The 115,343-nt window shown below is 41.0% G+C and carries 88 protein-coding genes and 1 tRNA gene (2 of these 89 running past the window's edge); 42 read left to right on the plus strand and 47 right to left on the minus strand.

Features of this window, described 5'->3' with window-relative positions; all coding sequences use genetic code 11:
* A protein-coding gene (locus I5M19_RS10190; RefSeq protein WP_200066229.1) for a sugar porter family MFS transporter crosses the window boundary here: on the minus strand, nt 1-1,262 show its 5' portion. 166 nt of this gene lie to the left of the window's left edge; only the first 1,262 of its 1,428 coding nucleotides appear in the window; its start codon is at nt 1,260-1,262; its stop codon lies off the left edge, out of view.
* Nucleotides 1,263-1,267: 5 nt separating this feature from the next.
* Nucleotides 1,268-3,073, minus strand: a complete 1,806-nt coding sequence (locus I5M19_RS10195; RefSeq protein WP_200066230.1) for a class I mannose-6-phosphate isomerase — start codon at nt 3,071-3,073, stop codon at nt 1,268-1,270.
* 269 nt (nt 3,074-3,342) lie between these two features.
* Here I5M19_RS10195 and I5M19_RS10200 point away from each other — a divergent pair, with 269 nt between their 5' ends.
* The 4 genes from I5M19_RS10200 to I5M19_RS10215 all read left to right on the plus strand — a co-directional run bounded on the left by I5M19_RS10200 (nt 3,343) and on the right by I5M19_RS10215 (nt 11,007).
* The gene (locus I5M19_RS10200; RefSeq protein ID WP_200066231.1) at nt 3,343-4,071 is read left to right on the plus strand and encodes a GntR family transcriptional regulator; all 729 of its coding nucleotides are present in this window, start codon (nt 3,343-3,345) and stop codon (nt 4,069-4,071) included.
* Between the two features lie 475 nt (nt 4,072-4,546).
* A complete protein-coding gene (locus I5M19_RS10205; RefSeq protein WP_200066232.1) occupies nt 4,547-6,376 on the plus strand; it encodes an AIPR family protein in 1,830 nt (609 codons plus the stop codon).
* A 182-nt stretch (nt 6,377-6,558) separates the two neighbouring features.
* A complete protein-coding gene (locus I5M19_RS10210; protein ID WP_200066233.1) occupies nt 6,559-7,893 on the plus strand; it encodes a sensor histidine kinase in 1,335 nt (444 codons plus the stop codon).
* 462 nt (nt 7,894-8,355) lie between these two features.
* Complete coding sequence (locus I5M19_RS10215) at nt 8,356-11,007, plus strand: glycoside hydrolase family 78 protein (protein WP_200066234.1); 2,652 nt, start codon at nt 8,356-8,358, stop codon at nt 11,005-11,007.
* A 157-nt stretch (nt 11,008-11,164) separates the two neighbouring features.
* On the opposite strand, the gene I5M19_RS10220 is transcribed toward I5M19_RS10215, so the two are convergent.
* The 13 genes from I5M19_RS10220 to I5M19_RS10280 all read right to left on the minus strand — a co-directional run bounded on the left by I5M19_RS10220 (nt 11,165) and on the right by I5M19_RS10280 (nt 26,207).
* Nucleotides 11,165-11,383 carry a hypothetical protein gene (locus I5M19_RS10220; protein WP_200066235.1) on the minus strand — a complete coding sequence of 73 codons (219 nt, stop codon included), beginning with the start codon at nt 11,381-11,383 and terminating at the stop codon, nt 11,165-11,167.
* Nucleotides 11,384-11,454: 71 nt separating this feature from the next.
* Nucleotides 11,455-12,846: a cytochrome b N-terminal domain-containing protein gene (locus I5M19_RS10225; RefSeq protein WP_200066236.1), complete on the minus strand. Its 1,392-nt coding sequence runs from the start codon at nt 12,844-12,846 to the stop codon at nt 11,455-11,457.
* Nucleotides 12,847-12,851: 5 nt separating this feature from the next.
* Entirely contained in the window at nt 12,852-13,358 is a 507-nt protein-coding gene (locus I5M19_RS18730; RefSeq protein ID WP_200066237.1) for a QcrA and Rieske domain-containing protein, read from the minus strand.
* Complete coding sequence (locus I5M19_RS10235; RefSeq protein ID WP_200066238.1) at nt 13,351-13,566, minus strand: hypothetical protein; 216 nt, start codon at nt 13,564-13,566, stop codon at nt 13,351-13,353. Before I5M19_RS10235 ends, I5M19_RS18730 begins: the two co-directional genes overlap by 8 nt.
* Nucleotides 13,563-14,345 carry a cytochrome c oxidase assembly protein gene (locus I5M19_RS10240; RefSeq protein ID WP_200066239.1) on the minus strand — a complete coding sequence of 261 codons (783 nt, stop codon included), beginning with the start codon at nt 14,343-14,345 and terminating at the stop codon, nt 13,563-13,565. Before I5M19_RS10240 ends, I5M19_RS10235 begins: the two co-directional genes overlap by 4 nt.
* 4 nt (nt 14,346-14,349) lie before the next feature.
* Nucleotides 14,350-14,901, minus strand: coding sequence for a cytochrome c oxidase subunit 3 (locus tag I5M19_RS10245; protein ID WP_200066240.1), 552 nt, complete (start codon nt 14,899-14,901; stop codon nt 14,350-14,352).
* Nucleotides 14,891-16,573, minus strand: a complete 1,683-nt coding sequence (ctaD, locus tag I5M19_RS10250; RefSeq protein ID WP_200066241.1) for a cytochrome c oxidase subunit I — start codon at nt 16,571-16,573, stop codon at nt 14,891-14,893. The genes I5M19_RS10245 and ctaD overlap by 11 nt, the downstream gene beginning before the upstream one ends.
* On the minus strand, nt 16,570-17,532 hold the full coding sequence (coxB, locus tag I5M19_RS10255; RefSeq protein WP_200066242.1) for a cytochrome c oxidase subunit II: 963 nt from the start codon (nt 17,530-17,532) through the stop codon (nt 16,570-16,572). The genes ctaD and coxB overlap by 4 nt, the downstream gene beginning before the upstream one ends.
* Before the next feature lie 2 nt (nt 17,533-17,534).
* Entirely contained in the window at nt 17,535-18,548 is a 1,014-nt protein-coding gene (locus tag I5M19_RS10260) for an SDR family oxidoreductase (protein ID WP_200066243.1), read from the minus strand.
* 184 nt (nt 18,549-18,732) lie between these two features.
* Nucleotides 18,733-20,589 carry a glycoside hydrolase family 15 protein gene (locus tag I5M19_RS10265; RefSeq protein WP_235985821.1) on the minus strand — a complete coding sequence of 619 codons (1,857 nt, stop codon included), beginning with the start codon at nt 20,587-20,589 and terminating at the stop codon, nt 18,733-18,735.
* A gap of 265 nt (nt 20,590-20,854) precedes the next feature.
* Nucleotides 20,855-23,104, minus strand: a complete 2,250-nt coding sequence (locus tag I5M19_RS10270; protein ID WP_200066244.1) for an alpha-N-acetylglucosaminidase — start codon at nt 23,102-23,104, stop codon at nt 20,855-20,857.
* A 3-nt stretch (nt 23,105-23,107) separates the two neighbouring features.
* Nucleotides 23,108-23,833, minus strand: coding sequence for an endonuclease/exonuclease/phosphatase family protein (locus tag I5M19_RS10275; protein WP_200066245.1), 726 nt, complete (start codon nt 23,831-23,833; stop codon nt 23,108-23,110).
* A 343-nt stretch (nt 23,834-24,176) separates the two neighbouring features.
* Nucleotides 24,177-26,207 (minus strand): polysaccharide lyase family 8 super-sandwich domain-containing protein, encoded by a 2,031-nt coding sequence (locus I5M19_RS10280; RefSeq protein ID WP_200066246.1) that lies wholly within the window; start codon nt 26,205-26,207, stop codon nt 24,177-24,179.
* 347 nt (nt 26,208-26,554) lie between these two features.
* Here I5M19_RS10280 and I5M19_RS10285 point away from each other — a divergent pair, with 347 nt between their 5' ends.
* The 3 genes from I5M19_RS10285 to I5M19_RS10295 all read left to right on the plus strand — a co-directional run bounded on the left by I5M19_RS10285 (nt 26,555) and on the right by I5M19_RS10295 (nt 30,580).
* A complete protein-coding gene (locus I5M19_RS10285) occupies nt 26,555-27,859 on the plus strand; it encodes an acetylxylan esterase (RefSeq protein WP_235985822.1) in 1,305 nt (434 codons plus the stop codon).
* 13 nt (nt 27,860-27,872) lie between these two features.
* Nucleotides 27,873-28,820, plus strand: coding sequence for an AraC family transcriptional regulator (locus I5M19_RS10290; RefSeq protein WP_200066247.1), 948 nt, complete (start codon nt 27,873-27,875; stop codon nt 28,818-28,820).
* A 101-nt stretch (nt 28,821-28,921) separates the two neighbouring features.
* Nucleotides 28,922-30,580, plus strand: a complete 1,659-nt coding sequence (locus tag I5M19_RS10295) for an alpha-amylase family protein (RefSeq protein WP_200066248.1) — start codon at nt 28,922-28,924, stop codon at nt 30,578-30,580.
* A gap of 15 nt (nt 30,581-30,595) precedes the next feature.
* Here I5M19_RS10295 and I5M19_RS10300 read toward each other — a convergent pair whose 3' ends face one another.
* The 20 genes from I5M19_RS10300 to I5M19_RS10395 all read right to left on the minus strand — a co-directional run bounded on the left by I5M19_RS10300 (nt 30,596) and on the right by I5M19_RS10395 (nt 62,752).
* Nucleotides 30,596-31,606: an aldose epimerase family protein gene (locus I5M19_RS10300; protein ID WP_200066249.1), complete on the minus strand. Its 1,011-nt coding sequence runs from the start codon at nt 31,604-31,606 to the stop codon at nt 30,596-30,598.
* 87 nt (nt 31,607-31,693) lie between these two features.
* On the minus strand, nt 31,694-32,692 hold the full coding sequence (locus tag I5M19_RS10305) for a DUF4466 family protein (protein WP_200066250.1): 999 nt from the start codon (nt 32,690-32,692) through the stop codon (nt 31,694-31,696).
* Nucleotides 32,693-32,703: 11 nt separating this feature from the next.
* Nucleotides 32,704-33,111 carry a hypothetical protein gene (locus I5M19_RS10310; RefSeq protein WP_200066251.1) on the minus strand — a complete coding sequence of 136 codons (408 nt, stop codon included), beginning with the start codon at nt 33,109-33,111 and terminating at the stop codon, nt 32,704-32,706.
* A gap of 16 nt (nt 33,112-33,127) precedes the next feature.
* Nucleotides 33,128-34,912 carry a RagB/SusD family nutrient uptake outer membrane protein gene (locus tag I5M19_RS10315; RefSeq protein ID WP_200066252.1) on the minus strand — a complete coding sequence of 595 codons (1,785 nt, stop codon included), beginning with the start codon at nt 34,910-34,912 and terminating at the stop codon, nt 33,128-33,130.
* A gap of 37 nt (nt 34,913-34,949) precedes the next feature.
* Nucleotides 34,950-38,081 carry a SusC/RagA family TonB-linked outer membrane protein gene (locus tag I5M19_RS10320; protein WP_200066253.1) on the minus strand — a complete coding sequence of 1,044 codons (3,132 nt, stop codon included), beginning with the start codon at nt 38,079-38,081 and terminating at the stop codon, nt 34,950-34,952.
* 222 nt (nt 38,082-38,303) lie between these two features.
* Nucleotides 38,304-40,475, minus strand: coding sequence for a TIM-barrel domain-containing protein (locus I5M19_RS10325; RefSeq protein WP_200066254.1), 2,172 nt, complete (start codon nt 40,473-40,475; stop codon nt 38,304-38,306).
* A gap of 122 nt (nt 40,476-40,597) precedes the next feature.
* A complete protein-coding gene (locus tag I5M19_RS10330) occupies nt 40,598-43,936 on the minus strand; it encodes a tetratricopeptide repeat protein (protein WP_200066255.1) in 3,339 nt (1,112 codons plus the stop codon).
* Nucleotides 43,937-43,995: 59 nt separating this feature from the next.
* The gene (locus tag I5M19_RS10335) at nt 43,996-45,336 is read right to left on the minus strand and encodes a sugar porter family MFS transporter (RefSeq protein ID WP_317193228.1); all 1,341 of its coding nucleotides are present in this window, start codon (nt 45,334-45,336) and stop codon (nt 43,996-43,998) included.
* Nucleotides 45,337-45,539: 203 nt separating this feature from the next.
* Nucleotides 45,540-46,736, minus strand: a complete 1,197-nt coding sequence (locus I5M19_RS10340; protein ID WP_200066256.1) for an ATP-binding protein — start codon at nt 46,734-46,736, stop codon at nt 45,540-45,542.
* Entirely contained in the window at nt 46,733-47,740 is a 1,008-nt protein-coding gene (locus tag I5M19_RS10345) for an ATP-binding protein (RefSeq protein WP_200066257.1), read from the minus strand. Before I5M19_RS10345 ends, I5M19_RS10340 begins: the two co-directional genes overlap by 4 nt.
* The gene (locus I5M19_RS10350; RefSeq protein WP_235985823.1) at nt 47,733-48,149 is read right to left on the minus strand and encodes an anti-sigma regulatory factor; all 417 of its coding nucleotides are present in this window, start codon (nt 48,147-48,149) and stop codon (nt 47,733-47,735) included. Before I5M19_RS10350 ends, I5M19_RS10345 begins: the two co-directional genes overlap by 8 nt.
* A complete protein-coding gene (locus I5M19_RS10355) occupies nt 48,127-48,534 on the minus strand; it encodes an STAS domain-containing protein (RefSeq protein ID WP_200066258.1) in 408 nt (135 codons plus the stop codon). The genes I5M19_RS10350 and I5M19_RS10355 overlap by 23 nt, the downstream gene beginning before the upstream one ends.
* A gap of 6 nt (nt 48,535-48,540) precedes the next feature.
* Complete coding sequence (locus I5M19_RS10360; RefSeq protein ID WP_200066259.1) at nt 48,541-49,404, minus strand: STAS domain-containing protein; 864 nt, start codon at nt 49,402-49,404, stop codon at nt 48,541-48,543.
* Between the two features lie 800 nt (nt 49,405-50,204).
* On the minus strand, nt 50,205-52,181 hold the full coding sequence (locus I5M19_RS10365) for a glycoside hydrolase family 97 protein (protein ID WP_200066260.1): 1,977 nt from the start codon (nt 52,179-52,181) through the stop codon (nt 50,205-50,207).
* Nucleotides 52,171-53,706 (minus strand): glycoside hydrolase family 28 protein, encoded by a 1,536-nt coding sequence (locus tag I5M19_RS10370; RefSeq protein ID WP_200066261.1) that lies wholly within the window; start codon nt 53,704-53,706, stop codon nt 52,171-52,173. The genes I5M19_RS10365 and I5M19_RS10370 overlap by 11 nt, the downstream gene beginning before the upstream one ends.
* Nucleotides 53,707-53,746: 40 nt before the next feature.
* Entirely contained in the window at nt 53,747-54,877 is a 1,131-nt protein-coding gene (locus I5M19_RS10375; protein ID WP_200066262.1) for a glycoside hydrolase family 26 protein, read from the minus strand.
* Between the two features lie 46 nt (nt 54,878-54,923).
* On the minus strand, nt 54,924-56,084 hold the full coding sequence (locus I5M19_RS10380; RefSeq protein WP_200066263.1) for a glycan-binding surface protein: 1,161 nt from the start codon (nt 56,082-56,084) through the stop codon (nt 54,924-54,926).
* A gap of 24 nt (nt 56,085-56,108) precedes the next feature.
* Nucleotides 56,109-57,887, minus strand: coding sequence for a RagB/SusD family nutrient uptake outer membrane protein (locus I5M19_RS10385; RefSeq protein ID WP_200066264.1), 1,779 nt, complete (start codon nt 57,885-57,887; stop codon nt 56,109-56,111).
* A 29-nt stretch (nt 57,888-57,916) separates the two neighbouring features.
* The gene (locus tag I5M19_RS10390) at nt 57,917-61,384 is read right to left on the minus strand and encodes a TonB-dependent receptor (RefSeq protein ID WP_200066265.1); all 3,468 of its coding nucleotides are present in this window, start codon (nt 61,382-61,384) and stop codon (nt 57,917-57,919) included.
* Nucleotides 61,385-61,591: 207 nt separating this feature from the next.
* The gene (locus I5M19_RS10395; RefSeq protein ID WP_200066266.1) at nt 61,592-62,752 is read right to left on the minus strand and encodes a FecR family protein; all 1,161 of its coding nucleotides are present in this window, start codon (nt 62,750-62,752) and stop codon (nt 61,592-61,594) included.
* 140 nt (nt 62,753-62,892) lie between these two features.
* On the opposite strand from I5M19_RS10395, the gene I5M19_RS10400 reads away from it, so the two are divergent.
* Nucleotides 62,893-63,474 (plus strand): RNA polymerase sigma factor, encoded by a 582-nt coding sequence (locus tag I5M19_RS10400; protein WP_200066267.1) that lies wholly within the window; start codon nt 62,893-62,895, stop codon nt 63,472-63,474.
* 11 nt (nt 63,475-63,485) lie between these two features.
* Here the strand turns inward: I5M19_RS10400 and I5M19_RS10405 are convergent, their stop codons facing one another.
* On the minus strand, nt 63,486-64,769 hold the full coding sequence (locus tag I5M19_RS10405) for a glycoside hydrolase 5 family protein (protein WP_200066268.1): 1,284 nt from the start codon (nt 64,767-64,769) through the stop codon (nt 63,486-63,488).
* Nucleotides 64,770-65,284: 515 nt separating this feature from the next.
* Between I5M19_RS10405 and I5M19_RS10410 the strand changes: the two genes are divergently transcribed.
* Entirely contained in the window at nt 65,285-66,193 is a 909-nt protein-coding gene (locus tag I5M19_RS10410; RefSeq protein ID WP_200066269.1) for an alpha/beta hydrolase, read from the plus strand.
* 511 nt (nt 66,194-66,704) lie between these two features.
* Here the strand turns inward: I5M19_RS10410 and I5M19_RS10415 are convergent.
* The 6 genes from I5M19_RS10415 to I5M19_RS10440 all read right to left on the minus strand — a co-directional run bounded on the left by I5M19_RS10415 (nt 66,705) and on the right by I5M19_RS10440 (nt 74,943).
* On the minus strand, nt 66,705-69,914 hold the full coding sequence (locus tag I5M19_RS10415) for an error-prone DNA polymerase (RefSeq protein ID WP_200066270.1): 3,210 nt from the start codon (nt 69,912-69,914) through the stop codon (nt 66,705-66,707).
* Nucleotides 69,915-69,918: 4 nt separating this feature from the next.
* Nucleotides 69,919-71,400, minus strand: a complete 1,482-nt coding sequence (locus tag I5M19_RS10420; RefSeq protein ID WP_235985824.1) for a Y-family DNA polymerase — start codon at nt 71,398-71,400, stop codon at nt 69,919-69,921.
* 18 nt (nt 71,401-71,418) lie between these two features.
* The gene (locus I5M19_RS10425; RefSeq protein ID WP_200066272.1) at nt 71,419-72,144 is read right to left on the minus strand and encodes an ImuA family protein; all 726 of its coding nucleotides are present in this window, start codon (nt 72,142-72,144) and stop codon (nt 71,419-71,421) included.
* A gap of 105 nt (nt 72,145-72,249) precedes the next feature.
* Nucleotides 72,250-73,146, minus strand: a complete 897-nt coding sequence (locus I5M19_RS10430; RefSeq protein WP_200066273.1) for a hypothetical protein — start codon at nt 73,144-73,146, stop codon at nt 72,250-72,252.
* A gap of 496 nt (nt 73,147-73,642) precedes the next feature.
* Nucleotides 73,643-74,671 (minus strand): helix-turn-helix transcriptional regulator, encoded by a 1,029-nt coding sequence (locus I5M19_RS10435; RefSeq protein ID WP_200066274.1) that lies wholly within the window; start codon nt 74,669-74,671, stop codon nt 73,643-73,645.
* Complete coding sequence (locus I5M19_RS10440; RefSeq protein ID WP_200066275.1) at nt 74,671-74,943, minus strand: hypothetical protein; 273 nt, start codon at nt 74,941-74,943, stop codon at nt 74,671-74,673. Before I5M19_RS10440 ends, I5M19_RS10435 begins: the two co-directional genes overlap by 1 nt.
* Before the next feature lie 186 nt (nt 74,944-75,129).
* On the opposite strand from I5M19_RS10440, the gene I5M19_RS10445 reads away from it, so the two are divergent.
* The 7 genes from I5M19_RS10445 to I5M19_RS10475 all read left to right on the plus strand — a co-directional run bounded on the left by I5M19_RS10445 (nt 75,130) and on the right by I5M19_RS10475 (nt 82,733).
* A complete protein-coding gene (locus I5M19_RS10445) occupies nt 75,130-76,584 on the plus strand; it encodes an RtcB family protein (protein ID WP_200066276.1) in 1,455 nt (484 codons plus the stop codon).
* 55 nt (nt 76,585-76,639) lie between these two features.
* Entirely contained in the window at nt 76,640-77,008 is a 369-nt protein-coding gene (locus I5M19_RS10450; protein WP_200066277.1) for a hypothetical protein, read from the plus strand.
* 55 nt (nt 77,009-77,063) lie between these two features.
* Nucleotides 77,064-77,210, plus strand: coding sequence for an RtcB family protein (locus I5M19_RS10455; RefSeq protein ID WP_235985825.1), 147 nt, complete (start codon nt 77,064-77,066; stop codon nt 77,208-77,210).
* 30 nt (nt 77,211-77,240) lie between these two features.
* Complete coding sequence (locus tag I5M19_RS10460) at nt 77,241-77,996, plus strand: hypothetical protein (protein WP_200066278.1); 756 nt, start codon at nt 77,241-77,243, stop codon at nt 77,994-77,996.
* 154 nt (nt 77,997-78,150) lie between these two features.
* Entirely contained in the window at nt 78,151-78,912 is a 762-nt protein-coding gene (locus I5M19_RS10465) for a Cthe_2314 family HEPN domain-containing protein (RefSeq protein WP_200066279.1), read from the plus strand.
* 282 nt (nt 78,913-79,194) lie between these two features.
* Complete coding sequence (locus I5M19_RS10470) at nt 79,195-80,781, plus strand: TROVE domain-containing protein (RefSeq protein WP_235985826.1); 1,587 nt, start codon at nt 79,195-79,197, stop codon at nt 80,779-80,781.
* Between the two features lie 1,151 nt (nt 80,782-81,932).
* The gene (locus I5M19_RS10475; protein WP_200066280.1) at nt 81,933-82,733 is read left to right on the plus strand and encodes a hypothetical protein; all 801 of its coding nucleotides are present in this window, start codon (nt 81,933-81,935) and stop codon (nt 82,731-82,733) included.
* A gap of 351 nt (nt 82,734-83,084) precedes the next feature.
* Here I5M19_RS10475 and I5M19_RS10480 read toward each other — a convergent pair whose 3' ends face one another.
* Together I5M19_RS10480 and I5M19_RS10485 are read right to left on the minus strand one after the other, a co-directional pair.
* Complete coding sequence (locus tag I5M19_RS10480) at nt 83,085-83,411, minus strand: Arm DNA-binding domain-containing protein (RefSeq protein ID WP_317193232.1); 327 nt, start codon at nt 83,409-83,411, stop codon at nt 83,085-83,087.
* A gap of 255 nt (nt 83,412-83,666) precedes the next feature.
* Nucleotides 83,667-83,738 (minus strand) — tRNA-Glu (locus I5M19_RS10485).
* Nucleotides 83,739-84,007: 269 nt separating this feature from the next.
* Between I5M19_RS10485 and I5M19_RS10490 the strand changes: the two genes are divergently transcribed.
* The 17 genes from I5M19_RS10490 to hisS all read left to right on the plus strand — a co-directional run bounded on the left by I5M19_RS10490 (nt 84,008) and on the right by hisS (nt 100,986).
* Nucleotides 84,008-84,289, plus strand: coding sequence for a DUF427 domain-containing protein (locus I5M19_RS10490; RefSeq protein ID WP_200066282.1), 282 nt, complete (start codon nt 84,008-84,010; stop codon nt 84,287-84,289).
* A gap of 1 nt (nt 84,290) precedes the next feature.
* The gene (locus I5M19_RS10495; RefSeq protein ID WP_200066283.1) at nt 84,291-85,679 is read left to right on the plus strand and encodes a mercuric reductase; all 1,389 of its coding nucleotides are present in this window, start codon (nt 84,291-84,293) and stop codon (nt 85,677-85,679) included.
* 9 nt (nt 85,680-85,688) lie between these two features.
* Entirely contained in the window at nt 85,689-86,654 is a 966-nt protein-coding gene (locus tag I5M19_RS10500) for an ABC transporter ATP-binding protein (protein WP_200066284.1), read from the plus strand.
* Nucleotides 86,647-88,218: an ABC transporter permease/substrate-binding protein gene (locus tag I5M19_RS10505; RefSeq protein WP_200066285.1), complete on the plus strand. Its 1,572-nt coding sequence runs from the start codon at nt 86,647-86,649 to the stop codon at nt 88,216-88,218. The genes I5M19_RS10500 and I5M19_RS10505 overlap by 8 nt, the downstream gene beginning before the upstream one ends.
* 5 nt (nt 88,219-88,223) lie before the next feature.
* A complete protein-coding gene (egtB, locus tag I5M19_RS10510; protein WP_200066286.1) occupies nt 88,224-89,372 on the plus strand; it encodes an ergothioneine biosynthesis protein EgtB in 1,149 nt (382 codons plus the stop codon).
* A gap of 18 nt (nt 89,373-89,390) precedes the next feature.
* Entirely contained in the window at nt 89,391-90,389 is a 999-nt protein-coding gene (locus I5M19_RS10515) for an L-histidine N(alpha)-methyltransferase (RefSeq protein WP_200066287.1), read from the plus strand.
* A gap of 72 nt (nt 90,390-90,461) precedes the next feature.
* Nucleotides 90,462-91,403: an SPFH domain-containing protein gene (locus tag I5M19_RS10520; protein ID WP_200066288.1), complete on the plus strand. Its 942-nt coding sequence runs from the start codon at nt 90,462-90,464 to the stop codon at nt 91,401-91,403.
* A 25-nt stretch (nt 91,404-91,428) separates the two neighbouring features.
* Nucleotides 91,429-91,980 carry a DUF922 domain-containing protein gene (locus tag I5M19_RS10525; RefSeq protein ID WP_200066289.1) on the plus strand — a complete coding sequence of 184 codons (552 nt, stop codon included), beginning with the start codon at nt 91,429-91,431 and terminating at the stop codon, nt 91,978-91,980.
* Between the two features lie 55 nt (nt 91,981-92,035).
* Nucleotides 92,036-92,791, plus strand: a complete 756-nt coding sequence (locus tag I5M19_RS10530) for a UDP-2,3-diacylglucosamine diphosphatase (protein WP_200066290.1) — start codon at nt 92,036-92,038, stop codon at nt 92,789-92,791.
* Nucleotides 92,792-92,956: 165 nt separating this feature from the next.
* Nucleotides 92,957-94,030, plus strand: coding sequence for a peptide chain release factor 1 (gene prfA / locus I5M19_RS10535; protein ID WP_200066291.1), 1,074 nt, complete (start codon nt 92,957-92,959; stop codon nt 94,028-94,030).
* 188 nt (nt 94,031-94,218) lie between these two features.
* Nucleotides 94,219-95,145, plus strand: coding sequence for an FAD:protein FMN transferase (locus I5M19_RS10540; RefSeq protein ID WP_200066292.1), 927 nt, complete (start codon nt 94,219-94,221; stop codon nt 95,143-95,145).
* A 137-nt stretch (nt 95,146-95,282) separates the two neighbouring features.
* On the plus strand, nt 95,283-95,648 hold the full coding sequence (locus I5M19_RS10545; RefSeq protein ID WP_200066293.1) for a hypothetical protein: 366 nt from the start codon (nt 95,283-95,285) through the stop codon (nt 95,646-95,648).
* Between the two features lie 24 nt (nt 95,649-95,672).
* Nucleotides 95,673-96,551: a hypothetical protein gene (locus I5M19_RS10550; RefSeq protein WP_200066294.1), complete on the plus strand. Its 879-nt coding sequence runs from the start codon at nt 95,673-95,675 to the stop codon at nt 96,549-96,551.
* Nucleotides 96,552-96,556: 5 nt separating this feature from the next.
* Nucleotides 96,557-97,240 carry a response regulator transcription factor gene (locus tag I5M19_RS10555; RefSeq protein ID WP_200066295.1) on the plus strand — a complete coding sequence of 228 codons (684 nt, stop codon included), beginning with the start codon at nt 96,557-96,559 and terminating at the stop codon, nt 97,238-97,240.
* A gap of 5 nt (nt 97,241-97,245) precedes the next feature.
* Nucleotides 97,246-98,583 carry a sensor histidine kinase gene (locus tag I5M19_RS10560; RefSeq protein ID WP_200066296.1) on the plus strand — a complete coding sequence of 446 codons (1,338 nt, stop codon included), beginning with the start codon at nt 97,246-97,248 and terminating at the stop codon, nt 98,581-98,583.
* 206 nt (nt 98,584-98,789) lie between these two features.
* The gene (locus I5M19_RS10565; protein ID WP_200066297.1) at nt 98,790-99,470 is read left to right on the plus strand and encodes an OmpA family protein; all 681 of its coding nucleotides are present in this window, start codon (nt 98,790-98,792) and stop codon (nt 99,468-99,470) included.
* Nucleotides 99,471-99,594: 124 nt separating this feature from the next.
* Complete coding sequence (hisS, locus tag I5M19_RS10570) at nt 99,595-100,986, plus strand: histidine--tRNA ligase (RefSeq protein WP_200066298.1); 1,392 nt, start codon at nt 99,595-99,597, stop codon at nt 100,984-100,986.
* A gap of 3 nt (nt 100,987-100,989) precedes the next feature.
* Here hisS and I5M19_RS10575 read toward each other — a convergent pair whose 3' ends face one another.
* Complete coding sequence (locus tag I5M19_RS10575) at nt 100,990-102,186, minus strand: DUF1501 domain-containing protein (RefSeq protein WP_200066299.1); 1,197 nt, start codon at nt 102,184-102,186, stop codon at nt 100,990-100,992.
* 15 nt (nt 102,187-102,201) lie between these two features.
* Nucleotides 102,202-103,581, minus strand: a complete 1,380-nt coding sequence (locus I5M19_RS10580) for a DUF1800 domain-containing protein (RefSeq protein WP_200066300.1) — start codon at nt 103,579-103,581, stop codon at nt 102,202-102,204.
* A gap of 122 nt (nt 103,582-103,703) precedes the next feature.
* Between I5M19_RS10580 and I5M19_RS10585 the strand changes: the two genes are divergently transcribed.
* The 8 genes from I5M19_RS10585 to I5M19_RS10620 all read left to right on the plus strand — a co-directional run bounded on the left by I5M19_RS10585 (nt 103,704) and on the right by I5M19_RS10620 (nt 114,193).
* Nucleotides 103,704-105,677 (plus strand): DUF3857 domain-containing protein, encoded by a 1,974-nt coding sequence (locus tag I5M19_RS10585; RefSeq protein WP_200066301.1) that lies wholly within the window; start codon nt 103,704-103,706, stop codon nt 105,675-105,677.
* 6 nt (nt 105,678-105,683) lie between these two features.
* Entirely contained in the window at nt 105,684-107,615 is a 1,932-nt protein-coding gene (locus tag I5M19_RS10590; protein ID WP_200066302.1) for a DUF3857 domain-containing transglutaminase family protein, read from the plus strand.
* 10 nt (nt 107,616-107,625) lie between these two features.
* Nucleotides 107,626-108,270 carry a leucyl/phenylalanyl-tRNA--protein transferase gene (gene aat / locus I5M19_RS10595; protein WP_200066303.1) on the plus strand — a complete coding sequence of 215 codons (645 nt, stop codon included), beginning with the start codon at nt 107,626-107,628 and terminating at the stop codon, nt 108,268-108,270.
* 14 nt (nt 108,271-108,284) lie between these two features.
* Entirely contained in the window at nt 108,285-108,866 is a 582-nt protein-coding gene (gene ruvC / locus I5M19_RS10600; RefSeq protein ID WP_200066304.1) for a crossover junction endodeoxyribonuclease RuvC, read from the plus strand.
* 95 nt (nt 108,867-108,961) lie between these two features.
* Nucleotides 108,962-111,349, plus strand: coding sequence for a TonB-dependent receptor (locus tag I5M19_RS10605; RefSeq protein ID WP_200066305.1), 2,388 nt, complete (start codon nt 108,962-108,964; stop codon nt 111,347-111,349).
* Nucleotides 111,350-111,353: 4 nt separating this feature from the next.
* The gene (locus I5M19_RS10610) at nt 111,354-112,535 is read left to right on the plus strand and encodes a PepSY-associated TM helix domain-containing protein (RefSeq protein ID WP_200066306.1); all 1,182 of its coding nucleotides are present in this window, start codon (nt 111,354-111,356) and stop codon (nt 112,533-112,535) included.
* Between the two features lie 115 nt (nt 112,536-112,650).
* Entirely contained in the window at nt 112,651-113,730 is a 1,080-nt protein-coding gene (locus I5M19_RS10615; protein WP_200066307.1) for a c-type cytochrome, read from the plus strand.
* A gap of 7 nt (nt 113,731-113,737) precedes the next feature.
* Nucleotides 113,738-114,193, plus strand: coding sequence for a DsrE family protein (locus tag I5M19_RS10620; protein ID WP_200066308.1), 456 nt, complete (start codon nt 113,738-113,740; stop codon nt 114,191-114,193).
* Between the two features lie 84 nt (nt 114,194-114,277).
* Here I5M19_RS10620 and I5M19_RS10625 read toward each other — a convergent pair whose 3' ends face one another.
* Nucleotides 114,278-114,802, minus strand: coding sequence for a YfiT family bacillithiol transferase (locus I5M19_RS10625; protein WP_200066309.1), 525 nt, complete (start codon nt 114,800-114,802; stop codon nt 114,278-114,280).
* A gap of 88 nt (nt 114,803-114,890) precedes the next feature.
* Between I5M19_RS10625 and I5M19_RS10630 the strand changes: the two genes are divergently transcribed.
* Nucleotides 114,891-115,343, plus strand: the start of a protein-coding gene (locus I5M19_RS10630) for an FAD-dependent oxidoreductase (RefSeq protein WP_200066310.1). 1,377 nt of this gene lie beyond the right edge of the window; only the first 453 of its 1,830 coding nucleotides appear in the window; its start codon is at nt 114,891-114,893; its stop codon lies beyond the right edge, outside the window.

The raw sequence follows: 115,343 nt of genomic DNA on the forward strand, positions 1-115,343 counted from the left end.
AGCATTACCGGCGTTAACTGCCCAACTAAAAAGTTGCCTACCCATAATGATAATGTTGCCAGCGCCATAGCCTTTCCTCTGATGGCATTAGGGAATATTTCGCCTACAACAACCCAGCAAACCGGACCAAAAGAGAAAGCGAAGCAGGAAATAAACGCCAGGATGAAAATAAGTATCCACGGGCCCGAGGTTATGCCCAGCGCAAATAATGCACCTATAATTACAAGCGATACTACGGCGCCGCCAACCCCGGCAAAAAGCAAAGGTTTACGTCCCCATTTATCAACAGTAAAAATGGCCACGAACGTAAAAATTACGTTCACCAACCCAATGGTCACCTGCCCGCCGAGCGCATTATTTAAAGTAAAACCTGCCTGCTCCAAAATTCTGGGGCCGTAATAGATCACCGCGTTTATACCGCAAACCTGCGACAGAAAAGGCAATAACATACCTATCCAAAGCGCTTTGCGGTATACAGGTTTAAACAACTCTTTCAGCGAAGTATCATCTTTATCCTCCTGTTCTTTAAATGCCCGTATTTCGTTAGCGGCTGCTTTCGCGCCGTCAATTTTGGTTAAAACAATTGCAGCGCGCCGCTCATCCCCTTTCAGGAGCAACCATCGTGGTGATTCCGGTACCATAAATAGCGATACCAGGAAAATAGCGGCAGGTACTGCGCCTAATCCCAGCATGGCCCGCCAAACCTCGGCCGAAAAAATAGTATGCATACTGCCGCTCCCCTGAACGTCGGCTGCGTGATTGGCCAGATAAGCATTTGAAAAATAGGCCAGTACAATACCAATTGTCAATGCCAGTTGATAAAGCGATACCATCATGCCGCGATAACGCGATGGCGAAAACTCAGATATATATAAGGGCGATACCATAGAGGCCACCCCGATACCCAGCCCTCCGATAAGGCGGAATATGATAAGTGTGGTAAACGAATCAGACAGCATACAGCCCAGCGCCGATGCCAGAAATAACACGGCCGAAATAATAAGTACTATTTTACGGCCATACTTATCGCTTAACTTACCCGAAAAGCTCACGCCGATTATACATCCCAGTAATGCGCAGCTCACAAACCAGCCTTCGCTTACAGCGCTAAGATTAAAATCATTTTTTACCAGGCTAACCGTACCCGAAATAACAGCGGTATCAAACCCGAATAAAAAGCCACCGAGTGCAGCCACCAGGCATACCAGGTACAGGTAGGTGCTGCTCTTCTTAGCTTCTGTGTTGTTTATGGTATTTGTCATTGCTGTTATTTTAAAAATGCTTTGATCACTTTAGCACGACCTTTGCCCGTATTAGTTAACGTGTATGATTGCGCTGCAGCAGGTATTACAAATGTTTCGGCGTAGGCAAATTCCTTTTTAGTACCGTCGGCTGTTTCCAGCAGAACAGCCTGCCCTTCAACAAGCATCAATACATGGCATACATTATTAGTTTCTACGGTTACTTTGTGGTCAAACTCTATGCGATGTACATCATAAAAATGCTCGGCATGGGTTGGCACATGTACTAACTGATAACCGGCCCCGCTTTCTATTACCTGTGGTTTTGATATCAGCTCGCGGTATACCTGCTTGCCTTTGCGGTTAAAATCGAGGTTGTTAAATGCATGGTCAATGTTTATCGGGCGGGGGTTCCCATCCAGATCAAGCCGTACCCAGTCGTACATTTTAAACGTAAAAATGTAAGGGGTAGCGCTTATCTCCAGCACCAGGTTGCCGGCACCTGCGCTGTGCACTGTGCTGTTGGGTATTAAAAACAGATCGTGTTTTTTTGCCGGGTGCGATTGTACATATTTTTCAATCCCTATCTCTGTTCCGTTTTCCTGACTCTCTTCCAGTACATTTCTGAATTCATCCGGATCAATACTATCCTGAAAACCCAGGTAAACCCGTGCATTATCTTCACAGTCTAAAATATAATACGTTTCATCCTGCGTAATGGTCTCGCCAAAATTCTCCTGTATATACTTCAGTTTTGGATGGCACTGAATGGACAGGTTACCACCATCATAAGTATCCAGGAAATCAAACCGGATAGGGAATTCGTCGCCAAATCTTTCGGCGTGTTTACCAAGTATGTTTTGGTTATTACTGAACATTATGGTATCAAAAGAAACCTCCAGCAAATTACCGTCGCTCTCAAAAACCAGCCCGTTCTCCGGTACGATCAACTCGAACGACCAGGCCAGGTTGATCACATCCTTATTGATATGATCAATATTATTCTTTATCCATTGCCCTCCCCATGCGCCGGGCTCAAACCACGGGCGCACGCGTAATACTGATGTACTTAATTTATTAAGGCCCTCTTCAAGATCCTTTTTGTACATCCAGTTAATGGTATCAGGCCATTGCCCGTCAGCCATTACCGCTATTTTATTCAGGATGGCCTTTTTGTGGCTGTTTAGCATTACCCAATCCACAAAATAAAACCGCTTATACATCTGAAAAGGAGCGTTTACATCAGCTACCCCTAAATTGGTTATGCTTCCGGCCCGCATTCTGAATTGCAATTCATTTTTTGGCAGGTCTATATAAATCAGCGAAGCATCCCAGCCGCACAAAGCAGCACCCGTACCTATTATAATGTTGATATCGCTATCTGTTGGTTGCTGACCGGTAAGGCTGGTATCGTAAAGATCACTTAATGTAAGATCCGTTTTAGTTCCCCAAACAGATCCATATTCGCCTAAAAACGGTTCCACCAATAATTCAATTTCGCCAGCGGGTTTTAAAAGGTCTTCCGTCTTTATCCAGTTTACGCTTAATCCGGCCCCGGTAAAATGCATCTGTAAGGCAGCCTGTATCTTATCCCAAAAAACGCCTGCATAACCATCTATCACCACCACCTTTTGGTCAATAATATATTCGGCCAAAGTGTCGAATCCGTTAAATATCTTTCCTGCACCTAATGCATGTGCCGGATAAACATTGTACCCGTCTTTAGCGTTCGGTGTAGTGTTTAAGTTAGCGGGCATTAAAAACTGCGTTGTTTTTCTCACTTCAGCTTCAATACTTGTTGCCTGGTTCCGGTCTTTAGTATCAATATCCATTTATTTGTAGTAATGTATGTACATATTAATTTATACATAAAAAGCCCAAAGGCATAAATTATGTGTCGCAAAAAGAATTAATATAAGTGGTTTATAAGTTATATTGTACAAACATATGAACAAATATTAAATTTGCAAATAAATAATCAAATAAATCCTAACCCGTAAATACAGGGGTAATAGCGGTTAAATGATCTTTTACCGGCTCTATTATGTACATACATTAAACTTTTAGATTAAAATTATTATCATTGTATATAACTATTTGTATGAAATATTCCTTAGATCATAAAAGCCCCGTTCCGTTGCATATACAAGCGGAAGAACTTTTAAGAAACCTGATCGCCGAAGAAGAATTTCAGAACGGCAAGTTACTGCCCAACGAGGTGGAACTGGCAAAAATGCTCGCCATATCCCGCACTACCCTGCGCCATGCTATCAATAAGCTGGTTTTTGAAGGATTACTTATCCGCAAGAAACGTACAGGCACAAAAGTTAACCAGGCAACGGTGAGTTCAAAATCAAACAACTGGTTAAGCTTTTCGCAGGAGATGAAATTGCGGGGCATCACTATAAAAAACTTTGAGCTGCATGTTACCTGGGTTTACCCGGATGAAATGCTGGCTAATTTTTTTGAGATAAAAACCGACCGCAAGGTATTAAAAATGGAACGGGTACGAGGCAAACCCAATGAGCCTTTTGTATATTTTATATCTTATTTTCATCCGCGTATCGGCCTTACGGGCGATGAAGATTTTAAGCGCCCGCTTTATGAACTCCTGGAGATGGACCACTCCACTGTTGCAACCTTATCAAAGGAAGAGATAAGCGCACACGCAGCTGATGATGATATTGCCGCTAAACTGCGGATAAAAAATGGCGAACCGGTGCTGTTCCGCAAGCGCTTTGTGTTTGACCAGGGCGAAAGGCCGCTGGAATATAACCTGGGCTATTACAAAGCGGATAGTTTTGTATATACGGTAGAAAGCCGAAGGTAAGCAGGAAATACATTTTACAATTACAAGCTGCAATAAACCCTCCGCCACACTCCTATGAACCTACCTACAAATTAAACTTTTACATTGTGCCTGTAGGCACGTTTGGTACAGGGATATCTTAACATGTTTTATGGTGCCGTAAAGATAAGTAATGTAATGCGGCTATACACATATATGGCTAAAGTAAAAAGAGGCTGACACTACGCTACACCCAAACGTGGTTGATTTCGAATAATCTGTAAGAATAACGTAATTTCCGTCTGGAGAAATTTCGCGGCGATGTGGAATAAATCTGGCCGAGATAGATAAGGTTGAATAATTTAATATATTGAATTTCAATTCTAAATTTTAAATATTTATCTCTTTTAGGCTAAATAGATATCGTGTGAATTGAGTATAGTAGAAAACTATAAATAAGAGCTATATTTTATAAAATTTAATCTATTACCTTTATAAATGCCAAACCTATTATCAAATGAGTAAATATCAGACTTTAATCACAATTTTAGATGAATTGCGAAAAGAAGCTCCAATTCAGTATAAAAAATATTACCCGCTGGAAAGCGATAATGAAAAAACAAACCAAGCAAGATCGCAAGCTTTCATTCATCTATTTCTTAAAGTTAAATTTGGACTACTAACTTTTTTAGAGAGGGAGAGCTATATTACAGATGGCACTGATGATGGCGGAGTAGATGGCTATTTCATAGATAAGGAAAACGAACATATTTATTTCATTCAATCAAAATTCCGCAATAGTGAAGAAAATTTTGAAAATGTAAATATTGAGTTAGATGAGATACTGAAGATGGAATTAGATAGGATTACTAAAGGTGAAACCATAGGATCCAACGGACGAGAATATAACCCCAAGATTCAATCGTTAATCAAATCAATTGACGAAATCTCTAATAAGCCTAAATGGAAAGAGATAGTAATAGTTTTAGCTAACGTAAAAGACAAGCACAGGGATAAAATTAATCATCTAACACAGTTTCCAACAGAAATTTTCAATTTTGATAAAGTTTATGACGACTTAATTTTCCCAGTTGTTTCAGGGACATTTTTCAGGCAAAGTGAGTTAAAAATAACTATAAATGTTAATCCCAATACAAAGAATAACATTATAGACTATGATGTCGATACGGCAATAAAAGAATGTAATATTCGTGTCTTATTTGTACCCACAATAGAAATTGCAAAAATACTTTATAAATATAAAAACTCCATACTTAAATTTAATCCAAGAAGCTATCTTGATTTAGCCGGGGGGTCTGTAAATTCAAAAATCTATCGTTCCATTACTGATATAACAACGAACGAATTTGCACTCTACAATAACGGTATTACAATGCTGTCGGACAAAACTTATTACAGTGATAGAACTGGTAGAAAGAGAGAAGCAGAAATGATTGTAACAAATCCTCAAATTATAAACGGCGGCCAAACTGCATTTACATTAAGCAGGATTTATGAAGACAAGCTAAATACACATAGCGAAATGGAAGTTTTCGAAAACAAAGAGGTGTTATTAAAGATAATCACTTTCGAAGAAGATCTTGAAACAAAAATAGATGAAGAAAGTAAATTAAAATTAATAGAAGCAATTTCTAAAGCAACCAATGACCAAACAGCTGTAACAGATGCTGATCGAACTTCAAATGATAAAATCCAAATAGAGGTACAAGAAAGTATCTTTAAAAAGTTTGGGTATTTCTACGAGCGTAAACGTGGGGAGTTTGGTGACGGCTTGCGTAGTAAATATATCGACAGATCAAGGATTGTTGATCGCGAGACATTCATAAGGATTAGTTACGCCATAAATGGACATCCTGGTCAAGCCAGAAGAGTTGGCACGAAGTTCTTATTTAAAAAAAGAAATATAAATTTAACGTTGCCTGACATTAATAATATAGATAAATACTTTTTTGGATATAAGGTATTTGGTTATTTAAATGAAATTCAAAAATCATTTGACAAAGATTTAAAAAACAGGTTCGGGCAAGCTCAATATGGAAACTCACTACGTTACGGAAAAATAGCAGTTGTAACGGTTGTAAGCAGACAGTACGCTAAAAACGGGCATAATAGTGATTTTAATTCCGCTATCATTGAGTTAACAAAAATAGTATTAGAGTCTTGGAAGGAATTTGAAGAGCATATTCAAAATATCCCCAGGAATGAAATATATTTCATTAGATATAGAGAGCCCGAAACTAATATTGAAACAATAGAACTTAATTATGATAATTATTACAAGAGCAATTCAATTATAACAGATTTAAATAGTTTTTTTAATATTTAAAAAGCCTTTTATTTATAAAATAATTATAATTACTTGCTATAATCGCAAGCCCCAGCTTGCAGTTTCATATACAGTACTAACCGAATCACTTTTCGCACGCACCAAATTACTCATTGCCGCCCTCCAATTTATTTTTATTTAACCTTAGTTAAGTAAAACACGTATACTACAGCTAGCAACATATGTTTAAAAAAATAAATGATCTGTGGTTCAGGCTCATCGGCGATGGAAATGCTTTCAGTTTAGAAAGTCGCATCTTTCATTCCATAAGCATCGCATTAATTTTTGTGACGGCTTTTTATATCCCCTATGATTTTTTTGCCGGTCTGTACGTAGCTGCTTTATCCAGTCTGTTTTTTGCCGGCTTTTTTTTCTATCAGTATTATAACTCGCGGGTTCGCGGTAAGCCACACAGTAATTTGCTGTTTGGTTTGCTGGGGCTGGTAATTTTATCGGTCAACTATTTTGCCAATTCGGGTATCAACGGCTCAACCGATCTGGTATGGCCGGCTTACCTGTTGCTGGTGTTTGCTATTTCGCCCTACCGGCAGCACCTTGCATGGCTATTGGTTTATCTGGCAACGTTCCTGATACTGCATTTGGTGGCCTATTACTACCCCCAACTGGTAAAATATCCTTTCAGCGCAGGTATGGGCCAACTTACAGACCGCATTACAGCCTTCCCTTTACCTGTAATTGTTATATATATTGTTATAAAGTTTATAAGACGCAACTACGACAAAGAAAAAACAACGGCCGAGGAAAAGGCAACAGCCGTTGAAACCCAAAACCAGCAAATATTAAAGCAAAAGCGCCTGTTAGAGGAAAGCAACGCGGAGAAAGACAAGCTGATGTCCATTATATCGCATGATATGCGCGCGCCGCTCGTTGGCATAAAAGGATACCTGGAACTATTGAAGGGGGTAGACCTTGACGACCACCAAAGCAGATCATTACAAAAAGAATTGCTGGAGGCTACCAACAGCACCATGGATATGCTCACCAATTTGCTGCAATGGTCAAAATCGCAAATGGAAGGGCCCACCATTACCACTTTACCTGTTAACCTTTTTGCCACGCTAAAGGGCACGCTGGAAATGGGTAAAGCACAAGCCGCCCGCAAAAACATTACACTGGGGTACCATATCGACGATCAGATTGACGTATTGGCAGATACGGATATGCTGCAATTAGTAGTGCGTAACCTGGTTAGCAATGCCATTAAATTTACTCCGCCGGGCGGTATCATCAATATAGATGCCCGCATGATACAGCACGAATGTAAAATAACCGTGAGCGATAATGGTAAGGGTATTGATAAACACAAGCAGGAAAAAATATTCTCCATTAATACCGAACCCGGCTTTGGCACCAATAACGAGAAAGGCGTAGGCCTGGGCCTGCTGCTTTGCAAGGAATTTATTGAGCGGCAGGGCGGCCGCATAGGGTTTGAAAGCACCTTTGGCCGGGGCTCCAGCTTTTTTATTTTTATACCGCCGCATGATAAAACTCCGTAGTAATAAACCAACCCGAGCCGCGCCTTCGGTAGCACTGTTCCCTGTTTTTCCTACCCGTATTTCTGTTCCGTTTTCTCAAAAGCGGAACACTTTTTAAAATATTTTAGTTAATTAATTATCAAACACTTACCGGATTTATCTAAAGCTCAGGGACAACAAATCTAAAAAAATAAAAAATGCAACTATTTGCATATCAAGGTGTTCCGCCTGTTCCGTTTTGCTTATATACACACGCGGAACACCCGTACAAACCAGAGCATAACAGATGGACATAGTTACCTCATTTGCTTTTTTTATTTTTGGTAGTATGGCATATCTGATACCATCTGGATGCTGCCTATGCAACCAAAAGAATAAACTGTAAATAAACTGATTCCTGAATAAGCAGCATGTTTTGCAAGAAATTAAATCGCTTGCACGAATGTTCTGCTGCAATATGGATAACCTGTAATTAGTGATCATATGAGAAAAAAAATACTCCTTATTATTTTTGCTGTGCTGTTATATAACGCAGGCTTAGCGCAAGTTACCCTAAAAAATTTAACTACCGAGAATCTGAAAGATCCGATAAGTATTGATACGGACACTCCCCGTTTTAGCTGGCTGTTAACGGAAAAAAATAATAAACCGGTATTGCAGCGCGCCTACGAAGTTCAGGTAAGTACGGCCGGATTTAACACCAATGCCATATTATGGTCAAGCGGTAAAGTACCGTCAGATCAGTCCGTATACGTACCGTATCGGGGTAAAACGTTAAGATCAGGGCAAACTTATTTTTGGCGTGTAAGGGTTTGGGATAACAGTGGCAAATCTTCCGCCTGGAGTAAAACCGCTTCCTGGAAAATGGGCCTGCTCTCCCCTGCCGACTGGCATGCCAAATGGATAGAGCCGGGATTCAGCAATGTGAACAATGAGCCGGCACCATTACTTCGAACCGAATTCGCCTTAAATAAAACCATAAAAGAGGCTACCGCCTACATTACCTCGCACGGCTTTTACGAGGCGCAAATAAACGGGGTCCGTGTAGGCGATGCATATCTCACACCGGGCTGGACAAGCTATCATAAAAGATTACAATACCAGGCTTACGATGTTAAAAGTTTATTAAAAAACGGCGAAAACGCCATTGGGGTAAAACTCGGAAGCGGCTGGTACCGCAGTCCCCTGGGCCCCGATTCTCCTAATCCGGGCTATTATGGAAAAAACGTGGCTCTGTTGCTGCAGATAAAGATCACCTATACCGATGGCAGTGAGCAGTACATCACATCAGATGGTAACTGGAAATCATCCACCGGGGAGTTAACCTTCGCAGAGATCTATAACGGTTGTATTATTGATTCCCGCAAACAACAGCAGGGGTGGGCGTCCGCATCATTTAACGACCAAAACTGGGAGCCTGTAAAAGTTGTATCCTTTGCTAACGGTAACCTGGTGGCTACATATAACGAACCTGTGAGGAAACACGAAACTTTTAAACCTGTTAAGCTTATAGTTACCCCAAAGGGAGAAAAAGTGATCGATTTCGGTCAGAATCTGGTAGGTTGGGTAAAAGTAACCCTGCGGGGCCATGCCGGGGATTCCATTAAAATATCACACGCCGAAATACTTGATAAAGCGGGCAATTTCTACACGGAAAATTTAAGGTCGGCAAAAGCACAGGACGTCTATATCTTAAAGGATGCGTCGCTACAAACATTCGAGCCGCAGTTTACCTGGCATGGTTTCCGGTACATTAAAGTAGAGGGGGTAAAAGAAGAATTGGATCCTGCTGATTTTACGGCGGTAGCCATTTATTCCGACATGAAGATGGCCGGAAGTTTCGCCTGCTCTAACCCCATGCTTAACCAGCTGCAGCATAATATTCAATGGGGACAAAAGGGAAACTTCCTGGATGTGCCTACAGATTGCCCCCAGCGCGATGAGCGGCTCGGGTGGACTGGTGATGCCCAGGTATTTTCGCCAACGGCCGCCTATAATATGGATGTGCATAATTTTTTTACCAAATGGCTTAAAGATGTAGCCGCCGACCAGTACCCCAGCGGCAGTATACCATACATTGTGCCGGATATATTTACTGATGGCAAATATGAGGTAGGCGGCAGTGCCGGCTGGGGAGATGTGGCTACCATAGTTCCGTGGAATATGTACGCTGCCTACGGCGATAAACGTATATTGGAAAATCAGTTTTCCAGTATGAAGGCCTGGGTTGATTTTATCCAAAAGCAAACAAAAAATAACTTATGGGTTACCGGCAGCCATTTTGGCGACTGGTTATTTTACAGCGTAAACGACGACAGGGACGGCAGATCGGCCATTACCAGCAAATACCTGATAGCGCAATGCTTTTATGCCCGGTCCACCCAATTACTTGTAGATGCTGCCCGGGTATTAGGCAAAACCGAAGAAGAACAATATTATTCGCTGTTGCTCACCAAGATCAAGGATGCTTTTGTTAATGAATATGTAACCCCTAACGGTTTGGTTTCCTCAGATACGCAAACAGCATACGTACTGGCGCTTGAGTTTGATATGCTGCCTGAGAACCTGAGGCAGCAGGCCGCTGAACGCCTGGTAAAAAACATTAAACTATATGGCAATCACCTCACCACCGGCTTTTTAGGTACACCCTATCTGTGTGATGCCTTAAGTAAATTCGGGCATACCGATGTGGCGTACAAATTGTTATTACAGGATACCTATCCTTCATGGTTATACCCAATTAAACAAGGCGCCACTACCATATGGGAACGATGGGATGGAATAAAACCTGATGGCGACGTTGAAAATGCTTCTATGAACTCTTATAACCATTATTCATACGGCGCAATCGGCGATTGGATGTATAAGCATATAGCGGGCATACAGGCAGGCAGTCCCGGGTATAAAAAAATTATTATTAAACCTGAAATTGGCGGTGGACTCACCTGGGCCGAAGGAACGTACAATTCTGTATACGGCACTATAAGTTGCAAATGGCAAATTACAGGCAGCAAATTGGATATGACGGTTACCATCCCGCAGAATACAACCGCCGTTATATATGTACCGGATGCTCAGCAAAATGACTATAAAGAGTATAAAGTAGCCGCCGGCACTTATCATTATTCCCGGTAACTTAACAATAGCAGCTATTTTTTTTTATAAAAAGCCTTCAGATTTTGCCCTGAAGGCTTCAATAAATTTATATCTGAAAACTCCCGTCTGTTTAACGGGCTGTAGCATTAATCGTCATCCCAATAATCTATCAACAGAATAATGATGGCAATTAAAATTACTCATCCCAAAAGCCTTCAAAAGCGATGCGGATGGAAGGAAAGTATTTTGTTAATAATTTCCATGCGAAACTCAATATCCAGATCAGCAATCCTACGATAACAGCTAAAATAATAGCCAAAATAAAACCTGCCTTAAAGGCATCTTCCATTAATCCGCAGCCCGACAGGGAGCAGCACAGTAACAGACAAGCAATGGACCATGTTAATTTTTTCATAGACTTAGACTTATAATTTAATAACTAAAAAATAAAAGGTGTTTAAAATACTTCTTTAATAAACGCTGCGTTTACTTCCGGCTTTTTAAAAATGCGATAACATCCTCCATGTCTTTTTTTGATAAAATCCCGCCATAGGCAGGCATATCATCCCCCCCGTTAACTATCCTGATCTTCATCTCGCCCTCCGAAAGCCTGGTATAAACATGACTTAGGTCTGGACCTTTCATTCCTCCTGCCTCCCCTACTTTATGACAATATAAGCAACCTTTTTTATAAAAAAGCGAAGCCCCGTGTACCACATGCTGATCAGTACTATGTATTGTTGATGCGTTTAAAGGTTTTGCTTTAAAATTGGGCGACCAATCTGATCTTTCGCCCAGCAAGAACAGGCTAAAAATAAAAACAACTACACAGCCCGAACCAAATATGGCCCACGGACGGCGTATTGGGCTGCGCTCCCCTTTATTGGATATAAAAGGCAAAGCAAGTAAAATAATAATAGTTAATACCGGACCTATCACAATCATATATGACTCGATATTAGGGGGCATCAGCGCAAAAAGCGAAAAGATCGACAACATATACCAGTCGGGCTTAGGCGTAGCATATATAATTGCAGGATCAGGCGGCTGCGTGAGTTCGGGAGGGCCGAATGCCACCGCCATACCAATAATGGCAATAATGACCAACGCGCCAAACAGCAGATCGCGCCATGCGGCATAGGGCCAAAAAGGAACACCGCTTTTTTCCAGCAATTCTTTATACCATTTCCGGTAAGTTTTGGGATCTACCGGCCGGCCGGCTTTTGGTGGTTCAGAAATTCCGTTACGGATAACCAGCATTAAATGATAGCCTACGAACAAAAAGATAATTGCCGGAATAATAAAAACATGATAAGCATAAAACCGGCTTAGCGAGTGACCGCCAATGGTGTCTCCTCCGAGCAACAAACGCGCCAGCCATTTACCAATAAACGGTACCCTGCCCAGTTGCTCCGCGGCAACAACAGATGACCAGACACCGTTGGAATCCCATCGCAACAGCTGCCCTGTAAAACCCATCGCTATGGTCATAAACAGTAAAATCACCCCGCTGATCCAGGCCATTTCCCGCGGGTACTTATAGGCCGCTGTTATATAAACCCGTATCATGTGGATCCCCACCATAATTATCATGGCCGAAGCACCAAAATAATGGATACCGCGCAATGTACGCCCGAAAGCGGCCTGATGGGTAATAAACTGAAGGGACTGATAAGCATCAGAGGAGGATGGTTGATACAACAGGGATAAGGCAACTCCTGTAATTACCTGTAACACCAGGCAAAACAAGGTTGCGCTGCCAAAAACATAACTCCATTTAGCTCCCGGCGGCACGGGATGTTTTATCAGCGGCATAAAAATTTCACTGAACCCGCTGCGGTCATCAATCCAGCGCCATATTTGTTTTAGTTTATTCATAGGCGTTAAGCGGTTATATTAGTTATTGGTATCGGGGCGGTTTGTATTTCTACCTGGTTTTTATTTATCCTAACCGCGTATTGCACCAGGGCTTTAGGTGGCGGACCTGCCGCAACTGTTCCGTCTTTATAATACACCCCTCCATGGCACGGGCACATAAAAAGTTCCGCATCAGACTCCCACCTTACCGGACAACCCAGATGAGTACAGTTAGCCGAAAAAGCCGTAAATTTATTTTCAGCATCCCGGCGTAACCAGGCGGCCGAATGCGCTGTTACACCTGCCCAGTTCTCAGGATCAGCATTTTCAAAGGTAACCAGTTTGGTGTCTCCTACATTAAAGGTATCAACCAGTCCAACCTGTCGCCAAAGTTTGGGTGTTTTTTTAATTAGCGGTGCAAATACTGCACTTAAAACGGGCACCCCCGCTATTGCCGCAGATATAGCCGCCAGCCCTACGCTTAACTTTACTAAAAAACTCCTGCGTTTTTCATTTATCTTATTCTCATTCATGTCGCAAAATGTTGATCCACCCCCAAAGTGAAATAATAACTAAAAGCAAGCCGGAGCTTAGCATTACCCACGTAGTAAGTAAGCCCCAAAAAATAAATGCAAACCCTAAAGCCAGAAAAAATGGCCAATAGGTTGGCTCAGGCAATCGCTCCGGGCGGGCATTTTTCCACTCCGGCACAGGTTCATTTCTATCGTTATCTGTCATCATCTTACATTATTTAATTTTACGCCCGAACCGCTTATAAACCATCTGTACAACAGCCAAAGGCACCCCGAAAGATAAACGAAGCAACAGGGCACCCACATAATGAGGCCGGCGGCCTCGCTATCTTCAATATGGCTTATATTCCATGGATTATACCCCGAACCTCCCATATGATAATAATGATAGGTACCCTGCGGTGCAAAAGTGATAAGCAACCCGAGTAATGAGCAGCTAACACACGCTGTAAATAAATAAACGATACCAGAGAGGGCATGTGTGTGTAGTTTTTCTTCGGGGCCTAAAAGCGGCCAGCTAAAAACCACCCCGGCTAATAGCAAACTCCCACTTTGCAGCAGCGGAAAAACCGGAGCAAAACTGCCGTGATTTGCCATTGCCATATCAAACAGCGCGGGTATATGCCATATCCACATGATACCCACTCCGGTTATCCAGGCGCACCAGATATTTTTGTTAAAAAAACGCGACAGCCGGTTAAGTAAGGGATGATCTGTTCCTGCAAGTGAAAGTGTTAGCAGAGGTCCGCAGATGAGCAGTAATATTACGTGGATGATCATATGTGCGCTGAAATAGGCATGCATTGCCAGGTAATGCAAAGGCGAGCTAAGCAACAGGAGCAACAATATTATAACCCCCGCAAATAATTTGTTGTTCCTTTGTCTTTTGAACCGTGTAACGCTGTAAAAAAATGCAATAAATATTGCCGCCAACAATAAGGTGGATACATCTAAATGCCAGTGTAATATTAAACTTGTGTTTACCATAAGCTTATCGGATATGTGGTATAACATAAACAATAAAGAAAACTACGGCCCATACAATATCTACAAAGTGCCAGTAAATACCTACTGTACTGATCACTGAAGATTTTTTTTCGTCGTAATCGCCGGCGACTGCCAAAGCTGTAACAATAGCAATAATTATAAGGCCGACCAGAACATGTAATCCGTGAAACCCGGTAAGCGTAAAAAAACTGGTGCCAAATGTATTTGCACCCAGGTTTACATGGTCGTTAAACAAACGTATATATTCCTTGCCCTGCCCAAAAAGAAAGATGGCTCCTAATAAGAATGTTACTATCAACCATAATTTCAACATCCCGATATTTCCTTTATGATAGTTCTTTTCGGCGCGCCAGTACGTAAAACTACTTGAAAATAACACCAGACTAAACATGCCTGTTGAACGCAGATCAAGTTCGGAAGTTTGTAAGCGAACAAAGCCGGGAGCAAGTGAAAAATAGACAAATACCATTATAAGCGACAGGAAGAACATCGCCTCGGTGCCTACTACAAGCTTTATCATCAGTTTATTTTCCATATTCTTCCTTTCTGTTCCAATCCGCATCATCGGGTCGTTTATAGTCTCGGAAAGGTCGGGTGCTTTTCACAGGGATAACTTGCTCAAAGTTTTTAAGATTAGGCGGGGATGTTGTTGTCCATTCCAAAGTGTTGGCATCCCATGGATCATTCTCTGCTTTAGAGCCGCTCCGGACAGCACGGACGAGTATATATATAAGTAAACCGACGGCAATGGCCATCAAAAAACCTCCGGCAGTCGAAATAAAATTAAGGATACCCCAGCCCGGCAGGTCGGGGTAGGTATAAACCCTGCGGGCCATTCCCATGGCGCCAAGCGCGTGCTGCACCAAAAAAGTTGTATTAAACCCGACCACAAAAAGCCAGAAAAACCACCGACCTGATCTTTCGTCGAGTACACGGCCGCTCATTTTAGGGAACCAGTAGAACAAGCCGGAAAGCAAGCCAAAAAGACTGCCACCAATAAATACGTAATGCAGGTGGGCAACTACATAGTAAGTATCGGTTAGTTGCCAGTCGATAGGTACTATGGCAAAAGATACTCCGCTAAGACCTCCAATAGTAAATTCAACAAGGAATGCTATCCCAAAAAGCATGGCTACGCTAAATTTTATTGACCCACCCCACATGGTGGCCAGCCAGTTAAATATTTTTACGCCCGTTGGTACGCCTATGAGCAGGCTGCTGGCAGCAAAGAAATTATTTACCGTATTTCCCAATCCGGTGGCAAACATGTGGTGCACCCAAACGCCGAATGCCAGCAGGGCAATTGCAATACCCGAACCTACCACAAAACCGTAGCCGAATATGGGTTTACGACTGAAAACCGGAAAAATTTCTGAGAAAATGCCGAAGATAGGCAGAATAAGTATGTACACTTCCGGGTGGCCAAACAACCAGAACAGGTGTTGCCATAATATTGCCGAGCCACCGCCCACAGCGTTAAAAAAATGTGCATGTAACTGGCGGTCAAGCAATACCATTACCAGTGCGGCATTAAGCGAGGGGAAGGCCGCCAGAACCAGGAAAGAATTAATGAGGATCATCCATACAAACAGCGGCATTTGCTTTAATCCCATATCGTTTACCCGGTATTTTAAAATAGTTACAATAAAGTTGACTGAAGCAGTAACTGTACCTATGCCCGACAGTAAAAGCCCCGAACAATAATAATTAATGCCCGGTGACGAGGAGTAGTTATATTGATTGAGAGGGGCATAATTAAACCAACCGGCATCAGGCGCACCGCCTGCCAAAAAACTGAAGTAAAGTAAAAATCCGCCAAAAAAGGTCATCCAGAAACTCAAGGCATTCAACCGTGGAAATGCCATATCATTCGCTCCGATCATCAGAGGAACAAAATAGGTAGCAAAGCCAAATATCGCCGGAGTAAGCACAAAAAATATCATTGTTGTGCCATGCATGGTAAATAACTGATTGTAGGCTTCGGGTCCTAAAAAATCATTATTCGGCACTGCCAGCTGAGTACGCACCAGCATTATCTCTATACCTCCAATAACCAGGAATAGCAGCGATAGCCATAAATACATAATACCGATCTGTTTATGATCTACCGAAGATATCCACTGCAACAAACCCTGATTGTTGCTAACGCCTAATCCGGGAATGGACTGCGTTGGTTCCGGTACGTTCAGATCGGTTTCCTCACTCATTTCAGTTGCGATAAATAAGCGGTCAGCGCGTTGAGGCTGTCCTTGTTAAAAATAAAACGCGGCATGTGTGCCCCGGGCTTAACTTTTTGCGGATCAGTAAGCCAGCGCTTAACATTTGCAGGGGTGTTAGCCATCATACCAGAAAGCATTGTCTGCCGACTGGCGAAGTGGGTAAGATCAGGTCCTTCCGAGCCATTCGCATCCGAACCCCTTATACTATGGCAACTGCTGCATGATGCCTTACCGAACAATACTTCCCCGGCTAAAGCAACCGAATCTGCAGGTTTTACAGCATCAGTACTTTGCGTTATAAGCCACTTATGATACTCATCCGGCGTTTGCGCAATTACCCGTATGCGCATCCAAGCGTGTTGTTTGCCGCAAAACTCACTGCAAGTACCCTCATAAATACCCGGCCGCTTTACGGTGACCCATAAATTATTATTTGTGCCTGGGATCATATCCATCTTGGCACCAAAAGCAGGTACCCACCAGTCGTGGATCACATCAGCGGAATTAAGTTGCAATAGTAAAGGTTTGCCCACAGGCAAATGTATTTCGTTTGCAGTAACTGCCTTTGTTCCCTTATAATCAGCCTGCCACCACCATTGATGCCCGGTGATCACTACATCAGCAGGATGATCTGAAACAGGTGGCATAATAGCACTCATGGTATGCAGCGACCAAAAGAAAAAAACGATAACCAGTAACATTGGCACGCCTACCATTAGTATCTCCAGCTTACGATTGCCGGCAATTTGCCGGGGCTCGCCTCCGGTGGTTTTTGAGCGGAACCTTACGACAATAACTATTGTAAGTACCAGCACTAATAAAAATATTCCGGTTGCAGCTATTAAAAACCCGTTACCTATGGAGCGTATCTGCTCCGCCTGTGGCGAAGCCGTATTTAACACCGTAGGGTCGGTAAAACGGGACAACAACACGGAAAAATTATTCATGATTATTTCCTGAGCGTTTTACCCGCTAATAAAAATCCAACAGCTAATCCGGCTAATGCAACGGCCCCCCAACTTAATGCCTCATGACTTGCTGCCCAAAACTGCGGACTAAAGTCCCATGATTTAGCATCAAAGTCACCGTGGGCGCCATGGTCGCCCGGCAGGGGTTTATACAAATTATTTTTACGTGCGGGATCCTTTGCTTCATCGGTCTGCTGTCCTTTAAAACCGGTTTTTGCAAGGTAATGATCTAACCATCCCGGAATAAATTTATTCCCCAAAATGGTTTGCACGGTAGGATATCCCACAAAAGCTTCGCGTTTGTAATTCCGGGCTACCTCCACTATGGCTTTTGCCGCCACTTCCGGTTCATATATCCGGCCCATTGGTTTGGGTTTATTGGGTAAATAGCTTTTAACAAATCCAAACTGAGTGGTATTCATGGCGGGTAATTGTACCATGCTCAGTTTTATATTACTCTTATCATGTATCAACTCAGCCCTTAATGATTCAAAAAAACCATGTATACCGTGTTTAGCGCCGCAATAGGCTGATTGCAGCGGAATACCCCGGTACGCGAGGGCTGATCCGATTAAAATAATTGTACCCTTATTTCGCGGCAGCATATATTTTAAAGCTGCCTGTGTACCATAAACCTGCCCCAGATAAGTTACATCTGTTACACGTTTAAAATCTGCCGATTCGATTTGTTTCAGCGGACCGAAGACACTCACCATAGCATTATTAACCCAGATATCAATAGGCCCCAGTTCATTTTCAATAGCTTGTGCTGCGGCCTCTACCTGTGCAGCATCGCCAACATCAGTTGGATACGCTTTGGCTTTGCCGCCCGCCTGTTCTACTTCTTTTACAGCTGCGTTTAAACCATCTTCGCCGCGTGCTAATAAAGCCACTGTTGCACCTTGTGCGGCAAATTCGCGCACTATAGACCGCCCCAACCCGGCAGAAGCACCGGTAATCACTACTATTTTGTTTTTAAGATCCTGTTCTTTCATATTTGTATTATTATATATCGCTCATATGCAGTAAAAAATCCCTGGCGTATGTCACTAATGATACACAAGCTTCCGATATTCATTAAGCCCTGTATTAACCCAGAGATATTCATTCACTATTATTTACTACACATTATTTAAAAGATAGTTCTGTTAATTTTTAGATAAATATTTCGCGGGAATACTAATCAATGCTATTCCCCGGATCGTTTAATTGCTTATCTAAATTAATAGCTGCACTAATTAAACCCAGATGGGTGAATGCCTGGGGAAAATTACCAAGATGTTCCCCACTGAAACCTAACTGCTCGGCATACAAGCCCAGGTGATTGGCATATCCCAGCATTTTTTCGAAATACAGTCGTGCTTTTTCCAGTTGTCCTGCCATACTCAAACATTCTATAAACCAAAAAGTACACATAGAAAATGTGCCTTCCTGTCCTTTCAGTCCGTCAACACCACTTTCGCTATGATAGCGGTAAACCAAAAAATCATCAACCAATCGCTGCTCTATTAAATGCATGGTACTCAGCCAGCGCGGATCGTTTGCGGAAATAAATCCTACAAGCGGCATCATCAAAGTAGCCGCATCTACTACATCTGCGCCACTGTATTGAACAAATGCTTGCAGTTCGTCGTTCCAAAAATCCTTGTGTATGGTGTTAAAAATAATATCGCGTTGCTTATGCCAATCCTCATTAAACGGATAGGAATGATTATTTGCTATTTTAATTGCCCTGTCAAAAGCAACCCAACACATTAAGCGCGAATAAATAAAGTTTTTCTTTCCGCCGCGCACCTCCCATATGCCGTCATCTTTCTTTTTCCAGTTTTTAGCCAGCCAATCTATTTGAGCTGACAGATTTTGCCATAACTCATAAGATACCTGTACGCCTTCACGATCATACAAATACACGGCATCCAGTAACTCCCCGTAAATATCCAACTGCAGTTGCTTATATGCGGCATTTCCTATCCTAACGGGAGCCGATTTTTTGTACCCCTCAAAGGATTTTAGAACAGTTTCTTTAATATTCTTATCCCCGTTCATGCAATACATGATCTGCAGGTTAGTTTTTTGCTTCAGATCAAAACATTTATGTTCAACCCAATCAATAAAACTACCCGCTTCTTTGGTGTAACCCAAACGGAGTAAACAATATACACTGAAAGAGGCATCCCTTATCCAGGTAAAGCGGTAATCCCAATTACGGCCGCCGCCTATGGCTTCGGGTAAAGAAAATGTAGGCGCCGCCACCAATGATCCATGTTTCCAGGAAGTTAACAGCTTAAGCGTTAATGCCGAGCGCATTACTATTTCGCGCCAGCGGCCATTATAGGTAGATTGTTGTATCCAGTTTTTCCAATAATGAATATTATCTTTCAGGCTTTTGGTAACCCAGTTAGTGATATGCTCATATTCCGGAGTATTTTTACTTGTATGGATGAGAATAAAATCGGCAGATTCGCCGGCTTTTAAGGTGAATGATGCTACTGCATCCGATTTATTTACATTAATATCAACATTGCTGATTAACCTGATATCGAGGTCGGCCTCCGGGCAGGAAAAAATGATTTCTTTTCCATTTTTTTGGTGTACAACATGGTTGCTCCTGCCATAATTGAACCGGGGCGAGCAAACAAGGCGGTAAGTAACCGAGCCCTTTACAGTAGTAACGCGCCTTACAAGCTCATTACCCCGGTTAAGTTCCTGTACGGGCATAAAATCAGTTAACTCTCCAATGCCATCGTCTGATAGAAAGCGGGTAAGTAAAATATTTGTTTCCGGCAGGTATAATTGTTTGGTTTTATATTTTCTATCCTCAGGTCCGAGACGAAAAGAGCCTCCTTTTTCCTTATCAAGCAAAGCGGCAAATATAGAGGGGGAATCAAAGTCGGGAAAACACATAAAATCGATGGCTCCGTTTAAATCCACCAATGCAACAGTATTGAGGTCTCCGATCATCCCATGATCTCCGATCGGAACATAATGCGAATGAACTTGCGTGTTATCCATTTCACCATTAATTGTTTTCTTCATATTTCAGAAACAAAAACTTATGGCGCTTGTGTTACCCTGCCCGGAAAAAAATCAATACAATACAATTGCTTAACACCTATAAACAAATGTGGCGATTGCTATATTAAGAGGCAAAACCCGCAAAGAGAGTTTAATGCGTTTTGTCTTCATAAATTAAATTTTAGCAGGTGTGCTTGCGGACAGATCAGCATATGGTAAGTTACTTTTTTAATAGTATTGACTTGCTACCCCGTATGTTGTTAACCTGTCGTTGATATATAAAAGGTTATAGATAGATCTCATCCATTTCTGTATGGTATTTTTTATAGAGCTTTTGCGCTTCTGTTATTGAGCTACCATGAGTTTTATCCGTATAGGTTTCATGACTATTAACCCAATTCCATTCCCAGTGAGTAATATCGGTTTCAAATTGTTTTTGATCTATTGGCTTTTGCAGGGCCATTTGTGCGTTAACATATTTAAAATATTGTTCCCAGCGTGGTTTATAAAATCCACTTATCATACCAGCCCACTGCTTGCTTGCATACTCATGCAAGGTAGCTTTTTCATCGCCCCAAAGTGTGATCAGATCGCGGGCGTTTTTTTCGAAAAGATCCTTTTCATCAGGCGTGGCACCCCACTTACGGGCATCATTTAGCCATTTCCCCAATAAAAAATCTTTTCTTGTGCCTAACAAATTATCCACATCATCTAAGATCATCAAAAACTTATCACTTAATATTTTGAATTTCTTTTGATCATGCTCCGCATAAGCTGCTGCAAACTGCCGCTGTATGGTATCAGCATAATTCACCAACGCCTGCCTGGTTACATCTACCATATCATACTGAAAGCCATCACTACTTTTTAGTTTTGATGACGCTTTTACTAAGTAACCCCAAGCGGGATAAAAGTCCTTTGGCGCATAATTCTTATGCGGTCGGGTCCCTCCGGTGAGCGCAGCCATAGTTGGACGCCCTGTAATAATAGATTCGGGGCCGCCCTGCATAATTCCGCCTGTGTAAACGGTATGATGTAAAATTTCCCACGCTTTATCTGCATATTGATTTTTACTTCCGTATCGCCTCCATGCATATCCCTTTAACCATTCCGCAGCATCAATAGGTTGATCAGTCCATGCATTTTCAAGCATCAGCTCATACATCACAGGGTTTTGTTCAATAGCTTCAGGTGTGAGGCCAATACCACTAATTTTATTAGCTTCAGGGCTTTTTAACGCCTTTGCCGGTTCCTGTGCAACAACATCCATACGGCCGTACATACTAATATTACCGCCAAAATTAAGCAGCATACACCATATCCATGGTTTTCCGTAGTAGGCATTGTTGGTTTTCCAAACCGGATGGTTTTCGCTCCAAAGATCAAGTATGATCATGCGGTCATCGGGTACAGCATTCAGCAATGCCTTTACCTGTTTGGGATGCCAGAACTTAGGGTCATGATAAAATAACCAGCCCTGCATTATCCAGTGGGCATCCTTATCCGCTTTGAGCATAGACTGGTAAACTTTGCCCGTAATATTATCCAGATAAAGTGAATCATTTGAGGGCGGTATCATCTCATTAAAAGTATCAGCTGTGTAATAATGATCGGTACCAAAAGTTTTGATCTCTTCATCCAGAAACTTTTTGCCCACCACGGTAAACATCGGGTCATCCGGATCTAAAACATAGGCCGGAGAAAAGGTACTCCATTTTGTTTTTTTAAGTTTTGACTCCGGATATCTTGTCTGAAATGCCGACGGCACATGGCCGGTAAACGACGGTAGTATTGGTGTCATACCAAATCCGCGCTCCTGGGCCAATATTTTTTTCTGTAATTCCTCCTGTCCGGTAATTATACTCTGCGGCAACGGGCCTCCCCAGCCATCCAAATTGCCCATCCAAAACCAGTTGAAATATGCCGGGCCGCTAAAAAAGCTGGCCAAATCATCGTCGGTAAAATTCAGGCTCTTGTAAACCCGTTGCCAGATAGCGTTTTGCCCGGTAATAGCAAGCGGCATATTAATGCCATTTAAAGCCATCCAGTCTATCTCCCACTGCCATCTGTCCCAATTCCACCAGCTCATTGTATAGTTAAAGGTGCAATAGTTAAAATAATAGCGGTACTTGTAAGGGGATACACGCCTTACTTTAGAAGGAACAACAGGTAACCTTTTAGGCAGGTTAAGATTTGTACCATTCCAGCTGATATCGCAATGCGCATAATTTTTAAGATAATAGTTAAGGCTGCTGGCGATGGATATGCCATTATTACCGCTTAAAATGATCTTGTTACCGCTTGATTCAAGCTCAAAAACATCTTTATCATTATCCTTTGGGATAAATTTTATCTGAAATTCCGCTGCGTGTTTCGGAACTATACGCTTTATTAATGCATAAACCGCAGCAGAACTGTCGTTCACATTAATATGGCCGGTTATTTTTACGTTAGCTGCGTAAACAGCATTCTGCAAAATTGAGCCTATAAAAAACGCGCAAATTATTACGCAGTGAAATATTCTTTGTTTTTTCATATCTTATTTTATTTGATAAACCGCTATAACCGGACGATGATCTGATGCATAAGTTTCCGGAATAACCCGGTGATCTGTAACAGGCCATTGTTCGTTTTTTAGCGCGATATAATCAATCGTTTTATCAGGATTTATTTGGGGTATGGTATACGGGCAGCCACTTACACAACTGCGCCTGAAATATTGATCAAGTATTTGTATGGTTTGTTGTGATGGCGCGCTGTTAAAATCGCCGGTGATTATAACAGGTGTGTGGGTTTTATTAAATTCCCTCATTATTCTCCCTACCTGTACTATACGATTCCCGTCGGCATGCTGTGCATCCAAATGTGTATTCGCAAATATTAAATTGCCCTTGCCCGGAATATTTAACGTTACATAACAAAGTATGCGGGCCTCGCCATCCATTACCCGGGGCAGCGCAATCTGTTTTTCACTCCTAATAGGATACCGGCTCAAAATTGTAAGGCCGTATTCGCCACCATCATAATTTATCGCTTTAAAAAAGCGATAATGCATGCCTGTTTTTTGCGCGAGTATTGCTGCTTCGTTAATATTTCCGGAACGTGCGGTGCCGTTGTCTACTTCCTGTATACCTACCAGATCGGGTGCCTGCTTGTTTATAACTCCGGCAATAGTGTCTACATTAATAATTCCTTCAGCAGCATTTGATGGTGGATTAGCGTGATGAATATTATAAGTCATCACCTTTAATTTATTATCCGCCATTCCGGCGCTTTTGAATTTCGTAGTCCTTTCAGAACATGATGTCAATGCTGATACAGCCAGCATCATATTTATTATATATTTACCCTTCAGATGCATTACTGTTTTTATTTTATTATTGATCAGACATAATCTGCATTTAAGCATATAATCCATTAATACAATTGGCTGGTTTCTATAAAGGTAATTTATAAATCATTTATATTAATGCCTTGCAATATCAATAATAATAAAGTCCATGCTTTTCATAATAAATTCTATCATGTAATGTCATGATCAGCGTTCAGGAGATGAGTAAGCGGAAAAACATGTACAAACGTCCGCTGATCTCATGTAATTCTTTTTCTTAAATATTAATAGAGATGGTAGAGCCATCTGCCGGTAACTTTATTGCTATTTCTCTGTTATTGAGTTTAAGGCGCACCTCGTTTCCCTTATGCAACGGATCGCTGATAAACAATTTTTCTTTATTGATAACTATCAGGCACGGGTGGTTTGTGCTTATGTTATATCTTCCTATTTTTTGGGTTGAAGGCGAAAAAAAAGCTGCAAATATTACACCGTCAGTAAATATTACAGACTGACATTTTTTATTGTTTGAGCTTATTTGAAAACCCGGATCTTTAACTATTCTATTTACCTCTGCAGTATTTTTTGCTGAAGCTATTACATAGCCTGTAGATTGTGGCTTTTTACTTGGTAAATGATCAAGCTGTAATAAAAAAACTGTGTCGGTAAGTATTTTATTTGATGCAGACCTGTTAATGGATGACCAGCTGCCTTTTACATGCTTAACTTCCAATGTCATTACAGACGGATAAACAGGAATATATGCAAACCCTGAGTGAAACACCCACTTAGTGTTCTTTAAATGAGATATGCCTTCTTTTGGCTTACTTTGTTCGTAAATGTTGACATTGCCTCTGTACCGGCATTGATCTAATACAGTAAAGCAATCAGTAGCAGCCTCGCCAAACATAAGGTTAGCTATTAAACAAAGCATAATGTTTTTATGACTGATCCATACTTTATGGGCAGTTATGCTTTTCCCGGAGTTTCCCAACGCATAATCCATCGCACTTATTCCGGAAGTTCCATCACCTGTTCCGCCATTGTATTCTTTTTTAATAATACTTAAATGGCCACTTGCAGAGTTAGTTATTCCCGGCAGCTTATTCCAATCCCAAAACGGCATTAAATCATCATACTCTTGCCCGTCATGCAATAAAAATTGGTTCCCAGCATTAAGTAATCTTCCTTTTAAATTCTCCCCGTTTATTGATTCTGTTTCCAGCGTTCGTTCAGATATTGTTTTTAAAAGAAAACTATAATTTTTTGTGTGATAAGCTGAGAAATCGGAATAAGGAAAATTCCTGTAACCAAGCAATTGCTGGCCCCTGTTTTCCTGCTGTTTCTTAATTTGCCGAAATAAAGCGGCGTAATTTGGTCTGAGTTGTGTAAGCAGTGGAATTAAATCTAACATATCGGCCGATTTTAGCATTCCCTGTCTGCTTACCGCCCTGTCAACTGTACCGGGTACGGTATAAATTCCTCTGCTCATCCATTGCCACCCGTTTTTGATCAAATCAATCAGTAGGTCAATTTTTACATCGGGGAAGGCCCATTTAGTTCCTCTCAACATCCATGCAATTCGTATATTATTACGTAAGTAAGCATTGCCATAATGATAAATCTGCAATCGTGCACCGTGCTGATGGAAACTGTAATCAGGCATAATCCCCTCTTTTGTCCCTATTTTAATTTCATTTAAAATATGTTTACGGCAATTTTTCATCAGCACGCTATTGTTGCTCAATAAACCGTAGAAGAAACCCAACTCGGCAGACCATGTTAAATTAGCACCGGTTCCGGCTACCTTAAACTGGTTCAGCACTTCCATTGCATCTTTGAACTGACGATTTGCGAGACTGTCCTGAAGCAGCACCAATATATCGCGCATTAACATGGGTACCCCAATTTCATTAAACCACCAATTAGAGTTAGCGTATCTTTTATTTAACCAATGATCAAGGCTACGGTCTATAACGACCTTCAATTCTGAAGAATGGTAATTTGTTGATAATGGATTGGCCCAGGCTAAAGAAAGATAACGCACCCTGTCCAGATGATCGCCTGTTTGCCAATAAGCATTTGCATTACTTTCATAATTGATATCCGGCCATTGTCCGTATTTATTTAATGAAGTTTGGAGTGTATTAACTTTTTGATCCTCGGTTTTAATATTATCTGTTAAGTATTGCTTATAACGCTCTATTATCACTTGATTTTGTGCCAATGCCTGATCGGGCAGAAACCTTAAAAAGACGATCAACAACAAAAATAATATCTTATTAGAAACGGGAAATTCACCTCTCATAAACTGTTTTAAAATTTATCCTTTTAATTTCTTTTCAGCCGCGGGGTATTCAAATCTCATAAATTATTATGCAGACGCGGTATACGCCCTTTAGAACAGAATGCTCCTACTTATATCGGTATATAATCCATCAATGTTATTAAACCAATCGCTATAAAATTAATTTATAAATCTTTACCTTAACAAAACGCAGCTAAAATCATAATAAAATCCATCCTTTTCGTAATAAATTCTATCCGATACCTATTTAAAATGCCGCATATTTGAATTTATGGGATATTGACAGACTTGTTTACATTCAGTATTAATATCCATAGCAGTTAAAACCGCCGTAATAAATTTTATTCATGAAAGTATACCAATACCTTACGCTTGTATTGTTTGTTTTGTTACCATTTGCCGGATTTACCCAGCCGCCGCTACCCTTATATTATGTAAGTGTGAAAGCAGATCACCCGGATTGGAATTACAAAAGAGGCGAGAAGGTTAAATTTACTATAGCGGTAAAGGAGCATGATAATGATTTACCAAATTGTAAAATTCAGATACAAGTTGGCCCAGAGCAAATGCCGCCTGTTATTAATGAAACTAAAGAAATTAGTGGCCCGATAATCATTAATGGCGGCACAATGACAGAGCCCGGCATGTTACGTTGTATTGTAACAACGGTAATAGATGGTAAAAAATACCGGGGTTTAGCTACAGCGGCTTTTGATCCGTATGAGATACAACCAACTACCGATATGCCGAATGATTTTGAAGCTTTTTGGAACAAGGCTATGGAACAAAATAAAAAAATTCCAATGGATGCAAAGCTTACCCTGTTACCGGAGCGTTGTACCGAAAAAACAAACGTTTACCAGCTTAATATTCAAAATTTCAGGAACGGATCGCGCATATATGGCATATTGTGTGTACCCAAAGCACCCGGCAAATACCCGGCCTTACTGGAAACTCCGGGTGCGGGAATTCGCTCTTATCCGGGCGACATTGAATTAGCGGAAAAAGGCATTATTACCTTACAGATAGGTATACATGGAATACCTGTAATATTACCTGATAACAGTGTTTATTATGGCTTAGCAGCCAGCGGGCTGAGCGATTATCCATTTATAAATTTGGATAACCGGGATAAATACTATTATAAACGTGTTTACATGGGCTGTATTCGCGCTAATGATTACTTGTGCAGTATGCCTGAATTTGACGGCACAAACCTGGCGGTTTACGGTGGAAGTCAGGGGGGATTGCTTTCAATTGTAACGGCAGCATTAGATAAAAGAGTAAAATATATGGCAGCACAATACCCCGCAATGAGTGATCTTACCGGTTACCTGCATAACAGGGCGGGTGGCTGGCCACATATGTTCAATAAAAATAATGCGGCAGCCTATGCTACACCCGAAAAAATTGCCACATCAAAATATTTTGATGCAGTGAACTTTGCCCGCCTGATAGCCATTCCGGGCTTTTACAGTTGGGGTTATAACGACGAGACCTGCCCGCCTACCACCGCATTTTCTGCATACAATGTAATAACAGCGCCAAAGGAATTATGGATAACCCAGGAAGCCGGACATTGGATGTTTCCTGAAACACATATAAAAATCAACAATTGGCTGGTAAATAAATTGATTGTAAAAAAAGAATAGTATATTTTTGATAATGGAGGAAACTACAGAACCTGGCGTAAACACGGTTAGAAAAAGCGAGGGCTTTAACGGTCAGCGAGCCATTGTTCTGCCTGATAAGGTAATTAAAAGCTACCGTAAATCAGAACTGATCAGCAATATATTTATTACAGATATCGGTTTTTATCCCAAGGCAAAATTTCATTATTATGAAAGAGAATCAGGCACATCAACTCATATATTAATTTATTGCGTTGATGGTAAAGGCTGGTTAGAAATTGCTGGCAAAGAGATCCCGGTGGTACGCGACCAGTATATAATTATCCCTGCCCATTTGCCTCACAGGTACGGTTCTGATGAAATACACCCCTGGTCTATTTACTGGATGCACTTTAAAGGAACATTTGCCGGACAGTTGTCTGAATTGCTCAGCGTTAAAGGCACCTCTTTTTGCAGGAGCATTACCTATTCCGAAGAAAGAATAAAACTTTTTGACAGTATTTATAATATTTTGGAAAAGGGCTACAGCGATGCCAATTTGCAATATATTAATATGTGCCTGTGGCATTTTCTTTCATCTTTCAGCTTTCCCGATCTTTTTAACGCCACTGATGAAAATAATAAAGAGGATGCTATTGACCGCTCCATTGCCTTTATGCGCGAAAACCTTCACCATCTGTTATCATTAAAACAACTTGCAGAGCAAGCTTTAATTTCCCCGTCTCATTATTCCGCGTTATTTAAGAAAAAAACCGGCTATCCGCCATTGGAATATTTTAACCACATAAAAATACAAAAGGCCTGTCAGTATCTTGAATTTACCAGCAGCAACGTTAAAGAGGTAAGTTATAAACTTGGCATTAGCGACCCTTATTATTTTTCAAGGTTATTTAGCAACGTAATGGGACAGTCGCCGATGGATTTTCGTAACCGCAAGAAACATCGTGAGGGGCTGCCTTTACAAAAAAAAGTAAAGGCGTAAAATAATCCATTTTTTTCATAAAATCTGCTATTTATGTTCACCATTGCAACCGTAAGTTTATACAGGGCTTATTATTCCCTGTAATATTCTACATCAATTTTATGGATCGCAGAAATTTTATTTACACTTCAGGGACCGCCCTTGCATCATTAATTTTTACCGAGAGGTTAACCGCGGATAATACCCACTTGGTACATCTTCCCTCGGCGGTTTATATAACGCTTACTGATGGCTTGCACCATTTGGCCAAAATAAAGTCAGATACGTGGGCTCTTAAAGATGTTTGGGTAAAAATAACACACAATAATGGTGCCTTAGAGGTTAAAGTAAGTTCGCCTGAATTTCCACTTAGTAATATTATACTGGATTGGCATTATGAAACACCCACATCCTCGAAAGTTTTAGGCGACCATTGGGAGCGGAGTTATGGCGATCTGCGCTTTGAACCTGCTAATTTCAACAGAAAAATGCCATGGTATTTTGTTCAACACAACAAAAACAGCACAACCTGCTTTGGTGTAAAAACCGGTTGTAACAGTATCTGTTACTGGCAACTCGGTGATGGTAAAATGAGGTTGACAATGGATACCCGCAACGGCGGAAACGGTGTAAATTTAGCTGAAAGAGTTTTAACTGCAGCTGAGATTATTGCTACGCAAAATATTACAAACGAAAACACCTTTTACGCCGCCAGGCGATTTTGCAGCCTGATGTGCCATAAACCTCGCTTACCCGAAAAACCTATATACGGTATTAATGATTGGTATATTACCTACGGAATGAACTCCGCTGATATTATCATTAATCATACACAGCGGATGGCAGAATTGGTTACCGATACGGGCAACCGGCCCTTTTCAGTAGTTGACTCCGGCTGGGCAAAATACTCGCCGTTGCTGCCGGGAGACTGCTGCTGGCAAGATGATTTTTCGCGCCCTAATGAGCACTTCAAAGACATGCACCTGCTTGCAGATAATATTAAAAAATCAGGTATGCGACCGGGGTTGTGGACTCGCCCGCTATGCGGCGCCCATAATGATAAAAAAAGCAAGCTTTTACCTCTGATTGATGGAAGAAATACCTATCAAAAACCAGTACTCGATCCCAGCATACCAGAGAATTTAAACCAAATAAAAAATACTATTAGTTTATATAAAGAATGGGGTTATGGATTGATAAAACATGATTTTACCACATTTGATATTTTAGGAAAATGGGGCAGCAATATGGATAGTGATATCACCACCCCGGGTTGGAATTTTAATGATAAAAGCAAAACTACTGCCGAGATCATACTCAATTTATATCATACTATAAGAGAGGGAGCCGGCGACACTTATTTATTGGGCTGTAATACCCTAAGCCATTTATCTGCAGGTATTTTCGAGATCAACCGAATTGGTGACGATACTAGCGGAAAAGAATGGGACCGCACAAAAAAAATGGGCGTTAATACATTAGGGTTTCGGATGATACAACACGGTAACTTTTACGCAGCTGATGGTGACTGTGTAGGGCTTACTACCGCAGTTCCGTGGGAGAAAAACAAACAGTGGATGCAACTACTGGCATTAAGCGGCACACCTTTGTTTATATCAGCACAGGCAGAAGCCACCGGCCCCTGGCAAAAAACATTTATTAAGCAATGTTTTGCCACTGCAGCCCAAAAATTACCGGTTGCCGAACCTTTGGATTGGTTAACTCATCAGTGGCCGAAGAAATGGAAGCTTAACGGAAAAATAGTGGATTTCAACTGGTGACAAAGGTATAACCGCTTAATTATCGTCACAACAGAAGGTAAAGCTGGTAAAACTCTCCCATTGCTCACCTACTCTGAGTAGTGTACTTGGAAAATCAGGGTGATTTGGCGAATCAGGGAAATATTGGGTCTCTAAACAAATGCCATTATTTTTAATAAAGGGCTTATCCAAATAATCGCCGCTATAGAATAATAAAGCGGGCATATCGGTATTTAATATTAAACTTCTTCCGCTGGAAACATCCCTCAATACAGCACTGTGCCTGCCTTTTGCTTTGTTCAGTACATAACATTCGTTGTGCCCTATGCCGGAGTTATTGCTGTTAATTTTGCGCGGAGTTTTAAAATCATAAGGCGTGTTTGTTACTGATGATATTTCTCCGGTAGGTATATGGCTTCCGTTGGTTACCAAATAACCGTCCGCATCAATAGTTAACATATTATTTAAAGCACTCTGGGTAGTTCCGGCCAAATTAAAATAACTATGATTAGTTAAGTTTATATGCGTATCGTGATCGGTCTTAACCCGGTATTTAATACTGAATTTATTATCCATATCAAGTTGATAGGTTACCCATACATCCAGGTTGCCCGGGTAGCCTTCTTCAAGATGTTTACTTTTGTAATAAAGTTCTACTGATGCTTTTTCACTATCAACATGTTCAACGGTAATGGAAAACGGCTTTTTACCAAACCCCTTATCGCCCCCATGCAAGTGAATGTTTTTATCACCATCGTTTTGTGCCAGCGGGTAGGTTGATCCGTTGATGGAGAAGCTGGCATTGGATATCCGCCCGGCAAAGCGTCCTATTATACATCCGGCATAAAATTCATCACTAATATAATCGTCCAGATTATCGTATCCTAACACTACGTTATTCGTGTTCCCCAATTTATCGGGAGTGTAAATGCCTGTAATAATGGCGCCAAAATTGGTTAAAGCAACCTGCATCCGTCCATTATCTAATTTAAAAAGAAATATATCGTGCCCTTCGTAATGGCCCCAGAGTTGTTTTGATAGATGCATTAGTATAGAAGTGCGCTATTTTTTTGTACGTTGCTATAAAATACAAAAACCCGTTTCCGGGCTCTTGTATCAACCATATATTACCAACTAAAAATTCTGAAGTCTTTTTAAACTGATCACTGCAGTATTTGAGGCATTGGTCACTTTATTTACATAAATAAACGCGGTGTACTTCCCGTCAGCAGTTTTCATAAATACGCTGCCATCATTCGCCAAGGTAATAGCGTAATTGGCTGAGCCATCAAAACTCTGTTTTTGCAAATCAAGGTCATCAACGTAAATACTAATATTAGGGTCGCCCTTTAACTGGCCATCATATAAAGTATTACCTATCTTTTTTTCCATTAACGTACTGTTCTTTGTCCAGCCCGATGGTATGGTAAAGCCGGCCGGAAAATATCCGGAGGCAGCGGGAGAAACTAAACTATGCCCATAAGTATAAGCCGTTGTTGTTGGTGTAATTGTAGGAGCATAAGCATAAATAAAGTCAATTTTCGATGATATATTCCCGGCGTCAACTTCGGCCTGGGTATATGCTTTCATATCGGCGATGGAAAAGTATCTGGCTCCCGAAGCTGTCCCCTCCAGGGTAATGTTACGGGCCATATCCATTTTAGATACTTTATATCCGGGGGTTGTTGTACTTGCTTCATCGCCTGCCTTATTAGTAACTGAAAAGTTGAATGAAACCTCCTGTCCGCGTGCCTCTTCCGGTATAATATAGCTATAACGTAAGGTTGTTGCATTGGTATCAATCAGCGTTGCTTTTGAAGTAGCGCCGCTTGTTGTACTGCTTGTGGCCACTACGGTTGTCATATCCGCCGCATTTACTGTTCTGTGAGTAACTGTTTCAAAAAGAGTACCTGTTGCTCCCGGTATGCTGGCTATTACCTGCGCCGTATTTAACGGCCCGTTCGTGCTACCCATGCCGTAAGCAAAATCTATGGATTGACCAACTATCAGCGGCTCCGTTGTTCTGTAAATAAACTGATTGGAAAGACCATTTTGTTTAGCTTCCTTTTTGCACGATACAAAAAATGTTGCCGATAAAAACAGTCCAATTATTAATGATAATATTTTTTTCATGACACTGTATTTTATTGTTGAACAGTTACGGTGATGGTATATACTTTTTTGATTTTACGCGTACCTGATATTAAAGTAAAGGTTTTAGGTTGTGTAAAATCTGTCCATTGCCCCATAAAGGGATCAACCAGCATATCATTGGCACCCAAACTGCAATAAGGTTTTACTTTGGTTATGTTTGTTCCAAATTTAGCGGTAGCAGTTACTGTACCCTTTACAGTATCAATTAAGCCATTTGCAAAAGTAGGTATGGTTACCAACACGGTTTGGTTATCTGACCCCAGTAAGTTAAAGCTACTCATATAACAGGTGGTGTTATCGGTAATAAGCAGGCCTTTTTCATCTACAGGATATTTACGGCATGAGATGGTCATGGTGATGCCGGCTGCGAGAAATATTAGTAATATATATTTTTTCATTTTCGTTAGTATTTAATTATAACCACGGTTCGTTTTGGGTGATCTTAGGATTTTTTATGATCTCGGCAGGAGGTATCTGGAACAAATAAAAACGTTGATAATCTCTATCTATAGCGTTTTTAAACTCATCTCTAACCGTTTCATTCCAGGTGCTTATTAGTGGCGAACCATTTGGCTGTGGCCATATTTTTTCAACCTCATTCCAGCGGCGGATATCAAAGAAACGACTTCCTTCTGCAGCCAGCTCAATTATACGCTCCTGTTCAATAGCATTAAAAAATGATGTTTTGTCGCCAAACTGGCCGCGATTTAACGGGGGCAAATTCCCGCGATGCCTTATCTTATCTATAAGATCAAAACATTCGCTTGTGGGGCCACTCACTTCATTTGTAGCCTCACAATACATTAGCCACACATCAGGCAAACGCATCATCCATGAATCCTGCGGACCGGCCTCACGGGCGTATCCGCTTACCTGCCGTATGTATTTCCTGAAAATATATCCCGTAAAAGCTCCATCTGCAAAAAGATATGGAGGAGTGGGAGCATTTGTTTTATATAGAAATGTAAGCTCTCTTGAGGTTACCGTACCATCGGCAAGTATTTCGTTTATTTTGGTTCCGTCCCACATAATAGTTGCCTGCATCCTGTAGTCCCGGCCCACATATGATGCAGGGTTTACCGCACTGTTTGTACGGGTTCTGGCATCCGGAACCGTTGTCGGGTTTAACGGGATCAACGGTGGCGCAAAACCACCTGTAGATAACAGTTGATAGCGATTAACCAATCTAATTTCAGGCGCCATGTTTACGCCACCTGCGCCGGTACTTCTGGTGCCAAAATCGTACAAGTATGTATCTCCGTAAAACTCATCGCTTTGCCCGTCAGATGTGTTAAATGACGGGCCGCCATTGGTAAAAGCAAAAATCACTTCAGATGCGTATGCGGCATCTTCATGCGCGCCATCAAACAGCTCACCGTACGACGGATTGTCAGCTGTGCCGGGGTCGCCTCCTTTATATAAGGTGCGGCCATATATCGGTTTCATTACTTCGGCAAAATCAGCAGCGGCAGCAGCATAATAAGTTTGTGCCTCGCCCAGGTTGCCGGCAGTTTTCGCCCAGCATGCCCAGTACAGCTTTATTTTGCCGCGGTATCCGTAAACGGCAGCCCTGGTGGCGCGTCCCTGCTCGGCTTTAGCAACCGTTATAGGAATATAATTAGCTGCGGTATCCAAATCGGCGATGATATTATCCTTAATTATAGAACGGTCTGTTCTTTCCAAGGAATAAGCTTCGTCATTGCCTGTTAATACATTTGTATAGTAAGGTACATCTCCCCATAAGTCTATGAGCCTGAAATAGGCCATAGCTCTTAATAACATCGCTTCACCTTCTATCCGGTGTAATTCATCCAAATCGGCAGAATTAGTAGTTGCCGCTTCCATTTTTTTAACGTTAACTATTACATAGTTAGCGCGGTTAATACACCGGTAACCATCATTCCAGTGCCGAGATACTGAACTGCCGAAACTTGCGCCGGGCGCGTAATTTGAATAGGGCCTGCCGTTTATACGGCTATAGGCCATTTCGCTTCCACCATCCCAGGCGTAGGTTTTATAAAACATTTCGCGGGCGGCCAGATATACACCAAGCACAGCCTCAGTTGCATCGCCTACTTTGTTAAAGAAGCCCTGCTGAGTTAATTTATTAGGGTCGGTAGGCTTCAGAAGATCCTTTTTACAGGAATCGGATATTACTACCGACAACAATAATAATAGGATTAATATTTTCTTTTTCATAAACTGAAATTTGAACATTTACTGATTCTTAATTTTGTTAGAAACCCACGTTTACACCGAAGGAGTATGATTTCATTATCGGAATCGGATCATCCGCATAGTTGCTAAATCCGTTGCCAAGTGTTGATTTTTCCGGGTCTATACCCCGCCAGCTTGTAATAGTGAACAGGTTTTCTGCTGTTGCATAAATCCGTATGCGGTCAACACCAAGTTTTTTTAGCAATTTAGTGGGCACAGTATAACCCAGCTGTATGTTTTTAAACCTTAGGTAGTCCATACTTTCCAGCCAAAAATCCGACTCCGGACGGTTGTTAGCCGCATTAGCAGCTTCAAGCCGCGGATATAAAGCGTTCCGGTGCTCGAGGCTCCAGGTCTGATCAAGATATAATGTCTGGAAGTTATATCGTTGAGGTGCAATATTGGTACTTGTTTGGTTTTCAAGGAAATAATCTTTTCTGCCGGTAGTTGCCTGTAGCAATACACTCATATCAAAGTTATTCCAGCTGGCAAATAAATTAGCGCCATAGTTACAGGTTGGTCGTTGCTCATTCGTAGTAGGCACAGCCTTTTTATCAAAACTTCCTATTTGTCCGTCGCCGTTTAAGTCTTTATATAAAAGATCGCCGGGTGCAATATTTGCATTACCCTGATATGGCGCGTCATAAATATCCTGCCATGTTTGCGCTATGCCACTTGATGTAAGGTAGTAGGCAAAAAACCAGGGCATTTCCAGAAAATTCTTACTTGGGTTGAGATGCTGGCTCCATTTTTCGAGCCTGTCAATATTGTAAGAGAAATTGAACGTGGCACCGTAATTAAATTTATTAATATTTGAACGCCAGGTAAGGTTTAATTCTAAACCATCATTCCTGAAGGTACCTATATTTACGTTTGGCGGCACATATCCGGTAAGCAGGGTTGACAATACCGACGGACGTATCAAATTTGTTGTTAACCGGTCATATACGTCTATCTCTGCCGTTAGCTTATTATTAAAGAAACCCAGATCCAATCCAACATTGGCCACCCTTGTGGATTCCCATGTAAAATCTTCATTTAACTGCTTGTTGGCACTCACACCTGACACCAGTGTGTTTCCATTAAGTACATACGGGGTGCTCACTAAGGTTTGCAGTTGATCGTACCGGTTTACGCCACGGTTGTTACCAAGCGATCCATATGAAACCCGCAATTTACCAGAGGACACTACATTTTTAAGCGGTTCAAAGAATTTCTCTTCAGAGAATCGCCAACCTGCAGATACCGAAGGAAAATAACCCCATTGATGTCCCGGTGAAAATTTAGATGAACCATCAGCACGTATACTGGCTTCAAATAGATACTTATCGTTAATTGTATAGTTCAATCTGCCTACGTAAGATCGCAAACCCTCGTCTGTTGAGTTACCGGAAAAGCCTACGTTTAACGGAGCCAGGGCCTGGTTGCCAAGTTCGGTTATGCTTTGATCCAACCTGCCGCCTGCCCCAACAGAAAAACCTCTGTCAAGCCAGTATTCTTCAGTTGCTACAGCAAGTAAACTTAACTGATGCCCCTTGAAAATCTCTTTAGTATAATCGATACGCGCCTGTGCTAAAGTTTTATAACCCTGTCCTGAGGCATTGCTTAAATTGGTTGTAGATGGGAATAAGTTAAATACCGTACCTCCTGTTTGGAAATTGTAAAGGTCAACCCCCAGGTCGGTATAGCTTTTTTGAAACTGATTATAATAGCGTAAAGAATAATCAACGCGAGCTGTCAAACCTTTGATAGGTGACCATGCGCCATATATATCGCCATTAAACTCCTGGCGCTGTACTAAATTATGGCGCGCATTTATTTCTCCATATAAGTTATCCGCATTTGATGCTTCGCCGTAAGCCATAGCGCCACCGTATTGATTGGTTTCGTAGTTGTATGGCAACAAACCTGATATAGCTACAGTAAGCGGAGCATTACCATTGGAGTAATCTAAAAAACCATCGGGGAGGCCGAATTTTTGATTGGTCCATTGCCCGTCTAACCGTGCGCCAACAGTGATACTTTTATTGATATTATAATCAAAATTGGTTCGGAAATTATAACGCTTGGCATCATTGTTAATTAGGTAGCCGTTTTCGTCATATATACCTACCGAAACAAAATAATTACCATTATCATTTGCACCGGCAGCAGATATATTGTGCTGTGCTAATTTGCCGTTATGTGTTACATAATCCAACTGATTAACTTCCGGAAATCTGATGGGGTCAACCATGCCTTGTGCCAACCACTCGTCGATGGTTCCGTCGTAAAAATTGGGTTGGGTTCTGCCATTCCTTGAAGCGCGTTGTTCTAAGGTAAGCGCCATCGGATAGTCAGTTAAAAAATTATAAAAATTGGTGGGCTTATCAGTGGCAAATGTTGCGGTATAGCTGATCTTAGGTTTTTTTAACCCCTTGCCTGATTTAGTGGTGATGAGTATAACCCCTGTAGCAGCCCTTGATCCGTAAACCGCAGCGGCGGCGGCATCTTTTAATACAGAGATGTTTTCAACATCATTAATATTTATTCTGTTGATATCAACATCCGGAATACCATCTACTACGATCAGCGGATCGGTATTACTGGTAGGCGAGCTAAGGCCACGTACCAATAACTTGGCCTGGCTTGAACCGGCTAAAGAGGTACTTTGCTGTACAGATAATCCCGGAACCATCCCGGATAAAGCCGTAGATAAGTTGGTTACTGAACGGTCAGATACTTTCTCATCAATAGTTACAGATGATACGGAACCTGTTAAGTTTACCTTCTTACGTGTACCATAACCAACAACTACAACCTCATCTAACGCGCTGCTGTTTGCGGCAAGCGTTACATTTATTTGAGTTCGGTCTTCCACCGTAATTTCCCGGGCAACATAGCCCACAAAACTAAAAACAAGCACTGAATTAACATTCGGTACAGCTATTTGGTATTTTCCATTGGCATCTGTTGCCGTTCCGTTTGTTGTGCCCTTTACCCGCACATTAACACCGGGTAAAATGGTTTTACCGTCGGTATCATAAACTGTTCCGCTTACTACTGTATCTGCCACAATATGGTTAGCAAGCGGGGTATTTGCTAACAAACTATCGGGGTTAACCCAAATTTGTGACATGAGTAACAGAAAGAATAATAAAAGTTTTCTCATATTGAATTGGTTTGATTATAAATTGGTTAGCATTAATATTTGCGCTAAGGTTACACCAAAGTTATGGCCTTACCGTTACGGCTAAATGGAAGATTTAATGAATAGGATGGATTATATTATGATTTTTGAGGAAAATAATGTGTTATTATATGCCCATAACACAGCCCTTCCATTGTATTAACAATAGCTTAATATTATGGCTTTTATGAATTTAAGGACCGGTTAGTTGATATGTTCCCAGGATGTGATGCGATAGATTTTTTGTTTAAATTTACCGTCACGCACAACGTTACCTTTATTTTTTATCCAACCAAGGGTTAACCAATTAAACTGATTGTTTTGGTAATTAAACGTGTAAGTATTATCCTCAAAGAGATGCGTTGTTTTACCCCTGACATCACCATATGTTTTACAGGTAATATCAAATGTAGTTTTAGGAGTAATGTATTCAACCGGTTTTGCCAATGGAAGTATAGTGCCGCTCTTAACAAACATGGGCACTTCATCGAGGCTCATAGTTATGGTGTATTTTTTTCCGCCTTCATACTTCTTGTTCGTATTAAAATCATACCACGTGCCCGCCGGAAAATAAATTTCGCGGGTAGATACTCCATCAATAAATGGTGCGCACATTATGCTTTCGCCCATCATATACTGGTCATCTAACTTCCATACATTGGCATCGTCGGGGTAATCCATTACAAGTGCCCTGAAGGGCGGAACGCCTTTAAAATGATAATCTGCAAATGCGCTATACAGATAAGGCATTAATCTATAACGCGTCTCTATCAGCTTTTTAACCTTCAATTCCAGTTCCTTACGATTTGGAAGCAGCTCATCATTGTTGTTTTTGTCACGGTTAAACTGATACCAGGGCAGGTTTTTAAGAAACCAGCAATCAACATTCATATGTGCCGACATCATTGCCGTCTGCAATCGGCGCAACAGATCACTCTCCGATCTGATATCGCGTACCTCGGGCGACCAATTCACACCTGAAAAGCCGGAGTTAACAATCATCCGCACAAAATCAGCATGACTATACATATCGGTATATAAAACAGCGCTGTACGGAGCGGCGAATAAATAGGATGCCCTCACCTCAAGTACAGTACGCTTGTTTTCCTTTTTATACTCATCTAAAATAGTTTTCTGATATAAAAAGCCAAATATTTGCCGCATTTGTTCGCCATCTAAGCCCGACGGGAATTGCGCAATATCAGGGTAACTCCATTCGCCGGCGGCCTCATCATAATATGCACCGTCACATTCATCAAGTTTAAAAGCTGAGATCCCTTTTTTTATGAAGTTATTATCATGATAATCCCCGAATATTTTACGGGCCCGGGGCAATGTAAAATCCGGCACGGCCCCTTTCCACACTGCATAGTTGCCTGATAATGGTGCTATACTATCAAATATCGGCGAAGTTGGATGCACGTAGGCATGTTCCCATAAATTAAGTTTATAGTGCCTGTCGGTCATAATGTTTATTAAACTATCGGGCGCGGGGTATTTTGTTTTATTCCAGGTATAAGAGCAGGAATAAGCCGCTGATTGCCAGCCTGGTTCCAAACCGAACATGTCGCACGGAATATGATTGTCTCTGAAATATTTAGAAAAACTGATAACCTCCGGTTCAGTAAAAGTGTTTTTTGCCCGGTATTTAAATCCCAAACCCCACAATGGCGGTATTGCGCCACCGCCTGAGTACAAGTTGTACCGCTCCATTACATTCTTCATAGTAGGGCCTTCAAATACCAGTATTTCCATTCCCTCAGATCCCTTTACCTGAATCTCCACCTTGTTGGATGTTTTATATTGCTTATTATATAGCGCTGCCGGAGATGAGCCTGGCTCTGCCGTTTTAGCTATATTTTCTTTTATACCTATACTTTCTGCAAGTTTATGCTGTGAGCCCACATAAAAATTTACATATCGTGAGGTATTTACCAAAATACCATAACCCTTTGATGATATGTAAAATGGCATGGGCGCATGGCTAAATCCAATATCACCAACCACCTTGCTATTTGTACGTATCTCGCGGCGCATACCGCGTTGTTCAAATGTATTTACCTGTAGTCCGAAGCCATATATGCGCTCTTTAGGGTCAAGGTTTAATTCTGCAGTCGCCCCACCGGCAAGAGAAGCAAATTTTATAACCTTTAACATTTCAGGCACACCGTCACCTTCCCCCATTTTCTTCATTTCATCCAGCAGCGCGGCATCTTTAAAATCTCCCGGCTTAACACTTTCGGGTTTACCATAAACTATTTTCCACACACCGGGCGCAACTTTTGTAATATGTTGGGCATTAGCATTCGCAACGGTAAAAAAAAGTAATACAATGGAAGTAAATGTTATAGTGGATAGCTGTTTAAATAAAGTCATTACAATTGGTTTAAGGGGTACGGGTATTTCAAATATATTTATAACCATCTAAAAACTGATGGAAGATTAAACTTTAGTGATGGACTATTTTGCTATTTGGCAAATTGAAAACACAAAGAAGGTTACCTTAACTTAAAATTTTGACGTATCATGTTTAAATGTGCCCTCGCTCCCTGGTGCACTTTATCCATATCAAGAACTTTTTCTAAAAATCTGGTTGCCAATTCCGATTCGCTCAACCCGAAATACCCAAGCGCCTTTATAAAGTAACAGTGTATTTTATTACGAAGATTAAGATCATCATCAAACACCAGCATGTTAGGTAATGACACTGCGAAGTAATCTATCTTTATATCATCGTTCATGTGCTGATCGCCATAGGTTATCAGATTCCTGAACAATTGATTTGCTATTTCATCCTCCCCTAATTTTATCCGGGCCAGCCCCTGGTAAAGTATCTTATCGGGTTGCTGATCATTATAAAACATTGCTGCTGACGGTTCCTGAGCACCTTCAGTTGCTTTGATAAAATATTCTTTTGCTTTTTTTAAATCTCCAAGCGCTTCATGTGCGCATCCGAGCCAATAAAATATATCATTTTCCTGAGCGCCAAAAAGCTTTCCCTCGCCTAAATTATACGGATACTTTTGCGCTCTTGTTAAAAGTGGTATTGCGTCTTCATAATTATTATTGCAAATGGCTTCCTGAGCCAGATTTACTAAGCTGTAAACATACTGCCCGGAGGCCTTTCCCTCGCCCCCTTCCCAGGGATGAAATTTTCGCTGACCAATCATTTGCAATGCTTTTTTATTTTCCCCAATGAAATTAAGAAGACTTATATACTCTAAATAAACATCGTCGCGGGTTAAAACAGTTTGCATGTTGTTTTCTAAAAATGCTAAACGCTCCTGCGGGGATCTATTGATCCTTTTGTATAACTGATCGAGCTCCATTAATATCCGCGAATCCGATTTGTCTAACTCAAAAGCCTTTTCAAAATATTTTTGCGCTTTTTCCTGATCATTGCGTTGATTAAAAAAGGCTATACCCAAATTCCTGAATACGGTAGGAAAATTATTATTTAACTGAGCAGATAGCTTCCAGTAATTAATCGCGTCGTTATATTGGCGCTTATCATAAAATAAATTGCCTAAGTAATATGGGGCTTTGCTGTCAGCAGCATTTAATTTAATAGCTGATTGCAAAATATTTATTTCTTCGAGACGATTGGGAAAACAAAGATAAGGATCAGCTGCGTTGGCCTTTTCTAAATAAATCAATGCCTCATTCTGATTGTTGATCTGGTTATAAAGCCATCCAAAATAATAATAGATTAAAGGGCTTTGACCACGTTCTTTTAAGGCATATTTTAAAAAGTTTATGGCCTCAGCATAAAGGCCGGCATTTGCATAATCAAGCGCATAAGCCATATAATTTTTTTCGTTGCTTCTTGATAGCTTTATTAAATTATCAATTGCATGCTTAGCCTGAGGTTTTTTGTTCAATAAATCAAAACTTAATGCCTGCTCATATAATGCCCCTAAATTAAACCCATCGTGTTTTAATGCTTCTTCGCAAACTGTACCGGCATGTGCAAACATACCCAGATGGCGGCATGCTGCTGCTTTTATAACATATGCTTTACTGTTGCTGGTATTAACACTTATGGACAGGCCAATGTGCTGCAAAGCAAGTTCAAAATTGCCCCTTTTCATATCTATTTGAGCAAGGCAAAAAAAGCCACTATGTCGCCAGGCACTGCTCCATGTGGCTTTATAAAAGCTTTTGTAAGCCTCGTCATCGTTACCTGATAGCTTTAAGGCTAATCCAAGATTATAATAGGGTTCACCATCATACGGATTAGGGTTACGTTTTGTAGCGGTTGCTATTGCGTTACTGAAGTATGATATACTTCTGTGGAACTGCCCCCTTCTTAAATACCAAAGACCCAGGGCATTGTTACACCTGATATCACCAGGATCATTCTCTAACGCTTTTTCATAATAAGGAACGGGATTATATGTTGCATGCCGGTACTGCTCCAGATGCTGTCCTGTAAGAAACAATTGTTCATTGTTTTTTATTTCATCAGGCTGAAGAGCAGGTTGGGCAGGTTGCGGAATTTCATTTTTTTTGTTTTCAGCAGGATTATATGTTATCAACGTTTTCCCGGATGCGTCTTTTACTGAAAATAACAGGTCATCTTCTTTTATGCGCGCGTTTATTGGTATAGTTCTTATATAAACCTTGCCGGGCCTGATGTTAACACGATCTGTAAAAAGGCATTGTTTGCCGAACATTAGGTTAATACTAACATCAGTATTTACAGATGTAACATATACCTTTAATGTAACCTTATCACCCGCCTTTTCCATAGCAACTAAAATATCCTTAGTGGCATTTTTTACAAGTCCCAGTTTTTGGTAAGGCAAAAAATATTGTGTAAATGATTTCTCCTCGTTTGGCATTAACCAGGTAAAATCGGGCTGATTATCAGTGAACATGCCAGTCATTAGTTCTATATATGGCCCGTCCTCGTCAGTTAAATTTCTGTCCCAGGCTCGCCCGAAATCACTATGTCCCCAGGTCCATTGCTTTTTACCGGGTGAAAAATGGTGATTTGCAACATGTAACAGTCCTCCCTCGCTATCATGTTCATATCCTCCCACAAAGTCATATTCGGAGTTTATTGCCATATATGACGTAGGTACAGGTATATTTTTATACCACGAAATATCTGTACCCGGAGCGTAATCAACCTTATAATAAGTACCGGTTGCTATTGGAAAAGTTGATACATCGCGTTTGCCATGATCAAAAACAGCATTTACATCAGGCGGAAAAACAGATTGATAATAGTCGTTCACCTTAACGGCCGGATTAGCCCACCATAGAAATGTTTGAGGCAGCGGCGATGTATTAAGTAATTTTGCCTTTATCTCTAAATACGCTTTACCCGGGTACAGAGTAAACCCTGCCATCCCCTTGGTATGGAACATCTGCTCAATCTCGTTTACCCAAACCGTTTTGCTTCCGTCGGCATTCTCTTCAATTTTATAATCAATGGCTTCAAAAGTACTTGGCCTGTGATGCTGAGGCCAGTTAAATTCTATTCCTCCGGATATCCAGGGGCCGGTTAAACCTACCAATGCCGGCTTTATCACATGGTTATAGTATATAAAATGACGGCCTTTTATTTTGTCATAAGCCATTTGTATCCTGCCACCAAGTTCGGGCAGGATCATCACCTTAATGTATTCATTCTCTAAAAAAAGACCTGTATATGCTTTGTCTTCCTTTTCGTCATATATTTTTTCGATAACAGGGTTAGGGTATACTACGCCGCTACTCCCCTGATAAACACGCTTTTCGAAAAACATAGGATTTTTATCTGGCTTTCCAATACCATATGTGGGTATAATTACTTTTTCCTCCCAGGCATTTACATAAGATTCATTCATTCTAAGAATATTTTCTCTTTGAATTATTAGTGGTTTATTCGTATAGATTACCGTAAATATTAATGCCTTACCAGGCTATCTTCCAATTCCTCCAGCGTCCGACCTTTGGTTTCTTTAACCTTCTTTAATACAAACAAGAAACCCAGGAAACAGATACCGGCATAAAGGTAAAACGGGCCATACGCTCCTAACCATTCAGCGAGAATGGGAAAAGTGAAAACGAGCACAAAATATGCCCCCCAGAGCGAAACAATGGCCACTGAGGAAGCAGCACCCCTGATTTTATTAGGAAATATCTCAGAGATGAGCACCCATGTTACCGGAGCTAATGAAATAGCATATGTACTTATGGCCAGTAAAACAAATATGGATATCAATGTAGCAGAGTATTTGCCATGTAACATAAAGGCCAATATGATATAGATAACTGACAGACCTAAAGAGCCAAACAACATTAACGGGCGCCGACCAATCCTATCTACCAATCGCATTGCTAAAAGGGTGAATACAAGGTTGACTATTCCTATTGCTACCGTTTCAAATAGTTGGCGATCTAGATCAGCACCTACGGATTCAAATATTGTAGAGGTATAGTTAAAGACTACATTTATACCGCAAAACTGCTGAAATACTGCCAATGTGATCCCGATCAATACCGCAGGCCTTACAGTTTTATCAAAAACAGCTTTATAACTTTCCTTTTTAATTCCCTGTAGTGAAAGTTGAATTGCACCAATTGTTTTATCAGCAAACGATGGCGAACCGATTTTATTTAATACCGCTTTAGCTTTTTCTGCCTGCCCGTCTTTTAAAAGCCAGCGAGGACTTTCGGGTAACCAGAACACGCCTAAAAAGAAAACAACCGACGGCACTACACCTAAACCAAACATCCAGCGCCAGGCGTCAGGTCCGGTATCAGCCAAAAGGTAATTGACCAGATTAGTAATTAATATTCCAATAACTACCGTTAATTGATTAATGGCCACATTGCGCCCGCGAACTTTAGCAGGAGACACTTCTGCAATATACATTGGGCACAGCATAGACGCCATACCCACACCAATACCTGCAGCAAACCTCATGATAACAAATAAACTAAGGCCCTGAGAAAGTGCTATACCAATTGATGAAACAGCAAATATAGCCGCCGCAAGCATTAAACCCGGCTTTCGGCCATACCTGTCAGACAGTTTACCCGCAATTAAAGAACCAGCTATACAACCCAACGCTAATGATCCGGTTAAGAACCCTTCCCACCAGGCATCCAGCATAAATTGCGTTCGTAAAAAAGGCAACGCACCGGAAATAACTGCAAAATCAAATCCGAATAAATAGCCGCCCAATGCCGATATAAAAGATATACCAATAATATAATTATTGTTGTAGGTTTCAGTATGCACGATCAGATCAAATAGGTTTTTATAAAGATGTAAGTTTGTACAAAACCCTACAATGGATTTATTATTTCAAAGGATGGATTATTTTATGACAGAAAAATATAGATTTGGCTATGTGCTTCGGGCAAATACTGCAAGTATGCTTTTGCAAACAGAACAAGGAGAGCGATGACCGAGTATGATGTACTAAAAGTGTACCTTAAAAATTATGCCTTTACCGGCGGCAGGGTAAAATAAAAAGTAGACCCTTCGCCTGCGCTGCTTTCGGCCCATATACGGCCGCCATGATCGGTTACAATTTTTGAAGTGATATACAAACCCATACCCAAACCGGCATGCGTTGTCAGCACATCTTTTTCGCGATAGAATTTATTAAATATTGATTGCAGATTCTCCCCGGAAATGCCTTTGCCTTCGTCTGTAATGGCCACTAAAACATACCCATCGGCCTCAATTTTAGTAGTAAGCCGAATAGCGGTTTGTCTGGACGAATACTTAGCCGCGTTACCAAGTAAATTTGAAAATACTTGCTCAAGTCGTAACGTATCAATTAACACATCCACGTCATCGCCCAGTTCCGAAAAAACTTCGTGATAAGGCAGTATATGCCGCATAACCGTGAGTTGCTCGGTAATGAAGTTATTAAATGAAACCGTATTTTTACTGTATTGTAAATTCCCATTTTCCATCCTGGATATATCCAGCAGCTGCTGGACCAGCGTTATCAGCTTATTTGATTGCTGATCTATCTTATCCAACACGCCCCTCAAATGGTCTGACAAAGGCTCCTTAGTGGCTTTTGCCATTTGGGTATATGCCTTTAGTATGGTCATCGGGGTCTTTATCTCGTGGCTGGCTACAGAAATAAACTCAGTCTTTTTCTCATCAATTACTTTCGACTGGCGTATCTCCAATTCCTGTTCCTCTGCTATTTTATGCAGATTCAGGTTTCGCCTTTTAATTTCTTCATAAGGATTCAGCGGCTCTTGTTCCTTAAAATATTTGCGTAATTCGCCGATTTTTACCGGATCAAGCTTAAGTGAACGCGGTAAGCCCATTTGCATCTGAACAACGCTAATGCCGTTAGTAGTGGTCAGTTCAAATTCGGGCACCAGCTTCTGCGCGTAAAAAAAGCCTTCTTCCTTTGCGGTCAATTTGGTTTCACTTTCAAAACTAACCAGGGCAATTAAAGCGTAACGTGTTTTGTTTTGGATAAGACCGATCACCAGGCTGCCATTGTCAGTGTATTCAATCACCGTCCTTGACACATCGGATACCGCCGTGGCAAAAGTGGTTTGGGTTGCCACAGTAAGGCCCAGCTTTTCCGCTACCTTCATGGACCTTTTGTGTGCCAGCACCAAGTCCATCTCATTTTCCAGTGAAATGCTAATTACCTCGATCATTTAATTTTCGCGATCACTACCGACATATCGTCGTTTCGGCGGGCGTGATCTTTGTAAATAGCCGCCGCTAAGATGGTGAGATCGTATTTATACATCCATGGGTACCGCGCCATATCTATGCGGGTTTTGATACCATCAGAACATAGCATTACCTGGTTATAATCTTCGGCCGGATAAGACTGATCGTTCATAGTATTTGGGATATTATGACCCACAATACCGTTATATGACATGTGATTTTTTAAATTAACAGCGCCAAATAACCTGGCCTGTATATTTCCCACCCCTGTGGTACTCCAGGTTCGCGTAGTGAAATCAAATCCAACAATGTTGATCACCGCCCCCCTTGTTTTTTTAATGGCGTTATGTATAAACCGGATAGTTTCTGTCGGGCTATATTCCGGAAATACCCGGAACGCCGTTGCCGCTTCATTAATTGCTTTATTGGCTTCAGGGCCATGGCCTAAACCATCGGCCAGCATCATTTTGAGGTATTTTTCTGTCTTTTTATAAACAAACCCATCGCCGCTTGTTTTTTCACCAGGCTTAGCTACCACAATTGGGCGCATAACCAATTTGTCTTTATTGATATTTCCCGGTTCATTATAAACACGACTCATCGCAATGGTTCCCCAACCGGTAAGCGAATAGAGTTCAAATGTATCAGACAAGCGTTTCATACTACCAAGACCGTGGCCCAAAGTATTGGTGGTGGACACTCCGTCCTGCATCATTTTAGATGGATTTGCCATTCCCGGTCCATTATCAATACTGATCAGTTCTATATACGGATTGCCGCTATTGGTAAAAACCCCCATCAGCAACTCGCCATCGTCACTGTACTTAAATAAATTCGAGGTCATTTCGGCAACGATCAGGTCAAGCTGGTTGATACGGGCCACGGCCATGCCTGCCTCTGTGGCGACACGGTGAATCTCTTTTTTGATCAGTGAGAAATAGCTCCTGTCGTCTGCTTTAAAACTAATATGGGTAGCATCAACCATTGGCCCATTTTATTATCGTTATCACTGTACCCTCGCCTACTTTACTTTTAATATCAAATTCGTTTACCAGGCGTTTGGTGCCCGGCAGGCCCAGGCCTAAACTTTTACCAGTAGAAAAACCATCGCGCATGGCCGCGGCAATATCCGGTATGCCGGGGCCCCTGTCTGAAAAAGTCAGGCGTACACCATTGTTGCGCCCGCTGGATACCACTTCAATAAGGCATACCCCGCCATTAGCATAGCGCATCATGTTGCGCACCAGCTCGCTGGCAGCAGTTAGCAAACGGGTTTGGTTAACCAAACCCATTTTTATTTTCACGGCCGTTTCTTTTACCCTGTTCTTCAGGAAAACCACGTCCTGCTCTTTGAGCACCTGAATGGTGTCCTTACTCAGCGATAAGATCATCATCCTGCTCTTGGTCTTCGTCCTCCTCGGTAACCTCGATCATGGATTTCAGCAAGTTCATACCTTTTTCCATATCCAGTGCAGTATGTACGCCTTTAAGTGGTAAACCCAATTCTATCAGGGTTATAGCAACCGCGGGCTGCATTCCCACCACCACGGTTTCGGCATCTAATATCTTAGACATACTGGCAATGTTGCCAATAATGCGGCCCATAAAAGAATCCACAATGGATACTGCCGAAATATCGATCAGCACCCCTTTAGCATTGGTGTTATTAACCATCTGCACCAAATCGGCTTCCAGGTTAAGCGCCAGCCGGTCATATAAATCGACCTGGATGGTAACCAGCAGGAAAGCCCCCATCCGCAGAATAGGAATTTTATCCATTTATGTTTAATTTTTTTGTAGGCTATTGATCTTTCTAACTTCCAAACGCATTGCCCTGAAAGAATAAGCCAGCGCGCTGGCCAGAGTTGCTTTGGTAATGATATTTGACAGATCAATACCTAAATGTACTACGGTTTGCGCAATTTCCGGACGGATACCGCTGATGATACATTCGGCTCCCATCAGGCGTGTAGCGCTTACGGTTTTAATTAAATGCTGTGCCACCAGTGAATCTACCGCGGGCACACCAGAAATATCCAGGATAGCAATGCTCGAACCTGTCTCAACGATCTCCTGTAATAGGTTTTCCATTACAATCTGTGTGCGGGCACTGTCTAAAGTACCAATGATAGGTAAAGCTAATATCCCGTCCCAAACGCGGATAACCGGGGTAGATATTTCAGTGATTTCATCCGTTTGACGCAATATCACCTCTTCACGCCCCTTAATAAAGGTCTCGAAGGTTACCACACTCAGATTATCCATCAGGCGGTTGATCTTCGTACTTTCGGCATACAAAGCTTTAGCATCATTCGGGATCTCGCCCTGCAAAACTTCCAGTATGGCTTCCTTTAATGAGAATACAAAATTACCTGTTTCACGTGGACTAAAACCCTGGCGGGCACGGGTAATGGCTATGCCGCCTAAAATTTCAATCACCGGGTTCCATTCTTCCGAATCAAGGTTGGTGAAATTAGCACCCGACAGATTACCTATCAATGCGTCAATCAATTCTTCCGACTGCATGCGCAGCTCTTCGTTACTGATCAAGTCTTCGCGTAAGCCTTCATCAGCCAGTTGGTTCTTCATCCAAAGTTCCAGGATGATTTTTTTCTTTTTTTGTAACAATTGATGTGTTTTTAGTGACATGAGTGAAGGATACAGGCTAACATTAAACTATATGATTCAAACTTGGCAAAGTTGAAATAAAGCTGAAAGGTAGAAAATAGGTTTGGTAATTGAAAATACTATTAATAAATAGTTTTAATTGAATTGATTAATTAAAAGGAAAAAAGAACAGCCAACCGTCTTTTATTTTTATCACCTAAATAATTATAGTCACATTGCGTCAACTCGTTGTGTTTGGTCATTATCAGCTGGGGAAAAAAATTGGGTTTAATGTTTTTCTCATAATGCTGTTAAAACATAAACAAAACAACAACCTTTCGTTTACATTTTTGGTTAAAAACATGCACTGTTTGTAGAACAGTGCATGTTGATTTCATCAAATTCAAGATGTAAGAATTTATAAGATTGGCCAGCAGATGGATCATGGAAAGCAAAATATTTAATTAAGCTAAAATTACCTCCTATTCCAGCTTCAGGGATATTTTAATACATATTCAAATGCTTGGAAACGTTTACGCGCGCTGCCTAATAATTGGCTGGCCTTTACAACCGCCCTTCATCCACTTATGTATTCTGGAGATAGCTTTTTCACCTACCCCCCAATGGAAGAAAAAAAAATAAAAGCATTCAAATTAAATGCTTAGTTCATCAAATTTTCCGCATGGGTTCGACCCATAAAGTAATAACGCTGATATCTTTTATGAAATCAGCGTTATAAGGAGCCCGTAGAGAAAGCTTTCAGAGCCCCCTTTTAACAGAATTGAAACAAATCTTAAAGTTCAAAGAATTTTTATATTCAAGATATATTATTATGTACCTGTTTATTGCTTAGTTATTTTTACAACCGCTCCGCCATTGGCAGCTACATCTAAATCTAATACATCATTGCGGGTTACTGTGCGTGTTTCCTTTTTTAAATGGTTTGGATCAATATCCGTATCGGCTGCATCTGTATAAATATCAGCACTGTATTCACCCTCGCCTAAAAAATCGAGTTTAACAACTTCTTTTCGTGGCTGATTATTGGTAATAATTCCTATAAACCAATTATCGCCATTTCGCCTTGCTATGGTTACATATTCATTTATTACAGCAAGCGGAACCCGGGTTTCGTCCCATGTAGTAGGCACAGCTTTTAAAAAGTCAAATCCGGGCTGCCCTTCGTACGCTTTCGGAAAATCACAAACCATACCCAGATAACTCTCTAAAACCACATACATGGCAAGCATATGGCAGCGTGTGCTCGTTACCAATGGCTTGCGGTATCTGATCTTGAATTCAGATTGCGGTACCGAACGGAATCCGCCCAAATGATAATCGGTAGGGCCGGCCAGCATACGGGTAAAAGGCATGCTGATATCATGACTGGCATTAATGGTAGTGTCCCATTTATACACTTCGTAGTTACGGGTCCCTTCGCGGGTAAACTCGTTAGGGTACATGCGGCTTAAGCCCGAAGGCTTGCACGAACCATGAAACTGGATATGCAGGTGATGCCGTGCAGCACTTTGCAATATCTTTTCCTGCATATTGATCATTTCCTGATCGTCACGATCCATAAAGTCAACCATCAGTCCGCTTATGCCCCACTTTTCATATTGGGTAAATGCTTTTTCCAATATAGGATAAAGTGGTTTCCAATGCACCCATACACGTATACCCACGCCTTTGCTTTTTGCATAATCGCAAATTTGCTTCATATTAATTGTTGATATGGTTTTAGAAGGATCGGCATGCGGACCGGGCATAAAATCGGGGCCATCATTCACATACCATTCATGCTGTCCATACTCTACTACCGAATGATATTCGATTCCATTACGGGCACAAAAATCAATGTAATATTTATTGGTTTCAAAGTTATTCCCCGGCGCAAAAGTAGTGTCGGGCACTACGGTTCCGTTCCACCACGGGAAGGTTGATTTACCTGGCTTTATCCATGAGGTGTCTTCTATTTTACAAGAGTCGTTGAGGCTGGTAATAAGATTAGATTCGATGAGCGCACCGGCCCTGTCGCTGATGATGGCTACGCGCCATGGCGTTTGGTGAGGCAATACCGCCTTTACCTTTTCTTTAGTTTGACCGGGCAGCGGCGATAAACGTCCGCGCATGGTACCATCTGCATTTTTACACAGATACATACCTGCGTAATTTAATACTTCAGCCTCGGTAATAGCCATATAAATATTATCCGGATACTCAAAGGTTGCCGGCATATCCATTAGGGAATCCGGCTTCAATTGGGAATACAATTCGTGGGTATAAGGGCCTTCGTGTGAGGTGGTATATGAGGGCAAAAACAGCACCAAAGCTTTAGGATCTCCCGCAAGATTAAAAGCGGTGTTCTCATCGTACATAACGTAATTTTTCCAGCCTGTTTGTTCAGGAAATTCGTACCGAAAGGCAACGCCATCATTATAAGCCCTAACTACCAGATTTAACTTACGATGTGGCGCTGCTTTTTCGATAAACGGAATTAACATTTGCTGGTAATGGTTGCGCACATGTTTTGCCTTGCCTACAACCAGATCGTAGTAACCATCAGCTTTGCTGTACACCACCTTGCCCGTTTTAAGCCCTTTACCCCAATAGCCACTATCAAAATTGAGCGTTAGCGGCGACGAGCCGATTACAGGATGCTTTTTATAAGCAACACTGTAAACCGGGGCATCCGCAGTGAGCTGTATGGTAAAAGTCAGGTTATCATCAGGCGAAGACAACTTCACCCTTTTTTGTGCCATTAGCGTTACGGGCAAAACCCATAGCAACAGCATTAACGCGCTTAATTTATTTTTCATTACCAATGTTTTTTACGGTTAATCCTGAATCGTTATAAAAATCTTTACAGTTATTCAGCAAAACATCCTCCATGCCCGGATTGGCAGGTGATGCGTTGGCCTTAAAACTGGTAAGGCGCATATTATCTACCTTAACGGCTTCAACTGCGTTGGTATAATATTTTTTATCGATATTCTTATCCCAGGTTACTACCACCTGATTCATGAAAACATTGCTGGCATTCTCTACATAAATAGCCGGTATGTTACGTGCAAACAGCTCTTTATGCGGCACCGTATTCGGACGCAGATCGAGGTTACCGCCTATGGTTTCTTCTTTAGCACTTTTTACAAACTCCATACGCAGGTTGGTAAAGAATATATTATCGATATGCGTTTCGTCAGAAGCGTATATGTTGATACAGTTTTCGCTGCGGCAGGTAACGTTGGTAAAATTCACGTTTTTAATGGTACCCACTTTGCCGTTTGGCATACCGCGCATAGCGGTAATTTTAATAGGGTCTCCCTCGCCCCACCAGTCGCCGGTGTGCAAACGGGTTTCTATATTGATATTGTTAAAGGTGATGTTTTCCATCGAGCCGTAATCGCCGACGCCTAGGTTTATCCCGCGGTTAGAATCAAAGATAGTGATATTATCAAAGTTGTAATTATACATGTTGTTCTGGTCCCAGCCACCTATGCGAATACCGCTTGAGCGCGAGCGCAAAATGCAATTGCTTACATTGATGTTTTCGGAACGCTTTAAAATCCCTTTAAAACCGGGATCACCCCAATGCTGTGCATAACCGGCCAGTACAATGGCATCATCTCCGCAAGAAAAATAACAGTTTGATATGTTTACGTTACTGCTGGATATTACATCAAGCCCGTCGCTGTTAGGTATGTTCAGGTTATTGTCAATACGCAAACCATCAACAATTACATCATCGCTGTGCACTATCAGGAAGGTCCAGTACGGCGCATCAACACATTTAAAACCTTTTAAAACCACCTTTGTACATTCGCTGAAAATGATCATCTGATGAAAGCGGTCTTTCGGATAAAATGGTCCGTCGCCTGTACCCGAAGAAACCTTACGGAAATTATCCTTTTGGCGTGTATCAGATTTGTCACCTATAACTTTCGCGCTATCGATATACATCATTTTCATGCCCTGACCAAATACTATCCCATTCCCTGTTATGGAAACGTTATCCGTCTTCTCTGTGTAAAAAACACCGGCAAGCTGTTCGTTGTGTTTCTGGTATTGTTTAAGATCGGTTGTGGCTATCAATCTCGCACCGGTCTCGAAATGAAAATCCACGTTTGATTTCAGATTCAAGGTACCTGTCAGGTAATCGCCCTGCGGAATATAAACCATACCTCCGCCATTTGCCGAACATATATTTATAGTTTTCTGAATTTGAGCGGTAGTTAATGTTTTACCATCGTTTTTTGCACCATAATCAAGTACATTGTATTTATCTTTAGCATAAGAGCTAAATATGGTTAATAGCAACGATAAAAATAGGAGAGCTTTTTTCATTATAATTTTATATTAAGATTCTTAAGTTTTAAGCGATTAATTATTTGTACATATTTTTAATATCAGTCTGAAAAAGTGTTTTACGGCTTTTATAAAATTCTATAAAATTACCGGCCGAAGGATTACCCGGATAAGGACCAAAAAAATGCCCGGGCTTATCATATGCATTGCGCCACACCATAACATAGGCCAATGGATAGTGTGAGACCGTTTTTAACAACACGTCCGTCCACCAGTTATTCATAGGCAGCCCTTCCAATCCGGTTTCACTAAATACAAGCAACTTGTTTCGTTTTCTTGCTTCCGGGGTTAGCATGGCAAATATGTTATGCATTGTTTGCATATACTGTTCAGCCCCCGCTATTCCGTTTTGCTGATAATAATCAACCCCCAGCAGATCCATGTAGTCATCACCGGGGTAACGTTCAAAGTACCTTGAAACATTATCCGTTTGATCAGGCGAGTAGATGTACATTATATGATGCAAACCTTTTTGCCTGAAGTGATCTATTGTCATACGTACCAACGCTTTGTATTGAACAGGCGTACAGTAGTTTTCGCCCCACCAAAACCAACTGGCTGTATGTTCATGAAACGGGCGAAACAGAATCGGGATATTTTCATTCCCGCTTTTAAGGGAATTCAGAAAATCTGCCACCCGGTCAAGCCAGGTCATAAATAGCTCATGTTTTACACCACCGGGTAAAACAGAGGCCACAGCATCGCTTTTGGAAACATCCCAGGCATTGCCACCGGTCATAGGATTATCGCAATGCCAGCTTATGGTATTTACACCACCGCGTTTATAAGCTTCAATTATCCGCTTGCGCATCAAATTAAAGTTTACAGAGTCAATACTGTATTTGTTGCCATGCTCAATGCGGCCTATTTCCCAACCGTACACCGCCGGATAGTCGCCGCACACGCTTTTTACATCAGCCCGGTTCTTATCCCCTTTCCAGCCGATACCATATAATACAGCATCCTGCTGGCCAAACATTACACCACCGGCAGCACTTTTTTTAAGATTTCGGAATAATTTAACAGTATTACCGGCAGCCATTTTATCAGCCGTAGGCAGAGTAACATCTTCCACGAATGGTTTTTTAACGGCACATGAAGCACTAAGCATAGCTATAGCTAATAGCATGATAAGCTGTTGAAATTTCATAAACAGATTTATAAGAACGGCCCCTAATACCGGGGCCGTTCACCGATTATTTTACAATCGGCTCTTTTTTCACCAATCTCATGGATGAAATACTGAAATCAAGATTTACCGGAACACCGGGATTAATTGCGAAGTAAAAGAAGTTATCATTATTAGGGTATAATTGACCCATAACAGTTTTAGCATCCAGGGTTATGGTTTGCCACTTGCCATAAGTGTTTAACGATTCGCCGCTATTGTACAAATTCCACTCGTAGGTAATGGCAAAACGCATTTCAAATTTGATGAACATCTGAGCAAGCGGATGATCTTTATCTGTATTCAACTCAAATTTCAGATCGTATTGATCCAGATGATTAAGAATATCCGGATCGGTTACCGGGAAGTTACAGCCATATATTTGGTCGTACCATCCCCATTGTCCCACAGACACATCGTGTATATGCGAAAATCTGCCATTTATAGGTTTAGGATCCCCCAGGTTATTCCCGTCTGTTTGCCAGCTTTCGCCCGCCCAAAGCTTATTTTGGATGTTAATTATCTGACCTAAATGACGGTATGACATTTTTAAACCGTCAGGCAATTCAGGTGTAGTAACTGTAACTACTGATTCGGCAGCGGGGATGCTTGGCGGCACTACTACCGTTAAAGAAGTTTGATCGGATTCCAATATCGTAGCTTCAACAGAGCCGAACATTACCTTTGCATCCTCTTTGGTTAGCTTATAAATATCAAAATTATTACCTACTATGGTAGTGGTATCGCCCGGCAAGGCAAATTCATTAAACAAACCTGATACCGCTAAGGCCGGAATATTTATTTTCAGGTCAGCTTTTGTTTCGCCTAAATTAGTTGTTACCGTAACTTTATTGGTAACATCGCCCGGTAATATTCTTGGCACAGGAACAATAATTTCCTTTGCTTTTACATACGCTTGTGAAAGATCGGCCTCTACATCGTTAAATTTAATTGATTTCAAACCACTTAAATTTGCTCCTTCTATCAATACCAATTGCGACAGATCGGCCTCGCTTAACTGCGTGGCTCTGTCAACCTTCATGATGTTGGTAATTACCGGCGGGCCGGTAGATACATCCGATTCTTCTTTAATCTTATCATAGGTTACAATATCCTTATTACATCCAAACAGCATTATGGTTGTTAAAACCACTAGGCACATTTTGGTCGCATCGCAAATCTTTTTCATAATATTATTAATTAAAGTAATTCATTAATTCCAACCCGGGTTATTGCCATGAATGTTGATGTTGGTACTTACTTCGCTTATCGGCAACGGATAAAGCAGGTTTCTCTCCTGTCGCACTTTGGTTACACCAACCTCGTCATTCCCTTGTATGGAGTTCATTACATCCAAATAAATCCCCCAACGGATCAGATCCCATCTTCTGTCACCTTCTAATGCCAATTCCATAGCGCGTTCTTCCAGCACTGCTGAGCGGAAGGCGACCAAAGTACCTACCCCGCCTGCGCCACCCATTTGTTTGGGAGTTGCATTGCTACGTACACGTACATCATTAAGTGAAGCAAGCGCCTCTGAAGTTGGGGCTCCGTTATATTCATTGGCTGCCTCAGCATAAATAAGCTTAACATCTGCAAAGCGCAGGAACGGATAATTCACATCACTCTGATCTTTTGAACGATCAGAAGGGTAGGCGAATTTATTAAGGAACGCAATGTAGTTAGCATCCGTACCGGACCCGTAGTTTAAGCCATCATTATACGGCGCTACCGGCGGAACATGGGTAATAATCGGATTGCCGCTGCCATCAACCCCTGTCTGCTGATCGTATCCCAATGCTTTTTTGCGATATTCATCATTATTAGGATAAAATGTGCCGATGTGATTGGCGTAGTCAAAGTTTCGTGACCAACGGTGTGCAACACCCTGTACTATACGCAGATCCTGCGGCTCAAAAAGTTTATACCAGTGATCGCGTAAGCCATACCACATTCCAGATATGATCTGGTTATTTTCAACCAAACCCGCAAAATCACGGGTTAAGTGATTTCCCAGATCCTGATCGCCCATGTAAGATTGTACGCTAAAAATATGTTCCCCATTATTTTTGCCTGCCTGGGTCCACATATCGTTAAAATTAACCAGTTGGTATGCGCCGTACTTGCCTTTTATAACATCGTCGGCCATATCCATAGCCAGTTTAAAATATTGCTTAGAATCGAAACTCTCGTACCCTTTAACCTGTTTTTTATGAAAAGTTATAGGGGATGGCATGGTACGTACCTGTACATTGTTTACCAGATCATATGGTTTGCCACCTCTTACTATTACATCGCCCGATTGAAGGGAAGCAGACCCGATAGTTACATAAACTTTGGCCAGTAATGATGCTGCCGCACCCGCCGTGGCACGCCCCGGCTGTGCCTTCGCGTTGGTATACATCATATCCTTAGCCTGTGTTAGCAGATCAATGATATGAGCATATACATCTTTTATTGGTTGCCTTGGCTGGTTTATATCTTCACCGTCATCTACTGCTTTAACAAATATCGGCACGTCGCCATACGCCCTTACCAGTAAAAAATAGGAGAACGCTTTAAGAAAATACATTTCACCTAATACATTATTCTTATACTCCGGAGTGGTTTTGGTCATGGTCTCAATATTGGTAATGGCCCGGTTTGCACGATGTATAAGTACATAACTATACGTCCACAACGGATCGGTTTGTTTGCTATTACCCTGAAAGTTACCTGCCCCTAATTCACCAAAAGCCCATGATGGTCCGGTTGTATAATCATCATCATACTCTAATACTGCCGGGAACTCGCTGTACCTGAACATCAGGCTAAGTTCATTATAAGCACCCAGCGCCCATTTGTCAGCTGCAGCATCGGAATCGCCCACCTGTGCGGGCGAAACAAAATCATACACCTGCTCTTCGGGCTTACAGGATGCCAGCATAAAAATTAAAAGGCATACCATAAAGCATTTAGATTGGGAACTTTTTATAGAAAATAATTTTTTCATTTACTTAAGTTTTAAATCTTTATCACTAATTAAAAAGATACTCGCGCACCTAATGAGAATGTACGGCTTGACGGATAAGCATGTATATCAACCCCGCGCCGTGATGCATCACCTCCAAATGAGTTCACATCCGGATCAAACCAGTCATACTTGGTAAGGGTAAGCAAGTTTGTGCCTGTTGCGAAAAGGCTGATAGTTTGAACACCCTTAAATGGTTTATTAAAATCATAGCCAAAGGTTACGCTTTTTAAGCGCACGTATGATCCGTCCTCTATATAGCGGTTAGATATTAACCACTCCCGTGTATAACCATTATTTACCTTAGGCCAGGTTGCCGTAGCCTTGGTATCAGGTGTCCAGCGGCCTGCATAAGCAAACGCGGGTATATTCCCGATAGAGTTTAAGGTAACATCTGAAAGGTTTCCGTTAAAAATGTCGTTACCGTATACACCCTGTATAAAAAAGCTCAGGTTAAAGTTTTTATAATTGAAGTTATTAGTTATACCTGCAATAAAATCCGGGTTGGTATTACCAATAATTGTTCTGTCGGCATCAGTAATGTTAGGATCATCATCAAGGTTGAGATATTTAACCTCGCCTATTTTTTGTTTGATAATTGCATCACTGGCATTAGCATAAACCGGATTTGAACGTACCTCCGCTTCATTATCATAATAACCATCTTCTACGTAGCCGTAAATGGCACCTATCGGCATGCCATTCCGCTGTATAAATACATAGTCGGCCGCGTTCCATAAACGGCTTGCAAACTGGTCGTTATCCAAACCGCCTATAGTATTCCGGTTAAAGGATATATTTGCATCAATACTCCATTTTAGCGGGCCGGTAACCAATGCCTGGAATTTACCCGTTATCTCTAAACCTTCGTTTTTAACCCAGCCGTGGTTAATGGTCATTTGCTGAAAACCTGTGCTTAACGGTGTTTTTATGCTCTGCAACAGATCAGTGGTTTTTTTGGAATAATAATCAATAACAAAGCTGATACGATTATTCAAAAATCCCATATCAACTCCTGCATCATACTGAGTGGTTGTTTCCCATTTCAGATTCGGATTTGCCGGACCGTTATAGGTAGATTCCGCCATGCCGCTTTGCAATGATCCGCCGATAGGATAATTGGCGGATGCCAGTTGTGGCAGGGTAGCATATTCCGCTATTGCCTGATTGCCTGTTTTACCCGCGCTTAGCCTAAATTTAAGATCGCTGAAAACGTTCAGGTTTTTAATAAATTTTTCTTCGGATGCCCGCCATGCAATTGCACCCGAAACGAAATTGGCGAATTTGTTTTTTGTAGCGAACTTACTTGAACCATCTCTTCGGAAAGATGCCGTAAACAGGTATTTATCATTTAAGGTATAGTTTGCCCGGGCAAGAAATGAAACCAACTCACTTGCACCACGCCCGCTTACTAATTTACCCGGGTTTAAGGCCTTACCCATATCGTAATCATATGTCAGGTCATCAGGGAAATTTGTGGCAGACATTGCTTTATTGCCATAATTAGCACTTTCATGTGTAAAACCAAGGACTGCATTTAAACTATGTATACGGCCAAAATCCTTGTTAAATGTTAATAATGACTCTGTAACAATACGGGTGTACCAGTCATCACTTTGGCCTGCACGGCCATTAATAGTTGGTGCCTGCCCCTCACCAGTAAGGCTATTATAATAAGTACCGCGGTTATTTGCAGAATAGTTTATACCGAGGTTTTGACGGAATTTTAACCAATCGGTAAGTTTAACTTCACCGTATGCCGAACTGAAAGAACTAATGGCAGCCAGGTTGTCCTTCGCTGTCATTACATACAAGTACGGATTAGCAGATAACCAACCTAATTCGTTGGAGATTTGCGTAATATCTGTTTGTGGAGCGAAAGTAGTGGGGAAAATTAATGCTGACCTGATAATACCGTAATCAAAGGAATTGGTTTTTGCAAAGTTGGATACCGTTCTGCCAAATGAGGTGTTTAAGCCTATCTCCAACCAATTACCAACTTTTTGTCCTACGTTTGCACGCAGGGCGTAGCGTTCAAAATCTGTTCTTTTAATGATCCCCTCCTGCTTGGCATAATTGCCTGAAATGGAGTAAAACCCATGATCGCCACCACCTGATACACTCAGATTATAATCTTGTGATATTGCCGTACGGGTTATCAGATCAAGCCAGTTGCTTCCCTCTACATCCGTACTGTTACCGTACTCATCCGTGCGTATTCCGGGCTTTAAAAAATCTTCGGGTGCGGGTTGATATACCCCTGCATCATACTGAAATTGATTATTTGCATAAGGATACGACCATTGTCCCGGATAAGGTAACTGGTAAAAGGTGTAACCATTATAAAGCACACCATTGTTATATCCCTCATTTACGTAATTCGAATAGTTGTACGGGTCCAAAACCTCTACCCTTTTACCCAGCATTGATACTGATGTATTGGTGGAGAACTGTACCTTGGTTTCTCCGGCTTTTCCCTTTTTGGTGGTAACCAATACAACTCCATTAGCCCCGCGCGAACCATAAATAGCCGTTGCTGAAGCATCTTTCAGGATCTCAACTGATTCGATATCTGACGGATTGATCAACGCCAGCGGATTAAAGGTTTGATTGTTCCCTGATGTCGCATCGTTTGTAGGTGTAGATGCCGCATCAAAAGGAATACCATCTATTACATATAAAGGCTGGGTGTTTGTTCCGTAAGAGTTTGCACCACGTATCTGGATGCTTACTCCGGCACCCGGGGCACCGTCATTCTGATTTACAGATACCCCAGCCAACTTACCTTGTAAGCCCTGCGATAGGCTGATCGGATTACCCTTCATCAGATCCTCGCCTTTTAACTGGCCCACCGCACCTGTAAGGTCTCTTTTTTTAACAGAGCCATAACCAATAACTACAACATCTTCAAGGTTTGATACCTGCTCTTTAAGCGTAACGTTAATTTGTGTGCGTTCACCTACAGCCAACTCCTGCGTAGTAAAACCTATAAAGCTAAACACCAATACAGCGTTAGCATTATCAACTGTAATTGAATATCGGCCGTTCGGATCACTGGTAACCCCATTAGTGGTACCTTTTTCACGCACGTTTACGCCCGGGAGTGGTACTCCCCTGGCATCAGTAATTAAGCCAGAGATCACAATTGGTGCCACGACAATATTAGAACTCGTTTCAGCAGTATTATCCTTTTCACGAATAACTACCGTATTGCCGTTTATTATGTATGTGAACGGCTGATATTTAAAGCATTGCATTAACACATCTGTTAATGTCTCATCTTTAACATTAAGGCTGACAGGAACACCTTTTTTTATAGTGGTTGAATTATAAAGAAAATTGTAACCGGTTTGTTTACCCAGTTTATCCAATACTAAATCGAGCGGAACATTCTTCACGCTCAGACTCACTTTTTGAGCATACGTTGCTGCACCTACCTGTAATAAGGCAGTTATCCACAAAACAACGGTCAATTTCATTATCCTCAGGAATTTAGGTGAAATGCAGGAACGCGCCCTGCAATTAATTGCAGTAAAAATTTTATACATTTGAATGTTAGTTAAATAATTAGGTTAGTGAAGACAATTGAATTAGTTACCTAACTTCAGCCTTCTCACGGGCTGAACATCATCGGGAGCGCCGCAAACGCTCCTGATGATTTTTTGGTAACCATAGCCAGGTAAAATTTATTGCATTACGGTTACCCTCCTTCCATCTATTTTATAATGAATAGTACCTGTTAATTCAAGGTTATTCATAAGTTCAGATATGTCTTTATATTTAGATATTTTACCACCATATTTTTTGTTATTTAAATTGCCTGCATAATCAATATCCACATCGTACCAGCGTGCAGCCTGTTTCATAATATCCTTAATGTCGGTATCCCTGAATAAAAAGAATCCGTTTTTCCAGGCTACAGCCTGTTCCGTATCAGCATTCTGAACATTGATAGCAGAATTTCCATTAACAGATATACCCTGTTGCCCGGGTACAAGCATGGCTTCCTTATCAGCTTTACTTAGTTTAACCGATCCTTCCAACAAAGTGGTGGTTACTGTTTTATCATCACTATAAGCGCTTATATTAAAATGCGTTCCCAACACTTTAACACTGGTTCCGTTTGCATTAACAATAAATGGCTTTTCTTTATTTTTAGCTACTTCAAAATAACCTTCACCGGTTAATTCAACAGTGCGGGTATTCCCATTAAAAGTAACCGGATATTTTAAAGACGACACTGAATTTAACCAAACCTTTGTACCGTCAGCCAATACTACCATATACTGTCCGCCACGTGGTGTAGTTATAGTATTTATTGCATAATGTGTATTAGCGTTAAGTTTATTTGCAGCATGATAAACAAGTACACCATCTTTAGTTTTATTTATTGGTACTCCGGCCTGAGTTGTTAATTGTCCGTTTTTAGCATCTGTTAATGCTATAGTTGAACCATCTGCAACGGTAAGGAATGCTTTATTACCACCAGGATTAATTGATGATGATGGACGTTTTTGCGCAACCTTTAAAATATTAGTTTGTTTACTACTACTATTATATTTAATAAAACCTATGCCTACTGATAAGGTAATCAATAAAATTGCGGCTACTTTTAACCATTTGTAATTACCGGTTTTACTTTCGTAGACATATCCCCGGTTTTTATCAAGGCGTTGCCTTATACGGTCATGTACGGTTTGTTCATCCTCCGGATTGCTCTTGTTCCAATTACTGTCAAGCAGGCTTAGCTCATCGCGGTAATTATTAAGCAATTCGATCTCAGCAGGCGAGCATAGTCCGGCCTGGTATTTTTCATAAAGTAATACAAACTCTTCTTTGTTTAGCATGAAGATTATGTAATTGGTTGTAATAGTAAAGTGTAAAATAAGCGCTGTGACACACACACTTTTCAAAAAAAAGTTTTATTGTGTTTGAATTTGAATGGTTTGGATAATAAAAAAGCTTTTTATAATTTTAAAAACCAATTATGACCAAAGATTTGCGAAGTGACGAAGCGTTGTGGGATGCTGTACGCCACGATAACGAAATTGCTTTTAATGAGCTTTTTGAACGTTATTGGGTACGGTTGTATAATACCTGCAATCGTTATTTAAAAAATCGTGAAAACAGTGAAGAGGCCGTTCATGATATTTTCCTTAATTTATGGAACAGGAGAAAAGATCTTGAAATAATTTCGTTTGAGCATTACTTATTAAATTCCATCCGCTACCTGGCCTATAACCATTTGCGCGCTAAAAAATTGTCGGTAATATCTTTTGAAGATGTACTTTTAAATGATAAGCCAGACACCAGTAAAGCCGATGATAAGTTGACCAAACAGGAACTGGAAGATGAGGTTTTTGTATACCTGCATCAACTGCCAAAGCGCTGCCAGCAAATTTTTAAATTAAGCCGTTTTGATAACCTGTCGAACGATGAAATAGCGGATCAGTTAGGTATTTCTAAAAGAAGCGTGGAAAACCAGATTACACTTGCCTTAAAACATTTAAGAGTTTGTTTAAAGCATATTGCAGCGCTAAACTTATTTATGTTATTACTTTACAAATAACTATTCCGGGTTTATTTGTTTAACTTTTTATTGTACTGCTTTATTAGTTCAACGGTAGTATCAGTATCAAAAACCGAATTTAAGCCTTGTTCTTCCTGGGCAGGATCACCTAAATAATCATCGCCTTTTTGCCAAAACACATGTCCGTTTGCAGGCCGGCCCGTACCACCCCAAGCCCAAAAATTACATCCTGCAAATACACCATGATTTTCAGCACTTTTATATACCCATTCAAATATCGACTTGTAATAAATATCACGCAGGGTGGTTGGCTCATTTGCCAAGAACTTCATACTATCCCGGGGTAGCCCAAACTCTTCTAATACCAGGGGTTTGTTTAGCTCTTTGGCTATAATCAAATGCTTATCTAAATAGTCTTTAGTGTTAGTAATAGCTGTTTGTAAAGTTGCGGACATGTCATTTTTATTAAGCCAGCCCCAGTTATTCGGCCATATATGTATAGTCAGATAATCAATAGCCGGCTCCGAATGGATATCTTTCCATAAGTTGATATCACCTTCTGAACCACTTTGTCCTTCACTCCCGGTAGATACTAAATGGTTGTTATCAATAGATTTAATGTAACGTGCCGTCTCTTTTATCCATTCGGCAAAGGACGCTTTGCCCGTCTCAGAAAAAGCCCGGGGTTCGTTCGCTATTTGCCAGGCCATAATGGCCGGATCATTAACATATTTTATTTTTGTATAACGGTTGGTACGTTTAAGTATATAGCCGATATGCTTTTTAACTAATTGCTTACAGCTGTCACATTCCACAAATTGGGCTACATAATTAGTGAAGGTGTCCCAACCATCAACCGAAGGTACCGGGGCCTTGCCTTTGCCTGCCCACTCCAGATATTGGCTGTACCCGCCAGACCATTCCCAGGAATTTGTTAAATATAATACCGCTTTCATGTTGCGTTTACCCATTTCAGCCAACAGATAATCCAGGCCGGCTAAAATATCGTCGTTATATACACCAGCGGCGGTTTGTAAGGATGGCGAAACTTTACTGGCCCGGGTTGGACCATCGGCCCCTACTAAAATGCGGAGGTTGTTTACCCCATTGGCTTTTAATAAATCAAGCTCCCTTTTTAACCGTACACGATTACCATTTTCTGCGCCTAAAATAGCACCATACCAAAAATTACTACCTATGTAATAATAATCGCTTTTGCCATTTTTGAAATGCCCGTTTTTCACGGTTATAAATGTTTGTGCCAGGGTGCTTTTTAAGCCAAAACCTACTATCAAAAGTGTACACGTAATTTTAAAAAAGAAAGTGGATCTCATTTTAGGAATATTTAAGATCCCAAATGTATCGGCATTAGTTTTTTGTTCTCTACACTTATTTTATCAAAAAGTGATACTATTTTGTCGAATTAACCCTTACATCTCGTGAGAGAGATTGATACTGATTATTCTGCAGATAGATGCGGGTTTTTGGCTTTATTATGATTTCATTAGAATTTTATACGTAAAAAATAAAACCTAACGCGGAAAATACCGGTGACAAAGACTGAAGAGAACCAGTTAAGCGTCGGCCGATGTCTGTCAGCTAAAAAAACACAAAATAAGGTGTTTATACCGCTTTTACTCTACTTATACATAAGATCAATAGCGACCAATGACTTTCCGATTTGCTTACTTTAGGCGCAGATAAGTTGCCGGAACTATTGCCTATTCGCTAATTTTAGGCTGTTCCTTACAGACTAAAGACACCCACTATCTAAATATTTAATAACTTTATCCATAAACAACAAATGCGCGTATTGAGCCACCATTTGAGAATAATCACCAGCGGCACTATGAAATATTTATTCATAAAAACATCGTTTCTTTTCATCTTACTCATTTTTGGAACGCTTACCCTGGAAGCGCAGACTGTAGTGCCATTGTATGACGGCAAAATACCCGGCGCAAAACCTACTCCGCCAAGTTACAGAGAGCGCCTAAACAAATGGGGCGCCGCCGAAAAGGTATCGGTGCCTACCCTTACTTGCTACTTGCCTGCGGGAGGCGATGCCAACACAGCCATACTGGTCATACCGGGAGGGGCTTATGTCAACGTCGCTTTGGCAGTAGAGGGAGACCCAATTGCGCGGGCTCTTGCTAATATGGGAATAGCCGCATTTGTATTGAAATATCGTTTGCCGAGCGACAGCATCATGACCGATAAAACAACCGGTCCATTACAAGATGCTGAAATGGCCATGCAGTTGATACGAAAAAATGCCAGTCAATGGCACATCAATCCAAACCGGGTCGGGGTGCTTGGCTTTTCAGCCGGCGGCCACTTAGCATCTACCCTGGGCACGCATTTTAATAACCCGGTGGTAAAAGATATGGACAGAATCAGTGTCCGCCCCGATTTCATGGCATTGATTTACCCGGTAATCAGTTTCGGCCAATACGCACATGCAGGCTCCCGTGAATGCCTGATTGGTAAAAAACCGGTGACCGGGCTAATTGATTTATTTAGCAATGAAAAGCAGGTTTCGGCGCAAACACCGCCCACATTTTTGGTACACGCAGGCGACGACAGCACCGTGCCTGTGGAGAATACCCTACTTTTTTATAAGGCGTTGTTGCAACATAAGATCCCCGCGGAAATGCATATATACCCCAAAGGCGGCCACGGATTTGGCCTCAAAAATCCCAATATTGATTGGCTTGACCGGTTAAAAGACTGGTTGATATATAACGGATGGCTTTAAACGTAAATATCCGCTTTCCTCATAAATTTGCTGTATTATATGTGCGTCAAACCTGCTTGCTGTTTCCTTGCAGGTGCCGTTTACAATAAGCCATTTCAATAATAATGGATGATGAATGTTCTCAGAGTATGAAACTTCGGTCCATCTGCCGGAATGTCAAATATTCCGGGCAATAGTAATTTTGTATGTGAAAACAAAAAATCCGCGAACTTTCGGTAAAGTTTAGCGGATTTCGCAGTTTTAATGTAGCCTTTCAACTGGCAAAAGGGATCTTTTTGAGTAGGCCAATAGGGGTCATTTTGATGTGTTTTATTCACCGAGCGCAACGATCATAGGCGAGAATGAACAATTACTCACAGTTAACATAATCAAAAGAAATCCTCAGCATAAACAATCGGAAACAACCGAACAGTTAAAAAGGTAGCTGAGCCGTAGTTAAACCCGGGAAGTTACACTATTTCGTCATTTAGGGATTATATTGAAAATATCTAAATAACACTATCATATATGATTACCTGAAGTTTCTTCCCTTATAAAATACCTTTTCTTTTTTTTGCGCTTGTTGTTCGCCTTTATTACCACCGTGATATGGTTTTGTAGTTTCATCAGCCCGTGCTAATGTTAAAGGAAGGTTATGACTATTTGTTAATGTTAGACCACGCAATAAAGGGTTCAGATTAAAACACCGATTGGCAATTACATGTATTACCTCTCCTTCAATTTGAAGCTTACCCTGAACCATAAATAAGCGCGACTGAATAATTTCTTTTCGGTATCTGTCAAACAGTTTTTCCCACACTACAATATTGGCTGGGCCAGTTTCATCTTCTAATGTCATAAACAATACTCCCTTGGCCGTACCGGGGCGCTGACGCACAGTAATTAATCCTGTTACTCTTACAGGGTCACCATCTTTCATTTTTTTCAAGTCGGCTATTTTAATATTTCTTAGTAAGTGTAACTTTTCACGTACCAATGCTACGGGGTGATTTTTCAAGGATAAACCTGTTGAAGAATAATCCTGTACCACATGCTCTCCCTCTGTCATTAACGGCAACTGTATTTGTATCTCTTTTACACTTTCAGACGCTGTGCCTTCAAACAAGGCTATAGGCCTGTCGACTAATGCTGATATTTCCCAAAGGGCTTTACGGCGGTTTGCGCCAATTGACTGAAAGGCATCGGCATCGGCCAGTTTTTCTAAAGTTGCTTGAGGAACTCCTGCGCCACGCAATTCATCAATGTAAGTATAAAATGGGCTACGTCCCTTAATAAGGATTTGCATGTCATCTTCTTTTAAACCTTTTATTTGCCTGAAGCCTAATCTTACTACATAATAATTGCCATCCATGCTTTCGAGCGTATTATCCCAATCCGAGTAGTTAACATCAACAGGGACGATTTTTACATGGTGATCTATCGCATCCCTAACAATTTGTGCAGGCTGATAAAAACCCATAGGTTGACTATTTAGCAATGCTGCGCAAAACACATCAGGGTAATAGAATTTTAGCCATGATGATATATAAACCAATAAGGCGAATGATGCGGCATGGCTTTCAGGGAAACCGTAGCCCTCAAAACCCTGTAATTGCTTAAATATCCGGCGGGCAAAGTCTTCTTCATAACCACGCTCTACCATACCATCAACCAGTTTTTTTTCGTATAAACCTAATTTGCCATTAGCTTTAAAACTTGCCATGCTACGCCTTAACTCATCCGCTTCAGCGGGTGTGAAACCAGCTGCGACAATGGCTATTTCCATAGCCTGTTCCTGAAATAAGGGAACACCCATTGTACGGCTTAATATTTCTTTCAGTTCAGGTTTAGGATATTCCGGCAACTCTTCACCATTACGCCTGCGTAAATAAGGGTGTACCATATCTCCCTGAATTGGGCCGGGACGAACAATAGCTACCTCGATCACTAAATCATAAAAGCAGGTAGGTTTTAAACGGGGTAGCATAGACATTTGCGCACGACTTTCTATTTGAAATATGCCGATAGTATCGGCATGGCAAATCATATCGTAAACCTTAACATCATCTTGCGGAATATTGGCTAAGGTTAGCTTTTTACCATAATACCGCTGTATTAAATTAAATGCCTTACGGATCATTGTAAGCATGCCTAAACCTAATACATCCACCTTCAATATGCCTAAAGCTTCCAGATCGTCTTTATTCCATTCCAGTTGAGTGCGGTTTTCCATCCGGGCGTTCATTACGGGGCAAAGGTCTGTTAACTTATTATCAGTAATTACGAAGCCGCCGGTGTGTTGCCCTAATTGCCGGGGAAAACCCATCAATTGTGTTGTTAATTCCAGTACTTTATTTATTAATGGGTCATGTGGGTTTAACCCCTGCTCGCGTAAACGCTTTTCATCAAAACCCTCTTCGCTAAAATCCCAAATGGTGGCACCTATCCGTTTAATGGTATCATCTGATAATCCCATTGCTTTACCTGCATCACGTATAGCACCCCGGTGCCTTTGCTGTGTAACTGTAGCCACAATAGCTGCATGTTCACGACCATAATCTTCATAAATATATTGAATAATTTCTTCGCGCCTTTCATGTTCAAAATCCACATCAATATCCGGCCATTCTTCCCTTGCATCTGACATAAACCGGGAAAACAAAAGGCGTGATTTCATAGGGTCAACTGCAGTAATTGATAAACAATAACAAACGGTTGAATTAGCTGCCGAACCTCTTCCCTGATGTAAAATGCCTAATTCCTCAGCTTTTTGAGTATATTTATATACCCTCAAGAAATACGGAGCAAGTTTTCGTTTCTCAATAAAGGCCAGTTCAAATATAATCTGATCGACAACCTTTTGGGGTATTTGCTTTCCATACCGCTTATGTGCACCTGACCAGGTATATTGGGTTAGCCTCTCCTGAGGTGTAAATCCATCAATGATTTTTTCTTCTGGCTCAATATATTTTAAGGCATCTAATGAAAAAGTACAAGCTTTGGCAATTGTCAAAGCATTCTCAATGGCCTCGGGATATTGTCTGAATAAACGGTGCAGTTCATCTATCGGTTTAATAAACCTTTCAGCATTGGCATGCAATCTGAACCCTGCGTTATGAATATTGCATTTCTCACGTATGCAGGTTAGTATATCCTGTAGTTCACGACGTGCTGCTTCATGGTAATGTACATCTCCAGTAGCAACCATCGGTAAACCTAATTTTGACAGACGAGCTAATCTTTTGGCATCATCCCCGCTATATGAGCGCGATGCGGCTATGTATACCTGTTGGCTAATATTTAAGGAATAATCTTTTATATCTTTTTTAAAATCATCATTGTAATCAAACCTTGAGTTCAGCTCATCGGGTGGTATAATCACGAATATTATGCCTTCCTGATGGGTATACACATCTGATTTATATAAATGACACTCCCCCTTTTCAGCTCGTAAATTGCCCACCGTGAGTAAAGCTGATAACCTACCATAAGCATCCAAATCAACCGGGTAGGCCAGTAAACTTGCCCCGTCTAATAAATCCAACCGACAAGCGGGGATGTATTTGATATTGACTTTTTTAGCAGCTAAATGCGCCCTTACAATCCCTGCAAAACTATTACGATCAACTATAGCGATAGCCTCATATCCTGAGCTGGCAGCCTGCTCTACCAATTCTTCTGCATGCGAAGCACCGCGTAGGAAGGTAAAGTTTGATGTAGCCTGTAATTCAACATATCTCATAATTTTATGCAAAAAACCCGTGTAAATACCATTGCGGTGCAGCGTCATAATGTCCCGATCTGAATAACCAATAACGTTGCCCTTGCGTATCTTCTACTGCATAATAATCCCGGTGTTCGCCTTTGTCACGCCACCATTCGCGCTCAATACGTTCGGGGCCATCGGCTTTTTCAACAGTATGTCGCTTACCTTTGTAAGTAAAAACCTTGGGGGGATAATCGGGTAACAATGCCATTACATCGACCGGTTCAGGACGTTTCAATAAGCGTAACGGCCTTGGCCTGTCTATCCTCCATTTTGTTGATGGGACTTCTTCTAAATCTGATGCTTGTTTTATTGAGCGTTCCGGCCAGTAATGCTCAGCGGGTAAATACCGTGATATAGCATTAGCACCAATTTTTCCGGCTAACTTGTCCAATAATTCTGCCAAAGCGGTATCGTGCAAACCCGGTTTGCCTGTCCATAGCTTTTCCTGTACGAGATCAATATCTTCTACTTTGGTTGCTTCTAATAAAAACAAATCAATACCTAACGCGGGTTCTATTTTACTAATCTGTAATTCAAAAAGTTTAAACAAATGCGAAACACTATACGACCCACGGTTAGTGCTGATGCTGACCTTTGTCATTTTTCCATCAATACGATAACATTTCAACGTACCTTTACGCAATCCCTTACCCTCGGATTGTAAGCGAATACACACCCCTTCAAGTAATTTTTGGATAGCTATTTCAATAGCTTTAACAGTCTTAACAGGTTCAAGGCAAGGCACGCGTTCCGTGTAAGGCACTGGCGGAACAAGCGCTACTATCTGCTCATTTTCCAACCCTAAAGCTTGCGCTAGCTTTAATAAAAAGGGTTCGCCAAACCGCCTGCGTAATACCTGGCGAGGGAGTTGTATGAAGCTTTTAATCGTAGTAAAACCCAGTTTTTGAAGCTTTTGCAAGGTGTAACTTTCTAAACGCAATGCTGCGGGTGGTAAATCAAATAAAGTCTCTACCTGTGTTCCTGTTTTAATGATAGGTGTTATTTTCCCATAACGTGCTATTGCCCAAGCTAATCCTACAGTATCAGCTATTGCCGACCTTGCATCATATCCTGATGTACGTAATTTGTTGATTATCTCTTTTAAATAGCCGTGTTCGCCACCCCATAGATGTGCACAACCCGAAATATCCAGTATCAAGCCATCAGGCAAATCAACTGCAACTATAGGTGTATATCTTATACACCATAAACCTAATTGCCGTAATAATACAGTTTCTTTGGCGGGCAGGTAGTCAAACACCTGTAGGTTATTGGTAACCGCTTTAGCGTCTGCTGCTGACATGCCACAGTAAATACCTTGTGCCTGGGCTATTGGGTTAGCAGCCTTAATAATCATTCGGTTTCGTTCAGATGCAACTAAAACAAAGGGCACATCTTTCATTTCCGGCCTGCGGACGGTGAACCAATCAGTCAATAAATGACGGAACCATATTGCCATGAATCGCTTTTGCATGGCTCATCCTATATTTTGTAATTGCTCTTGTAATATTTCCTGTTTAATAAACCTGAACTGCCCTGCTGACCATTCCAAAATCCAACTGCCCGGTTTGCCATTACGCGCCCGTAATAGTTCAACTTGCCAGCGAGGAAATCCTAAACCGGGCAGCCCATCTATCGGCTCACTTAATAACGGTTTAATTTGCCAACGTGCAGCACAGGCTGTTGAGCCCATTTTATCATATTTATTGCGCATTATAAATCCAGTTACCCGGCTTTGCTCTACTGCTAATTGCAATCTTCTGGACTGTTTAAAATCAATATCTGACAGCTCCCCTATAACTGCTACTAAACCAACACATTTTAAAGCCTCTTCCATTACCCAAAGCACGTCTTTATCTTTACTCAGTTTTACAAAAATTATTTTGTCGGGTTCAATGCCAAATGCTTTTAGGGCTGTTGGATATACATTGTCTGATAAACTAATCCATAAACACACCCCACCGGTTTGCATCAATACAGCTAATAGCGCGCTTACAAAACCTATGCAGGTTGTAGCCTGTTCGGTATTCTCACAAACCATTTCATGTACGGTAGCTGTAGGAAATATTTTGTTGGGAAAGTTATTTTCAATATCATCTAAACCAAAAGATTGTTGAGTAGCAAGCGAGGATGGCCTGTAACCTTCCCATTGCAAAATATTTTTCTGCAACCTGGTAATCAAATCTTTTTTAGCATCAACCATAACTATCAAACACGGGGTTGTAAATTTATGCTAATATTTTTAGTAATTTAACTAAATGATTAGAAAATATTTCCCACATTTGTTTTGATGGTGAACAATAGCTGATTAGTTTGTCCAATTTTCAACTTTCCCGTTATCTTCTACCCAAATCTCTAAATAGACATCTTCGGATATAGGCTTCCCTTTGTCTTTGATAATGTCAAATTTTAGTGCACTTAGTGCTTTTCTAATTGTATTAGTGCAATAAGTATATTCATTCTTTTCGTCACTATCGCTGATTTCGTCGACTGATTTGTATTTTACAGACTTAACGTTCGAAATTTTGCCTTCCTTATCAATTGTTATAAGATATTTCTCAGAGCAATCGCAATCATCTGTATTTTTAAACTTTATTTTTTTAATATACTTAAACAGAATGTCTGAAATTTTAATACTGTAGTGCCGATCAATTCCTTTGGACACATTTGCATAGTTACATACATTTTCGGCTTTCAATAGCTTCCCGTTATAAAAACTTAATACTGTTTCTGCTTCATAAATTCTATAAAACACCCCGTCCCATCGCAATAACTTATTAGTTAACGGAAAGCTTAATTCCCCCGAAAACCAATCGATAAATACTTTATCGCCAACCATTTTATCACCGAAAATCGCGTACATTTTTTTAACTGATGCACTCTTATCAAATGTTTTACTTTTTATGCTACCACAATTTATAATATCAGAAAGAAAAAGGCTATCATTTTGAATTTTATAAATTGCTTGATAACCTCTCCAGCAATTGAAAGAAGCCCCATCACGAAAAGTTAAACCAAATAATTGCTCCCGATTAGTTTGATCACGCTTTTGCAAGTATTGCTCAACAAGAAGATTATAGGTTGCGATAGTATCATTTTTATAAATGATATAGTCAGGCATTTGCGGACTTGCAAAAATCTTAAATGGGAAAAATGTTAGAATTGTTAATGTTAATCTGAATACTAATTTAACAAGTGGTTTCATAAGGTTGGGCGTAAGTTCACAATATCTTTGGTTCATAAAGATATTAAATAATAAAAGCCCTCAGATACTTATCCAAAGGCTTTCATAATAATTTCTCAAATATTCTTTCCCATCTTGTTCCCAATATGGGTGATTTTGTAGCCGAGAAGCTACCAAAGTTGAACACTTTTGAGGATGACTTGCAATTATTATCTACATTAGCTATAAGAGAACTAAACTAAATCTTATGACTAATACATTCCATACCAAGCCGACTTCAAAGCAAATTTTGGAAAAGAAATGGTTTCAGCCACGAGTATTTATGAGCAACGTCAAAAAAGCGGGATAAAAAATAATTCTTTAGCGGTTTGCGATTTCATTTTTATTTCGGATGCTTATGAAAATTTAACATCGTTGGGATTTCTTATCTTCTATTTATAACTATCATGTTAAACAAATAACACCCGAAATTATTGTTGATTGGTAGAAAAGTATTGCGGTTAACTAAGGTGCAGTTTTATATCTTTTCTTTAATTTCTGTATAATTTTCAAGTGTTGCCTTTAGTTGTTTCTTTATCTGTTTTACCAGTACCCTTGGCCCCAACACTCTCATTTTCGAGCCAAAGCCTAATAATTCCCGTTCTAATTCAAAATTCAGTATTACCTTGATGCTAAATATCTTTCCGGACTCATCTTCGCTCAATAGCTTTTGCGTATGATGTAATGGTTTGGTTAGCACATAAGGTGCATTGGCAGCATCTATCCAAAATATCACCTCACTATCACGCTGCCCGGGAGTTTTAGTTACCCCTATACAATCATTATAATAAGTTGTCAGGTTCAATGTTCTGTTCTCCCGGTAAGGTTCTTCGTGTTCTGCTACAGCTTGTATTCTGTCTAAAGCCAGATTCATAATGTGAGCATTTCGTTTGTGCTGCATTCCCAAAACAAACCAACGATTACGGTATTCCTTCAGCAGGTACCCGCTAAAACAAAACGTGCTGGCCTCCCGCGCTTTGAATGATTGATAGGTAATACAAATCGTTTTTCTTGCCACAATTGCTTTACGTATCACTTCTATCCACTCCAGCCCTTTCAGGTTATCATTTTTCTCAAAATCAATTACGGGCGAGCTCTGCGTTTTTTGCGTATAGATCTTGTCTTCCAGCTTACTTACCATTTCGTTCAGGTCGGTAAAATGGTTAAAGCCCTTAAACTGCTTTAATAAGCTGGACACTTCACCCAGCACCTTCATGTCTTGTTGATTTAGCGGACTGTTGGTGATGCTGTAATTTTTATCGCTGTAGGTATAATACTTTTTATCAACCACCACAATTGGCGCTTTGTACCCCAACTTATTACTGCGCATCATCTCTATATCGGCCTGTGTGGTGCGTCGGCTTACGCCAGTATCAATACCCTGATATTCGTATAGGGCATCGCTACAGGCATCTATCAGATCGTCCAGCGTCCATTTCTTAAAGCGGTTTTGCAGGCATTGGTCAATAGTGCGGTAGCGGATAAGGGCGTTGCGGTTAACAGGCATTAGTATCTTCTTTTCATCAGATATTTCTCTTCTGTACCGTTACTGGTACCTCCAATTATCCGAACGGGCGTTATATGCGCCAGTTCCCACCCTAACGAACCCAAATAGTTTAAGGCACCTATAAGCGATGAACATTCCGTTACCGTTTGCGTGGCAGCTATCAGGTCAGAATCGTATTTAGACAACATATCATCATCACCAAGATTAACGGATACTTCTTTTTTGCTACTTAAAAGCTTGTTTTCTACTGTCAAAAGACAAAAATGCTCCATGTTCGTAATTTTTTGATGAATTTAAAAATTATTTTTTTCTACGCAAATACACTGCGCACCTGGTATTTCTCTTTGTACTGTCGAAAGGCTGAACCTGTTACACGAACGCTCCCTCTCCCGATTCGGGGAGAGGGGTTTTGGCCCGGAGATTTTTAAATTGTTAAATGATACCTTTAGTATGATATTATGGAAAAGGAAAAAATAGGCAACAACGAGTTAAAGGCATTAGGTATTAACGATGTGGAAGCATTGGTAAAGTTTAGCCGCGTGGCTAATGGCTTATTGAAACATGGTGTGATGGACAAGACCAACATATTATTCAACTTAGAAGCTTTAATTGACGACCCTATACCCTACGCTTTAAAAAAAGGCGGTAAGTTTAAAAACCTTGCCGAAGATGTTATTGCCATGCGTAAAGATGGCAAATTTGTAAAACAGGAACGCAGCAATTTTAAGTTGAAAGAAGAAATTGCTGATTTCCCGGTGTGGGGATTGGAAAATATTGAAGTAGGCGCGTTGGCGCAGATGCGTACCGCGATACAGTTACCTATTGCCGTTGCCGGGGCCTTAATGCCCGATGCGCACCAGGGTTACGGCTTGCCTATCGGCGGCGTGTTGGCTACTGCCGCCAACACCATTATCCCTTTCGCTGTGGGTGTGGATATTGCCTGCCGAATGTGCCTGAGTATTTTTGATCTGCCTGCCGAAGGTATTGATACAGAAACCGATAAACTGAAAAATATTTTGGTTGATAACACCTACTTCGGGATGGGTTGTACTACCAAATCGTACTTTGACAGCTCATTGTTTGATAGTAAGACCTGGGGCGAAACTAAGCTGATCCGTACATTGAAGGATAAGGCTTATGCACAGTTGGGTACCAGCGGTACCGGCAACCATTTTGTTGAATGGGGCGAGCTGACTTTGACCGAAAGTGCTTTGAACGATATCCCGGCGGGTAAATATTTGGCCCTGTTGTCGCACTCCGGATCGCGTGGATTTGGGGGTGCCGTAGCTAACTATTACAGCCGTATAGCCATGACCAAAACCAAGCTCCCTGCCGAAGCCAGGCATTTGGCCTGGTTGGATCTGGATAAGGACGAGGGACAGGAATACTGGATCGCTATGAACCTGGCCGGAGAATACGCCAGCGCCAACCACCACGAGATCCACAACAAAATTGCCCGCGCTTTGGGTGTTAAGCCTATCAGTAGGATAGAAAACCACCACAACTTTGCCTGGAAAGAGCAGCTGGCCGACGGTACCGAAGTAATGGTACACCGTAAAGGCGCCACCCCGGCCGGCGAAGGCGTGCTGGGTATTATACCGGGCAGCATGAGTACCCCGGGCTTTGTGGTGCGTGGTAAAGGTGATGCGGGAAGTATTAACTCTGCCAGTCATGGTGCAGGCAGGGCCATGAGCCGTAGTGCGGCCTTTAAAACGCTGGACAAAGCTTTGATTGCCGCCAATTTGATTGATAAACGCATTACCCTGATGGGCAGTGATATGGACGAAGCCCCAATGGCCTACAAGGATATCCATACCGTAATGGCGGCGCAGAACGATTTGGTTGAAGTGTTAGCCAAGTTTGAACCGAGGATTGTTAGGATGGCGGACGCGAGGGAGAAGCCAGAGGATTGAGTGAGAAAGTGATAATTTAAAAGGCAATTTGTATTTTCTGAATAAAAAAAATTAAATGACAGATCAACGCGTATATGTAGAAACATCTTTGAATGTGAATTTCTTGCAGGTTCTTGAGTACATTTTAAGTAAAGCATTTAGGAATTCAAATGATCATGTGCTGAAATATTTCTGGTGCGATGGGATTGACAAACCTGTGATCAATGAACAATTTACCAACAGAAATATCACAAGTATAAATAAAGTCGCTACTCAGGCGTGGATAGGTCCTAATGGACAGGATAGGTTTCAAATGACTATAAAATTGGGGCCTTGTTCACGAAGAAAAGTATTGAAAGGATTGGATTTACATGAATGTCTGCCAAATGCAGAGTCGCTTGATTGGGTTGAAATTGATACCCAAAAATTTTTGATATTGCTTTAGCTAAAATAAATAAACCGTTATTGTTGCAAACCTGATTGACAAGCGCATTACCCTAATGGGCAGCGACGTAGACGAAGCGCCGATGGCGTACAAAGACATTCACGCCGTAATGGCCGCACAGGAAAACTTGGTAGATATACTGGATAAATCTGAACCGAGGATTGTAAGGATGGCGGATGCGAGGGAAAGGCCGGAAGATTGAGAATATTAACTAATTCAAAAACCAATTAATATGGTACGATCACCTCAGGTGCAAGATTTTCCATTATTGCTTGAAGTATTTCGGGGAGGGCTTAAGCTTGGCTTAATTTCAAGGGAAGAAGTCGTTTTGTGGGCCGATAATATCATTGCGAATGCGGATGATCCGCATTATTTTTTTATCGAGGTATCACTTAGTCACGATTTAAACAACCTTATTGAAGTATTAAACAGGTATGTAGAACAAACGGAAGACCCCATATGCGACAGAGTGCTTTTGAGTCTTGTATACCACCGGCAGCCGATATTTGATATTGACGCCATAGAGAAAGTAGCAACTCTACTTGGTAGCATGTCATTATGGAATAAGTTAACCTCTTTTGAGAAAAATACGATCTACGAATTTGAGGATTATTACGTATACTATTCTCCCGATTTAACACAACTACAGGTAGAACTGATTAATTTTCTGGGCATCTACAAAGCATTCACCCTTGAAAATTACAAGCAGTGGGTTGATATAAACTTACAGGTATCGGAATTGCTAAAGGAAGAAGAGGTAAAAGTTAATATAGTTAACCAATCGGTTAGGAAAGCATGGGCAAAAAAGGAAAAGAAGCGAAAACTAAAATTTTACCTCAAAAAGATAGGTGCTATTGTGCTTTTATTAGGTTTTTTCAGTTTAATGATAGCTTTACTTGACGATGGTAAGACAAATCATATTACGTTATATTTCATCGTATTTTATTTGTTTATTAGATTGGTATATGGATGGTGGAGGAAAAGATAGAAAATTATCATAATAATTTTGCAAAACAACACTTTTATATCTTCCGCCAACTTGGCGGATGCAAGGGAAAAGCGGGAGGATTAAAGGAGTAGATAAAGCATATGTACTATTAAAACTGTCTTTTTAATAATTTGAAACTTCTAGTAAAATTGATATGGAAACAAATGAATATTTACAACATCTAGCCAACGTTGCCAGTGAGATGGCCAAAAATGTTGACATGGTTAAAAACCCTATGAGGGGGTTTAATCCACATCGGCAATTGCATCGATACGAACAATATGTTCTTGATTGTCTTTTAGCGATGAGCGAAATTGAAGGACTTGTTAGACAACTTAATGCGTCAGCTATATTAATGGCAAACTATCGTGAAAGCAAGAAGCTAAAGGAGCAAAAGATATCACGTTATGATTATATTATTTATCATATCGAGGGACACCTTTTGAGGGTTACTAGTGTTATAGATCGATTGTTAATATTTGTTAATAAAGTATTGGAAATGGGACTTACTGATTTTAAATGCAAAATAATATTCATGCTTGAAGATCAAAAAAATAAAAAAGGCAAATACGCATTATATGTAGAAAAACTACCAGGCTTATATGATAATTTAATGACCCTTGTAAAATATATTGATATCTTCAGAGAAGATAGAAACATAATAGCGCATAGTAAAGAAATAGCTTATCAAGATTTGCGGCCAATTCAAGGCTATCATTTAATATTACAAGGTCCGACAGACTCAAATTTAACAAAGTATAAATCCTTGATAAAGACTAAAACTGACAAAAAGGTAAAACAGTATAAAAATGAGATGTTATTATTCAATAAAAAAATATCTGATTTACTTTATCCTATTTATAAGATACTAACGGCTGAATTCGATCAGCGATATCAAAATTACAGCCAACTGTAGTATATCTAACCGCCGAAACAATTTGGTTCCCGCTGATATTAAGAATATGATAATTCTTTTACAATTTTAAGGCAATACCTTACTGGTCGAAGTTTATAACTTCGGCCTAACTTAGGTTAAGTTCCAACTTAATAAATTCCACTCGGAAGCCCATCGAGGGTTCGAGTCTCTCTTCGGTCACATCAAATAAATAAACTTTTTTCAAAATAATTCCATCTGCGCAAATACACTGCGCAGTGCCCCTGTTTCTTTGTATCAACATTAAGAAAATAAAGGAGGTAAATGATGAAATTCAACCTGTTAAGCAAATTAAAAACCCAGACCGTTAACTACGCAGGCGCTAAGGCGTTTACCCTGTCACCAGAAATGGAACTGTACACCGCCGTGGTTACCTGGAGCTTAAACGACTCTTTTTATGAAAAAGATGAGGTGCGTTTAGCGCGCTTGCAAAAACTAATTACCGCGTGCGACCCTTTGTTTGTGGGTAAACTGGCTGTATATGCCCGCACCAAAATGTATATGCGTTCGGTACCGCTGGTGCTGGTTGCCGAATTGGCTAAGCTGCACTCGGGCGACGATTTGGTCGCCCGGGTTACCGATGGCGTAATAGGCCGTGCCGATGAGATCACTGAATTGCTGGCTTGCTACGAATTACTGAACAAGCGTAAAGGCACTAAAAAGCTGAACCGCCTGAGCAAGCAATTGCAAAAAGGTTTGAGCACGGCGTTCAACCGTTTTGACGAGTACCAGTTTGGTAAATACAACCGCGACGGCGCTATCAAACTGCGCGATGCCTTGTTTTTGGTTCACCCTAAAGCAAAGGACGAATTGCAGCAGGTACTATTCAACAAAATAGTGAACGGAGACCTGCAAACTCCTTACACCTGGGAAACGGAGCTATCAGCATTAGGTCAGCTGAATTTTGACAGCGACGAGGCCAAGGCCGAAGCGTTCCGCGCTAAGTGGGAAGAACTGATAGACAGCGGCAAGCTGGGCTACATGGCCCTGCTGCGTAACCTGCGCAACATACAGGAGGCTGGCGTAAGCTATACGCACTTTGAAAAAGTGTGCGCCCGTTTAGCCAATGCGGATAAGGTTGCTAAGGCAAAACAGTTCCCGTTCCGTTATTTGGCGGCATATAGGGAGTTGATAAACCCGGTTACCACAGTGCCCGCGCAGAGCGTAGTTAAAAAGCTGACCGCTTTAATGCAGGGCCAAAACAAAGGTTACACCGGCCAGTTGCTGGATGCTTTGGAAAAAGCCGTACAGACAAGCGCCGCCAACATAAAAGGGTTTGACGGTGAAACCCGTGTGCTGTTAGCGTGCGACGTTTCGGGATCGATGCAGGTACCGGTATCGGCCAAAAGCAAGATACTGTTGTACGATGTGGGTTTAATGCTGGCCATGCTGCTGCAAAGTCGTTGTAAAAACGTGGAGGTAGGTATGTTTGGTGATAAGTGGAAAACCATAGCTGTACCACGTAATAACATCTTAGGTAACGTACAGGAGTTTTATCGCCGCGAGGGCGAGGTGGGTTACGCCACCAATGGCTACCTGGTTATCAAGGATATATTACAGCGCAAGGTGCAGATGGACAAGATAATGTTATTTACCGACTGCCAGCTATGGAACAGCCATACCAATAGCGCACTGGACATACAAACCCTGTGGTTGCGCTACAAGGCGGAGGTAACGCCAAATGCAAAACTCTACCTGTTTGACCTGAAAGGATACGGACAAACGCCATTGCAGGTATTGCGCAATGATGTTTACCTGGTAGCCGGCTGGAGCGACAAAGTTTTTGAGGTGTTAGCTGCTTTGGAAAACGGAGGCTCGGCTCTGGATGCTATTAACAACATAGAATTGTAAAACAAGTATGGGGAAGCTAACGCCCCATACTTTTAAAAGAAATTAAAAAACAAGGATGCCGTAGACATGGGTTACTTCGGTCACTGGTTAGGGGGAAATGGCATTGTAATAAATTTACAATGTGGGTTCGAATCCCAAAGCAATTTCCTCACTCCTGTGTCGCCCGTTGCTCCTTGTAAGAAAATTAAAAAGGTGTTGTAAATAAGTGTTACTTCGATTTCCAAAACTGAGGCCGCCGGTTCGAGTCCGGCCCTTGAAAAAGGTAGCTCAGACGGTTAGAGCGCAGCGAAAAAACACACTTATTACCTGTTACCCTTTTTATAAAAGAAATTAAAAACATAAGGATGCCGTAGAAACGGGTTACTTCGCTCATGAAGGGGGTGGGCAGTGTGGCGCAAGTTATGCTGGAGGTTCGAGTCCTCACAAGCGAGCCCCCGGCCCGCGTTCGCCTATTGCTCCTTATAAAAATAAAAGAAGGTGTCGTAAATAAGTCTTACTTCGATTGGACGCTGGGGTTGGCGGTTCGAACTATCTCTTGAGCGGGAACGCGTAGAAATAGGGCGTGCGAAAAATCCGTCCCCGTAAGGGTAGCTCAACTGGATAGAGCACAGTGCAGATTGGCTTATTGCTTTTTACCCTTCTTTTTAAAGAAATTGAAAATATTAAGGTGCCGTAAATAAGTGTTACTTCGGTTAGAACATCCGCCAAAAGCGGAAGGACGTTGGTTCAAATCCAGCCAGTGATTAATTTCACAAGTAGTTCAGTAAAAACACACTTGTTGCTTTTAGCCCTTTTTAAACATAATGAAAGATGCCGTAGTCGGGTGATACTTCGCTGGTGAAACCGCGTAAGCGGTAGGGTTCGACTCCCATAATACACCTGCCGGTTGTTGCTCTTTCATTGTTTAAATAAAAAAATCAATTTAATGTCCGAATTAAAATAAGAAATCCTGTAAGTAGCTAACTTACAGGATTTTATTTATTTTAAATGTAGCCGTTGGGGAATCGAACACGATGAAAAACCTATTGACTTACAATACTTTATATGGTTTTCGATATATTATGCACCGACTTACTAACCACTTTTTTGATGCAGATTTAATACAAATCTTACACTTCAAAAATACGAAATTTCGTATATCTTGCAGACTAATGAAACAGGAAAGTTTAGAATTGGTTATTCTTTTTAAAGAAGATAGCTTGCACTCAAAAAACTTACTCGAATACTTTGACAAAGAAGTTAACGATGTATTTGACATTAAATTCGATGAGATCTCGTATTCTTTAAAAGTTAAAAGTGCCATGCGCGGCAAAACTCTGAAATATAAAGAGGCTAATATTGTCAAATTCATTTCTGAGTTGCCCAATAATTTTAATGGTGGTGGATTTGAGCTCTTAAGTTATTTGCCGAATTTTAAATACAAATCAGTAGATGTAAGATTATCCGTTTCCTATAGTCCAAATTTGTATGATAGGCGTAGTTTTATTACGATTACCCTGAACAAGGATTTTTTTTATGCTTGCATCAATAATAATAAGTTAATTGCCTTTTATGTTCGAGTGATAGCTTTCTTGAAATCATTAGATAAAAAAATAACATACGGGTTTATATTTTGTATGGCAAATGAGAAATTCCCAGCCTTCTTTGCAGTAGGCACAGGCAATTATAATTTGACCAAAGAGGAACAATCAGAGCTGCAAATTTGGGCGGAACGAATGTCGGAATCCGATGGCAAGATTTGGAGAGTATTTTGGGGAAACTTAATTACAACTAAACACTTAACCGCTGGTGCTTCAATTGCCAAGATAAAGGAAATTGTCGGAAATGAGAACCTTTATCAGATCGATGACCGTACTAGTTTTTTTAATCTCCCTGATAATAATATAGCATACGGTTATGAGAAGAAAAAAATCAAAGGAAAATTACGGAATTTAGTAAACTCATTAACTTAAATGATATTCGCAGATTTGGCTAATCAGCTGGTGTTAAAATAAAAATAAGTTAAGAGGTTGGCAAGCGGCAAACTAAAGTTTATTTAACATAACTATTCGATTAAATAATTATCTAAATATTGATTTTGGCGATAAGTTTTAGTAAACAATACTTGAAGGTTTTTCTGTTTTGAAGAATATTATCTGAATTCCTTGTTTACTGGAGATTCCGGGAGGCTTGACCATGCAATTCCGTAGGCTTTAGAGCACCGATTTGTGTACTCGGTTCTTCCAAGTCATTTGTTTCAGTCAATAAATTAGCCTGGTCAAAGTGTTGCAGAATCGATTTTTTACATTCTCGGAATGAGGTGGTCAATGGCCTCGGAATTTCCATTTTTGATTCTTTCCTGTGAACTGATTCTGCAAACTTTCAGTTGTTACTTGCTGGTTCGTATCAATTAATACCTGATGCGCATTCCGAAGTTTGGTTTGCAGACTATCAAGATAGTTGTTAATTGACTTGATTTGTTCTTTGGTTCCTATTGCACGTCCTGCGTGTTTGTTCCATTTAGCCGGATCACAATCGCGTCCTACGGATATATCCGCGCGTTTACCACTAACTGTGATGCGCATGTAGATGGGCATTGCACCCCCTTTGTAGTTTTTTTTGTTTTCTGATGTAGAAAAGCAGATGGAAATTACTCATAATTACAAGCTTAAAAGTTAAACAAAAGTAAGTTTGTAGCCTGCTTTTATCAAGATGTTCACTCGCTGAACATGTTGATAATCAATTTGTTATAAGCAATTCGGTGCGTGGTTATTTTCCATTTGGTTACGCACCGAATTACGCTCATTTTGTTGCGTTTTGGTGCATAATATGGTGTTTTGATGCTAACAAAAAACCCTGCAATCTTTTGATTTGCAGGGTTTTAGCACCTTTTGGTATTGTTTTAGTAGCCCGTAGGGGAATCGAACCCCTGTTTCTAGAATGAAAATCTAACGTCCTAACCCCTAGACGAACGGGCCATTTTTTCAGGGACAAGTTCAAATTTTGTTGTTTTAAGTTGCCTTTAAACCCTTTGTTTAAACTTTGTTCCCCTTATTTTGGGATTGCAAAGATATACGTTTCCACATAAATTAAAAATAAACTTTTAAAAAAAATTATTTGTGCCCGCTTTTGGTAGTTTATCTGCTTACCCCTTAGCCTAAATATTACCTCTGCCAAACAAAAAATGCGTTGGTTTATTTATTAAATGCAACCTATATCGATACCTTTATATAAACCCATGCCTGATATGAAAGCGATTTGGAATAACCGTATAATTGCCGAAAGCAACGATACCATTGTAGTTGAACATAATCATTACTTCCCTAAGCAAAGTGTAAAGGCGGAGTTTTTAAAACCATCTGCTACGCATACCACCTGCCCATGGAAAGGTTTAGCATCTTACTATTCACTTAATGTTGATGGCAAACAAAATCCGGATGCTGCATGGTATTATCCCGCGCCAAAACCCGCGGCCGAAAACATTACCAATTATATCGCTTTCTGGAAAGGTGTACAAATAACTGAATAATATGAAGCAATACGACGCGATAGTTATCGGATCAGGGCAGGCAGGCTCACCTCTTGCCAAAAAGCTGGCCAACGCGGGCAAAAAAACCTTGCTGGTCGAAAAACGATTTATCGGCGGCACATGCGTTAACGATGGCTGCACGCCAACAAAAACCATGGTAGCCAGTGCACGGCTCGCCTATCTGGGCCAACGCTGTAATGATATGGGTGTTAAAATTAAAGGCTATACGGTTAATATGCCGCAGGTTAAAAAGCATAAGGATGGTATTGTGCTTAAATCCCGCAATGGCGGACAGGAAGCTATCGAAAAAACAAAGAACCTGGATCTTATATTTGGCGAGGCAGTATTTATTGATAACAAAACAATAGATGTAAACCCAAAAAAAGGTAAAAACATGCAGTTTAAAGCTGATCTTATTTTCATTAACACGGGTTGCAAACCCTATATCCCGGATAATATTGAAGGACTGGATGGCATTGAATACCTTACCTCTACATCTATTATGGAATTAGATAAAGCGCCCGAGCATCTGCTTGTTATTGGTGGTAATTACATAGGGTTAGAGTTTGGGCAGATGTTTGCCCGCTTTGGTAGTAAGATTACCATCCTGGAAAGATCGGGCCATATCCTTCCCCGCGAGGATAATGACATTGCTTTAGAAGTTACCCGCATACTTGAGCAGGAGAAGATCAAAATACATACAGGCGCCAGTCTTTCCAAAGTAAAACAAAAAGTTGGTGGAAAAATAACCGCATATTTCACCGTAGGTGATCAGGAAAAAAAGATCAAGTGCTCACATATATTATTAGCAGTTGGGCGTACACCGCAAACAGTATCGCTCGGATTAGATAAAACAGGAGTTGCTACCGACGATAAAGGGTACATAAAGGTCAACAATAAACTGGAAACCAATGTAAAGGGGATATACGCTTTAGGTGATGTAAAGGGCGGCCCTGCATTTACCCATATATCCTATAACGATTATACGATAGTTTACCGCAACCTAATAGAAAAGAAAAACCTGAGTATTAAGGACAGACCCGTTCCTTACTGTATGTTTACCGATCCGGAATTGGGACGTATAGGAATTACAGAAACCGAAGCTAAAAAACAGGGGTTAAATATAAAAGTGGCTAAATTGCCTATGGCGCATGTGGCCAGGGCAATTGAAACCGGCGATACCCGTGGTGTAATGAAAGCGGTGGTTGATGCAGACACTAAACAAATATTAGGCGTTGCCATAGTGGGGAGCGAGGGCGGCGAGATCATGTCGGTATTGCAAATGGCCATGATGGGAAAGATAACTTATGAGCAGATCCGCTATTGCGTGTTCGCGCATCCAACTTTTTCCGAATCGTTAAATAACCTTTTTATGGCTATTGAGGATTAACACTGATTTATGATCAAAGCTGAGCACCTGATAAAAACATTCGGCCAAACCACAGCGGTGAACAATATTTCGTTTGAAGTGAACGAGGGCGAAAACTTGGTGCTTTTAGGTACAAGCGGTTGCGGCAAAACAACTACGCTTAAAATGCTTAACCGCTTAATTGAACCCGACAGCGGCACCATTACCATTAACGGCAATAACATTAATGCACAATTGCCTGAGGATTTAAGACGGGGGATTGGCTATGTATTGCAAAATAACGGCCTTTTTCCGCATTATACCGTAGAGGAGAATATTTCTGTAGTGCCTAATTTATTAAAGTGGGATAAAAAGCGGACCCGGGAAAGGGTAATCGAGCTTTTAAAAAAGCTACACCTGTCTGATAACTATTTAACCGCTTATCCTAATGAATTAAGCGGCGGTCAGCAACAGCGCATAGGTCTCGCGAGGGCCTTGGTTGCTAACCCCCCGGTTTTGCTGATGGACGAACCTTTCGGCGCGCTGGATAACGTTACCCGTTCAAAAATACACCAGGAGTTTAAGGCTTTAGATGAACTGAAACGCAAAACCATCATCATGGTTACACATGATGTGCAGGAGGCTTTTGAGCTGGGCGACAGGATAGCACTGATGGACAAAGGAAAGATCGTCCAGATGGGCACACCCTCCGATCTGCTGTTTAACCCCATCAACGGTTTTGTAAGCAACTTCCTGCAGGATCAGCGTCTGCAACTGGAGTTTAGGGCTATCAGATTAACCGATCTATGGGAGCATCTGCCCGGTGGTGGTAAAACAACAAGCAAGTCATCATTACCTGCCGAAACCGATGTTTGGACAACTTTAGAAGGTTTCAAGTTTCATAACGGCGAAAGTATGTCTGTTCTTCATCAGCAAAAAAACGAGCTTAAAACCATTACGTTTGGCCAGCTAATGGCTGCTTTCTCTGAACATAAAACGCAGCAGCCGCATGAATGAGCATCAACAAACTTTATTTGAATTTATGCGCCAACAGTCGGATAAACTGGCGGTACAAACCCTGCAGCATATCGGATTAACTTTTATTTCGCTGTTTATAGCGGTGTTAATAGGCCTGCCACTGGGCATTTACATCACCCGCAAAAAACAGATCTCGGGCTTTGTATTAGGAGTAGCGGGCGTTTTACAAACCATCCCCAGTATTGCCTTGCTTGGTTTTATGATCCCCGTATTAGGTATCGGAGCAAAACCTGCGATAGTTGCATTGCTGTTATATGCGTTGTTACCAATCATCCGCAATACATTTACAGGCATAACAGGTGTGGATGAATCCGTAAAGGAGGCTGCTTTTGCCATGGGCATGAGCAGGTGGCAGGTGCTTTTCAAGGTAGAGCTTCCGTTAGCCATGCCGGTAATACTGGCCGGTATACGCACCGCTACGGTTATTAATGTAGGTGTAGCCACCCTCGCATCATACATAGCTGCAGGTGGTTTAGGTGAGTTTATTTTTGGCGGCATATCGCTTAATAACACTAACATGATACTGGCAGGTGCTATTCCGGCAGCGTTGCTGGCTATTATCTTCGATTTTCTGCTGTCACGGGTGCAAAGGTTGAACTTTAAAAAGGTAAGAAAGGTGGTTATAGCGGCACCTGTCATCATTATATTACTTTCCACCCTGTACTTTATCCCTTCGGCTTATGGCAGCAAGCTCACCGCTGGTTTTACACCTGAGTTTATGGGCAGGCAGGATGGCAACCTCGGCTTGCAAAGTAAATATGGCTTAAAGATACATACCATAGTTATTAACGATGCGGTAATGTATAAGGCTGCCCAGGAAAAGCAACTGGATGTAATAAGCGGTTACTCTACCGACGGTCGCCTTAAGGCCTTTGATCTGGTGGTGCTAAATGATGATAAAAAAATATTCCCGCCTTACTACGCCGCTCCTATTGTACGGGAAGATGCCCTTAAAAAATTCCCGCTTTTAGAAAAAACCCTTAACTTGCTTGCAGGAACCATTACCGATAGCGTAATGACCGCCCTTAATTATAAAATAGATTACCTGCATCAAACTCCAGAACGGGTAGCAAAGGATTTTTTAACGGAAAACAACTTATGGAAGCCTGCAAAAAACGGGCACGATGGCACAGTGCGTATCGGCTCAAAAATATTTGGCGAACAATATATACTGGCAAGTATGTATATGATGCTGATAAAGGGCTATACCAATTATGATGTAGCCACTAAAACAGGCCTGGGGGGTACAAAAATATGTTTCGATGCTTTAACAAATAATCAGATAGACCTTTACCCCGAATACACGGGCACCGGATTGTTAGCCATATTGCAACCATCCGCAGCAACTATAAACACCCTGCATGGCGATAAGGACAGCACTTATAATTATGTTAAAAACGAGTTTAAAAAAAGATATGATATAAAATGGCTGCAGCCTATTGGCTTTAATAATGCTTATGCATTAATGATGCGACAGCAGCAAGCAAAAAAATTAAATATTAAAACAATTTCAGACCTGAAACGCTATTTGGAAAGCAAATAACACCTATGGATATAGCTGAACGATATAAAAAAGTACGGCAACGTACCGAACAGATATGTGCCCCGCTGCAAACTGAAGATTATGTGGTACAACCAGTAGTAGATGTAAGTCCGCCTAAGTGGCACATTGGCCATACCACCTGGTTTTTTGAAACCTTTATACTTAAACCATATTTTACAGCTTACCAGGAATACAATCCTGATTACAATTATGTTTTTAACAGCTATTACGAAACCGTAGGTAACCGCGTTATCCGTACAGATCGTGGCAATTTAAGTCGCCCAACGGTAATTGAAATAAAACAGTACCGCAAATATGTGGACGATGCAATGGAAAACTTCCTTTGCAGGGAAATAAGTGATAATATTAAAGAACTGATGGTACTTGGGTTTAACCACGAAGAGCAGCACCAGGAATTATTACTTACTGATATAAAATATATTTTAGGTCATAACCCTTTATTCCCGGCTTATTCAACAGATTACATTTCACTAAAAGTTGAATCATCGGCAAGCGAATTTATTAAACAGCCGGAAGGCGTTTACGAAGTAGGTTTTAATGGCGAAGGCTTTTGTTTTGATAATGAACTTAACCGTCACAAAGTTTACCTGAATGCTTTTGAGATCAGCCCGAACCTGGTAACCAATCAGGAATATCTTGAATTTATTAATAGCGGCGCTTATCACGATTTCCGCCACTGGCACGCTGCCGGATGGGATTGGGTAAACACCAACAAAATAGAATCGCCATTATACTGGCACCTGATAGATGGTGAGTGGCACAATTACACCTTTAATGGCTTACAGCAGCTTCATTTAAAGGATCCGGTTTGTCATATCAGCTACTACGAAGCATACGCCTACGCCTCATGGAAAGGGCTGCGCCTGCCAACTGAGTATGAATGGGAGGTTACCGCCAATCAATTTAACTGGGGTAAAAGTTGGGAGTGGACCGAAAGCGCGTATCTGCCATACCCAGGTTTTACAAAAGCCCCAGGCGCCATTGGCGAATATAACGGCAAATTTATGGTAGGGCAAAAGGTACTGCGGGGTGCGTCAGAAGCTACGTCGCCGGGCCATAGCCGCATTACCTACCGCAATTTTTTTCAACCAGAATTACGCTGGCAATTCACCGGCATACGTCTTGCAAAATAACAGCAGCAACATCATCTTATGGAAAACAATAACACCCAAACCATAACCAGCGTATCCGGCGATAAGCTTAATACTGATGATCTTTTTTATAAAGATGTAGTAAAAGGCCTGACGGCAACCCCGAAGCGGCTGGAATCAAAATATTTTTATGATGCTAACGGCGACAAGCTGTTTCAGGATTTGATGAACTGTGACGAATATTATCCTACCAATTGCGAAATGGATATATTCACTACGCAGACCGGTGCATTGGCCAAGGCCATTATGGGTGATGGCGACGCATTTGACCTGATAGAATTAGGCGCGGGCGATGCCACCAAATCATCGCACCTGTTAAAACACCTGATAGATAAAAAAGCTAATTTCACCTACCTGCCTATTGATATTTCCGAAAATGTGATCTCCTATCTTAACATTACCCTGCCCGTAACTTTACCGGGCATTAGTATACAGGGGTTAAACGGAGAATATTTTAATATGCTTAAAAAAGCGGCATCCATATCCGACAAGCGTAAGGTAGTAATGTTTTTAGGATCCAATATCGGCAATATGCCTGTTGAGATAGCCGAAGGCTTTTGCAGGGAATTGCGCAGCCATTTATCTGCAGGGGATATGGCTTTAATTGGGGTGGATCTTAAAAAGAACCCCAAAACGGTTTTGGCAGCTTATAACGATAAAGGTGGAATCACCAAAAAATTCAATCTTAACCTGCTTGAACGCATTAACCGTGAATTAAATGCTGATTTTGATATTGACCAATTTGATCATTACGCCACATACGACCCGGAGAGCGGAGCATGTAAAAGTTATTTAATAAGTCTTATAGATCAGCATGTTAAGCTAAATGGTAAAGAGAATATTCATTTTAAAAAAGATGAATACATTTATATGGAGATATCTCAAAAATACACGGTGGAACAGGTTACACAAATGGCTTCGGCAACAGGTTTTAAACACCTTACCCATTTTTTTGACAGCAAAAAGTGGTTTATTGATGCTATTTGGGTTGCAGCCTGATCCGATGCGTAAACAGGCCGGTTGGTAATTTTAAAATAAAACCTATATTTATTTAAAATTATCACTTACAAAATGTCACCTACAGCTATTATCACACTTATAATCTTTTTTATAGCTCTTGTTATATTATTTTCTTCATTCGTAACTGTAAGGCAGGGTACTATTGCGGTGATCACCACATTTGGCAAGTATCGTCGTATCCTTACGCCGGGCCTTAATCTTAAACTGCCATTTATAGAAAATATTTACTCGCAGATATCTATCCAGAACCGATCAGTCGAGCTGGAATTTCAGGCGGTGACCTATGATCAGGCCAATGTTTATTTTAAAGCCATGTTGCTGTTCTCAGTACTGGACCAACGCGAGGAAACCATTAAAAACGTAGCGTTTAAATTTGTTGACGAGCGTAACCTGATGCAGGCATTGATCCGTACCGTAGAGGGGTCTATCCGTGCATTTGTGGCCACCAAACGCCAAACAGAGGTACTGGTATTAAGGCGCGATATTGTAGAACACGTAAAAGAACAACTGGATACCATTTTAGAGAACTGGGGGTATCATTTACAGGATCTGCAACTGAACGACATCACCTTTGATGATGTGATCATGAAATCCATGAGCCAGGTGGTAGCATCAAACAATCTTAAGGCCGCAGCCGAAAACGAAGGGCAGGCCCTTTTAATCACCAAGACAAAAGCTGCAGAGGCCGAAGGGAATGCCATCAAGATTTCTGCCGAGGCAGAGCGGCAGGCGGCTCAGTTACGAGGGCAGGGTATCGCTTTATTCCGGGAGGAAGTAGCCAAAGGTATGACCATGGCCGCTAAGGAAATGCAAACCGCCAATATGGACACTTCCGTCATCCTCTTTACCATGTGGACGGAATCCATTAAACATTTCGCGGAGAACTCAAAAGGCAATGTTATTTTCCTTGATGGTTCTACCGAGGGCATGAACCGCACCATGAAAGAAATGATGAGTTTAAACCTTTTACATACCGATCAAGTCAAAAAGTAAATTCAGTTTTACTAAAAGGCTTATAATGTTTAAACTATTAAGGGCGGGTTTCACAATCGCTTTACTATTTATTACTTCTGTTTTATTTGCCCAGCCCTACCGGCAATTAACCGTTAATGATTTTTTGGGCTCCCCTAAAATAAATAACCGCGGCGTAGTAGGTTACACTAACTGCACCATTGATTTTAGTTTTCAGGCATCGCACCGTGGAAATGATTATTTGGTACATTTTAACGTAAGGCTAAACATGAATGCCGACCGATCCTGGTTGGACCGTTCACGCATTACCTCTCCGGAGTTATTGGCCGAAGTGTTGAAACATGAACAGGGCCATTACAATATCGCCTACCTGGAGCAGCAGGAGGTTATCCGAAAAATGGCACAAACCCGCTTTACTGCAAATTATAAAAACGAGGCAATGGCTATATTTAACCGCATAGATGCCAAGTATAAGCAATTAAATATTGACTATGATGAAGATACCGAGCATATGGGCAATCGCCAGCAACAACACAGTTGGGATATTTATTTTACTAAGCGCTTAGATACCATGCCAGCTTCAAATGCCAGTTTATAGGGTTATGACAAAATCAATTTGTATCTGCCATTTATTGCTGTATTTTTGAGACCGTATGCCGGCCGGTAAAAAATTATACTTTGCTTCAGATTTTCATTTAGGTGCCAGGAGCTATAAATCCTCTCGTCAGCGCGAAGAGCGTATTATCAGATGGCTTGATGCTATTAAAGTTGATGCATCTGAAATATTCCTGTTGGGAGATGTTTTTGATTTTTGGTTTGAATATAAAACAGTTGTACCAAAAGGATATATACGCTTTTTAGGCAAACTGGCAGAATTAACCGACTCCGGTATAAAACTTTACCTGTTTAAAGGCAATCACGATATGTGGATGTTCGATTACTTTGTAACCGAGCTAAATGCAAGCATTATAAGTGATGAACTGGTTATTGAGCGCAGTGGTAAAATATTTTATTTACATCATGGCGATGGTCTCGGGCCGGGAGATAAAAAATATAAATTTCTCAAAAAAATATTCCGTTCACCTTTGTGTCAGTGGTTATTTGGATTAATCCCTCCCGATCTAGGTATAGGAATTGCAAATAACTGGTCAAAAAAAAGCCGGACAAAAGGTGTAAGAACTCTGCCGGAAAGACGTTACGAACATGGGTGGTTAATTACGCATGCTAAGGAATTATTAAGATCCGCCCATTATGATTATTTCATTTTCGGTCACAAACACCTGCCTCTCGAAAAAGAAATCTCTCCTAATAGCAGGTATGTAAATTTGGGTGAATGGATTAATTACAACACCTACGCGGTATTTGATGGCACCAGTCTTGAGCTAAAATACTTCGAAAAACCGGAATAAGTGCCTTATCTGTGCTACATCTATTTACAATACGCTGAATATGTTATATGCTCAAAAATGCTTATTTTTGCATGCTTTTACAGTGCTGCAATTAATTGGCAATTAATTTTTATAGCAACCGGATAGTTAAATCTATTTAGCTGTATTTGCAATTCAAAATAAACAATGTTAGAGAAATTAGAATTAATATTTCAACGCTGGAAAGCAGTAGAAACCGAGCTAAGCAGCCCGGAAGCAATGGCTGATATGAAACGCTTTGCGCAGTTGAATAAAGAATATAAAGACCTGGCCAAGATTGTTGATCAGTATAATATATACCGCAACATCATGAGCAATATCGATACCAATAAAGAGATATTGGCTACCGAGAAAGATGAAGAGTTTCGTGAAATGGCCAAAGCTGAGCTTGATGAATTATTGGAACAGCAGGAGGAAATGGAAGAAGCCATACGCCTGATGCTGATACCAAAAGATCCGGAAGACTCTAAAAATGCCATTATCGAGATACGTGGCGGTACAGGAGGCGACGAAGCTGCTCTTTTTGCGGGTGACCTTTACCGCATGTATATGCGCTATTGCGAAAAACGCGGCTGGCGTACTGAACTGGTGGATTATACAGAGGGTACATCCGGCGGATACAAGGAAATTGTGTTCAACGTTAATGCCGAAGATGCTTACGGTAACTTTAAATATGAATCCGGTGTACACCGCGTACAGCGCGTACCTGATACCGAAACACAGGGCCGCGTACATACATCAGCAGCATCTGTAGTTGTACTGCCCGAGGTTGATGAATTTGATATCGACCTGCAGGTGAGCGATATCCGTAAGGATCTTTTCTGCGCCTCAGGGCCAGGTGGTCAGTCAGTAAATACTACCTACTCTGCCGTAAGGTTAACACACATACCAACGGGTATAGTTGCCCAATGTCAGGATCAGAAATCGCAGTTAAAAAACTATGATAAGGCATTACAGGTATTACGCTCAAGGGTATACGAAATGGAGTTGCAAAAACACCTGGAGGAAACCTCTAAAAAACGTAAGACAATGGTAGCCACGGGCGATAGGTCAGCAAAGGTACGTACCTATAATTATCCTCAGGGCCGCTTAACTGAACATCGCATAGGGTTAACAATTTACAACCTTACCGGTGTAATGAACGGCGATCTGCAGGAGATAATGGAAGCTCTTCAATTTGCCGAAAACGCCGAAAAACTGAAAGAAGGTACCGTAGTTTAAAGCATCCTTTTTCCCCTTTATGTAAATAATTCAAGCACTTTTTTAAAGTGCTTTTTTATTTACACAAAAGTTCATTTCATCTCATTTTCATACTCACATTTTACTTTAGCATCTGTAAGGTTGCACTTTCATGCATTCTTTCGTAATGTAAGGGTATAACATTTTAATTGCACATAATTTATTTACCTATGCTAACAGTAAAAAAATTAACCGGCACTATAAAGGCTCATCGTCGTGAGGTTACATTAATGGGGAACCGGTTTGAGATAAATGTATTAGGACATGATGAAAATTGGGCAAATACCCGAATTGATAGCGCCATTAACGAAATAAACCGCGTAGAGCAGTTATTAAGCCCTTTTAATGACAGCAGTATAATAAGCCTGATAAACCGCAATGCAGGCAAAAGGCCGGTAGTGGTAAATGCGGAGATTTTCGGGCTTATTAGCAGGGCTGTGCAAATCTCCGATCTGACACATGGCGGATTTGATATTACCTATAAGGCTGCAGGTAAAAAATTAAAAAGCAATACTGCGGTTACAAATAAAACGGCTGCAAACTTTACCAATTATAAAAATATTGTGCTTGATGCTACCGCCAATACCGTGTTTTTAAAAAACAAGGAAATACGCATTGGTTTTGGCGCTATTAGCCGGGGTTACGCTGCTGACAGGGCCAAATATATTTTACAAATGGAAGGTGTAAGCAGTGGTGTAATAAACGCAGGCGGGCAATTACTTAGCTGGGGCCTGCAGGAAAATAAAACTCCCTGGACAATTGCAGCTGCCGATCCTTCACAAACAGGACAGCCTTATGCCAATATCAACATCAGCAACATGGCAGTTGCCACCTCCTTTAATGCCGAACAACTTATAATTAATAATAACTCCACCATTGATATCAATCCTGACAATGGTTTTCCGGTAAGTAAAATAAACAGGGTAAGCATTATTACCACAGGTGCTGAGTTTGCAGATGCCATGGTTGCTCCAATAATAGCTATGGGCATTAACGCAGGCTTATATTTAATAAATAAACTAAACCAAATGGCATGCATCATTGTCGATGATCATTCCAGGGTGTACACCTCAAAAGATATTAATTTAATAGCCTGATCGGTTTTTTTTTGATGTTTGAATGATATATTTATCAATCAATTATAAACTTTAAACCAATTTCTCTTTAAATTATATTTATAAAGGGCCTGTTGGCACGTTGTTAATATAATAATATCCTTTTCTTCTGTATAAAAATGATAAAGTGGTTTTTGTATATTGTACTTTTAATGATATTCGTACCACGTTTATTAGCAGCTAAAAGTTCATCTTTTACAGGCAATACAAGGGATGACTTATCATTTTATATACCAGGTGCTACACAGCGCGATACCATTATTACTAAAACCGACAAACAACACTCCGCCGAGGATGAAAAGCAGGATAAAAAAGACGATAAGGATAAAAAGAAAATAAAAGAGGTGGCTAAGGCAAAAAAAATGCCTAAGCCCGAAAAGGTAGAAGATGCCGGTACGGCAGATTCAAAAGAAAAGCCTAAGAGGAAACGCAGACCAGAAGGGGTTGAACGGCCGCCCGAAATACCAAGAAGAAACAATAATTAATATTAAGTTTACAACATTTTATTAATGAGATACTTTGGTTTATTGTTTTTTATACTAAGCAGCAATGTTGTAAATGCAAAAGCGCTTAAACCCGGGCTTTATGCCTTAAGGAATACTATTGCCGCAGCCGATACTGATAGTGTTATACGCAAAAACTCCATATCGGCAGGTGTGAGTTACGGCACCGATGCCCTATTCTTTGGGCGTACCGGCCCTATTAAATACCCCTTTACTACTGCCGATCTGATACTAAATTATAAATCAGGGTTTTTTATTTATGGCTCTGTATTAAAGGTTTTAGGCTATAAGCCAGTAATTGACGAACTCGACCTTGGAGGTGGATACTACTACCGGCTTTCCTCAAAATTCAAAGGAACACTAAGTTATACCCGTTTCTTTTTCAACCGTGAGTCGGCCATCATTAAATCGTCTTCCTCAAACGATATCAATTTTAAAAATTCATACGACTGGAAATATTTTAAAACAAGCCTTACGGGCGATTACCTTTTCGGCAAATCATACGATGTTTTTACAACCCTAAGTGTTTCAAAATACATGGAAAGTGTTTTCAGCATTTTTAATGATCAAGATTTTCTTTCTATCAACCCATCTGTTAATATGATCATCGGTACTCAAAATTTTGTTCAGCGATATTCCGTTGATCATGAATACCGTTTAAAGTATGATGATATATACCTGCATAATGACCCCAATGAAACCGAATTGGATAACGCACGTTTCAGGGTTCTCAACTATAGTTTTAAACTCCCGTTAGCTTATAACACACCACATTATACACTCGAGGCATCATACCGGTATTCTATCCCGGTAAATGTGGAAGGTGCATTAAAAAACCGGCGCGAGTCGTTTTTTAATCTTACATTTTATTACGTTTTATATTAGCATTCATGAATGTTTTAATAATTGAGGATGAAAAGGCGCTTGCATCTGAACTAGAGTTATTTTTTACTAAAAATAATTACCTATGCGAAGTTTGCTTTAACGGAAGCGATGCATCCGAAAAGATTGCCGTAAACCTTTATGATTTTATATTAATAGATCTGGGACTGCCCGATTATGAGGGCCTTGATCTGCTAAAGGAAGCGCGCAAAAGTAATCCCGAAGCTGCGTGTATCATATTAACCGCACGCGCCGAAGTGTATGACCGTATTACCGGACTTGATATGGGGGCTGATGATTACCTTGCCAAGCCCTTTTCGCTTTTAGAACTTCAAAGCCGCATGCAGGCCATCACCCGCAGAAAGTTTGGCCTTGTTCAACAAGTGGTTGATCTGGATGGGTTTATGGTTAACTTAACCGACAGGACCATTACCTACCAACATGAAACGATAAACTCCATAACTAAAAAAGAATTCGATCTGCTGGCCTATTTAATTTTACATAAAAACCGCACCCTAACACGCGCACAGCTGAGCGAACATATTTGGGGCAGTGTGGTAAATGACGATTACGACTCTAACTTTATTGACGCGCACATCAAAAATATACGTAAAAAACTGAATGCATTTGCCCCTGCCGACTGGCTTGAAACCGTACGCGGCTTAGGATACCGTATAAAACTAAACACTTAAGTAATTTGAAATTAAAAACCAAGCTTACGCTGTTTAATACCATATCAAAGTTGGTTATAGTGATACTTTTTGTATTGCTGCTGCCGGCTATAATCCAAAACATCAACAAAAATTACACAGATAACCGGCTTGTAAAACAAAAGGATAAACTTTTACAAATAGTACACGAGCAGGGTATACAAACCTATATAGAAGACGGCCAAAGTTACGGCAGTTACCTGCCTCTTAAAGAGGAGTACATTAGTTTAGATGAAGTAGCGCCTGATTATTTTTTAGATACTATACAGGACGAAAAACGTTTAGTGGAAAAGGACACTATTGACTATCGTATACTTAGTCATACTTTTAAAGCCGGTAACAAAAACTATCTGCTTGAAATAGGCAAAAGTACCGAAACTATTGGTGAAACTACAGGACCGTTACAAAACATAGCCTTTAAAACTTTACTGGGCATGATACTGCTCACCATACTTGCCGATATTATTTACGCCAACTATATATTACGGCCACTCAGCCTTATCATAAAAACCAAATTGGTTGGCAACAAGTTCCCAAGTTTTACCACATACAAAGAAGTTAAAACCACCACTTCCGATTTCCAACACCTTGATATAAGTATACATCAAATGGTGGAGACCATTGAACGGGCCTTCCAAAAAGAACGTGAGTTCATCTCCAATGCCTCCCATGAACTCATGACACCTATTTCCATCCTGCAATCAAAGATCGAGAATATGTTTGAGCAGGAGGACATACAGGATGAAGTGAAGGTAAGGTTGCTGGAAATGCAAAAAATACTGAACCGTCTTAAAAGTATAACTAAAACCCTGTTGCTGATATCACAGATAGAGAACGACCAGTTTTTAAAAGAGGACGAAATACCATCCCACATGTTACTACAAGATGTTTATGATGAAATATCTGTACGCCTGCAGGAAAAGAACATCAGCTATTCAGTAAATATGCCGCAAAATGTGGTACTGATCAACGTGAATAAATTTTTATTATTCAACCTGTTCTTCAACCTGGTAAATAATGCTATAAAATATAATAAACCCGACGGTAACATTGCGATCGCCGGGCATATGCATCAACAAAAATTCACCATCAGCATAGCCGATACCGGGATAGGGATAAGTGAAGATGAGTTACCGTTTATATTTAACCGTTTCAAAAAATTGAAACGATCTTTATTACACGATAGTTTTGGCTTAGGATTGCCTATAGTTAGATCAATTGCTATTTTTCACAATATAGAAATAAAAGTTACCTCCCAAAAAGGCGAAGGCTCAGTTTTTAATTTAATCATACCAGCAAAGCTTATAAAAGAACTACCGACCTAAATGTGTACTAAATTAAAGTCAGTGCCGGTTATTTAATATTTGCACACATTTCTATCAACTGTATAATATTGCCTTAATATTAAAAAATTATTGTTCTGATAGATATAAATATGGTTAATATGATATAATTATTAATAATACATATTTATCCGCTTTGGCATCGGTTTTGCAAATCTCCTTGTAAAAACACATCAATTTATTAAAAAATGAAGACTCTAAAAATAAGAATAGCTACGTTCGGTATTGCTATAGCAATGGCAGGCGTTTTAGGCGCTGGTTGTAATTCACTTACTAAAACTCAAAAAGGTGCGGCTATAGGCGCCGGTGCCGGTGGTACTATTGGTGCCTTTATAGGTAAAGCAGCAGGTAATACTGCATTAGGCGCTATTATAGGTGGTGCCGTTGGTGGTACTGCAGGTGCTTTTATTGGTCGCAATATGGACAGGCAAGCTGCCGAAATTAAACAAACTGTACCGGGTGCTACTGTAATACGTGAAGGTGAAGGTATATTAGTTAAGTTTGATTCTGGTATTTTATTCGATACAGATAAGGCCGATCTTAAAGCCGCTGCCCGTACTAATCTCGAAAACCTTTCAACATCGTTAATAAATAACCCGCAAACCAATATTTTAATTGTGGGCCATACTGATAATACCGGTTCTGATGCACATAATATGGATCTTTCCATCCGCAGAGCCGAATCAGTAAAATCATATATAGCTGCAAATAATGTAGCGGCATCTCGTTTAACTGTACAAGGTAAAGGTGAAACTGAACCAATTGCAGATAACAGCACTGTTGAGGGCCGTGCGCAAAACCGTCGTGTAGAAATTGTTATTGTTGCTAATGAGCAAATGAAAGAACAAGCACGCCAGGCTGCTAACTAAGCATATAATACAGATCACTAATAGTTTTTAATAAGCCTCCTGCCCAGCAGGGGGCTTTATTTTTGCATCCTACTCCTGTAAACTTTCTGCATTACCTGTACAGCCTATTTTGTACATTTGCCGCATGGCATCCATCAAACCATCTGTACCAAAAGGCACACGCGATTTCTCTCCCGCAGAAATGGCTAAACGCAACTTTATTTTTGATACCATAAAAGGTGTATTCCGTAAATATGGTTACCAGCAGATAGAAACCCCTTCGATGGAGAACCTGAGCACCCTCACCGGTAAATATGGAGATGAAGGCGACAAACTGATATTTAAAATATTAAACAGCGGCGATTTTTTAGCTAAAGCAGACGAGCAGGCAATCGCAAATAAAAACTCTAATCAGGCAATAAGCTCTATCTCCGAAAAAGCACTGCGTTATGATCTTACTGTGCCTTTTGCACGTTATGTAGTGCAACACCAAAATGATATTACCTTTCCGTTCAAGCGTTTCCAGGTGCAGCCCGTTTGGCGGGCCGATCGCCCTCAGAAAGGGCGTTATCGCGAATTTTACCAGTGTGATGCCGATGTGGTAGGCTCTGCATCTTTGCTGAACGAGGCTGAATTTATCATGATATATGATGAGGCTTTAAGCTTATTGGGATTGAAAAATTTTACTATCAAGATAAATAATAGAAAAATTCTATCAGGAATAGCAGAAGTTATAGATAAACCTGATAATATTATAGACCTTACTGTAGCTATAGATAAAATTGATAAGATAGGTTTACACGGGGTGATAAAAGAGCTGACAGAAAAAGGTTTTACTGATGCCGATATCACTAAATTAAAGCCTGTTATTTTATTGGAGGGTAATAATGAGGAGAAATTAGAAAAACTACGCCAGGCTTTGCAATCATCAGCAATTGGCCTGCAAGGTTGCGACGAAATAGAAATTGTATTTAATTATATAAAACACACACCGCTTAAAAAGGCAACACTTGAGTTAGACATTACCTTAGCGCGTGGCTTAAATTATTACACCGGAGCTATTTTCGAGGTGAAAACAAATGAGGTAGCCATGGGCAGCATAGGAGGTGGCGGCAGGTATGACGACCTTACGGGAATGTTCAGTTTAAAAGGCTTGACAGGAGCTGGTATATCTTTCGGGGCCGATCGTATTTATGATGTACTGGAAGAGTTGAATTTATTCCCGGCTGCCGCTGAGCAGGGCACTACGGTATTAATTTGCTGTTTCGATGCAGCAGGCGAAACTTACGCATTACCCTTGTTGCAGCAATTACGCGATAATAACATCAGTGCGGAACTATATCCCGCCGGCACCAAAATTAAAAAGCAAATGGATTATGCCAATAACAAGCATATCCCCTATACCATACTTATTGGGAGCGATGAGATGCAAAGCGGATCACTCTCTTTTAAAAACATGGAGTCCGGTGAGCAGGAAAGCCTGAGCGCAAACCAGATAGTAGCAAAGCTTTCCGGTAAAACAGGTCAACGCAAATAACGCTTACACAAAATTTAGTCCCGAAAAATTACGCGTTAATATCTGGCTGTTATTAACATTCAGCCATTTATCAAGCAGTGTAGCGTATACGTTCCTGAAATCTATCTCATATTTCAGATCGCCGTTGTCCAGTTGAGCTAAATTAGGCGCAGTATTATAAATACCACTCTTTTTAAGTTTACCGCCAAATATCATTACATTGTTGGCTGTACCGTGGTCGGTACCGTTACTGGCATTTTGTTCCACACGGCGTCCGAATTCCGAGAAGGTCATTACCAGGGTATCATCCAATTTACCTGCCTGTTTTAAATCCTTGATAAAGGCGGCTACACCATCACCATATATTTTCAACTGCCTGCCTTGCTGATTTTGCTGTGTAGTATGTGTATCAAATCCGCTTAACGATACATAATACACCCTTGTTTTTAAACCGGAATTAATAAACTTAGCTACGCTTTTCAGCTGATTAGCAAAAGCAGTTTGCGGGTAGCTGGCTGTGGTATTGTACGTTTTAGACGTTTGCTGTATATAATCTGCTGATGAATAGGTTTCTATCATGGTTTTATACAGGTAGCCTAAATTGTCTTCATTCAGATCAGTATCATGGCCATGTACTAATTCCTTAAAAAATGGCTCCCGGGTTGAACGGTATAGTTTTGCCGGATTTTCTACTGCGATACCCTTCATTTTTGCACCCTTCATGGCAAGCGACAGCGTATCATCAACCTCTACAGCGGTATACGGTTCTTTACAGGTATTGCAATTAGAATCAAGATAACGGCCAATCCACCCCGTGGTTAAAAACTGATCGGAATCACTGGCGGTTTGCCATATGTCCATCGAGCGGAAGTGTGAGCGATCAGGATTGGGATAACCTACAGAATTGATGATACTCATCCATCCCTGATCGTAGAGTTCCTTTAATGCTGACAAATTAGGATTCAATCCCTGCATATCATCCAGCTTTACTATATCGGGTTGCTTTATAGCAATAGTGCTCCTTTTTTGGTAATAAATATCGTTACCATAGGGAACTATCGTATTTAATCCATCATTACCGCCCGACAATTGAATGATCACCAGGTTTTTATAACCCGACATATCGCCCATGGCCATAGCTTCTAGTGGCTTCAAAAACGATGGTATCAAAAACGCGCCGGATGCCAGCGCTGTATTTTTCAAAAAATCTCTTCTTTTCATGATAATGTATTTTAATCAGCTTAGCTGATACTCCGGTGTAGAAACCAGTTCAATAACCATTGTTTTAATATCCGTTGCCTTATTAATAATGCTCAGCAGTTTGCTGTTAATAGCGGGCGAAAGAACAAGCTGCGCAATCTCTTTTTTGGTGGTATGTGCAGGTATATCACTCAAAAATTTATTCCAGTCGGGCTGTGTTTGTACGCGGGTATGTACTGCCTTTTTTTCCTTGCGTGCGGTAGCTATAAAAGCCTCATCATCCGGATCTGTTTTTCCCGTAAAGTCTATCACTCCATCGTTCAACACCGTTGCCGGTATAGACAAACGGTACATCAGCGACGAACTGTCTATCCAGTTTTTGCCGCCTGGCCACCCCGCAACATTTGGCGGATAAAAAAGCACCTGGCCTAACGCCCGCTGAAATTGAATCTGTATATCAGGGTTTTGATAATCAATATAAAACTGCCTGTTCATGGCAACAATAAACTCCACCGGAGATTTAATGAGGTTTCCGGTATTCTTTTCATTATAAAACCATTTGGCATTAAACACAAATTCAAGTAATGGTTTTATCTCGTATTTATGATTATAAAAAACATCGGCCATTGCATTAACATTCGCCGCATCGGGCACCTCGTTAACCAGGTATTTATATAGCTTGGTGCAAATAAAATGAGCTGTTTGCTTTTTAGCCAGCAGCATATCAATTATATCTTCCCCGGTAAAATTACCCGTGTTTCCTAAAAAGGTTTTCTGTCCGTCGTCATGTAAAAACTTACGTTCAGCAAAAACCCCATCCTTATTAAACCCCCACCCGGTAAACGCCCTTGCCGACTCTTTAACATCCTGCTCCGTATAATTCCCCCGCCCTATGGTAAAAAGTTCCATCACCTCACGCGCGAAATTTTCGTTAGGGTGCCCTTTGCGGTTTTGCTGGTTATTCAGGAATTGAAGCATAGCGGGTGTTTTGGAAACCTCCAACAGCAGGGTGCGGAAGTTACCCAATGCATTATCGCGCTGGATGTTATTAAGTTGTTGTGCATACCACGCGTTTAGCGTACGGCATGCAAAATGGTTATGCCAAAACAGGGTCATTTTATCGCGAAGTTGAGTATTGCCGGTACTCATATTCTTCAGCCACTCTATATTCAGATCTTTTTCCTGCTGCCGTTGCTGCATCATAAACATTTTACGGCTCAGCTGGTCGTCTTTCAAAAAATCCTTGTAATTAACATTTTCCTTTACACTAACAAGCGGCTTTGATTGAACCGATGAACGGAATAAAAAATCAATTGAGTGCTTTACAGACAGTTGCTCCACCAGCCTCATATCCTCAAAACGCAATCCGAAACCCGCTCTTGAGTACAGGTGCCTTATCTGCTCCATTGTTTTCATAGTGTTGATATGACATTTAATTCCCCAAGAGGTTTAACTTTGAATTAAATTTATTAAAAACTTATTTTTTTACACTTTTAATCTGCAAAAAAAATTATATTCGTTCAACCTAAACTTAAACTATGTATAAAACTTTTACATTTCTCTCGCTGTGTTTTTTTACCTTATTTGTTAAAGCGCAAACTCCCGCTCCTACCGTTCAGGATTATGGCAAAATTGATATAGCCGACCTTGAACTTAAATCATGTGACTTTGAAAAAGATGCCAATGCGATGATCCTTTTCGATGAAGGCAATGTGTTTTATGATCACAATCTGGACCTGGCCATGGAAAGGCATAAACGCATTAAAATATTTAATGATAATGGCAAGGATAAAGCCAACATACGTATTGAATACTATAGCGGCGGCCATTATGAATACATAACCGGCTTGCAGGCGCAAACCATTAACCTGGTTGATGGCAAACCCGAAATAACCAAGCTGGATAAAAAACTAATTTATACCGAACATATTGATAAAGGCCGTACCGCCCTGGTATTTAGCATGCCAAATGTAAAAGCGGGTTCGGTAATTGAATTCAAATACGTATGGAACAGTAATTCTATCTCTAACTTTCCTGATTGGTACTTTCAGGATAAGATACCTACCCGCTACAGCGAGTTAACCACACAAATACCCGACATTATGTACTTTAAGTTAAAAAGTAACGTAGTGCAGCCTTTTATTAAATATACAAAAAGCAGCGAATCCAGAAGTATAGGTAGCGGCACAGATGCCATATCATACACGCTTGAAAAAGAAACCCGCGGATTAGCGAATATTCACTCTTTGCCTGATGAGCCTTATATGACGGCGGTTAACGATAACCTGCAATCAATGGTATATAAACTTACCTCTATACGCCCTTTAGGAACCTTTACCAAAAGCTATTCTGACAGCTGGGCTAAAGTGGGTGGTATATTGGCAGATGATGATGATTTTGGCGGCCAGCTAAAAAAGAAACTGGATAACGAGGACGAGATAATCGCCACAGCTAAAGAGCGCCTTACTACCGAAGCTAAAGTAGCTTATATATTTAATGAGGTTAAAAACCGGATGAAATGGGATGGTATTGATCGCTGGTATACCAATGACGGAACCGCTAAAGCCTGGGAAAAGAAAACGGGTAACTCCGCCGAAATCAACCTGATATTATATCATTTACTGAATAAGGCAGGGGTTACAGCGTACCCAATGGTAGTTAGCACCCGCGAACATGGTAAGGTGGTACCTTACTTTACCTTTTTATATCAGTTTAACAGGGCAGTGGTTTATGTTCCCATAAATGATGATAAAACTTATGTGCTTGACGCTACAAATAAATACAATATCTACAACGAGATACCATCGGACATATTAAATTCAGATGCCCTTTATATTGATAAGGACAAAAAACAATACGACATGCTATACATCACCCGCCAGGCTCCGGTACGGCGTGTGGTGATACTGAATGGCGAAATTAAGCCCGACGGTAAGATGGAAGGTGAAGCAAGCCTGAACAGTTTTAGTTACAACCGCATTAAAAGCATTGATCGCTACAAAACTGACGGAGAAAAAAAATACATTGACTATTTAACAGAAAATAATAATAACCTAAAAGTATCTTCGCTTAAGTTTGACGGCATGGACGTAGATACTGTGCCCTTAGTACAGCATATTAAATTCAATATGGATCTTACCGGATCCGACGAAAATTATATTATTTTTAACCCTAACCTGTTCACTTCGCTGCATAACAATCCCTTTTTAAGTGAAAACAGGTATACCGATATTGACTTTGGTTACCGTAATAATTACACCATCAATGGAACATTTAAGATCCCGGCAAGCTATACAGTTGATGCGCTGCCAAAAAGTACAAGCATGATAATGCCCGATAGTAGTATTACATTTAAGCGTATTATGGTAAGCGACGGATCGCAAATAGCAGTAAGATATAATATCGACTTCAAGAAAACGATGTACACAAAAGAAGAGTATCCTTTATTTCGCGAATTCTGCAAAAAGATGTATGAAATGCTTAATGAGCAAATAGTGCTGAAAAAATCTTAATTGCTCATGAAATTTCCCTTTAAAAATGTGTTGCTGATCCCAGCAATTGTAATGCTCTTTTTTACTGCTTACAGTCAGGATAAAAACCTCAGTAAAGACATCTATTTAGCTTCTGCTATACCCGACTCTTTAAAGCAGGATGCTAACGCAGTAGTTCGTTACGCTTCCGATGAATTGGTAGTAAAGGCAGCCGGTAAGGCTACTAAAAAGCACCATAGTATTGTTACAGTTTTAAACGAAAAGGGGGATGATGAGGCACGACTGGTGTTGTTTTATGACCGTAAATATAACACGGTAAACAATGTTGAGATGCTGATTTACGATGCTGCAGGTAAACAGATAAAAAAATACCGGAAAAGCGATATGTACGACAGGTCTGCTACCGATGGCACCACCATTGTAACCGACGACAGACTGCTGGCACTCGGCCATACCATAGCCAGTTACCCTACAACCATAGAGGTTATTTATGAAACAGGCATCAACAGCTACCTCGACCTCGGCCACTGGTATATGCAACAACCGGAAAGAGCTGTGCAATATGAGGAATACACCGTTTTGGCAAACCCGGCTATAGGGTTCAGGTTTAAAAATAAAAACACCACTATTCAACCTGTTAAAACTACACAAGACGGCTTTGAAAAATACACATGGCAGGTAACCGGTAAAAAAGCCGTTAAACCCGAAGATGACGCGCTCCCATGGCAGGTTTTGCCAAACATAACTTTTGCTGCCAACGCCTTTCAGTTTGATGGGTTGCCGGGCGATTTCAGCACATGGCAAAATTATGGCAAATGGTATCAGGGCTTGAATGCCGATGTCTGTAACCTTAGTCAGCAGCGTATTGATGAGATAAAAGCCATGACCGCTAACCTTACTACTGATAAAGAGAAAGCGAAATTTTTATACCAATACATGCAACAAAACATGCGCTATGTTAGCGTACAATTAGGTATTGGCGGATTAAAACCTTTTACGGCAAGTTTTGTGGACGAAAAAAAATACGGGGATTGCAAGGCCCTTACTAATTATATGGCCGCCCTTCTAAAAGCGGTAAATATACCCTCCTACTATGCCATGGTAAATGCAGGCACCAACCAGGAACCTGCCGATGCTTCCTTCCCGTATGATCCGTTCAACCATGTAATACTATGTATACCCTTCAAGAGTGATACCACCTGGCTGGAATGTACCAGCAGCACCCAACCTTTTGGCAAACTGGGAACCTTTACCGAAAACAGGAATGCTTTACTGGTTACAGAAAACGGTGGCAAACTGGTTAATACACCGCGAAGCACCGCTAAAGACAATCAGTTTAACGGTGAGGTGCACATTAAACTAAATGCAGACGGAGGTGCTGTTGCTAATGTCAGGATCATGAGTACCGGCGCCTACCGCGATGATTATATAGGCATGACCACTCTTAAAATGGATGAACAGAAGGAGTTTCTGATCCGTATGCTTAATATGAAACAGCCTTCTTTCATGGATTATAAATCCGCTGCAGATAAGGACGGCGTAAAAGAAGTAGATATTGATCTGGAATACGAAAAATTTTGTGATATAGCTGCAGGCAACAAACAGTTTTACCGCCCCCGGGTAATCGACCTATGGCAGACCACCCTACCTGTGCTGGAAAAAAGAAAGACTGATTTTTACTTTGATCAGCCTATGCAAAAAACCTGCGTCACCACGATAGATCTGCCCGAGGGATTCGAAGTGGAAACTTTGCCAGCTAATCAGTCGCTTAAATTCACCTACGGTAATTTCGAGATCAACTATGTGTACAATTCCGATAAAAATCAGGTAAAAAGCACTTCAAGATTTAATTTAAACACCCAGGGAATTCCCGCGGCCAAATACAACGAGATGCAGCAGTATATGGATAACATCTCCAAGGCACAAAATAAAAAACTGGTAATCCGGCGCAAGGCTTAAATTTGTCCTGATGATATTCAGGTTAGATGAGCGTTTATTGTTTCCGGATCCGGCATTGGCAGAACCCGATGGACTTTTGGCCATAGGTGGCGATCTTTCCGCTGAAAGATTGATGCTGGCTTATAAAAATGGCATATTCCCCTGGTATAGCGATGATGAACCCATCCTGTGGTATTCCCCGCATGAGCGGTTTGTATTGCATCCTCCCGAACTGCGCATATCCAAATCCATGAAAAAGATATTACGCACAAATGTATTTACAATAACAATTAACCGGAACTTCGCGGAAGTTATACAAGCATGTTCTGCCGCCCCACGCGAGGGACAGGCAGGAACCTGGATAACTGACGATATGATAGCGGCCTATATCAATTTGCATAAAAAAGGGTATGCCCATTCTGTAGAGGTTTGGCAAAACAACTCTTTAGCAGGTGGTTTATACGGGGTACAGGCAGGAGATGTATTTTGCGGCGAAAGTATGTTCAGTGCCGTAAGCAACTCCTCCAAAGCTGCACTGATATGGCTTTGTGAAAACAGCAATTACCACCTCATAGATTGCCAGGTATACACGGAACACCTGCTTTCAATGGGCGCGCGCATGATAAGTCGTGCGGAATATATTAATGCCCTGCATAATACCCCACCTAAACCGTAGCTTTGCAATTGAGCATGGAACAACCGAAAGCAAAAGAGCGTGTAATATTGGGCATAGATCCGGGTACTAAAGTGATGGGGTACGGACTGGTTCTGGAAAAGGGCCAAAAAATAGAATTGATAAGTCTGGGCGTAGTGAAAATGGAAAAGATAGATGATCACATGCTTAAACTACAGCGCATTTTCGAAAAGACAGTAGCCCTTATTGATAATTATAAACCGGATTGTCTAGCCATTGAGGCGCCGTTTTACGGAAAAAATATACAGGTAATGTTAAAGTTAGGTAGGGCGCAGGGTGTTGCTATGGCGGCTGCCTTATCACGAAATATAGAGATTACCGAGTATTCCCCACGCAAAATTAAACAGTCTATAACAGGTAATGGGAACGCCACTAAAGAACAGGTTGCCGCCATGTTACAAACACTCCTAAAGTTTCAGGAAACTCCTGATTTTCTGGATGCAACCGACGGCTTGGCCGTAGCGGTTTGCCACTCCTTTCAAAAAATAACTACCACTGCGGGTAAGGCAAAAAAATCTTACTCCGGCTGGGAAACATTTGTAAAAGATAACACTACCCGTGTTAAGGGAACCAAATAACACCATTATTATTTATAATTATTCTAAATAATTTGCATAAGTAAACTTCAGGGTGTACTTTTGGCGCATTATTTATAATTAGTCTTAATAAACATATGAAGCATATTCAACCTTCCCTATTTAAATTTTACCCTTTAATAGTACTGATCGCCCTTTGTTTTTCACATGCTGCACTTGCGCAGCAAAATCCGGCTATAAAGGGAACGGTATCCACTTCTGATGGACTGCCGGCTTCGGCAGTTTCTGTAGGCATTAAAAACACCTCTATAGGTACCATGACTAACGATGCCGGTAAATTTCAGTTCAACAGGCTGAAAGCCGGAACATACACATTACAGATCTCCTCGGTTGGTTCTGTAACTCAGGAACAAACAGTTACAGTAATTGCGGCCCAAACTGCAACTGTAAATTTTATTTTAAAGGAAAGCGCCAATGAATTAAAAGAAGTAATGGTGTCTGAGAATAAAAAGAAATATAAAATAGATAATCCGTCGCCAAGTTTACGCCTGAACGAGCCATTGTTAGAAGTTCCTCAAAACATACAGGTAGTAACAAGCGATCAGTTAAAAGACCAGCAGATATTTACCATGCTCGAAGGGGCATCACGTAATGTTAGCGGTTTAACCATGCAGGAACACTGGGGCAACTACGCCCGTGTAAATGCGCGTGGCGACAGGTTGGCCCCTTTCCGCAACGGAATGAATATTGAAGCTACCTGGGGCCCTTTAACGGAGGACATGTCTTTTGTGGATCGTATTGAATTTGTAAAAGGCCCTGCAGGTTTTATGCTGGCCAATGGCAACCCATCCGGTTTTTATAACGTAGTTACCAAAAAGCCTACGGGATATACCAATCAGGCATTCAGTTTCACAGCGGGTAGTTTTAACACCTACCGTGCCACTGCCGATTTTGATGGTGTGCTCACCAATGATGGCAAACTGCAATACCGCCTTAACTTAATGGGCCAGTTATCCGAGTCGTGGCGCCCTACCGATTTCACCAACCGCACGGCAATAGCCCCGGTTTTACGTTATAAATTTGATGAAAAAAATATTTTAACCGCCGAATACACCTACCAGTTTCAACGTATGAATGCTTTTGGGACCGCATACCTTTTCTCAACAGACGGTTATGCATCGTTGCCAAATAATTTTACCAACGCACCTGTAAACTCCCCTGCATCTAACATCTATGATCACAGCGCGTTTTTAACTTATGAGCATAAATTCAGCGACAAATGGAAGGCTACTGCAAAAGGCGCTTATTTTAACTATAAGCAAAACGCTTACAGCTATTGGATAAACAGCATACAGGATAACGGCGATATTGACCGTAGCCTTGGTTTGTGGGATGCCGTTAACAAAAATAAATTCGCGCAGGCCTTTGTAAATGGTGAAGTGCAAACAGGGACAATTGCGCACCGCATATTGGGTGGTGTGGATATAGGCGACAAATACTACATCGCCGATTATTTCCAGTCCGGTTCGCTTGATCCGGTTACCCCTTTTAACATTCACAGCCCTGATAACAGCGCGGTTACCCTGCCAACTTTTGACAGAACAACTCCTTTAACAGAGCGTGGCGCTGGTGCTAAATCAACACAAACCTACCAGTCTTTTTATTTACAGGATGAGTTGGGTTTCTTTGATCAGCAGTTACGATTAACACTTGCCGGCCGTTTTACACATGCGGTTACAGTTGACCCATATGCAGGCACCGCTACAAACAAACAGTTTACACCGCGTGTGGGTATAAGCTATTCTGTTAATGATGCAACCAGTATATATGGTGTTTACGATCAATCTTTCATCCCGCAAACCGGATCAATTTTTGGCAGTGGTACGGTAAAACCAATTACAGGTAACAATCTGGAAGCCGGCTTAAAGCGCGATTGGTTTAACGGCAAATGGAGTACTACGCTATCAGTTTATCAGATACTTAAAAACAACCAGTTAGTTGGTGACCCGGATCATCCTACCGGGAACTATGTAGTGCAGTTGGGTCAAACCAAAACGCATGGTATTGAGTTTGACGCCCGTGGTGAAATTGTGAATGGTCTTAGCTTAATGGCTAATTATGCATATACAAATTCGGAGATATCTGAAGATACCGATCCAAACAATGTGGGTAACCCGGTTCCGGGTTTTGCTAAACATGTTACTAATGCATGGTTAACCTACCGTGTGCAAAAAGGCAGCTTGAAAGGTTTAGGATTTTCTACAGGTTACCAATGGCAGCTTGATCGCTTACCATGGAGCCTTGGCAGCGGCACTTCCGACCTGCCCAATTATTTCCGTTTAGATGCAGGCGCATCTTACCAGATCAATAAGTTAAACTTTGCTGTAAATGTAAACAATGTACTCAACGCGTACCTGTATTCAGGCGGTCACGAAGATTACTTAAGCCCAACTGGCAGTACCGTTTATACCTGGCAGGCAGAAGCACCCACAGCAGTTCGTGTAAGTATAGGTTACCGTTTCTAACCTGATGACGAGATTTAAGAAAGTAATATTATTTTTTCACCGCTGGCTCGGATTAATTTCCGGGCTGGTGGTGTTTATTGTAAGTATAACCGGTTGTATATTTTGTTTTCAGGATGAGATACAGGATGCCTTGTATAGTTTCCGCAAGGTAGAGGTGCAGAATAAACCTTATCTGCCCCCTTCCAGGATCGAGGCGTTGTTTAAAGCTAACTATCCTAAAGCAAATGCCGATTATATTTACTACTACGGCAAAGGTCGGCCTGCCGCGGTACTCAGCAACATGGGCGATAAGGGTTTTTACTACATCTTTTTTAACCCATACACCGGGCAGCTCACCCATACAGAAAGAGCGCAAAGCAATCTTTTTGTTATCGTAGAGTATATTCACCTTTACCTGTTACTGCCACCAAAAATTGGTGGCATGGTGGTGGGGATATCTGTATTGATATTTGTTATTTTAATGATAACGGGTATTATACTATGGTGGCCCAAACGTAAAACCGACCGCAAACGCAGCTTCACCATTAAGTGGAATGGTCGCTGGCGCAGGGTAAATTACGATCTGCATAACGTGTTGGGTTTTTATGCTACCGCTATTGCACTTGTATTGGCTATCACCGGCTTGTCCATGTCGTTTGAATGGGTACGCAACGGCATTTACAAAACTGCCAACCTGGGAAAAAACTATACTGCTGAAAAGATACTTCCCAAATCCGATTCGCTGCAAAAAGGTTTTATAACTACACAACCGGTTATTGACCGCGGATACGAGATAGCTAAGCAACGTTCACCAAAAGCACAAATGTACCTTGTTTTTAATGACCGGTCTGCAACCGGTACTATAGAAGTTACGGCATTTGCAAAAACTTTCCGCTATTATAAAAGCGACTCGTACATGTTTGATAAATATACCGGCCAACTGCTGCGTACCATGCCGCACATTAAGAAAAGCCCCGGTATGAAAATGAACGAGATGAACTACGATGTACATGTGGGCCAAATACTGGGATTCACGGGTAAGATCATCGCCTTTTTGGCCAGCCTTATATGCGCCAGTTTACCGGTAACCGGGTTTATTATATGGTGGGGTAAACGCAAAAAGTCCAAAACTAAAAAAATACGTACCATTGTGCATCGCAAAACACATAAACATCTGCAGGCTCAAGGCACATTTCGTTCGAGTTAGGGTGTCGATAAACTTTGGTTATCTACCATTAATTTTGTTGATAAGAAAGCCTTATCTTTTGTGCTTACTTTTGATAGTGATTTAAACCGGATTACATCAAAAGTAAGTATAACGGATGAAGTTAAACGATCAGCACGAATTAATAAAAGCAATAGTTAAGCTATCCGTATATACGGTTTACATCGCCGTTATCATGATAGTGTGCTTTATTATCCTCATCATTTCTCTGTCTGATCTCAACTCACCTGCCACAACAGGCACATCCATACAGGCAATTGTTGCCTCCACTTCCGCACCTGTTACTGTTGCATCAGCTATCAACCCGCCAGCCGAAACCATATGGCAGGCACCCGACACCAGCACCATCCCCGCCGGCAAACAGGGCAACATGATAAGATACGGCAGGGAGTTACTGGCGCATACTGCTAAATATTTTGGGCCCAAAGGTAGTATTGCACAAATTACCAACGGTATGAATTGTCAGAATTGCCATTTAGATGGCGGTGTGCGTTTATTTGCCAATAACTATGCTGTGTTTGTGGTTAACTATCCTAAAATGAGCAAACGATCAGGCAAGGTAGAACCCGCATCCGAACGCATAGCCGAATGCTTTCAGCGAAGTTTAAACGGCAGTGTGCCGGATATAACCTCAAAGGAGATAAAAGCGATGCTGGCTTACATGACCTGGGTGGGCAAGGATGTAAAAAAAGGCGAAAAGCTGTTTGGCCACGCTACCGAAGTATTACCCTACCTTTCAAAACCTGCCGATCCTGTTAAAGGTCGTGCGGTTTATGTTGCCAATTGTAAAAGTTGTCATGGTAATAAAGGGCAGGGTTTACCTGATGCTGATAGAAAAGGATATATTTATCCGCCGCTATGGGGCGAGCATAGCTATAATGATGGTGCCGGAATGGGACGCATTATAAATTTCGCGGGCTTTGTAAAAAACAATATGCCTTATGGCTCATCAACCTACCGGCATCCAACGCTAACAAATGAAGAAGCCTGGAATGTAGCTGCGTTTGTAAATTCACAACCACGTCCGCATATTGACCAGCATAACGATTGGAAAAAAATTGCAGATAAACCTGTAGATTACCCTTTGGGGCCATATATTGATAATTTTAGCGAAAAACAGCATAAATATGGCCCTTTTAAACCCATAATAGCAGCACAAAAACAAACTATCAAATAAACACACCATGAAAAAGTATCTCTTGATTTTATGCGCCCTGGCATTATTTATTTCCATAAAACCGGTATCAGCTCAAACAACGCCCGAAAGTTTTACAGGAGCCAAAGCCACCCTTAAACACTATAACGCCCTATATGTAATTAATACTGCCGATGAACATCACATAAAAGGAACATTGCGCAATTTAAGTAATGCGCTGGAAGACCCCCGTTTAAAAGGCAAACTACAGATTGAACTGATAGCCTTTGGCGACGGTGTAGCTGTTTATATGAAAAGCGGACCTTTTGAACAAATATTGAAAGACCTGCAGGCAAAAGGTGTGATATTGGCACAATGCAGTAATACGGTACGCGAGCGGAACATAGATAAGAATACCCTTTTCCCATTTATTTCTTATGTGCCAAGTGGTAATGGCGAGATCATAATACGCCAGTACGAAGGATGGGCCGTAGTTCATCCATAGTGGCCTTGCAAATTTTAATGTCGCTACAGCGCGGAAACACTATATTTGAAATCTCCTGAAGCTTATTAACTACATCGGCGTGGTTTAAAATTTTTTAACAGTTTCGGTAATATGCGCCAGGTGATGCTTACCGTGCCAGGCGTACAACGCTAAAGCTTTTTTTAAGGAAACAGTTTCGCCGGAGGCAGGATGTACAAAGGTCCTGTCCCATTCGTTCTCAGTAAAGCTCTCAAATAAAGCGGTCATGCGTTGATGTATGCCTTCCAGCATTTTTAACGAGGGTTCAACCGGAAGACTGTAGTCGGGTAATAGCGCCCAGTCGGCCTCCTCGTAAGGTTTTATGGTAGGATTGTCTTCCGTTAATGCCAGCTTAAAGCGGGTAATTGAATTCATGTGGCTGTCGGCCAGATGATGTACCACTTGTCTTAACGACCATCCTCCTACACGGTAAGGTGTGTTCAATTGCCGATCGTTCAACCCGATAATTGCATGCCGAACTTTGCCCGGTAAGGTTTTAATGTCAGTTATCCACCGCCGCTTATCTTCCATAATATAGGATACGGGCGCTGTGAATTTACCAATCGGGTATCTCATTTGTTCGTCTGTCATACTTTTATCGTTAATAGGGCATATTATATTTTATTGTTGAATAAGGATTTGCACTAAATTAGCGTTTTGTAGTTATTTACTAAAACTGATGATTAAAAAATTAATTGTACTGCTTATACTCCTCAATTGTTCATTAAGTTATGCAGAAACTATTAAAACTGATGTGCTGGTAATAGGCGGCGGGGCCAGCGGCGTTGCAGCAGCTATACAAAGTGCCCGCAGTAATGTAAAAACCATGCTGATAGAACAGGGCCCCTGGCTGGGTGGTAGCATGACGGCCGGCGGTATGTGTGTGCTGGATGCCAACCGTAATCTTGCATCAGGCATATATGCTGAATTCCGGGGCAGGGTAGTTAATTTTTATAAAAACAGACTCGGATACGATACTACCGCAAACGCGCCGCTGGTGTATGAACCCTATACTGGCGCCGCTATCCTGAAAAGGATAACCGATACGGTAAAAAATCTTACGGTTAAAATGAACACCCCGTTTACCGGAATAAAAAAAGACGGCAGTGGCTGGGAAGTAATTATCCCGATT

Origin of the sequence: Mucilaginibacter segetis, from assembly GCF_016522075.1 — a bacterium.
Lineage (GTDB): Bacteria > Bacteroidota > Bacteroidia > Sphingobacteriales > Sphingobacteriaceae > Mucilaginibacter > Mucilaginibacter segetis.

Coding starts and splice junctions, on each gene's coding strand:
- coxB (WP_200066242.1), bottom strand. CDS start 17,532: ATGAATAATTTTTCCGTGTTGTTGTCCCGTTTTACCGACCCTACGGTG.
- I5M19_RS10620 (WP_200066308.1), top strand. CDS start 113,738: ATGAAAAAGTATCTCTTGATTTTATGCGCCCTGGCATTATTTATTTCC.
- hisS (WP_200066298.1), top strand. CDS start 99,595: ATGGCATCCATCAAACCATCTGTACCAAAAGGCACACGCGATTTCTCT.
- I5M19_RS18730 (WP_200066237.1), bottom strand. CDS start 13,358: ATGAATGAGAATAAGATAAATGAAAAACGCAGGAGTTTTTTAGTAAAG.
- I5M19_RS10550 (WP_200066294.1), top strand. CDS start 95,673: ATGAGATACTTTGGTTTATTGTTTTTTATACTAAGCAGCAATGTTGTA.
- I5M19_RS10275 (WP_200066245.1), bottom strand. CDS start 23,833: ATGGCGGATAATAAATTAAAGGTGATGACTTATAATATTCATCACGCT.
- I5M19_RS10315 (WP_200066252.1), bottom strand. CDS start 34,912: ATGAAAAAGAAAATATTAATCCTATTATTATTGTTGTCGGTAGTAATA.
- I5M19_RS10340 (WP_200066256.1), bottom strand. CDS start 46,736: ATGATCGAGGTAATTAGCATTTCACTGGAAAATGAGATGGACTTGGTG.
- I5M19_RS10365 (WP_200066260.1), bottom strand. CDS start 52,181: ATGAAAAATAAATTAAGCGCGTTAATGCTGTTGCTATGGGTTTTGCCC.
- I5M19_RS10545 (WP_200066293.1), top strand. CDS start 95,283: ATGATAAAGTGGTTTTTGTATATTGTACTTTTAATGATATTCGTACCA.
- I5M19_RS10235 (WP_200066238.1), bottom strand. CDS start 13,566: ATGATGACAGATAACGATAGAAATGAACCTGTGCCGGAGTGGAAAAAT.
- I5M19_RS10525 (WP_200066289.1), top strand. CDS start 91,429: ATGTTTAAACTATTAAGGGCGGGTTTCACAATCGCTTTACTATTTATT.
- I5M19_RS10495 (WP_200066283.1), top strand. CDS start 84,291: ATGAAGCAATACGACGCGATAGTTATCGGATCAGGGCAGGCAGGCTCA.
- I5M19_RS10530 (WP_200066290.1), top strand. CDS start 92,036: ATGCCGGCCGGTAAAAAATTATACTTTGCTTCAGATTTTCATTTAGGT.
- I5M19_RS10345 (WP_200066257.1), bottom strand. CDS start 47,740: ATGGTTGATGCTACCCATATTAGTTTTAAAGCAGACGACAGGAGCTAT.
- I5M19_RS10460 (WP_200066278.1), top strand. CDS start 77,241: ATGGTACGATCACCTCAGGTGCAAGATTTTCCATTATTGCTTGAAGTA.
- I5M19_RS10390 (WP_200066265.1), bottom strand. CDS start 61,384: ATGAAATTGACCGTTGTTTTGTGGATAACTGCCTTATTACAGGTAGGT.
- I5M19_RS10220 (WP_200066235.1), bottom strand. CDS start 11,383: ATGAAAAAATTAACATGGTCCATTGCTTGTCTGTTACTGTGCTGCTCC.
- I5M19_RS10370 (WP_200066261.1), bottom strand. CDS start 53,706: ATGAAAAAAGCTCTCCTATTTTTATCGTTGCTATTAACCATATTTAGC.
- I5M19_RS10440 (WP_200066275.1), bottom strand. CDS start 74,943: ATGGAGCATTTTTGTCTTTTGACAGTAGAAAACAAGCTTTTAAGTAGC.
- I5M19_RS10385 (WP_200066264.1), bottom strand. CDS start 57,887: ATGAAAAAATTATTTTCTATAAAAAGTTCCCAATCTAAATGCTTTATG.
- I5M19_RS10355 (WP_200066258.1), bottom strand. CDS start 48,534: ATGGATAAAATTCCTATTCTGCGGATGGGGGCTTTCCTGCTGGTTACC.
- I5M19_RS10295 (WP_200066248.1), top strand. CDS start 28,922: ATGGATCGCAGAAATTTTATTTACACTTCAGGGACCGCCCTTGCATCA.
- I5M19_RS10435 (WP_200066274.1), bottom strand. CDS start 74,671: ATGCCTGTTAACCGCAACGCCCTTATCCGCTACCGCACTATTGACCAA.
- I5M19_RS10430 (WP_200066273.1), bottom strand. CDS start 73,146: ATGAAACCACTTGTTAAATTAGTATTCAGATTAACATTAACAATTCTA.
- I5M19_RS10515 (WP_200066287.1), top strand. CDS start 89,391: ATGGAAAACAATAACACCCAAACCATAACCAGCGTATCCGGCGATAAG.
- I5M19_RS10400 (WP_200066267.1), top strand. CDS start 62,893: ATGACCAAAGATTTGCGAAGTGACGAAGCGTTGTGGGATGCTGTACGC.
- I5M19_RS10225 (WP_200066236.1), bottom strand. CDS start 12,846: ATGAATAAACTAAAACAAATATGGCGCTGGATTGATGACCGCAGCGGG.
- I5M19_RS10375 (WP_200066262.1), bottom strand. CDS start 54,877: ATGAAATTTCAACAGCTTATCATGCTATTAGCTATAGCTATGCTTAGT.
- I5M19_RS10320 (WP_200066253.1), bottom strand. CDS start 38,081: ATGAGAAAACTTTTATTATTCTTTCTGTTACTCATGTCACAAATTTGG.
- I5M19_RS10410 (WP_200066269.1), top strand. CDS start 65,285: ATGAAATATTTATTCATAAAAACATCGTTTCTTTTCATCTTACTCATT.
- I5M19_RS10270 (WP_200066244.1), bottom strand. CDS start 23,104: ATGAAAAAACAAAGAATATTTCACTGCGTAATAATTTGCGCGTTTTTT.
- I5M19_RS10590 (WP_200066302.1), top strand. CDS start 105,684: ATGAAATTTCCCTTTAAAAATGTGTTGCTGATCCCAGCAATTGTAATG.
- I5M19_RS10475 (WP_200066280.1), top strand. CDS start 81,933: ATGAAACAGGAAAGTTTAGAATTGGTTATTCTTTTTAAAGAAGATAGC.
- I5M19_RS10605 (WP_200066305.1), top strand. CDS start 108,962: ATGAAGCATATTCAACCTTCCCTATTTAAATTTTACCCTTTAATAGTA.
- I5M19_RS10615 (WP_200066307.1), top strand. CDS start 112,651: ATGAAGTTAAACGATCAGCACGAATTAATAAAAGCAATAGTTAAGCTA.
- I5M19_RS10610 (WP_200066306.1), top strand. CDS start 111,354: ATGACGAGATTTAAGAAAGTAATATTATTTTTTCACCGCTGGCTCGGA.
- I5M19_RS10450 (WP_200066277.1), top strand. CDS start 76,640: ATGACAGATCAACGCGTATATGTAGAAACATCTTTGAATGTGAATTTC.
- I5M19_RS10215 (WP_200066234.1), top strand. CDS start 8,356: ATGAGAAAAAAAATACTCCTTATTATTTTTGCTGTGCTGTTATATAAC.
- I5M19_RS10290 (WP_200066247.1), top strand. CDS start 27,873: ATGGAGGAAACTACAGAACCTGGCGTAAACACGGTTAGAAAAAGCGAG.
- I5M19_RS10205 (WP_200066232.1), top strand. CDS start 4,547: ATGAGTAAATATCAGACTTTAATCACAATTTTAGATGAATTGCGAAAA.
- I5M19_RS10520 (WP_200066288.1), top strand. CDS start 90,462: ATGTCACCTACAGCTATTATCACACTTATAATCTTTTTTATAGCTCTT.
- I5M19_RS10195 (WP_200066230.1), bottom strand. CDS start 3,073: ATGGATATTGATACTAAAGACCGGAACCAGGCAACAAGTATTGAAGCT.
- I5M19_RS10285 (WP_235985822.1), top strand. CDS start 26,555: ATGAAAGTATACCAATACCTTACGCTTGTATTGTTTGTTTTGTTACCA.
- I5M19_RS10425 (WP_200066272.1), bottom strand. CDS start 72,144: ATGGTTGATGCTAAAAAAGATTTGATTACCAGGTTGCAGAAAAATATT.
- I5M19_RS10200 (WP_200066231.1), top strand. CDS start 3,343: ATGAAATATTCCTTAGATCATAAAAGCCCCGTTCCGTTGCATATACAA.
- I5M19_RS10405 (WP_200066268.1), bottom strand. CDS start 64,769: ATGAGATCCACTTTCTTTTTTAAAATTACGTGTACACTTTTGATAGTA.
- I5M19_RS10580 (WP_200066300.1), bottom strand. CDS start 103,581: ATGAAAACAATGGAGCAGATAAGGCACCTGTACTCAAGAGCGGGTTTC.
- I5M19_RS10585 (WP_200066301.1), top strand. CDS start 103,704: ATGTATAAAACTTTTACATTTCTCTCGCTGTGTTTTTTTACCTTATTT.
- I5M19_RS10555 (WP_200066295.1), top strand. CDS start 96,557: ATGAATGTTTTAATAATTGAGGATGAAAAGGCGCTTGCATCTGAACTA.
- ruvC (WP_200066304.1), top strand. CDS start 108,285: ATGGAACAACCGAAAGCAAAAGAGCGTGTAATATTGGGCATAGATCCG.
- I5M19_RS10470 (WP_235985826.1), top strand. CDS start 79,195: ATGATGAAATTCAACCTGTTAAGCAAATTAAAAACCCAGACCGTTAAC.
- I5M19_RS10500 (WP_200066284.1), top strand. CDS start 85,689: ATGATCAAAGCTGAGCACCTGATAAAAACATTCGGCCAAACCACAGCG.
- I5M19_RS10350 (WP_235985823.1), bottom strand. CDS start 48,149: ATGATGATCTTATCGCTGAGTAAGGACACCATTCAGGTGCTCAAAGAG.
- I5M19_RS10415 (WP_200066270.1), bottom strand. CDS start 69,914: ATGAGATATGTTGAATTACAGGCTACATCAAACTTTACCTTCCTACGC.
- I5M19_RS10360 (WP_200066259.1), bottom strand. CDS start 49,404: ATGTCACTAAAAACACATCAATTGTTACAAAAAAAGAAAAAAATCATC.
- I5M19_RS10330 (WP_200066255.1), bottom strand. CDS start 43,936: ATGAATGAATCTTATGTAAATGCCTGGGAGGAAAAAGTAATTATACCC.
- I5M19_RS10240 (WP_200066239.1), bottom strand. CDS start 14,345: ATGGTAAACACAAGTTTAATATTACACTGGCATTTAGATGTATCCACC.
- I5M19_RS10445 (WP_200066276.1), top strand. CDS start 75,130: ATGGAAAAGGAAAAAATAGGCAACAACGAGTTAAAGGCATTAGGTATT.
- I5M19_RS10565 (WP_200066297.1), top strand. CDS start 98,790: ATGAAGACTCTAAAAATAAGAATAGCTACGTTCGGTATTGCTATAGCA.
- I5M19_RS10625 (WP_200066309.1), bottom strand. CDS start 114,802: ATGACAGACGAACAAATGAGATACCCGATTGGTAAATTCACAGCGCCC.
- I5M19_RS10395 (WP_200066266.1), bottom strand. CDS start 62,752: ATGCTAAACAAAGAAGAGTTTGTATTACTTTATGAAAAATACCAGGCC.
- I5M19_RS10575 (WP_200066299.1), bottom strand. CDS start 102,186: ATGAAAAGAAGAGATTTTTTGAAAAATACAGCGCTGGCATCCGGCGCG.
- prfA (WP_200066291.1), top strand. CDS start 92,957: ATGTTAGAGAAATTAGAATTAATATTTCAACGCTGGAAAGCAGTAGAA.
- I5M19_RS10325 (WP_200066254.1), bottom strand. CDS start 40,475: ATGACTTTATTTAAACAGCTATCCACTATAACATTTACTTCCATTGTA.
- I5M19_RS10310 (WP_200066251.1), bottom strand. CDS start 33,111: ATGAAAAAATATATATTACTAATATTTCTCGCAGCCGGCATCACCATG.
- I5M19_RS10505 (WP_200066285.1), top strand. CDS start 86,647: ATGAATGAGCATCAACAAACTTTATTTGAATTTATGCGCCAACAGTCG.
- ctaD (WP_200066241.1), bottom strand. CDS start 16,573: ATGAGTGAGGAAACCGATCTGAACGTACCGGAACCAACGCAGTCCATT.
- I5M19_RS10210 (WP_200066233.1), top strand. CDS start 6,559: ATGTTTAAAAAAATAAATGATCTGTGGTTCAGGCTCATCGGCGATGGA.
- I5M19_RS10420 (WP_235985824.1), bottom strand. CDS start 71,400: ATGGCAATATGGTTCCGTCATTTATTGACTGATTGGTTCACCGTCCGC.
- I5M19_RS10490 (WP_200066282.1), top strand. CDS start 84,008: ATGAAAGCGATTTGGAATAACCGTATAATTGCCGAAAGCAACGATACC.
- I5M19_RS10455 (WP_235985825.1), top strand. CDS start 77,064: ATGGGCAGCGACGTAGACGAAGCGCCGATGGCGTACAAAGACATTCAC.
- I5M19_RS10465 (WP_200066279.1), top strand. CDS start 78,151: ATGGAAACAAATGAATATTTACAACATCTAGCCAACGTTGCCAGTGAG.
- I5M19_RS10540 (WP_200066292.1), top strand. CDS start 94,219: ATGCTAACAGTAAAAAAATTAACCGGCACTATAAAGGCTCATCGTCGT.
- I5M19_RS10245 (WP_200066240.1), bottom strand. CDS start 14,901: ATGGAAAATAAACTGATGATAAAGCTTGTAGTAGGCACCGAGGCGATG.
- I5M19_RS10300 (WP_200066249.1), bottom strand. CDS start 31,606: ATGCATCTATCAAAACAACTCTGGGGCCATTACGAAGGGCACGATATA.
- I5M19_RS10380 (WP_200066263.1), bottom strand. CDS start 56,084: ATGAAAAAGATTTGCGATGCGACCAAAATGTGCCTAGTGGTTTTAACA.
- I5M19_RS10265 (WP_235985821.1), bottom strand. CDS start 20,589: ATGAAGAAAACAATTAATGGTGAAATGGATAACACGCAAGTTCATTCG.
- I5M19_RS10260 (WP_200066243.1), bottom strand. CDS start 18,548: ATGAAAGAACAGGATCTTAAAAACAAAATAGTAGTGATTACCGGTGCT.
- aat (WP_200066303.1), top strand. CDS start 107,626: ATGATATTCAGGTTAGATGAGCGTTTATTGTTTCCGGATCCGGCATTG.
- egtB (WP_200066286.1), top strand. CDS start 88,224: ATGGATATAGCTGAACGATATAAAAAAGTACGGCAACGTACCGAACAG.
- I5M19_RS10305 (WP_200066250.1), bottom strand. CDS start 32,692: ATGAAAAAAATATTATCATTAATAATTGGACTGTTTTTATCGGCAACA.
- I5M19_RS10280 (WP_200066246.1), bottom strand. CDS start 26,207: ATGAGAGGTGAATTTCCCGTTTCTAATAAGATATTATTTTTGTTGTTG.